This is a genomic window from Streptomyces sp. ALB3, from assembly GCF_044385685.1.
Lineage (GTDB): Bacteria > Actinomycetota > Actinomycetes > Streptomycetales > Streptomycetaceae > Streptomyces.
On sequence record NZ_JBISCE010000008.1, the window covers coordinates 57,672 to 173,014 of the forward strand.

The 115,343-nt window shown below is 70.8% G+C and carries 89 protein-coding genes, 2 pseudogenes and 1 riboswitch (2 of these 92 cut by a window edge); of the genes and pseudogenes, 56 read left to right on the forward strand and 35 right to left on the reverse strand.

Annotated elements, in window-relative coordinates; all coding sequences use genetic code 11:
* The 4 genes in view from ACHFIV_RS07215 to ACHFIV_RS07230 are tightly spaced (at most 60 nt apart) and all read left to right on the forward strand, a layout consistent with a single transcriptional unit that may run on beyond the window.
* Positions 1-1,883: the 3' portion of an IucA/IucC family protein gene (locus tag ACHFIV_RS07215; RefSeq protein ID WP_398964806.1), read on the forward strand. The gene continues 25 nt to the left of window position 1, outside the view; 1,883 of the gene's 1,908 nt are visible here — the last part of the coding sequence; its start codon lies off the left edge, out of view; it ends in the stop codon at positions 1,881-1,883.
* 31 nt (positions 1,884-1,914) lie between these two features.
* Positions 1,915-2,631 (forward strand): GNAT family N-acetyltransferase, encoded by a 717-nt coding sequence (locus tag ACHFIV_RS07220; RefSeq protein ID WP_398964808.1) that lies wholly within the window; start codon positions 1,915-1,917, stop codon positions 2,629-2,631.
* 60 nt (positions 2,632-2,691) lie between these two features.
* Complete coding sequence (locus ACHFIV_RS07225; RefSeq protein ID WP_398964810.1) at positions 2,692-4,548, forward strand: IucA/IucC family protein; 1,857 nt, start codon at positions 2,692-2,694, stop codon at positions 4,546-4,548.
* A 50-nt stretch (positions 4,549-4,598) separates the two neighbouring features.
* Complete coding sequence (locus tag ACHFIV_RS07230) at positions 4,599-6,566, forward strand: ATP-dependent DNA helicase (protein ID WP_398964811.1); 1,968 nt, start codon at positions 4,599-4,601, stop codon at positions 6,564-6,566.
* Positions 6,567-6,708: 142 nt separating this feature from the next.
* On the opposite strand, the gene lexA is transcribed toward ACHFIV_RS07230, so the two are convergent.
* Positions 6,709-7,506, reverse strand: a complete 798-nt coding sequence (gene lexA, locus ACHFIV_RS07235) for a transcriptional repressor LexA (RefSeq protein WP_398964812.1) — start codon at positions 7,504-7,506, stop codon at positions 6,709-6,711.
* 566 nt (positions 7,507-8,072) lie between these two features.
* Between lexA and nrdR the strand changes: the two genes are divergently transcribed.
* The 4 genes from nrdR (at position 8,073) to ACHFIV_RS07255 (ending at position 14,053) form a co-directional block, all read left to right on the forward strand.
* A complete protein-coding gene (gene nrdR, locus ACHFIV_RS07240; protein WP_398964814.1) occupies positions 8,073-8,588 on the forward strand; it encodes a transcriptional regulator NrdR in 516 nt (171 codons plus the stop codon).
* A 157-nt stretch (positions 8,589-8,745) separates the two neighbouring features.
* Entirely contained in the window at positions 8,746-11,655 is a 2,910-nt protein-coding gene (locus ACHFIV_RS07245) for a vitamin B12-dependent ribonucleotide reductase (RefSeq protein WP_398964816.1), read from the forward strand.
* Between the two features lie 243 nt (positions 11,656-11,898).
* On the forward strand, positions 11,899-12,648 hold the full coding sequence (locus ACHFIV_RS07250) for a hypothetical protein (protein ID WP_398964818.1): 750 nt from the start codon (positions 11,899-11,901) through the stop codon (positions 12,646-12,648).
* 250 nt (positions 12,649-12,898) lie between these two features.
* Positions 12,899-14,053, forward strand: coding sequence for a hypothetical protein (locus ACHFIV_RS07255; protein WP_398964820.1), 1,155 nt, complete (start codon positions 12,899-12,901; stop codon positions 14,051-14,053).
* Positions 14,054-14,414: 361 nt separating this feature from the next.
* Here ACHFIV_RS07255 and ACHFIV_RS07260 read toward each other — a convergent pair whose 3' ends face one another.
* A complete protein-coding gene (locus ACHFIV_RS07260) occupies positions 14,415-14,939 on the reverse strand; it encodes a TerD family protein (RefSeq protein WP_398964822.1) in 525 nt (174 codons plus the stop codon).
* A 205-nt stretch (positions 14,940-15,144) separates the two neighbouring features.
* Here ACHFIV_RS07260 and ACHFIV_RS07265 point away from each other — a divergent pair, with 205 nt between their 5' ends.
* The 6 genes from ACHFIV_RS07265 (at position 15,145) to ACHFIV_RS07290 (ending at position 21,682) form a co-directional block, all read left to right on the forward strand.
* On the forward strand, positions 15,145-15,750 hold the full coding sequence (locus tag ACHFIV_RS07265) for a YdbC family protein (protein ID WP_398964824.1): 606 nt from the start codon (positions 15,145-15,147) through the stop codon (positions 15,748-15,750).
* Positions 15,751-15,840: 90 nt separating this feature from the next.
* The gene (locus tag ACHFIV_RS07270) at positions 15,841-16,500 is read left to right on the forward strand and encodes a histidine phosphatase family protein (RefSeq protein ID WP_398964826.1); all 660 of its coding nucleotides are present in this window, start codon (positions 15,841-15,843) and stop codon (positions 16,498-16,500) included.
* A gap of 12 nt (positions 16,501-16,512) precedes the next feature.
* Positions 16,513-17,424 carry an ADP-ribosylglycohydrolase family protein gene (locus ACHFIV_RS07275; RefSeq protein ID WP_398964828.1) on the forward strand — a complete coding sequence of 304 codons (912 nt, stop codon included), beginning with the start codon at positions 16,513-16,515 and terminating at the stop codon, positions 17,422-17,424.
* Positions 17,425-17,634: 210 nt separating this feature from the next.
* Positions 17,635-19,416 (forward strand): DUF4153 domain-containing protein, encoded by a 1,782-nt coding sequence (locus tag ACHFIV_RS07280; protein ID WP_398964830.1) that lies wholly within the window; start codon positions 17,635-17,637, stop codon positions 19,414-19,416.
* An 857-nt stretch (positions 19,417-20,273) separates the two neighbouring features.
* Positions 20,274-20,984, forward strand: coding sequence for a ribonuclease HII (locus ACHFIV_RS07285; RefSeq protein WP_398964832.1), 711 nt, complete (start codon positions 20,274-20,276; stop codon positions 20,982-20,984).
* 68 nt (positions 20,985-21,052) lie between these two features.
* Positions 21,053-21,682 (forward strand): hypothetical protein, encoded by a 630-nt coding sequence (locus ACHFIV_RS07290; RefSeq protein ID WP_398965935.1) that lies wholly within the window; start codon positions 21,053-21,055, stop codon positions 21,680-21,682.
* A gap of 57 nt (positions 21,683-21,739) precedes the next feature.
* Here ACHFIV_RS07290 and ACHFIV_RS07295 read toward each other — a convergent pair whose 3' ends face one another.
* Entirely contained in the window at positions 21,740-22,372 is a 633-nt protein-coding gene (locus ACHFIV_RS07295; RefSeq protein WP_398964834.1) for a hypothetical protein, read from the reverse strand.
* Between the two features lie 216 nt (positions 22,373-22,588).
* Entirely contained in the window at positions 22,589-24,760 is a 2,172-nt protein-coding gene (locus ACHFIV_RS07300; protein WP_398964836.1) for a RecQ family ATP-dependent DNA helicase, read from the reverse strand.
* Positions 24,761-24,870: 110 nt separating this feature from the next.
* On the opposite strand from ACHFIV_RS07300, the gene ACHFIV_RS07305 reads away from it, so the two are divergent.
* The 6 genes and pseudogenes from ACHFIV_RS07305 to ACHFIV_RS07330 all read left to right on the forward strand — a co-directional run bounded on the left by ACHFIV_RS07305 (position 24,871) and on the right by ACHFIV_RS07330 (position 32,907).
* Positions 24,871-26,211 carry a DUF4192 domain-containing protein gene (locus ACHFIV_RS07305; protein WP_398964838.1) on the forward strand — a complete coding sequence of 447 codons (1,341 nt, stop codon included), beginning with the start codon at positions 24,871-24,873 and terminating at the stop codon, positions 26,209-26,211.
* A gap of 132 nt (positions 26,212-26,343) precedes the next feature.
* Positions 26,344-27,107 (forward strand): annotated as a pseudogene (locus tag ACHFIV_RS07310) (NUDIX hydrolase).
* Positions 27,108-27,251: 144 nt separating this feature from the next.
* Positions 27,252-29,018, forward strand: a complete 1,767-nt coding sequence (locus ACHFIV_RS07315) for an ABC transporter ATP-binding protein (RefSeq protein WP_398964840.1) — start codon at positions 27,252-27,254, stop codon at positions 29,016-29,018.
* Between the two features lie 181 nt (positions 29,019-29,199).
* Complete coding sequence (locus tag ACHFIV_RS07320; protein ID WP_398965938.1) at positions 29,200-30,069, forward strand: FadR/GntR family transcriptional regulator; 870 nt, start codon at positions 29,200-29,202, stop codon at positions 30,067-30,069.
* Between the two features lie 323 nt (positions 30,070-30,392).
* Complete coding sequence (locus ACHFIV_RS07325) at positions 30,393-31,940, forward strand: RNA polymerase sigma factor (protein WP_398964842.1); 1,548 nt, start codon at positions 30,393-30,395, stop codon at positions 31,938-31,940.
* 136 nt (positions 31,941-32,076) lie between these two features.
* Complete coding sequence (locus tag ACHFIV_RS07330) at positions 32,077-32,907, forward strand: S1 family peptidase (RefSeq protein ID WP_398964843.1); 831 nt, start codon at positions 32,077-32,079, stop codon at positions 32,905-32,907.
* A 122-nt stretch (positions 32,908-33,029) separates the two neighbouring features.
* Here the strand turns inward: ACHFIV_RS07330 and ACHFIV_RS07335 are convergent, their stop codons facing one another.
* Positions 33,030-33,263: a DUF7455 domain-containing protein gene (locus tag ACHFIV_RS07335; protein ID WP_014153643.1), complete on the reverse strand. Its 234-nt coding sequence runs from the start codon at positions 33,261-33,263 to the stop codon at positions 33,030-33,032.
* Positions 33,264-33,695: 432 nt separating this feature from the next.
* Here ACHFIV_RS07335 and ACHFIV_RS07340 point away from each other — a divergent pair, with 432 nt between their 5' ends.
* The 3 genes from ACHFIV_RS07340 (at position 33,696) to ACHFIV_RS07350 (ending at position 38,522) form a co-directional block, all read left to right on the forward strand.
* Entirely contained in the window at positions 33,696-35,822 is a 2,127-nt protein-coding gene (locus ACHFIV_RS07340) for a type IIA DNA topoisomerase subunit B (protein ID WP_398964845.1), read from the forward strand.
* A 637-nt stretch (positions 35,823-36,459) separates the two neighbouring features.
* Positions 36,460-36,933: a DUF485 domain-containing protein gene (locus ACHFIV_RS07345; protein WP_398964847.1), complete on the forward strand. Its 474-nt coding sequence runs from the start codon at positions 36,460-36,462 to the stop codon at positions 36,931-36,933.
* Positions 36,930-38,522, forward strand: coding sequence for a cation acetate symporter (locus ACHFIV_RS07350; RefSeq protein ID WP_398964849.1), 1,593 nt, complete (start codon positions 36,930-36,932; stop codon positions 38,520-38,522). The genes ACHFIV_RS07345 and ACHFIV_RS07350 overlap by 4 nt, the downstream gene beginning before the upstream one ends.
* A 22-nt stretch (positions 38,523-38,544) precedes the next feature.
* Here the strand turns inward: ACHFIV_RS07350 and ACHFIV_RS07355 are convergent, their stop codons facing one another.
* Entirely contained in the window at positions 38,545-39,222 is a 678-nt protein-coding gene (locus ACHFIV_RS07355; protein WP_398964851.1) for a DUF7342 family protein, read from the reverse strand.
* Entirely contained in the window at positions 39,219-40,958 is a 1,740-nt protein-coding gene (locus ACHFIV_RS07360) for an ATP-binding protein (RefSeq protein ID WP_398964853.1), read from the reverse strand. Before ACHFIV_RS07360 ends, ACHFIV_RS07355 begins: the two co-directional genes overlap by 4 nt.
* Before the next feature lie 251 nt (positions 40,959-41,209).
* Between ACHFIV_RS07360 and ACHFIV_RS07365 the strand changes: the two genes are divergently transcribed.
* Complete coding sequence (locus tag ACHFIV_RS07365) at positions 41,210-42,217, forward strand: LacI family DNA-binding transcriptional regulator (protein WP_398964855.1); 1,008 nt, start codon at positions 41,210-41,212, stop codon at positions 42,215-42,217.
* Positions 42,218-42,278: 61 nt separating this feature from the next.
* Here the strand turns inward: ACHFIV_RS07365 and ACHFIV_RS07370 are convergent, their stop codons facing one another.
* Positions 42,279-43,589 carry a citrate/2-methylcitrate synthase gene (locus tag ACHFIV_RS07370; RefSeq protein WP_398964856.1) on the reverse strand — a complete coding sequence of 437 codons (1,311 nt, stop codon included), beginning with the start codon at positions 43,587-43,589 and terminating at the stop codon, positions 42,279-42,281.
* Between the two features lie 138 nt (positions 43,590-43,727).
* Between ACHFIV_RS07370 and ACHFIV_RS07375 the strand changes: the two genes are divergently transcribed.
* Complete coding sequence (locus tag ACHFIV_RS07375; protein ID WP_398964858.1) at positions 43,728-44,891, forward strand: citrate synthase/methylcitrate synthase; 1,164 nt, start codon at positions 43,728-43,730, stop codon at positions 44,889-44,891.
* Between the two features lie 20 nt (positions 44,892-44,911).
* Positions 44,912-45,976, forward strand: a complete 1,065-nt coding sequence (locus tag ACHFIV_RS07380) for a CobW family GTP-binding protein (RefSeq protein WP_398964860.1) — start codon at positions 44,912-44,914, stop codon at positions 45,974-45,976.
* A gap of 25 nt (positions 45,977-46,001) precedes the next feature.
* Here ACHFIV_RS07380 and ACHFIV_RS07385 read toward each other — a convergent pair whose 3' ends face one another.
* Positions 46,002-48,452 carry a DNA topoisomerase (ATP-hydrolyzing) subunit A gene (locus ACHFIV_RS07385; RefSeq protein WP_398964862.1) on the reverse strand — a complete coding sequence of 817 codons (2,451 nt, stop codon included), beginning with the start codon at positions 48,450-48,452 and terminating at the stop codon, positions 46,002-46,004.
* Positions 48,453-48,697: 245 nt separating this feature from the next.
* On the opposite strand from ACHFIV_RS07385, the gene ACHFIV_RS07390 reads away from it, so the two are divergent.
* The 4 genes from ACHFIV_RS07390 to ACHFIV_RS07405 all read left to right on the forward strand — a co-directional run bounded on the left by ACHFIV_RS07390 (position 48,698) and on the right by ACHFIV_RS07405 (position 53,559).
* Positions 48,698-50,050 (forward strand): M16 family metallopeptidase, encoded by a 1,353-nt coding sequence (locus ACHFIV_RS07390; protein ID WP_398964863.1) that lies wholly within the window; start codon positions 48,698-48,700, stop codon positions 50,048-50,050.
* 26 nt (positions 50,051-50,076) lie between these two features.
* Positions 50,077-51,459, forward strand: a complete 1,383-nt coding sequence (locus ACHFIV_RS07395; RefSeq protein ID WP_398965941.1) for a M16 family metallopeptidase — start codon at positions 50,077-50,079, stop codon at positions 51,457-51,459.
* A gap of 191 nt (positions 51,460-51,650) precedes the next feature.
* Positions 51,651-51,818, forward strand: a riboswitch (cyclic di-AMP (ydaO/yuaA leader).
* Positions 51,819-51,833: 15 nt separating this feature from the next.
* Positions 51,834-52,634: a M23 family metallopeptidase gene (locus tag ACHFIV_RS07400; protein WP_398964865.1), complete on the forward strand. Its 801-nt coding sequence runs from the start codon at positions 51,834-51,836 to the stop codon at positions 52,632-52,634.
* Between the two features lie 220 nt (positions 52,635-52,854).
* Positions 52,855-53,559: a GntR family transcriptional regulator gene (locus ACHFIV_RS07405; protein WP_398964866.1), complete on the forward strand. Its 705-nt coding sequence runs from the start codon at positions 52,855-52,857 to the stop codon at positions 53,557-53,559.
* Positions 53,560-53,741: 182 nt separating this feature from the next.
* On the opposite strand, the gene ACHFIV_RS07410 is transcribed toward ACHFIV_RS07405, so the two are convergent.
* On the reverse strand, positions 53,742-54,023 hold the full coding sequence (locus ACHFIV_RS07410; RefSeq protein WP_014153627.1) for an HPr family phosphocarrier protein: 282 nt from the start codon (positions 54,021-54,023) through the stop codon (positions 53,742-53,744).
* Between the two features lie 164 nt (positions 54,024-54,187).
* On the opposite strand from ACHFIV_RS07410, the gene ACHFIV_RS07415 reads away from it, so the two are divergent.
* The 4 genes from ACHFIV_RS07415 (at position 54,188) to ACHFIV_RS07430 (ending at position 59,658) form a co-directional block, all read left to right on the forward strand.
* Positions 54,188-57,115, forward strand: a complete 2,928-nt coding sequence (locus ACHFIV_RS07415; protein ID WP_398964868.1) for a bifunctional acetate--CoA ligase family protein/GNAT family N-acetyltransferase — start codon at positions 54,188-54,190, stop codon at positions 57,113-57,115.
* A gap of 62 nt (positions 57,116-57,177) precedes the next feature.
* Complete coding sequence (locus tag ACHFIV_RS07420) at positions 57,178-57,774, forward strand: DUF5998 family protein (protein ID WP_398964870.1); 597 nt, start codon at positions 57,178-57,180, stop codon at positions 57,772-57,774.
* Complete coding sequence (locus ACHFIV_RS07425) at positions 57,774-58,961, forward strand: alkaline phosphatase family protein (RefSeq protein ID WP_398964871.1); 1,188 nt, start codon at positions 57,774-57,776, stop codon at positions 58,959-58,961. Before ACHFIV_RS07420 ends, ACHFIV_RS07425 begins: the two co-directional genes overlap by 1 nt.
* A gap of 46 nt (positions 58,962-59,007) precedes the next feature.
* Complete coding sequence (locus ACHFIV_RS07430; protein WP_398964872.1) at positions 59,008-59,658, forward strand: thymidine kinase; 651 nt, start codon at positions 59,008-59,010, stop codon at positions 59,656-59,658.
* A 54-nt stretch (positions 59,659-59,712) separates the two neighbouring features.
* Here the strand turns inward: ACHFIV_RS07430 and ACHFIV_RS07435 are convergent, their stop codons facing one another.
* Entirely contained in the window at positions 59,713-60,489 is a 777-nt protein-coding gene (locus ACHFIV_RS07435) for a VOC family protein (RefSeq protein WP_398964874.1), read from the reverse strand.
* A 237-nt stretch (positions 60,490-60,726) separates the two neighbouring features.
* Here ACHFIV_RS07435 and ACHFIV_RS07440 point away from each other — a divergent pair, with 237 nt between their 5' ends.
* Positions 60,727-61,554, forward strand: a complete 828-nt coding sequence (locus ACHFIV_RS07440) for a sulfurtransferase (RefSeq protein WP_398964876.1) — start codon at positions 60,727-60,729, stop codon at positions 61,552-61,554.
* An 81-nt stretch (positions 61,555-61,635) separates the two neighbouring features.
* Here ACHFIV_RS07440 and sepH read toward each other — a convergent pair whose 3' ends face one another.
* Positions 61,636-62,700, reverse strand: a complete 1,065-nt coding sequence (sepH, locus tag ACHFIV_RS07445; protein WP_398964877.1) for a septation protein SepH — start codon at positions 62,698-62,700, stop codon at positions 61,636-61,638.
* Positions 62,701-63,197: 497 nt separating this feature from the next.
* Here sepH and ACHFIV_RS07450 point away from each other — a divergent pair, with 497 nt between their 5' ends.
* The gene (locus ACHFIV_RS07450) at positions 63,198-64,181 is read left to right on the forward strand and encodes a hypothetical protein (protein WP_398964879.1); all 984 of its coding nucleotides are present in this window, start codon (positions 63,198-63,200) and stop codon (positions 64,179-64,181) included.
* A 31-nt stretch (positions 64,182-64,212) separates the two neighbouring features.
* Here ACHFIV_RS07450 and ACHFIV_RS07455 read toward each other — a convergent pair whose 3' ends face one another.
* Together ACHFIV_RS07455 and ACHFIV_RS07460 are read right to left on the reverse strand one after the other, a co-directional pair.
* Positions 64,213-65,532, reverse strand: a complete 1,320-nt coding sequence (locus ACHFIV_RS07455) for a D-arabinono-1,4-lactone oxidase (RefSeq protein ID WP_398964881.1) — start codon at positions 65,530-65,532, stop codon at positions 64,213-64,215.
* Positions 65,492-66,736, reverse strand: a complete 1,245-nt coding sequence (locus ACHFIV_RS07460; RefSeq protein ID WP_398964882.1) for an MFS transporter — start codon at positions 66,734-66,736, stop codon at positions 65,492-65,494. Before ACHFIV_RS07460 ends, ACHFIV_RS07455 begins: the two co-directional genes overlap by 41 nt.
* A gap of 114 nt (positions 66,737-66,850) precedes the next feature.
* Here ACHFIV_RS07460 and ACHFIV_RS07465 point away from each other — a divergent pair, with 114 nt between their 5' ends.
* Both ACHFIV_RS07465 and ACHFIV_RS07470 read left to right on the forward strand, forming a co-directional pair.
* A complete protein-coding gene (locus ACHFIV_RS07465) occupies positions 66,851-67,975 on the forward strand; it encodes a ferrochelatase (protein ID WP_398964884.1) in 1,125 nt (374 codons plus the stop codon).
* A 74-nt stretch (positions 67,976-68,049) separates the two neighbouring features.
* On the forward strand, positions 68,050-68,850 hold the full coding sequence (locus ACHFIV_RS07470; protein ID WP_398964885.1) for an inositol monophosphatase family protein: 801 nt from the start codon (positions 68,050-68,052) through the stop codon (positions 68,848-68,850).
* Between the two features lie 101 nt (positions 68,851-68,951).
* Here the strand turns inward: ACHFIV_RS07470 and ACHFIV_RS07475 are convergent, their stop codons facing one another.
* Positions 68,952-69,125: a hypothetical protein gene (locus tag ACHFIV_RS07475; RefSeq protein ID WP_167359495.1), complete on the reverse strand. Its 174-nt coding sequence runs from the start codon at positions 69,123-69,125 to the stop codon at positions 68,952-68,954.
* Between the two features lie 364 nt (positions 69,126-69,489).
* Here ACHFIV_RS07475 and ACHFIV_RS07480 point away from each other — a divergent pair, with 364 nt between their 5' ends.
* The 4 genes from ACHFIV_RS07480 to ACHFIV_RS07495 all read left to right on the forward strand — a co-directional run bounded on the left by ACHFIV_RS07480 (position 69,490) and on the right by ACHFIV_RS07495 (position 73,066).
* Positions 69,490-70,143 carry a response regulator transcription factor gene (locus ACHFIV_RS07480; protein WP_360988166.1) on the forward strand — a complete coding sequence of 218 codons (654 nt, stop codon included), beginning with the start codon at positions 69,490-69,492 and terminating at the stop codon, positions 70,141-70,143.
* A gap of 7 nt (positions 70,144-70,150) precedes the next feature.
* Positions 70,151-71,392 (forward strand): sensor histidine kinase, encoded by a 1,242-nt coding sequence (locus ACHFIV_RS07485; protein ID WP_398964887.1) that lies wholly within the window; start codon positions 70,151-70,153, stop codon positions 71,390-71,392.
* A 405-nt stretch (positions 71,393-71,797) separates the two neighbouring features.
* Positions 71,798-72,094, forward strand: a complete 297-nt coding sequence (locus tag ACHFIV_RS07490) for a DUF4193 domain-containing protein (protein WP_003965732.1) — start codon at positions 71,798-71,800, stop codon at positions 72,092-72,094.
* 12 nt (positions 72,095-72,106) lie between these two features.
* A complete protein-coding gene (locus tag ACHFIV_RS07495; protein ID WP_398964889.1) occupies positions 72,107-73,066 on the forward strand; it encodes a hypothetical protein in 960 nt (319 codons plus the stop codon).
* Between the two features lie 4 nt (positions 73,067-73,070).
* On the opposite strand, the gene ACHFIV_RS07500 is transcribed toward ACHFIV_RS07495, so the two are convergent.
* Positions 73,071-73,526 (reverse strand): DUF3093 domain-containing protein, encoded by a 456-nt coding sequence (locus ACHFIV_RS07500; protein ID WP_398964891.1) that lies wholly within the window; start codon positions 73,524-73,526, stop codon positions 73,071-73,073.
* Positions 73,527-73,584: 58 nt separating this feature from the next.
* On the opposite strand from ACHFIV_RS07500, the gene ACHFIV_RS07505 reads away from it, so the two are divergent.
* The 8 genes from ACHFIV_RS07505 to ACHFIV_RS07540 all read left to right on the forward strand — a co-directional run bounded on the left by ACHFIV_RS07505 (position 73,585) and on the right by ACHFIV_RS07540 (position 81,198).
* The gene (locus tag ACHFIV_RS07505) at positions 73,585-74,169 is read left to right on the forward strand and encodes a PaaI family thioesterase (RefSeq protein WP_398964892.1); all 585 of its coding nucleotides are present in this window, start codon (positions 73,585-73,587) and stop codon (positions 74,167-74,169) included.
* Positions 74,169-74,696: a dUTP diphosphatase gene (dut, locus tag ACHFIV_RS07510; protein WP_398964893.1), complete on the forward strand. Its 528-nt coding sequence runs from the start codon at positions 74,169-74,171 to the stop codon at positions 74,694-74,696. The genes ACHFIV_RS07505 and dut overlap by 1 nt, the downstream gene beginning before the upstream one ends.
* Before the next feature lies 1 nt (position 74,697).
* On the forward strand, positions 74,698-75,468 hold the full coding sequence (locus ACHFIV_RS07515) for a DUF3710 domain-containing protein (RefSeq protein WP_398964895.1): 771 nt from the start codon (positions 74,698-74,700) through the stop codon (positions 75,466-75,468).
* A 151-nt stretch (positions 75,469-75,619) separates the two neighbouring features.
* Complete coding sequence (locus tag ACHFIV_RS07520; protein ID WP_398964896.1) at positions 75,620-76,354, forward strand: ABC transporter ATP-binding protein; 735 nt, start codon at positions 75,620-75,622, stop codon at positions 76,352-76,354.
* Between the two features lie 201 nt (positions 76,355-76,555).
* The gene (locus ACHFIV_RS07525) at positions 76,556-79,099 is read left to right on the forward strand and encodes an ATP-binding protein (RefSeq protein ID WP_398964898.1); all 2,544 of its coding nucleotides are present in this window, start codon (positions 76,556-76,558) and stop codon (positions 79,097-79,099) included.
* A gap of 55 nt (positions 79,100-79,154) precedes the next feature.
* Positions 79,155-79,862: a response regulator gene (locus ACHFIV_RS07530; RefSeq protein WP_398964900.1), complete on the forward strand. Its 708-nt coding sequence runs from the start codon at positions 79,155-79,157 to the stop codon at positions 79,860-79,862.
* 70 nt (positions 79,863-79,932) lie between these two features.
* Positions 79,933-80,349: an OB-fold nucleic acid binding domain-containing protein gene (locus ACHFIV_RS07535; RefSeq protein ID WP_398964902.1), complete on the forward strand. Its 417-nt coding sequence runs from the start codon at positions 79,933-79,935 to the stop codon at positions 80,347-80,349.
* A 3-nt stretch (positions 80,350-80,352) separates the two neighbouring features.
* Positions 80,353-81,198 (forward strand): DUF3159 domain-containing protein, encoded by an 846-nt coding sequence (locus ACHFIV_RS07540; protein WP_398964904.1) that lies wholly within the window; start codon positions 80,353-80,355, stop codon positions 81,196-81,198.
* A 143-nt stretch (positions 81,199-81,341) separates the two neighbouring features.
* Here the strand turns inward: ACHFIV_RS07540 and ACHFIV_RS07545 are convergent, their stop codons facing one another.
* Positions 81,342-82,019 (reverse strand): potassium channel family protein, encoded by a 678-nt coding sequence (locus tag ACHFIV_RS07545; RefSeq protein WP_398964906.1) that lies wholly within the window; start codon positions 82,017-82,019, stop codon positions 81,342-81,344.
* Entirely contained in the window at positions 82,019-82,687 is a 669-nt protein-coding gene (locus ACHFIV_RS07550; RefSeq protein WP_014153600.1) for a potassium channel family protein, read from the reverse strand. The genes ACHFIV_RS07545 and ACHFIV_RS07550 overlap by 1 nt, the downstream gene beginning before the upstream one ends.
* 423 nt (positions 82,688-83,110) lie before the next feature.
* Between ACHFIV_RS07550 and ACHFIV_RS07555 the strand changes: the two genes are divergently transcribed.
* Together ACHFIV_RS07555 and ACHFIV_RS07560 are read left to right on the forward strand one after the other, a co-directional pair.
* Positions 83,111-85,162, forward strand: a complete 2,052-nt coding sequence (locus ACHFIV_RS07555; RefSeq protein WP_398964908.1) for an APC family permease — start codon at positions 83,111-83,113, stop codon at positions 85,160-85,162.
* Between the two features lie 120 nt (positions 85,163-85,282).
* Positions 85,283-86,641: a class I SAM-dependent RNA methyltransferase gene (locus tag ACHFIV_RS07560; RefSeq protein ID WP_398964910.1), complete on the forward strand. Its 1,359-nt coding sequence runs from the start codon at positions 85,283-85,285 to the stop codon at positions 86,639-86,641.
* Between the two features lie 620 nt (positions 86,642-87,261).
* On the opposite strand, the gene ACHFIV_RS07565 is transcribed toward ACHFIV_RS07560, so the two are convergent.
* The 6 genes from ACHFIV_RS07565 to ACHFIV_RS07590 all read right to left on the reverse strand — a co-directional run bounded on the left by ACHFIV_RS07565 (position 87,262) and on the right by ACHFIV_RS07590 (position 97,369).
* A complete protein-coding gene (locus ACHFIV_RS07565) occupies positions 87,262-87,654 on the reverse strand; it encodes a hypothetical protein (protein ID WP_014153392.1) in 393 nt (130 codons plus the stop codon).
* Between the two features lie 12 nt (positions 87,655-87,666).
* Complete coding sequence (locus ACHFIV_RS07570; protein ID WP_398964911.1) at positions 87,667-92,802, reverse strand: DUF6531 domain-containing protein; 5,136 nt, start codon at positions 92,800-92,802, stop codon at positions 87,667-87,669.
* A gap of 1,396 nt (positions 92,803-94,198) precedes the next feature.
* Entirely contained in the window at positions 94,199-94,468 is a 270-nt protein-coding gene (locus tag ACHFIV_RS07575; protein WP_398964912.1) for a hypothetical protein, read from the reverse strand.
* A 54-nt stretch (positions 94,469-94,522) separates the two neighbouring features.
* The gene (locus tag ACHFIV_RS07580; protein ID WP_398964914.1) at positions 94,523-94,972 is read right to left on the reverse strand and encodes a hypothetical protein; all 450 of its coding nucleotides are present in this window, start codon (positions 94,970-94,972) and stop codon (positions 94,523-94,525) included.
* Positions 94,973-95,182: 210 nt separating this feature from the next.
* Positions 95,183-96,730 (reverse strand): outer membrane protein assembly factor BamB family protein, encoded by a 1,548-nt coding sequence (locus ACHFIV_RS07585; protein WP_398964916.1) that lies wholly within the window; start codon positions 96,728-96,730, stop codon positions 95,183-95,185.
* Between the two features lie 90 nt (positions 96,731-96,820).
* Positions 96,821-97,369: a hypothetical protein gene (locus ACHFIV_RS07590; protein ID WP_398964917.1), complete on the reverse strand. Its 549-nt coding sequence runs from the start codon at positions 97,367-97,369 to the stop codon at positions 96,821-96,823.
* A gap of 268 nt (positions 97,370-97,637) precedes the next feature.
* Here ACHFIV_RS07590 and ACHFIV_RS07595 point away from each other — a divergent pair, with 268 nt between their 5' ends.
* On the forward strand, positions 97,638-100,697 hold the full coding sequence (locus ACHFIV_RS07595; RefSeq protein WP_398964919.1) for an AfsR/SARP family transcriptional regulator: 3,060 nt from the start codon (positions 97,638-97,640) through the stop codon (positions 100,695-100,697).
* Between the two features lie 512 nt (positions 100,698-101,209).
* Here the strand turns inward: ACHFIV_RS07595 and ACHFIV_RS07600 are convergent.
* The 3 genes from ACHFIV_RS07600 to ACHFIV_RS07610 form a co-directional block, all read right to left on the reverse strand.
* Positions 101,210-102,388, reverse strand: coding sequence for an amidase domain-containing protein (locus ACHFIV_RS07600; protein WP_398964921.1), 1,179 nt, complete (start codon positions 102,386-102,388; stop codon positions 101,210-101,212).
* A 150-nt stretch (positions 102,389-102,538) separates the two neighbouring features.
* The gene (locus ACHFIV_RS07605; protein WP_398964923.1) at positions 102,539-103,825 is read right to left on the reverse strand and encodes a hypothetical protein; all 1,287 of its coding nucleotides are present in this window, start codon (positions 103,823-103,825) and stop codon (positions 102,539-102,541) included.
* A 72-nt stretch (positions 103,826-103,897) separates the two neighbouring features.
* The gene (locus ACHFIV_RS07610; protein WP_458575926.1) at positions 103,898-106,177 is read right to left on the reverse strand and encodes a transglycosylase domain-containing protein; all 2,280 of its coding nucleotides are present in this window, start codon (positions 106,175-106,177) and stop codon (positions 103,898-103,900) included.
* A 651-nt stretch (positions 106,178-106,828) separates the two neighbouring features.
* Between ACHFIV_RS07610 and uppS the strand changes: the two genes are divergently transcribed.
* The 3 genes from uppS (at position 106,829) to ACHFIV_RS07625 (ending at position 109,090) form a co-directional block, all read left to right on the forward strand.
* Positions 106,829-107,512 carry a polyprenyl diphosphate synthase gene (gene uppS / locus ACHFIV_RS07615; RefSeq protein WP_398964927.1) on the forward strand — a complete coding sequence of 228 codons (684 nt, stop codon included), beginning with the start codon at positions 106,829-106,831 and terminating at the stop codon, positions 107,510-107,512.
* A gap of 142 nt (positions 107,513-107,654) precedes the next feature.
* Complete coding sequence (locus ACHFIV_RS07620; RefSeq protein WP_398965944.1) at positions 107,655-108,269, forward strand: ABC transporter ATP-binding protein; 615 nt, start codon at positions 107,655-107,657, stop codon at positions 108,267-108,269.
* The gene (locus ACHFIV_RS07625) at positions 108,266-109,090 is read left to right on the forward strand and encodes an ABC transporter permease (protein ID WP_398964929.1); all 825 of its coding nucleotides are present in this window, start codon (positions 108,266-108,268) and stop codon (positions 109,088-109,090) included. The genes ACHFIV_RS07620 and ACHFIV_RS07625 overlap by 4 nt, the downstream gene beginning before the upstream one ends.
* Positions 109,091-109,273: 183 nt before the next feature.
* On the opposite strand, the gene ACHFIV_RS07630 is transcribed toward ACHFIV_RS07625, so the two are convergent.
* From ACHFIV_RS07630 to ACHFIV_RS07665, 8 genes and pseudogenes are all read right to left on the reverse strand, one after another.
* On the reverse strand, positions 109,274-110,362 hold the full coding sequence (locus ACHFIV_RS07630) for a polyprenyl synthetase family protein (protein WP_398964931.1): 1,089 nt from the start codon (positions 110,360-110,362) through the stop codon (positions 109,274-109,276).
* A gap of 134 nt (positions 110,363-110,496) precedes the next feature.
* Entirely contained in the window at positions 110,497-111,558 is a 1,062-nt protein-coding gene (locus ACHFIV_RS07635) for a polyprenyl synthetase family protein (RefSeq protein WP_398964933.1), read from the reverse strand.
* Between the two features lie 184 nt (positions 111,559-111,742).
* Positions 111,743-112,339 (reverse strand): squalene/phytoene synthase family protein, encoded by a 597-nt coding sequence (locus ACHFIV_RS07640; RefSeq protein WP_398965946.1) that lies wholly within the window; start codon positions 112,337-112,339, stop codon positions 111,743-111,745.
* Positions 112,340-112,345: 6 nt separating this feature from the next.
* Positions 112,346-112,702, reverse strand: a complete 357-nt coding sequence (locus ACHFIV_RS07645) for a triose-phosphate isomerase (RefSeq protein WP_398964934.1) — start codon at positions 112,700-112,702, stop codon at positions 112,346-112,348.
* A 41-nt stretch (positions 112,703-112,743) separates the two neighbouring features.
* Positions 112,744-113,043: pseudogene (locus ACHFIV_RS07650) on the reverse strand (triose-phosphate isomerase); the annotation flags it as partial.
* Positions 113,044-113,114: 71 nt separating this feature from the next.
* Positions 113,115-113,723, reverse strand: coding sequence for a 6-phospho-3-hexuloisomerase (hxlB, locus tag ACHFIV_RS07655; protein ID WP_398964936.1), 609 nt, complete (start codon positions 113,721-113,723; stop codon positions 113,115-113,117).
* Between the two features lie 52 nt (positions 113,724-113,775).
* Entirely contained in the window at positions 113,776-114,459 is a 684-nt protein-coding gene (locus ACHFIV_RS07660) for a nitroreductase family protein (RefSeq protein WP_398964937.1), read from the reverse strand.
* Positions 114,460-115,236: 777 nt separating this feature from the next.
* A protein-coding gene (locus tag ACHFIV_RS07665) for a GNAT family N-acetyltransferase (RefSeq protein WP_398964938.1) crosses the window boundary here: on the reverse strand, positions 115,237-115,343 show its end. 376 nt of this gene lie beyond the right edge of the window; 107 of the gene's 483 nt are visible here — the last part of the coding sequence; its start codon lies off the right edge, out of view — the gene reads right to left on this strand; the stop codon is at positions 115,237-115,239.

Consider the following 115,343-nt stretch of genomic DNA (forward strand, 5'->3'; position numbering starts at 1 on the left):
CCGACGGCCCGTTCACCAGCCAGCAGCGAGGACATGACCTGCCTGAGGGCCCCCTCGCCGTCGAGTCGACGACCGTGCCGCGCCAGAAGGCCGGTCCGCACGGAACCCCGCGGCCCGTCGCAGGCGCCCTCCCGGACCTTCCCGGCCCCGCGGGCCCGGACCCCCTCGATCATCCGGACCCCCTCCGGGCCGCGGACTCGGCCGGTACGGAGAATCTTCTGCGCTGCTGGACCAGGGAGAACGACCTGACCCGTCCGCAGGGGGGCACCCTGCGGATCCCGCTGCCGGCGAGCGGCACCGCCCTCGTCGTCCCGGTCACCCACTGGTCCGCGACGGGGTGGCACCGCTTCGGGACGCCGGTGCTGGAGAACGCCCCCGCCGGGGCACCGGGCGTCGACGCCGTCACCGTGGCCGCGCTGCTGAGCCGTGAGAGCGAGCGGTACGCCGGAGTCGATCTGGTGGCCAGGGTCGCCGACTCCGTACGGCACACGGCCGCCTTCATCGCGGACCGCCGCCGCACACCCACCGCGCCGTCCGAGGCCGACCTCTTCCTCGCCGCCGAGCAGTCACTCGTCCTCGGTCACCCCCTGCACCCCACGCCCAAGAGCCGTGAAGGCCTCTCCGAAACCGAGACGCTGCTCTACTCGCCGGAGTTGCGAGGCTCCTTCCCGCTCCACTGGATGGCCGTCGACCGGTCGGTACTGGCGACGGAATCGTCATGGACCAAGGCCGGCAGGACCGTCCCGGCGGAAGCGCTCCTCGCGCCCCACGCCGAAGGCCTGAGCCTGCCCGAAGGGACCACGGCCCTCCCGCTCCACCCCTGGCAGGCCGCGGAGGTCCTGCGCCGCCCCGAGGTGGTGGCGCTGTGCGAGAAGGGACTCCTCCACGACCTCGGCCCGCACGGGGAACGCTGGCACCCCACGTCCTCCGTCCGCACCGTGCACCGCCCCGGTTCCGACCTCATGCTGAAGCTCTCCCTGGGCGTACGGATCACCAACTCCCGGCGGGAGAACCTCCGCAAGGAACTCCACCGGGGCGCCGAGGTCCACCGGCTGCTGCGCACGGGCCTGGCCGACCGGTGGCGGCAGGCACACCCGGGCTTCGACATCGTCCGCGACCCCGCATGGCTGGCCGTCGACCACCCGGACGGCAGCCCCGTCCCCGGCCTCGACGTGATGCTCCGCCACAACCCCTTCGGCCCGGCCGACGACGCGGTGTGCATCGCGGCACTCACCTCCCCCCGCCCGTGGCCCGGCCGCCCGGGCACGCACTCGCGCCTCGCCGACACGGTCTCCGCGCTGGCTGCGCGCACGGGCAGGACGACCGGGGCCGTGTGCGCCGAGTGGTTCCTGCGCTACCTCGACCGGGTCGTCCTGCCGGTCCTCTGGCTCGACGCCCACGCGGGCGTAGCCCTGGAGGCCCACCAGCAGAACACGCTGGTCCTTCTCGACCCGGACGGCTGGCCCGTCGGCGGACGGTACCGCGACAACCAGGGCTACTACTTCCGCGAGTCCAACCGGGCCGCGCTGGAGCGCAGGCTGCCCGGCATCGGCGCCGTCAGCGACACCTTCGTCTCCGACGCCGTCACCGACGAGCGCCTCGCCTACTACCTCGGCATCAACAACGTGTTCGGGCTGATCGGTGCGTTCGGCGCCCAGCGACTGGCCGACGAACGGCTGCTCCTCGCCGCGTTCCGCCGCTTCCTCGAAGGCGCGGTCACGCTGGGCTCCTCACTGCCCTCCTACCTGCTGGAGACGGGCCGGCTCCGCTGCAAGGCCAACCTGCTGACCCGGATGCACGGCCTCGACGAACTCGTAGGCCCGGTGGACACACAGTCCGTGTACGTAGCCATCGCCAATCCGCTCCGCGGCGACCAGGCATGACCGTCTGACCCCACGAGAGGAGAGCGTCACGGTGCATCAAGCCGATGCCCGCACCGGGACCGGTGCCGTCCCGCCCGACACCACCGGATCCGAGGACACCCTGGAGCTCCGGCTCACCGAGGAACTCCTCGCCCTGCTCGGTGACGCCCCCGCGGCCCGCGCAGAGGCCGACGCTTCCGCTCTCGTCGGCGATCCCGGCGGGTGGGGTCCGGTCACCACCTCCACAGGGGTGTTCCGGCTCGTCGCGGTGGAACTCGCACGCGACCTGGCGGTGATCACCCGCTGGATGAACGACCCGGCGGTCGCCGCCTTCTGGGAACTCGCCGGCCCCGACACGGTCACCGCCGCCCACCTCCGCCCACAGCTCGCGGGGGACGGCCGCAGCGTCCCCTGCCTCGGCGTCCTGGACGGCACGCCCATGAGCTACTGGGAGATCTACCGTGCGGACCTGGACCCCGTCGCCCGCCACTACCCGGCACGGCCCCACGACATGGGGGTCCACCTCCTCATCGGCGGTGTGGGCAGCCGTGGACGGGGTATCGGCAGCGCCCTGCTGAGGGCCGTCTCCGACCTCGTGCTCGACCACCGCCCGCTCTGCGGACGGGTGGTCGCGGAGCCCGACCTGCGCAACACCCCGTCCGTGTCCGCGTTCCTGAGCGCCGGTTTCCGCTTCTGCGCGGAAGTGGATCTGCCCGACAAGCAAGCAGCCCTGATGGTCCGTGACCGAGCACACCGCGAACACCTGTGAACAACTCACCTCACCGCACTGCCCGCTCGAACCCCATCGGTCCCACCCGGAGGAGTCCCCGTGCCGACATATCCTGCGAGCCCTCATCCGGCGGAGCCGCATACGCCGTTCGACATCCCGGTGCTCGACCGGACCGTATGGGACCGGGCGGCGGCCAGGCTCCTCGCCAAGATGCTCGGTGAGTTCGCCTACGAGGAAGTCATCGAGCCCGCACCCAGGACGGACCGAGGCGCGGGGCGGACCGGCGACTACACCGTCCCGCTGGACGACGGCGCGCTGCTGATCTTCCGGGCCCGGCGCGGTGTCTACGGCAGCTGGCGCGTCGACCCCGCCACGATTCGTGAGATCCCCGCCGAGGACACCGGGCACACAAGCGCCGGCACGCCCTTCCGCGACCCGCTGCGGTTCCTGGCCCGCGGCAGCCGGCTCCTCGGCCTCGACGGCGCCACGCTCGGCCACCTCATCCGTGAGCTCACCGCCACGCTCACCGCCGACGCCCGGCTGGACCACACCGCGCTCCGGGCGGCGGAGCTCGCCGAACTGCCGTACGCCGAACTCGAGGGCCACCAGACCGGCCACCCCTGGCTCGTCGCGAACAAGGGCCGTCTCGGGTTCTCGGCCGCCGACGCCGCGCGCTTCACGCCGGAGGCCCGGTCGGCCACCGCACTCCCCTGGATCGCCGTCAGCACCCGCATAGCGGGCTACCGGGGTGTGGGCCGCGTCGCCGCCTCCGGAGACCTCTACGACCAGGAACTGGACCCACGCGTCCGGGAATCCTTCGCCGAGATCCTGCGCGTGCGGGGACTCGACCCGGCCGACTACCTGTTCCTTCCCGTGCATCCGTGGCAGTGGGACGAATGGATCGTGCCGCTCTTCGCCCCCGCCATCGCGGACGGCGACATCGTGCCCCTGCACGCGGACGACGACCTCCGGCTCCCCCAGCAGTCCATCCGCACCTTCACCAACGTGGGCCGCCCCGACCGGCACACGGTCAAGCTGCCCCTGTCGATCCTCAACACCTTGGTCTGGCGAGGACTGCCGACCGAGCGCACTCTCGCCGCCCCGGCCGTCACGGCGTGGGTCCAGGGGCTGTGCGACGGCGATCCGTTCCTCCGGGACACCTGCGGCGTCATCCTGCTGGGAGAGGTCGCCTCGGTCGCCGTCGAGCACCCGCTCTACGACCACCTCCCGGAGGCTCCGTACCAGTTCAAGGAGATCCTCGGGGCGATCTGGCGTGAACCCCTGCAGCCGCGCCTCGCGCCCGGTGAACGCGCCCGTACGCTGGCCTCACTGCTGCACACGGATCCCGAGGGCCGTTCCTTCACCGCCGAACTCGTCGCCCGCTCGGGACTGACCCCCGCCGCCTGGCTGGCCCGGCTCTTCTCCGCGCTGCTGCCCCCGCTGCTGCACTTCCTCTACCGCTACGGCACGGTGTTCTCCCCGCACGGCGAGAACGCCATCGTCGTGTTCGACGAGAACGACGTACCGGTCCGCCTCGCGATCAAGGACTTCGTCGACGACGTCAACGTCAGCGCCCGGCACCTGCCCGAGCACGACGCGATGCCCGCGGACGTCCGCGCGATCCTGCTCACGGAGGAGCCCTCCTTCCTCACCCAGTTCATCCACTCGGGGCTCTTCGTCGGTGTCTTCCGCTATCTGTCCCCGCTCTGCGAGGAACAGCTGGACGTCCCGGAGGACACGTTCTGGTCACTCGTCCGTGCCGAGATCCTGCGGCACCACGCCCGCTTCCCCGACCTCAAGGAGCGGTTCGAGATCTTCGACATGCTGACGCCGACGATCGAGCGCCTGTGTCTCAACCGCAACCGACTGCATCTGGACGGCTACCGGGACCGGCCGCAGCGCCCGCACGCCGCCGTCCACGGCAGCGTCCCCAACCCGCTGCACCCCTCCGCGTGAGTCCGGGAGCGATCGATGTTGTCAGCGGGGCGCCGTAGGGTGGACGCGCTATGACGAAGCCATCTCTCCCCGAGCTCCTCCACGCCGCCGTCACCGCTGTCGGCGGTACGGAACGGCCCGGCCAGGTCTCCATGGCCGAGGCCGTCGCCGAGGCCGTCGACGACAACGCCCATCTGCTCGTCCAGGCCGGTACCGGCACGGGCAAGTCCCTCGGCTACCTGGTGCCGGCGCTGGCCCACGGTGAGCGGGTCGTGGTGGCGACGGCGACGCTGGCCCTCCAGCGACAGCTGGTGGAGCGGGACCTTCCGCGCACGGTCGACGCGCTGCACCCGCTGCTGCGCCGCCGCCCGCAGTTCGCCATGCTCAAGGGCCGGTCGAACTACCTCTGCCTGCACCGGCTCCACGAGGGTGCGCCGCAGGACGAGGAGGAAGGGCTCTTCGACCAGTTCGAAGCGGCGGCGCCGTCCAGCAAGCTGGGGCAGGACCTGTTGCGCCTGCGCGACTGGTCCGACGAGACGGAGACCGGTGACAGGGACGACCTGACGCCTGGTGTCTCGGACCGGGCGTGGGGCCAGATCTCCGTCTCCTCCCGTGAGTGCCTCGGAGCCACGAAGTGCGCGTACGGTGCCGAGTGCTTCGCGGAGGCGGCCCGTGAGCGGGCCAAGCTCGCCGACGTCGTCGTGACCAACCACGCCCTCCTCGCGATCGACGCGATCGAGGGCGCCCCCGTGCTGCCCAAGCACGAGGTGCTCATCGTCGACGAGGCCCACGAGCTGGTCTCCCGGGTCACCGGGGTGGCCACGGGAGAGCTCACCCCCGGCCAGGTGAACCGCGCGGTGCGCCGCGCGGCGAAGCTGGTCAACGAGAAGGCGGCCGACGCCCTGCTGACCGCGTCGGAGGGTTTCGAGCGGGTCATGGAGCTCGCGCTTCCGGGGCGTCTCGAAGAGGTGCCGGAGGATCTCGGTTACGCCTTGATGGCTCTGCGTGACGCGTCGCGTACGGTGATCTCCGCGCTCGGCGGCACCCGGGACAAGTCCGTCCAGGACGAGGACGCGGTGCGCAAGCAGGCCATGGCGTCCGTCGAGTCGATCCACAGCGTCGCGGAGCGCCTCACACAGGGTTCCGAGTACGACGTCGTCTGGTACGAGCGTCACGACCGTTTCGGGGCTTCGGTCCGGGTGGCGCCGCTGTCCGTCTCGGGGCTGCTGCGCGAGAAGCTGTTCGCCGACCGCTCGGTGGTCCTGACCTCGGCCACCCTCAAGCTCGGCGGTGACTTCAACGGGGTGGGCGCATCGCTGGGACTCGCTCCCGAGGGCACGGCGGGCGACGACATCCCGCAGTGGAAGGGCCTCGACGTGGGCTCGCCGTTCGACTACCCGAAGCAGGGCATCCTGTACGTCGCCCGGCACCTGTCCACGCCCGGCAGGGAAGGTTCCCGCACGGACATGCTCGACGAGCTCTCCGAGCTGGTGGAGGCCGCGGGCGGCCGCACCCTGGGTCTCTTCTCCTCCATGCGGGCGGCCCAGGCGGCCGCCGAGGAGCTGCGTGGCCGGCAGGACAAGCCGGTCCTGCTGCAGGGAGAGGAAACCCTCGGGGAGCTCATCAAGAACTTCGCGGCGGACCCCGAGACCTGTCTGTTCGGGACGCTGTCCCTCTGGCAAGGCGTCGACGTCCCCGGCCCGAGCTGCCAGCTCGTGGTCATGGACCGCATCCCCTTCCCCCGGCCTGACGACCCCCTGATGAGCGCCCGCCAGAAGGCCGTCGAGGAAGCCGGCGGGAACGGGTTCATGGCAGTGGCGGCGACCCACGCGGCACTGCTGATGGCTCAGGGCGCGGGCAGGCTCGTCCGGGCGATGGGCGACAAGGGTGTGGTCGCCGTGCTCGACCCCCGGCTGGCCAACGCCCGGTACGGCAGCTACCTCCGTGCCTCGATGCCCGACTTCTGGTACACGACGGACCGGAATCAGGTGCGGCGGTCGCTGGCGGCCATCGACGCGGCGGCCAAGGCCTCGGGGTGACCGGAGCGGGCCGTCAGGGTTTCCGGGCGGCCCTTGGAGCACCTCCCCGGCCGTGAGGAAGCGGCCCTGAGGAAGGACTGCGGACATGTCAGGGCCCCGGGACCGGCGCAGGGATCCCGGGGCCGGTCCGAACCGGCGGGGCTCAGACCCGCCGCAGCACCGCCACGACCTTGCCCAGGATGGTCGCCTCGTCACCGGGAATCGGCTGGTAGGCGGAGTTGTGCGGGAGCAGCCACACGTGGCCGTCCTCCCGCTTGAACCGCTTGACCGTGGCCTCGCCGTCCAGCATGGCCGCCACGATGTCGCCGTTCTCCGCGACGGGCTGACGCCGCACGGTGACCCAGTCCCCGTCCATGATCGCTGCCTCGATCATGGAGTCGCCCACGACCTTCAGCACGAAGAGCTCGCCGTCACCGACGAGCTGGCGGGGCAGGGGGAAGACGTCCTCGACGGACTCCTCGGCGAGGATCGGCCCGCCTGCCGCGATCCGGCCGACCAGCGGCACGTAGGAGGCTGCCGGCTTTCCCGTGGTGTCGGTCTGCTGGGTGCTGGGCTGGTCCGAGCCCCGCACCTCGTACGCACGCGGCCGGTGAGGGTCACGCCGGAGGAAGCCCTTACGCTCGAGAGCCATCAGCTGATGGGCGACGGACGAGGTGCTGGACAGCCCCACCGCCTGGCCGATCTCGCGCATCGAGGGGGGATACCCTCGCCGTTGCACGGAATCCCGGATCACCTCGATCACGCGCCGCTGCCGGTCCGTGAGCCCGGAGCTGTCCGCCCGGATTCCTGGTGGGCGGCCGGGCAAGGAGCGTGCGGGTCGCGTGGGCTCCGGACCCTCCGCGTTCATGACTGTGTCATTCATGGCATGCACCGGCTCAAGTCGGCCCTGGGAGCGGTGGTCCTGGGCAGTGATGGTGGCGCTGTCTGCGGTGGTGGTCACGTCGGCCCCTCTCGAATGGTCTCCCTGGTTAGGCAACGGTAGTAGCTTTCGAAAGGTTGCGCCAAACACACGTTCGAGTGAAAAACAAATAAAGGGCTGCCGCAGGCCTACCTGGAGGTGTATGAGCTGTGCGACGGGCCACCGCCCGAGCGCCGGCCGCCGAGGGCCACGCTAGCCTTCCGCCGCTTCCGCCCCTGTGCGGGGGTGCGTCCCGGTGTGCCGCGACGGGCCTTCCAGGAGCCTCCGGACCCACTTGGGGGAGGCCCTCCGGGTGGCCCCCGGGCCTCAGGCGGGGGTGGCCCCCGGGCCTCGGCCGACGCGCGTTTCCCGTACTCTCGTGCCGGGCCGTAGGCTGCCTCCCGGCCCGCGGGGGCCCGCGACACGCGCGGAGGGCCGGGCTAGCGCAAAACCCTAGATGTAGTGGTTGCCTTGCTGTCTCCGCCCATAAGTAGTGGTCCCCGGTCCATCGAGGCAGAGTTCATCGCCTATGCTTGGGGCTGTCCTCAGGGGCCCTGAACAGGGCCGGAGGGCTATTCAGTCGTGCTGTGTGAGGAGGGTTCGGAGACATGCACTGCCCCTTCTGCAGGCACCCCGACAGCCGGGTCGTGGACAGTCGCACCACGGACGACGGGACGTCGATCCGACGGCGCCGTCAGTGCCCCGACTGCTCCCGTCGCTTCACGACCGTGGAGACCTGCTCGCTGATGGTGGTCAAGCGCAGTGGCGTGACCGAGCCCTTCAGCCGCACCAAGGTCATCTCGGGGGTCCGCAAGGCCTGCCAGGGCCGGCCCGTCACCGAGGACGCCCTGGCGAAGCTCGGCCAGCGGGTCGAGGAGGCCGTGCGGGCGACGGGGAGTGCGGAACTGACGACACACGACGTGGGACTGGCCATACTCGGCCCGTTGCAGGAACTCGACCTCGTCGCGTACCTGCGTTTCGCATCGGTGTACCGGGCGTTCAACTCGCTCGACGACTTCGAGACGGCTATCGCCGAACTGCGCGAACAGCGGCCTCGCGCGGAGCAACGCGGGAGCGGCGGGACCCCTGAGGTCCCTGCCCCCGCCGCGGTCGCCGCTGATTGACCACCGAGCCGGACCGGCAGGGGTGGCCGATCCGGCGGCAGGCGGCACCAGACCTGTTCCGGGACGCTGTGCGCGGCGTCCGGAGCATCAGACACACACTGTGCCCTGGGAAGAACTGGGCACTTCAGGGCGTTTTTGCCCACATATGGGAGGCGGCATGACAGAGACGGCGAGCGGCCCGGCACGAGGTTCCCGCACCAAGGGAGCCAAGTCGACTGCGACCAAGCAGGGCCTGCGCATCGAGCGCATCCACACGAACCCCGGCGTGCACCCGTACGACGAGGTCGCGTGGGAGCGCCGTGACGTCGTCATGACCAACTGGCGCGACGGCTCGATCAACTTCGAGCAGCGTGGCGTCGAGTTCCCCGACTTCTGGTCGGTGAACGCGGTCAACATCGTCACCAGCAAGTACTTCCGGGGCGCTGTCGGTACGCCGCAGCGCGAGACCGGTCTGCGACAGCTGATCGACCGGATCGTGAAGACCTACCGGAAGGCCGGCGAGGACTACAACTACTTCGCTTCCCCCGCCGACGCCGAGATCTTCGAGCACGAGCTGGCGTACGCCCTCCTGCACCAGATCTTCAGTTTCAACTCGCCGGTCTGGTTCAACGTCGGGACGCCCCAGCCGCAGCAGGTCTCTGCCTGCTTCATCCTGGCCGTCGACGACTCCATGGAGTCGATCCTCGACTGGTACAAGGAAGAGGGCATGATCTTCAAGGGCGGCTCCGGCGCCGGCCTGAACCTGTCCCGCATCCGCTCCTCGAAGGAGCTGCTCTCCTCCGGTGGCAACGCCTCCGGCCCGGTCTCCTTCATGCGTGGGGCCGACGCCTCCGCAGGAACGATCAAGTCGGGTGGCGCCACCCGCCGGGCGGCCAAGATGGTCATCCTCGACGTCGACCACCCCGACATCGAGAACTTCATCGAGACCAAGGTGAAGGAGGAGGAGAAGATCCGCGCCCTGCGCGACGCGGGCTTCGACATGGACCTGGGCGGCGACGACATCACGTCCGTCCAGTACCAGAACGCCAACAACTCCGTCCGCGTGAACGACGAGTTCATGAAGGCCGTCGAGTCCGGCGGGAAGTTCGGCCTGCGCGCCCGTATGACCGGCGACGTCATCGAGGAGGTGGAGGCCAAGTCCCTCTTCCGCAAGATGGCGGAGGCCGCCTGGGCCTGTGCCGACCCCGGCATCCAGTACGACGACACCATCAACCACTGGCACACCTGCCCGGAGTCCGGCCGCATCAACGGCTCGAACCCCTGCAGCGAGTACATGCACCTGGACAACACCTCGTGCAACCTGGCCTCGCTGAACCTGATGAAGTTCCTCAAGGACGACGGTGAGGGGAACCAGTCCTTCCAGGCCGAGCGCTTCGCCAAGGTCGTCGAGTTGGTCATCACCGCGATGGACATCTCGATCTGCTTCGCGGACTTCCCGACGCAGAAGATCGGCGAGAACACCCGCGCCTACCGTCAGCTGGGCATCGGCTACGCCAACCTGGGCGCGCTGCTGATGGCGACCGGGCACGCCTACGACAGCGACGGCGGCCGTGCGCTCGCCGGCGCCATCACCTCGCTGATGACGGGCACCTCCTACCGTCGCTCCGCCGAGCTCGCCGCGGTCGTCGGCCCGTACGACGGCTACGCCCGCAACGCGGAGCCGCACCAGCGCGTCATGAAGCAGCACTCGGACGCCAACGCCGTGGCCGTCCACGTCGACGACCTGGACTCGCCGATCTGGGCAGCCGCCACGGAGGCCTGGCAGGACGTGCTCCGCCTCGGCGAGAAGAACGGCTTCCGCAACGCCCAGGCGTCGGTCATCGCCCCGACCGGCACCATCGGTCTCGCGATGTCCTGCGACACCACCGGCCTCGAGCCCGACCTCGCCCTGGTCAAGTTCAAGAAGCTCGTCGGCGGCGGCTCGATGCAGATCGTCAACGGCACGGTCCCGCAGGCCCTGCGCCGCCTCGGCTACCAGCCGGAGCAGATCGAGGCGGTCGTCGCCCACATCGCCGAGAACGGCAACGTGATCGGTGCCCCGGGCCTCAAGGACGAGCACTACGAGGTCTTCGACTGCGCCATGGGCGAGCGTTCGATCTCGGCCATGGGCCACGTCCGGATGATGGCGGCGATCCAGCCGTGGATCTCCGGCGCGCTGTCCAAGACGGTGAACCTGCCGGAGACGGCCACCGTCGAGGACGTCGAGGAGGTCTACTTCGAGGCGTGGAAGATGGGCGTCAAGGCGCTCGCGATCTACCGCGACAACTGCAAGGTCGGCCAGCCCCTCTCCACCAAGAAGTGGGAGGAGAAGAAGGACGAGGTGACCGCGAAGACCGAGGACACCATCCGTGCCGCGGTCGAGAAGGTCGTCGAGTACCGCCCGGTCCGCAAGCGCCTCCCCAAGGGCCGTCCCGGCATCACCACGTCCTTCACGGTGGGCGGCGCCGAGGGTTACATGACCGCCAACTCCTATCCGGACGACGGTCTCGGTGAGGTCTTCCTGAAGATGTCCAAGCAGGGTTCCACCCTCGCGGGCATGATGGACGCCTTCTCGATCGCGGTGTCGGTCGGTCTCCAGTACGGCGTGCCCCTGGAGACCTACGTCTCCAAGTTCACCAACATGCGCTTCGAGCCGGCCGGTATGACGGACGACCCGGACGTGCGGATGGCCCAGTCGATCGTCGACTACATCTTCCGCCGCCTGGCGCTCGACTTCCTGCCGTTCGAGACGCGCTCCGCACTCGGCATCCACTCGGCCGAGGAGCGCCAGCGCCACCTGGACACCGGTTCGTACGAGCCCGCCTTCGGTGACGACGAGCTCGACGCCGAGAGCCTGGCGCAGTCCGCCCCGGTGCAGACCCAGCCGCTGAAGGCGGTCGCCTCACCCGAGGAGGGCGCAGCCGAGAAGCCGGCGCCCAGGACGGCGCACACCTCGGCGGAGCTCGTCGAGATGCAGCTCGGCATCAGCGCGGACGCGCCGCTGTGCTTCTCGTGCGGAACGAAGATGCAGCGCGCCGGGTCCTGCTACATCTGCGAGGGTTGCGGTTCGACCAGCGGATGCAGCTGATACCGGGCGGACTTGCGTCGGACGCGACAGCCGACGTAGCTGAACCGAAGCGTGATCTCTGAGAGGGAGGGGCGCCGGCCTTTGGCCGGCGCCCCTCCCTGGCGTGTCTGCCGCCTCGCAGCCGCGGTCGGAGAACACGCACCGCGCTGGACACGCGCAACAAGATCGTTCCGGGGCCGCCAGCTCCAGGCAACAAGCAGAAACACGCAGGACAACTGCCACTGACTCCTGGACCATCAGCCAATGACCACAGAACCGCACCTGTTGTCCCTTCGTATCGTCGTGCCCCCGATGGGAAGCCGACACGGCGCCGTGGAATGCCGACCGGTCATCAATGGACGAGACATCCTGGCCGACGTGTTCGACGAGGGGCCGGCAGATGACCCTCGGTATCTGTTGGGGCAGCATGCGCCGCTTCACGCGACAGACACGCCCCGCGAGGTCCGGCTTGCCGAGGCCGAGTGCACAGAAGGATGCTGCGGCGCTGTCTACGTGACCATCAGGCGCGAAGGGCAGCACGTGGTCTGGAGCGGCTGGCGCAACCCGGATGGCGATGATGTCGACCTCCCGGAGCTTCGATTCGACGTCGGTCAGTACGACGCGGAAGTCCGCCGGGCCTCGACCGACCACAGCTGGGAGTGGCCGGCCCGAACAGTCGCCCGGCTTCTGGAAGAACGGCTCCGGAAGCGTGTCGGCTGGCTGACGACCTGGGAATGCGAACTGGGAGCCGTCTCAGCTTGGCACTGGGAACCAGACCAGATCAGCGTCTTCCTGTTCCATCCCGGCCGCTCCGCGATCAGAGAAGACCGTCCGTGGCTCCAGTTCAAGATGACCCTTCCGGTCTCCAAAGACGACCCGGGTGACCAAGCAGAGCGCCTCGAGGCTCGTCTCACGGCCGAAGACCCCCGCGAGATCGCCGAGGTTTGCGGCGGCACGCAGGAGTTTGCCGATCAGCTCGGCTACCCCTGGCCAGGCCCCCGACGTCGAGCATGAAGAGCGGCTGAGGCGAGGAATACGACACGCCGGCAATAAGTGGTCTCCGCCAGTACACCGAGCGCCTTGGGGGCGTGAAGCAGCCGGTCAGGGCTTTGGAGGCGATCTCGCGGCTTCACCGCCCTGACGCGCGTGACGCCTGGCTGTTGAGTCTGACGCAACCCGCCCCCGAGTCGAGGGCTTGTCGCGGCGATTGCTGTCGTGGCATGCTCCGAGCCATGATCAAGAGAATCGAGTCCTCCGTCCGCCGATGACCGAGACCTCCGGGACAGGGCTGCCCGGGTCACCGACATCGCTGTTCGATCACGCACTCCAGCTACATCAGTCGGCTCCAGGGGAGCCACTTCCGCGCGACGGGGAACCATTTCCCGACGACGAGTCGCACCGTCGTCGGCGAGGCCCGAAGGCGCCTGAGGACCGGCACTCGGCCGGCAAGGACGTTGCCCTCGTCCTGGGCACGCATTTCGCCAGGGCTTCCGCCCTGCCCAGCGAATTGGCCGATGCCTTCCACGACGTCTACGTCCCGATTCACCGGAACGGGCACATCGCCGCCGCGGCTGAGCGCTCGGGCAGAGAACGCGTTCGCCAAACGGGCCGCTGGTTGGTCCGGTACGGGACCGATCGATGCGCGGTCACCGTTGGACTTGCCCTGCTGGCTGCCGTGGGCACAGCCGACGACATCCCGCTGATCCAGACGATCGGGCTGCTTTCCAACCGCTTCGGGGCACTCGCGGCGCACGCATTGGAGCGTCAGGCACGGGGAGTTGAGGCCCTGCTCTGGCTGGCCGAGCGCGTCACCGGCTGGGGACGCGTCTATGTCGTCGAGGCGCTCTGCAGACTCGACGACCCGACTGCCCGGCCTTGGCTGCTTCGCAGAGCCTGTGACGGCGATTTCCTTAATGGGTACTTCGCCGGCGACGTCGCCACAGTCGCCGAACTCCATGAGGCACTGGCAGACCTCGACACCGACAGCGAGATGGTCGACCACGTCGGCCGCCTACTCCATCAGATGAGTGACTGCGGGGGGATGGGGCTCACCCTCGCTCACTACCCTCATTCGGGAGCGGTCCTGGAAGCTCATGCTCGCCACGTGGGTCTGCTCAGCCCGACGATCGAGCGCTATTTCACGATCGCGTTGCTTGCCCAGCACCTGACCACAGAGCCTCCCGAGGATGCGGGCTGCACTGCGGCCCAGCAGGAAGCGCTCCGGGCGACCTACCTTGAGGTGCTCGACCGGGCAGAGTGGACCCAGGCCGCACGCTCCGGGCTCGCGACGGATGACAACCGGATGCGATGGCTCGCCGATCACCGGGCGCCCCAGTTGAGGCTGCGTGCGTTTCCCGATCGTGGAGATGCCGAGGAACAGCGCACGCCAGGAACAAGTGGTCTCCGCCGGCGGGAATGACGCGGGGACGCGTCGGGCGGACGTCCGGCGCGGTCCGCGTGCGCAGCTGACCAGCAGCGCACGAGGGGGACCGGCCGACGGCCGGTCCCCCTCGTGCGTACGGGGCGTCGCGGTGTACGCGTGGGGTCCTCGGGAGCCGTCGTGGGGCGGCGGCGCGGGAGCAGCGCCGCAGCGGGGGCCGACGGTGCGGTTCCGGCGGGTCGAGGATTCCCCGCCGGGATGACGGTGATCCTCCACGCCGACTGGGTGGCGGCCGGGATACCGGTCCGGCGCCTGGAGGGTCCGTCGAGGACACCGGCATCGCGAGCCTCCTGGTGCGTCCCCTGGAGGCGCAGGGGCCGTGGTCCGGCGCTCGCCGGGCCTAGCGGCTCCCCATCACCGCGGTGAACGAGTCGGGATCACCCTCGAAACCGCGGACGGTTCCGTGGAAGACCCAGGCCCCCGAGGGATCCCGGACGAACTCGGCCACGACCGCGGCGGTGGCGGTGGCCACCGCTGAGAAGTCGTCCTCCGACATATTCGTGTAGCCCTCACGGATCTGCACGGCCGTGTGCTCTATCTGGCCGAAGGTCTTGTGACCCTCGCGCTGCTGGATGGCCACACCGACCACGACCCTGGCGTAGGCGTCCGACAACCGGTCCAGTTCGAGCGTCATCACCTCGTCGAAACCGAAGCCCTGCCCGGTCCGGCTGTCCCGGTTCAGCGTGATCGTCCCGTCGGGTGACCGGCTGTCGAAGTGCACGAGGTAGGCGGGAGTGCCGTAGGGCGCGTCCGTCCCGTACGTGGCCGCGATGATGTCCAGGTCGTTGGCGGGCTCACCGGCGGCGCTGGGGTCCCACTTGACCCTCACTTCGACCTTCTCGATGTCCTTGTTGGGAGTGCTCATCGGACGTGCCTCCTCGCTGCTGGACCGACGGACCTCTTGCATCCCCAGATCATCTACGCAACCGTGCGCGGATCCAACCGCGTTGGTTCCGGACGTCGTATTCGGGCCACTCACGTGCCCGGGGTCGTGTGATCTCCGGGAGGCGGGCCGCCCGGGGCCGTCCGGAGCGTGACGCGCGCCACGCCGGGCCCCGTACGATGGCGCGGTGCTGGTCAAGTGGATTCGCTGCACCGTGGTGGACCGCCGCGGTTTCGAGCGGGGGCAGCGGAAGTGGGCGGGGCTGCTCGATGAGCCGGGCTTCCGGGGGCAGGGCGGCGGGTGGAGCCGACGGCAGCCGGATGTCGCCCATGTGTTCGCCTTCTGGGAGAATCGTGTCTTCTACGACTCCTTCATGGCCCGCGGGCACGACCGGCCGGCCGCCGCACAGTCGGGCACGTACAAGGACATACGGGTCAAGCTCTTCGAGTACCGCTTCGATGTGAAGACCGGTTTTCAGCCGGATTTCACCGACACGGACGTGGTGAGGGTGGCGCACAGCAGGGTGCGCGAGGACCGCGCCGAGCACTTCGCGCTCATGCAGCGACGGGTGTGGAACCCCGCCATGGCGGGATCCCCCGGAATGCTGCGAGGAGTCTTCGGCGAGGCCCCGGGGTGTGAGTTCCTCGTGCTCTCGATGTGGCAGTCGAGCGCCGAACGCGGCAAGTACCGGCCCGAGAGCATCGCCCGGCTCACGGCACGGGCGGAAACCGACAAGGACGTCGAATCGCTCACGGGGGACGTGGTGCGGCTCGAACCGTCGTGGACGGTCTGACCCGGCCCGCCCGCGTTCCCTTGGTCACACATGCCCGCCGGAGGACGCCGGGACAGCTCGATCGCGCCGGACGGCATCTAGGGTCGGAACATGGCGCGACCGCAACGCATCGTTCTCGTCCGGCACGGTGAGTCCGAGGGGAACGCCGACGACTCGGTCTACGAACGCGAGCCCGACCACGCTCTCAGGCTCACGGCCAACGGCCGGAGGCAGGCGGAGGCGACGGGCTCCCGTCTCCGTGAGGCCTTCGGCGACGAGAGGGTCAGTGTCTACGTCTCGCCCTACCGGCGCACTCACGAGACGTTCAGGGCGTTCGGGCTCGCACCGGAGCGGGTGCGTGTCAGAGAAGAGCCCCGTCTGCGCGAGCAGGACTGGGGCAACTGGCAGGACCGTGAGGACGTCAGGCTGCAGAAGGCCTACCGGGACGCCTACGGGCACTTCTTCTACCGCTTCGCGCAGGGTGAGTCCGGGGCCGACGTGTACGACCGGGTCGACGCCTTCCTGGAGAGCCTCCACCGCAGTTTCGAGGCGCCCGACCACCCGCCGAACGTCCTGCTGGTCACCCATGGGCTGACCATGAGGCTCTTCTGCATGCGCTGGTTCCACTGGTCGGTGGCCGAGTTCGAGTCGCTCTCCAACCCGGGGAACGGTGAATCGAGAACGCTGCTGCTCGGTGAGGACGGCCGCTATACGCTCGACCGGCCCTTCGAGCGGTGGCGTACCCCTGAGCCGTACGGCATCACCGGATAGAGTGGCAGAGCGATGACCGCTGACTCCGCTTCCGACCGTTTCGAACGCGCTCTGGCCAGCCTGCGTGGACTGTCCGTGGGAGACGCCCTCGGTTCCCAGTTCTTCGTCCCGGCCCATTTCCCCCTGCTCAAGAACCGGGAGCTGCCGCCCGCCGACTGGCAGTGGACCGACGACACGGAGATGGCCTGCTCCGTACTGGCCGTACTGGCCGGCCACGACCGTATCGACCAGGACGCGCTCGCCCACTCCTTCGCCCGGCACCACGACTTCGACCGGGGCTACGGGCCCGCGGTCAACCGGCTGCTCAGGCTGGTGAGGGAGGGCGGGGACTGGCGGGAGCTGGCCTCCGCCCTCTTCCAGGGCCAGGGCTCCTGGGGGAACGGTTCAGCGATGCGTATCGCTCCGCTGGGCGCCTGGTACGCGCACGACCCGGAACAGGCCACCCATCAGGCCGAGATCTCCTCGTACACCACCCACCAGCACCGCGAAGCCGTCGTCGGGGCCATGGCTGTCGCGGCGGCCGCTGCCCTCGTCGCCGCGCCCGGAGGGCCCCCGACGCCGGAGGGCCTGCTCGACGGTGTCGTCGCCCTCGTCCCGCGCAGCGCGGTCGGTGCCGGACTGCGCAGGGCCCGCGACATGCTGGACTACCGGGACGCGGGCACGGTCGCGGCGGTGCTCGGCAACGGCCGTCGCACGAGCGCGCACGACACGGTGCCGTTCGCTCTCTGGTCGGCGGCACGGAGCCTCGGTGACTTCGAGCAGGCGTTCTGGGTGACGGCGCAGGCGGGCGGCGACGTGGACACCACCTGTGCCATCGTCGGCGGCATCGTCGCCGCCGAGCCGGTGGGTGCCCCTCCGGCCGAGTGGCTGGCCCGTACGGAAGAGCTGCCCGACTGGCTCCCCCTCGCTCCGGAGCGGTGCTGACCGTCTGCCGGACGGGGCGGACGGGCACGGGCGGTTCCACTGTCACGGTCCTGCCACAGCGGGGGACCCGGAAGGCCGGACGGGCCGGGCGGGACTTACTCTTTCGGCCATGCCGCCCTCATTCGATCTTGGTGGCGTGCGCCTAGAGAAGCCGGGGTCCTCGTGCCGCGATGTGGCCGTGCGAGCGGACCTCGGTGGGGGAGGGGTCCCATGTCCGATCAGCCGTCCGACGCGTCCGTGCCCGAGAGGTCACCGGAGTCCCGTGAAGCGGTGCGCTCCGCGCCCGGGGCCGTGACCGCGCCGGAGAGCGAGGTGACGTCCGGAAGTCACCGTCCGGCGAAGACAGCGGTCGAGAAGCCTTCGCGGGCCGCCGGCACGCCGGTACCGTCGCAGGACGCCGGCCCGGACGTGCCGAAGGTGCCCGCCTACCTCCAGACCCAGCCACGGCCGGACGTCTGGCTGCGTGGTGGCCGGCAGCCGCAGCCCGGCGTACTGTCCCGGCTCAGGCCTCCGCCCCCGCCCGCCATCGGGCCGGCGACACTCTGGTCGGCGTTCGCCACGGCCCTGCTCTGCGCGCTGCTGCTCGGCGACGGTGTGGGGATCAACCTGCTGATCGTGGCCGTGCCCGCCGCCACGGGCGCCTTCTTCGCCGCCCGCTCGGCAGGGCGCAGGCTGCGCCCCTGGACGGCCGTGTGGGCGGCCGGCGGCCTGGCGCTCCTGGCGATTCCGGCGCTTCGGGACGCGGGGTGGCCGGTCTTCCTCGCCGTTGTGTCGGCCCTCGCCCTGGGCTCCCTCGCCCTGCACGGAAGCCGGAGCTGGCCGGGCGTGCTGTTCGGGTCGCTGGGTCTGTTCCCCTCGGTCGCGGCCGGCGCGCGCTGGGGATGGCGCGGCGTGCGCGCCCGCGCGGACGACTCCCGTGGCCGGGTGCGCTCCGCCGTCCGCACCACGGCGGTCGCCGTCGTGCTGCTCATCGTGTTCGGCACGCTCTTCGCCTCCGCGGACGCCGCCTTCGCCGAGCTGCTGGGCAGTCTCACACCCGACGTGTCGGTCGGGGACAGCCCCTGGCGCCTCTTCCTCTTCGCACTCGGACTCCTCGGAGCGCTCGCCGCCGCGTACAGCGCTGCGGCGCCGGTGCGCTGGGACGGCATCACCATCAAGCCCGGCAGGCCCAGGAGCAGGGCGGAGTGGGCCCTTCCGCTGATCGTGCTCAACCTTCTCTTCGCGGCCTTCATCGTGCTCCAGCTGGTCGTCCTCCTCGGCGGGTACGACAAGGTGCTGGAGGAGACGGGTCTGCTGCCCGCCGAATACGCCAGGCAGGGCTTCTGGCAGCTCCTCTGGGCCACCGTGCTGACCCTGGTGGTCATCGCGCTCGCCCTGCGCTGGGCGCCGCGAGGCGGACCGGGCGACCTGCCCCTGGTCCGGAGCGTCCTCGGTTCCCTGTGCGTGCTCACACTCGTGGTCGTGGCCTCGGCGCTGCGCCGCATGGACCTCTACGTGGACGCCTTCGGACTGACCCGGCTGCGCATCTCCGTGGCCGCTGTGGAGCTCTGGCTCGGCGTGGTGCTGATCCTGATCCTCGCGGCCGGCGTCCTGGGCGCCCGGCTCCTGCCGCGTGCGATCGCCGTGAGCACGGCCGCTGGTGTGCTCGTGTTCGGGCTGGTCTCGCCCGACGGACTGATCGCCGAACAGAACGTCCAGCGGTACCGCAGCGACAAGACGATCGACATCGACTACCTCAAGGACCTCTCCGCCGACGCCGTGCCGGCACTGGACACGCTGCCGGAGCCGCTGAGGTCCTGCGCCCTGGAGGGCTTCCGGCGTGACCTCGCCCTGTCGGACGGCCCGTGGTATTCCTCCAGCTGGGGCGAGGTCAGGGCCCGGGACCTGCTCGAGCGGCACGCCGTGCAGGACCACGGGACCGAGTGCTACAGCCTCGGCCAGGAGGCCGACGAGCGGGAGGGCCTCGAGGAGGGCTCCTACGACCCGTACTGAGCGGGATTCCTCGCCGAAGCGGGCCGGTGATCCAGCGGGCGGGCCGACGGACCCGGCGTGCGCGCGCCTCGTGCGGGCGCGTCCGACTGCGCTTGCCCCTGCCCGGCCCCGGTCCGGCTCCGTCCGGTCAGGCCTTTGTCCGGTCCGGCAGCGTAGGTCATGGGCGGTCCGGTCGGTCCGGTCGGCCGGGGTCGTCGGTCCGGTGCTGCGCCGTCGGTGCGGTCCGGCCCTCCTGCCGGTCGGTCCCGCGCCTCGGAGCAGTTGCTGACCTACCGCGCGTACGGGAGCACTCCCGGCTCCCGAACGCCCGCGTGAGGCGGGCGCGTTCGGGGTGATCGCACGGACGGGGCCGGCCGGACGACGGCCGTCTCAGCCCTGCCTCCGGGTTCGATCCGCAGGCGTTCGTCCGGCGCCCCGGTCGAAGCCGCTTCGGAGTGGTACGGGACGATGGGCCAATCGATCTTCGCGTTCGCGATGTGGGTGGAGCGGGCGAGCTACGGAAGGACGCGACGAGCGGTCGGTGCATCGCTGTGGTCGTGTCCGTATGGGTGACGGCCTCCAACTGAGGAGGACGAAGGGCGGGACCGTCCTCGGCGCGGTGCTGCGTCAGGGTTCTGCGCGGTGTCCCGGCGTCGAGAATGCACTGGTGCAATGTGTGCTCGTGCCAATGCGTGAGCGGAGACTGCCCTTCGGGTGACCGCCGGGTTCCGGGGGCCGCACCGCACCTCCCTTGGCCCCGCCCACACCTGTCGCGTGCTGGAATGCGGCGTTCCGGACATGGCCGCACACGTGCCGATCCGCTGGGCGGTGCCCCGGGGTGTTGTCGCCGTGCCCATCGGCGTAACCTGGCAGGCGCCATGCCGTACGAACCACCCACGCACACCGTCGAGCGCTCACTGCGCGCTACCTCCGGTGCCAGGACCGTCGCCGGCGTCGACGAGGTCGGACGCGGAGCGTGGGCCGGCCCCGTCACCGTGTGCGCCGCCGTCACCGGACTCCGCCGGCCGCCCGAGGGTCTTACCGACTCCAAGCTGATCAGTCCCAAGCGCCGGGCCGAACTCGCCCCGATGCTCGAGAAGTGGGTCACTGCCTACGGGCTGGGGCACGCGTCACCCCTGGAGATCGATGAGCTCGGCATGACGGCCGCGCTCCGTCTCGCGGCCGTCAGGGCGCTCGAGTCGCTGCCAGTGCGGCCGGACGCCGTGATCCTCGACGGCAAGCACGACTACCTCGGACCGCCCTGGAACGTCCGTACCGTGATCAAGGGCGACCAGTCCTGCATCGCCGTCGCGGCGGCCTCGGTGATCGCCAAGGTCCACCGGGACACGATGATGGCCGAACTGGGAGCGGAGGCAGGGCTTTACGAGGACTTCGCGTTCGGTGCGAACGCCGGCTATCCGTCACCTGTGCACCGGGCGGCGCTGGAGGAACGGGGTCCTACTCCTCACCATCGCCTCAGCTGGGCCTACCTCGACGCGCTGCCCAAGTGGCAGCATCTGAAGAAGGTCCGGTTCTCCGCCGAGGCGGCAGCACTGGAAAGCGGGGGCCAGCTCGGCTTCGACTTCTGATCGCACAGGCGCATTCGCCCGTCGGCGCGCGCCGCGCCGACCGCAACAGACAACCATTCACGCCTCTCATCCCCGAGGAGCCTCAGATTCCCGAGAGCGCCCAGGGTCCCCGCGTCACTCCGGCCGCCGGCCGTACCGCGCCGACCCCCCGCCCCGTACCCGGCCCGCGTTCCGCGGCCACCCCGCGTCCCGGAAGCCCGGGCCGCGGCCCCGCGCGTCCCGCGCCCCCGGCGCAGCGCCCGCGTCCCACATCCCTCACCCCCGCTGCTCCGGTTTCTGCCGGGCAGCAGCCGCCGGAAGGACCCGCCGGACCCAAGTTCCAGCTGATCCCGGCGTCGGCGAACGGCGCGGTCGCCGCTGCCGATGAAACCGTCGACCTGCTGCTCGACTCCGGCCGGGCACCTGGCGACATCCTGGTCCTCACCACCTGCGAACCACACCCCTGGGCCGCTCACGAACTCTCCTTCGGAGAAGCCGCCTACTGGGCCCAGCACGACGCGGGTGACGACGTCTTCTTCGCCCGTACGGCGGACGCCGATCGCTGGAACTCCCGTTCCGTGGTCGTGGTCGCGGTCGACGGCGACCTCGACGACACGGCTGCCCGAGTGCTTTCCGACGTGCGGGGGCGCGCCGGTGCGCTGCTCATCGTGTGCGGAGACCCGCAGAAGATCAATTCCGCGCTCGGCGCGGGAGTCTGAGCCGTACGCCGTGGGTCCCGGCCGTCCGTGAGGGGCGGCCGGGACCCACGGCCCGTTCTACCTGGCCGCGCTTCGCCGCAATGCCTCGGCCGCCCCGCCGCCGCTACGCAGCGGAACGGGGTCGAGGTCGGCGGAGGTGTCCGCCAGAGCCGAAGGTCTCGACATCAGTGTCGGTCTGCGACCGCCCCTGCCCTCGCCGAGGACCTGCCATCCGCCACCCGTCAGGGTGATGTAGGCCCCGCATCTGAGGCCGTGCAGTGTGCAGGCGTCCCTCAGCCCCCACATCCACGCCCCGTCCTCCTCCGTCCAACGCTCGTCCCCCTCGCGGCAGTAGAGCAGAACCGCGGTACGCACCGGGGTGCGGCGGCGCAGATCGTGCGGGATCACCCGTCGCAGGTGTGCCAGCAGGGCGTTCCTGAGCTCCCAGCCGTCCGCGGCCATGGTCGACCGCCGGGTGAACGAGGCGCTGGCCGTGAGCCGTTCCTCGTGATCGAGAACGGCGACGACCGCGGTGGCCGGAGTCGGCCGGTGTCGCGCGTGGAGGCCGCTGACGACCTCGCGCGGACTGCGTAGCAGGGGTATGCCCGCCGAAGCCCACTCGGCCGGTTCGAGCATCCTGGCGACATGGTTGGCGGAGCCCGCGGATGCCGACAGTGAAGTGGCTGCGGACGGAGCGAATCCGAAGGTCACGGTCCTCCCTTCGCTACGCGCCCACGAAGCGGGCAGGGTCGAGTGAGGGCGCGCCGCGGCACAGCCCTTCCGGGCCCGCTGGAAGACCGTGCGGGGAGCGACTCCAATTCTTCCTGGCCTACCGGCAGGCGGCAACGAGCAATTGGCTGGACTGACGGGTATCTGACGGAATGACTCCTATATCCCTGCCCGTTCGGTGACGAACGAAGCCAGCTGTCACGCCTGGACTGCGAGGACCAGCGGAAACACGCCCTCCGCTCCCGCACGCCGGAGGAGGCGCGCCGCCACGGCCAGGGTCCACCCGGTGTCGGAGAGATCGTCCACGAGCAGGACGGGCCCTCCCGCGGAGGCGAGTGCCTCCGCCAGCGCGGGCTCCACGACGAGGGCCTCGTGCAGCGCCTTCACCCGCTGCGCGCTGTTGGTCTGGGAGATCCGGAGCTCCTCGCTGCCCGGGGCGTAGGTGACCGTGCCCAGCAGGGGCATCCGGCCGACCTCGGCGATACCGCTGCCGAGCGAGTGGACCAGCTGCGGCCTGCGGCGTGAGGCGACCGTGACGACACCGACCGGCCGGGGAGACGCGTCCGGGGCTCCCGAGGCCCACCCGCCGGGTCCCTTCGCCCAGTCGGTGACGACTGTGACCACGGCGCTCGACACGTCGTCGGGGACCGGGGCGTCCTGCGCCTGCTCCGCGAGCAGGGGCCGCAGTCTGTTGCCCCAGCCGATGTCCGAGAGCCTGCCGAGCGCCCGCCCCGGGAAGGCCAGTTCGCCCGCCGGGATGCGGCCCTTGAGATCGACGCCCACCGCGGAGAGCCCCGTGGGCCACATCTTGCGCGGCTCCACCTCCACCCCCGGCCTTCCGAGCTCCCCGCGTGCGCCGTCGAGGGCAGCCGTGGAGACCTTGTCGTCGAAGCGTGCGCCCGCGCAGTTGTCACAGCGTCCGCACGCTTCGGCCTCCTCGTCGTCCAGCTGGCGCCTGAGGAACTCCATGCGGCACCCGGTGGAGGAGACGTAGTCGCGCATGGCCTGCTGTTCCGTCGCCCGCTGCCGTGCGACCCACGCGTAGCGCTCGGAGTCGTACACCCACGGCTCGCCCGTGGAGATCCAGCCGCCCTTCACCCGCTTCACCGCGCCGTCGACGTCCAGCACCTTGAGCATGGTCTCGAGGCGGGTGCGCCGCAGATCGACCAGAGGTTCCATGGCGGGCAGAGACAGGGGCCGGCCGGCCTGGGCGAGGACGTCCAGCGTACGGCGGACCTGCTCCTCCGGGGGGAAGGCGACCGAGGCGAAGTACTGCCAGATGGCTTCGTCCTCCTTGCCCGGGAGCAGCAGGACCTCGGCGTGCTCGACTCCGCGGCCCGCCCGGCCGACCTGCTGGTAGTAGGCGATGGGTGAGGACGGCGATCCCACATGCACGACGAAACCGAGGTCCGGCTTGTCGAACCCCATGCCGAGCGCGGATGTGGCCACCAGGGCCTTGACCCGGTTGGCCAGGAGGTCGTCCTCCGCCTGCTGCCGGTCGGCGTTCTCCGTACGGCCCGTGTACGACGCGACCGGGTGCCCGCACTGGCGCAGGTAGGCCGTGATCTCCTCGGCCGCCGCGACCGTGAGGGTGTAGATGATGCCGGAGCCGGGCAACTCCCCGAGGTGGTCGCCCAGCCAGGCCAGACGGTGTGCGGCGTTGGGCAGTTGCAGCACCCCGAGACTGAGACTCTCCCGGTCCAGGGGACCGCGCAGCACCAGCGCGTCCGTGCCCGCCCCCGTGCCGAGCTGCTCCGCGACGTCCGCGGTGACACGGGCGTTGGCGGTGGCGGTCGTGGCGAGCACGGGGACTCCCGTGGGCAGATCGGCGAGCATGGTGCGCAGTCTCCGGTAGTCAGGCCGGAAATCGTGCCCCCAGTCGGAGATGCAGTGGGCCTCGTCGACCACCAGCAGCCCCGTCGCGGCGGCAAGGCGCGGCAGTACCTGGTCGCGGAAGTCAGGGTTGTTGAGCCGCTCGGGGCTGACCAGCAGGACGTCCACCTCGCCCGCCGCCACCTCGGCCTGGACGGTGTCCCACTCCTCGGTGTTGGAGGAGTTGATCGTGCGGGCGCTGATACCGGCCCTCGCCGCCGCCGCCACCTGGTTGCGCATGAGCGCGAGCAGAGGCGAGACGATCACTGTGGGCCCGCTGCCTCCCGCGCGCAGCAGCGACGTGGCCACGAAGTACACCGCGGACTTGCCCCACCCCGTCCGCTGGACGACCAGGGCTCTGCGTTTGTCGGCGACGAGGGCCTCGATCGCGCGCCACTGGTCCTCGCGCAGCCGGGCGGCGCCGGTGGTGTCCCCGACCAGGCGGGCGAGTACGGAGTCGGCCGAGGCCCTGAGCGCTGCGCGGTCTTCGTTGGTCATGCCCCCATGCAACCCGATGCCTACGACAAACCGCGAACGGTGGCCGGCGCCTGTGGACAGAGTTATCCACAGGGGTCGCGGAAATCGGCGCCCCGAGGGACGGTCATGCCATGAACCAGCACGACGAAACCACCGGGCCGTCCGACGCGCAGCAGATCACCCTGCGAGGTCCGGCCGAGCTTGCCGACGCCCTGCCCTACCTCCTGGGCTTCCATCCGGACGACAGCGTGGTCATGGTGGCCCTGCACGGTGGGCGGGGCCGCTTCGGCGGCAGACTGAGGATGGGCATCCCGCACGATCCGCAGGAGTGGGCGCCGGTCGCCGGCCAACTGGCCGAATGCCTGATCACGGGCAGCGAGAAGCGGGAATCCCGCCCTGACGCGGTTGTCGTCTTCCTCTGCCAGGACCCGGCCGAGGGGGAGCGTGCCCCCCAGGCCATGGAGAGGCTGAGGCCACTCGCGCAGCTTCTGCGTACGGCCTGCGGAGCGCTCGACGTTCCCGTGCTCGAAGCCCTCTGCATCTCCGACGGCCGTTACTGGTCCTACTGCTGCCCCGATGACCGCTGCTGCCCGCCCGAGGGCAATCCGCTGGCGCTGCCCGGCACCACGGTGATGGCGGCCGCGGCCGCGTACGCCGGTGTGCAGGTGCGCGGATCGCTGCGGGAGATGGAGGCCCGCCTCATGCCGGGGGAGTCCACGGTGGCGCGGGAGCAGGAGCGCGCCCTGGATTCGGCGGGCGCCGTGCTGGTGTCGCGGATCCTCGACGCCGAGGGGCGAGGTGAAGTGGCGGGCGAGACCCTGGCACTCGCGCGGGACCTCATGGGACGCCTCGGGCGAGCGCCGGCCGTGGGCACCGCCGGTACGGACGGCGGGGACGACGGTCTGATCGCTCCGGACGAGGCGGCTGCTGTGATTCTCGGTCTGCAGGACCGTGAGACGAGGGACCGGGCCGCGGAGTGGATGGAGGGCAGGGAGGCGGAGACGGCGCTGCGCTTGTGGCACGTGCTCGCACGTCGCTGTGTCGGGCCCTACGTGGAGCACGCGGCGGCCCCTCTCGCGCTGGCCGGCTGGGTCTCGTGGTCCACCGGCGACGAGGCGGGCGCCAGGGTGGCGCTGGGGCTCGCCCTGCGCGCCGACCCGCACTACACGTTCGCCCAACTCCTGCACCAGGCGTGCAACCAGGGCCTCGATCCGGAAACACTGCGGCGCTGCCTCCGGGGGGAGCGCACCCGGCGCGACGGCCAGGGAGACGTCGGCACGTCCCTGGATCACCGTGGGCGGTCCGTGGTCCGGCGGACCGAGCCACGGACCGCCAGCCCGTCCGGCAGGCGCAAAGGGAAGGCACCGGGCAGGCCGGCACCCGGAGCCGCCTCACGACCGGGCGCCGTGGGCCGGGACCGTGGCCGTGACCCCCGGCGGCTGGGGCCCCGTGGCGCCAGGAGCCGCGACTGACGGGCCTCCACTCCTCGGGGCCCGGTCGGGAGCCCCGCCCGGCCGGGCACGAGCGGACGCCGTACCGCGACCAGCGGAAGCAGGTGTGGCGAAGGGCGTGTTTATCGTCAGGAAGACGACTATGATTTCGGCATGCCGCCCTACGACCCGTCGACCTTCCCGCCCTTCGCTGTCACCGTCGACCTGGTTGTCCTCACGGTGCGCCGTCACGCGCTCTGTGCGTTGGTGGTGCGCCGTGGTGAACCGCCGTTCAAGGGGCGGTGGGCGCTGCCGGGCGGATTCGTCAGAACCGACGAGGATCTCGCCGCGGCGGCAGCGCGTGAGCTCGTCGAGGAGACGGGGCTCTGCGCGCACGACGCCGCTGCCCCCGCCGTCGGAAACGGCGCCCACCTCGAACAGCTGGCCACCTACGGCGACCCCGGCCGCGATCCCCGGATGAGGGTCGTCAGTGTCGCGCACCTCGCACTGGCGCCCGACCTTCCCGCCCCGCGGGCCGGAGGCGACGCGAACAGCGCGCGGTGGGCCGCGGTGGATGACCTGCTGGGGGCGGGGGGCGACTTCGGCCGCGACGACGAACAGTCCGCGCCGCTGGCCTTCGACCACGCGCGGATCCTCGGCGACGGGGTGGAGCGAGCCCGTTCCAAGATCGAGTATTCCTCGCTCGCCACGGCGTTCTGTCCGCCCGAGTTCACGGTCGGTGAGCTGCGCAGGGTGTACGAGGCGGTGTGGGGGTGGTCCTCGACCCCCGGAACTTCCATCGCAAGGTCACCGGCACGCCCGGCTTCCTGGTCCCGTCCGGCGGTACGACCACGCGGCAGGGAGGCCGCCCCGCGCAGCTCTTCCGGGCCGGCACGGCGACCGTTCTCAACCCTCCGATGCTGCGGCCGGAGGTCTGAGCGGCCCGGCCCGCGATCTCACATCGCGCGGGCCCGCGGAACGCCCACAGAAGCACCGGTGCGCCGAAAGTCCGAAATGTCGCGTTATCTTGCTGGGGTACTCCACCCTGCCGCCGAGCGGTCACACCCTCTGCGAGAGAAGCGATGCTCCAGGCCATCGGACTCACCAGCGCCCCCCGCCGCGACGGTCCCCCCGTCGTGGACGACCTGACCTTCGAAGCCCCGTCCGGCAGCGTCACCACCCTGCTCGGAGCCCCCGGCTCCGGCAAGTCCACAGCCCTGCGCCTGATGCTCGAGCTCGAGGCGGGGCGGGGCGTCACCTACTTCAGGGGCCGCCCGCTGCACCGCATCGGCCACCCCGCCAGGGAGGTAGGGGTGTTGCTCGGAGACGTGCCGGGGCATCCGGCGCGCACCGCGCGCGGTCAGCTCCGCATGCTCTGTGCCGCAGCGGGAGTGCCCGCCTCGCGAGCCGACGAACTGCTGGAGGTCGTGGGTCTCGCCGGGCTGGGGGACCAGCGCATCGGAACCCTCTCGGCGGGTATGGACCGGCGGCTCGGCCTCGCCTCCGCGCTGCTCGGTGACCCCCATACGCTCGTACTCGACGAGCCCACCGCAGGGCTGTCGCCGCGGGAGAGGAGCTGGCTCCACGGCCTGCTCCGCGCACACGCGGCCGAAGGCGGCACGGTCCTGCACACGACCGGTGACCCCAAGGAGGCCGTTCGCGTGGCCGACCGCGTGGTCACCGTCGACGAGGGCCGTCTCGTCGCGGACCAGGACGTCGCCGACTTCTCGCGCACCCGCCTGCGTCCCCGGGTGGCCGTGCGTACCCCGCACGCGGCCAGGCTGGCCGCTGTGGTGAGCCGTGAGGCCCGCGCGGCTCAGCGCTCGGTCGAAGTGGTCGCCGAGGACGGCAGCCGACTGTCGGTGTACGGAGCGACGTGCGCGGAGATCGGGGACACGGCGTACCGGCACGGCCTCCCCGTCCACCAACTCGCCGACGAGACCGGCGACGCGGGCCCTGCGGCTGCTCCTGCGCGGACGGTGGGCGAGGGCCGGGACCGGGGGAAGGCCGCCGCGTCCGGGCCGGCCTCGACCGTGCCCCTCTCGGAGTTGCCCCCGCCGATCCCCGTGCGCCCGGCCCGTGGTCCGCTCCGGCCCGTCCGGTACGAACTGCGCCGTCTCTTCGGGGTGAGGACGACCGTTCTGATCATGGCGGCCGTCCCCGTCGTCTCGGTGGTCGTCTCCGTCCTCCTGGCCCGCGCCGGGACGGCGGATCTCCCGTATCTCCTCGCCGCCTGGCCGGACCTGCTGCCGCTGCCGCCCGCGGCGTTCGCCGCCGGCCTGCTGGGAGCTCTGTCCTTCGGCGACGAGTTCCGGTATCCGGCGCTCGCGGCGGGACGGGGAACGGTGCCGCGCCGTCTCGGTCTCCTGCTGGCCAAACTGGTCGTCTCTGCGGGTGTCGCGCTGCTGCTCGCACTGCTCTCCGTACTGGCGGACGCCCAAGCCCTCCGTCTCCTGTACGGCGGCGACTTGATGGCCGTACCTGCGAACGCGCCCCGGCTCGCGGCCAGTTACGCCGGACTGTCGGTCGGATGTGCCTGGGCGGGGCTTCTGGGCGCCGGAGTGTTCCGGATGGCCGGTGCCGGAGTCGCCGCAGTGCTCGCGGTGCCGGTCCTCGTCGTGCCGTTGGTGCAGAAGCTCCTCGCGGGGCCGTCCGCCCGTTCGATCGCGGGACTGCCGGGCCGGCTGCGTGAACTCGGCTGGCTGCAGTGGCCGTACGAGGCGGACCGCTGGGCGATGGCAGCCGTGCGGGTCGTGGCCCAACCCGTGGGGCTGGCCCTGTCCTTGTCGCTGTCCGCCCTGGTCTGTGCGTACGTGTTCACCAGCCTTCGCGGAAGAGCTCGTTGGTGACCTGAGCCCCGGCCGCATCACTCTCGTTTCCGACAACTGGCAAGAAAAGGTGTGATTCCTGCCGATAGGGCGTCAATTGAAAGGCGGTTGCCGATCACCCTTTCGTGTGCTTTTCAGCAAAGACCTCAAGGGGCGGGTGAGCCACGCCGACAAAGGATGCGTGAGTACCCTTGCGCACACCATGATGACCGCCGCCCGCTCCGCCGACTCCGGCCTCGCCGGTCCGGGCGAACTCGACAGCTACCCCTACACGGAGGCGCCGGCCGGCGAGCGGGCCGCCCTCCGTTCATGGGGCGGTACCGAATCCGATCTGGGGCGGGCGGCGAGCCGGCGAGGCGCGGCCAGTCGCGGCCGTGGGCTTCACGGCCAACTGGTTCAGCAGCTCGGCCAGATGATCGTTTCCGGGGACCTGGGTGCCGACCGGCCGCTCGTGCCGGAGGAGATCGGCCAGCGCTTCGAGGTCTCCCGCACCGTTGTCAGGGAATCCCTGCGCGTTCTCGAGGCCAAGGGCCTGGTCAGCGCGCGGCCCAACGTGGGCACGCGGGTGAGGCCGGTGAGCGACTGGAATCTGCTGGACGCCGACATCATCGAATGGCGCGCCTTCGGCCCCCAGCGTGACGATCAGCGCCGCGAGCTGGAGGACCTTCGGTGGACCATCGAGCCGCTGGCCGCGCGGCTGGCCGCCGGACACGGACGCGAGGACGTTCAGCAGCGTCTCGGCGACATGATCGAGATCATGGGGCACGCGATGGGGCAGGGGGACGCCATCACGTTCTCCCGGGCCGACGCGGAGTTCCACGCCCTCCTGATCCAGGCGGCGGGCAATCGCATGCTCGAACACCTTTCCGGGATCGTGTACGCGGCCCTGCATGTCTCCGGCGGCCCTGTCACGGGATGTGACCGGCCCGCCGAGGCGTCCCTCGGTCACCACGCGCGGATCGTGGAGGCTCTCGCGTCGGGTGACGCAGCCGGCGCCGAGAGCGCCATGCGGCAGCTGCTGGTCGGCCACGCCGACGGCGAACGGGTGGTTCCCGCGCCTCGCGAGCACTGAGCATCCACGATCGGGGCACATGGACCGGGTGCCGCCGGGCCCGCGCGGTTCGGCGGCATGTATGTACGGTGATGTGATCTTCGGTTCTGTTTGTCGCGAATGAGGTGTGACTGGGGCCACGCGAATTGGGCGTAACACTCCTCGAAACAGTGCGATGACTTAAGAGGTGACCGCCGCGGAAGGAATACAGCAGCCACACAGTGCGCTGTGCAGTTCTGAGGCCAAGCCCGCGCCGTCGGCGACATCCCCAGCCGACGGTCGTCGGTTCCAGCCCTCTCCAGGGCCGGGCCGGAAGCCGTTTCCATCGTTCCGAGAGGTTGTTCGTGTCGGCCAGCACATCCCGTACGCTCCCGCCGGAGATCGCCGAGTCCGAGTCTGTGATGGCGCTCATCGAGCGGGGAAAGGCTGATGGGCAGATCGCCGGCGATGACGTGCGTCGGGCCTTCGAGGCTGACCAGATTCCGCCAACCCAGTGGAAGAATGTTCTGCGCAGCCTCAACCAGATCCTCGAGGAAGAGGGTGTGACGCTGATGGTCAGTGCCGCGGAGTCGCCTAAGCGCGCCCGCAAGAGCGTCGCAGCGAAGAGCCCGGTCAAGCGCACCGCCACCAAGACCGTCGCGGCCAAGACGACCGTGACGCGGACCGTCGCGGCATCTGCCGCCCCGGCGGCCGAGAGCGCGGACGTGGCGGGTGACGACGCCGCCGTCGCCGCTCCTGCGAAGAAGGCGGCAGCCAAGAAGACGGTTGCCAAGAAGGCCGCGGCGAAGAAGACCGCGGTCAAGAAGACCGCCGCGAAGAAGTCCGGCAAGCAGGACGACGAACTGCTCGACGGCGACGAGGCGGTCGAGGAAGTCAAGGCCGGCAAGGGTGAGGAAGAGGAGGGCGAGGGCGAGAACAAGGGCTTCGTCCTCTCCGACGACGACGAGGACGACGCGCCTGCCCAGCAGGTAGCCGTCGCCGGCGCCACGGCCGACCCGGTCAAGGACTACCTGAAGCAGATCGGCAAGGTCCCCCTCCTCAACGCCGAGCAGGAGGTCGAGCTCGCCAAGCGCATCGAGGCGGGGCTCTTCGCCGAGGACAAGCTCGCCAACTCCGACAAGCTCGCCCCGAAGCTCAAGCGCGAGCTGGAGATCATCGCCGAGGACGGCCGCCGGGCCAAGAACCACCTGCTGGAGGCCAACCTCCGTCTCGTGGTCTCGCTGGCCAAGCGTTACACCGGGCGCGGCATGCTCTTCCTGGACCTCATCCAGGAGGGCAACCTCGGTCTGATCCGTGCGGTCGAGAAGTTCGACTACACCAAGGGTTACAAGTTCTCCACCTATGCCACCTGGTGGATCCGGCAGGCGATCACCCGCGCCATGGCCGACCAGGCCCGCACCATCCGTATCCCGGTGCACATGGTCGAGGTCATCAACAAGCTCGCGCGCGTGCAGCGTCAGATGCTCCAGGACCTGGGCCGTGAGCCCACTCCGGAGGAGCTGGCCAAGGAGCTCGACATGACCCCCGAAAAGGTCATCGAGGTCCAGAAGTACGGCCGCGAGCCGATCTCTCTGCACACCCCGCTGGGTGAAGACGGGGACAGCGAGTTCGGAGACCTGATCGAGGACTCCGAGGCCGTCGTGCCGGCGGACGCGGTGAGCTTCACGCTGCTCCAGGAGCAGCTGCACTCCGTGCTCGACACGCTCTCCGAGCGCGAGGCGGGCGTCGTCTCGATGCGCTTCGGTCTCACCGACGGCCAGCCGAAGACGCTGGACGAGATCGGGAAGGTCTACGGAGTGACGCGCGAGCGCATCCGTCAGATCGAGTCGAAGACGATGTCGAAGCTGCGGCACCCGTCGCGTTCGCAGGTGCTGCGCGACTACCTCGACTAGACCGCACGACCGCACGCGGACATGGGCCGGGCCCGGAACCTGATCAGGTTCCGGGCCCGGCCCATGTCCGCGTGCGGTCGGCACCGTGGCGGATGACGCTGAGTGGGCACTGTCCACCTCGGCGTCAGGAGCCTCCATGCCTCGCGTTCCCGTCCGTGCCCTTCCCACCGCCTTCACCCTGGCGGCCGCTGCTGCGGTGATACCGCTCGGGTCTCCGGCGCCAGCGGCGGCGGACAGCATCATCGTCGGCGGGCGGCCGGTGGCCGTTGCGGACAGCCCGTGGACCGTAGCGCTGTCGAGCCGTGACCGGTTCGGGGGAACCCGTGCGGGTCAGTTCTGCGGCGGAGTGGCGATCGCGCCCACCCAGGTGCTCACGGCGGCCCACTGCCTGCAGGAGGACGTCCTGGGGGCAGCGGTCCCGGAGGTCCGGGATCTGCGGATCATCGCCGGGAGGGACGAGCTGAGCGGCCCGGGCGGCCAGGAGATCCCGGTGCGTTCCGCCTGGGTCAATCCAGGGTACGACCCGGGCACCAACGCGGGCGACCTCGCGGTCCTCACTCTGGACCGGGCCCTGCCGAAGGGCAGCGTCATACCGATGGCCGGAGCCGGGAGCGCGGCATACGAGCCGGGGGCCGCCGCCACGGTGTACGGCTGGGGGGACACCACCGGATACGGCGCGTACGCGTCGGGGCTGCGGGCCGCCCCGGTGCGGGTGCTGCCGGACAGCGAGTGCGTCCGGGCCTACCCGGGCGGCGCGCAGGGCGGCTACGACGCCTCATCGATGCTGTGCGCCGGTGACACCGCGGGTGGGCGGGACGCGTGTCAGGGCGACAGCGGGGGCCCGCTGGTCGCCGGTGGGCGCCTCATAGGGCTCGTCTCGTGGGGCAGTGGCTGCGGGAGCCCTGGCAGCCCCGGGGTGTACACCCGCATATCAGCGGCGATCGGGTGGATGGCCGACCGGCGCTGACCACGGCGGTTCACTGGAACACGCGTTCGGTCCACACGTGAGAACGGGCGGCTTTCCCCTGAGGGAGGCCGCCCGTCGGCCGGTCCTGGACCGAACCCATGGCTCGTCGTGGATGCGAGGTGTCAGTGTTGTTCCTCGTCGGCGGCACTGGCCTGCACGGCAGTGAGCCGATCTGTCTCATCCTGTATTTCCGCGGCGATCTTCTTGAGTTCCGGCTCGAACTTGCGCCCGTGGTGGGCGCAGAAGAGCAGTTCACCGCCGCTGATGAGGACGACGCGCAGGTAGGCCTGGGCGCCGCAACGGTCACAGCGGTCTGCTGCGGTCAGCGGGCTCGCGGGGGTCAGAACAGTAGTCACGTCGCCTCTTCTCTAGCTCGACGAGCTGTCGTACCAGGGTCAACATCCAACCAGGCCGAAAACGTTCCCGCTCGTGGCATTTCTTCGAAACTTCTTGTCGGGATGGCTGTCTGTTGCCGGTTGGCGGCGAATGTGCCGTATTGCGTAGCGCTACGGTTTCGCGTTGCTTGCGGGGGCCGGTCCGCCGGCTGGCTTGCCGGTTGTTCATGAGGACGTGCCCGGAGCCTAAATGGTTCATGCCTCGAAGGGAACGTGATGTGCACGTCACCCTAACGAATGATCGAACGCGTATGCGAGGCTGGACTAGCATAAGGATTCCCCCTGGGTGGCGTTACAACCGCTCTACCAGGCCTCGGTAGGCTCTCAGCGGCTACCGAGGCCGAGCCCGCTACCCACTGGGCCCCCAATGAAATTCAGCGAGGAGCGAACCGCGTGACCGCCGATTCCGTGCCGTCCACTGCGCTGCTGACCGGAGCAGGCGGCTCAGACAGGGACAGCTCCAACTACACCGCGCGGCACCTTCTCGTCCTCGAGGGACTCGAAGCGGTCCGCAAGCGCCCCGGTATGTACATCGGGTCCACGGACAGCCGCGGACTGATGCACTGCCTCTGGGAGATCATCGACAACTCGGTCGACGAGGCCCTCGGCGGTTACTGCGACAGCATCGAGGTCATCCTCCACGACGACTCCTCCGTGGAGGTCCGCGACAACGGCCGGGGCATCCCGGTCGACGTGGAGCCCAAGACCGGGCTCTCCGGCGTCGAGGTCGTCATGACCAAGCTGCACGCCGGCGGAAAGTTCGGCGGCGGGTCCTACTCGGCGTCGGGAGGCCTGCACGGGGTCGGCGCCTCGGTGGTGAACGCGCTCTCCGCCAGGCTGGACATCGAGGTCGACCGCAACAGCGCCACCCACTCCATCAGCTTCCGGCGCGGCGTCCCTGGCATCTTCACCGAGCAGGGGCCGGACAGCCCCTTCGACCCCGCCAACGGCCTCCGCAAGGGCAAGCGCGTCCCCAAGACGCGTACGGGTACCCGTACGCGGTACTGGGCGGACCGCCAGATCTTCCTCAAGGACGCGAAGCTCGACCTGGAGACGCTGTACCAGCGGGCCCGCCAGACCGCGTTCCTCGTGCCCGGCCTCACCCTCGTCGTACGCGACGAGCGGGGCATCGACGGCGAGGGCAAGACGGAGGAGACGTTCCACTACGACGGCGGCATCAGTGAGTTCTGCGAGTACCTGGCGCAGGACAAGGCCGTCTGCGACGTCCAGCGCCTGACCGGAACGGGAACCTTCAAGGAGACCGTGCCGGTCCTGGACGACCGCGGGCACATGACGGCGACCGAGGTCACCCGAGAGCTGGGTGTCGACATCGCACTGCGCTGGGGGACCGGCTACGACACCACCGTCAGGTCCTTCGTCAACATCATCGCCACCCCCAAGGGCGGCACCCACGTCAGCGGCTTCGAGCGCTCGCTCACGAAGACGGTGAACGAGGTCCTGCGCTCCTCCAAGCTGCTGCGGGTGGCGGAGGACGACATCGTCAAGGACGACGCACTGGAGGGCCTGACCGCGGTCGTCACCGTGCGGCTCGCGGAGCCGCAGTTCGAGGGGCAGACCAAGGAGGTGCTGGGTACCTCGGCGGCCAACCGGATCGTGGCCAATGTGGTCGCCAAGGAACTCAAGGCGTTCCTGACGTCCACGAAGCGTGATGCCAAGGCGCAGGCCAGGGCAGTGCTGGACAAGGCCGTGGCAGCCGCCCGCACCCGCATCGCGGCCCGGCAGCACAAGGACGCGCAGCGGCGCAAGACCGCGCTCGAGTCCTCCTCGCTGCCCGCGAAGCTCGCGGACTGCCGGAGCGACGACGTGGAGCGCAGCGAGCTCTTCATCGTGGAGGGTGACTCGGCCCTCGGCACCGCGAAGCTCGCGCGCAACAGTGAGTTCCAGGCCCTGCTCCCCATCCGTGGGAAGATCCTCAACGTCCAGAAGTCCTCTGTCTCGGACATGCTCAAGAACGCTGAGTGCGGGGCCATCATCCAGGTCATAGGAGCAGGGTCCGGGCGCACCTTCGACATCGACGCGGCGCGGTACGGCAAGGTCATCATGATGACCGACGCCGACGTCGACGGCTCGCACATCCGCACCCTGCTGCTCACGCTCTTCCAGCGCTACATGCGGCCGATGGTCGAGGCGGGCCGGGTCTTCGCCGCGGTGCCGCCGCTGCACCGGATCGAGCTCGTCCAGCCCAAGAAGGGCCAGGACAAGTACATCTACACCTACTCCGACAACGAGCTCCGGCAGACGCTCCTGGAGCTGCAGCGGAAGAACGTCCGGTTCAAGGACTCGATCCAGCGGTACAAGGGCCTCGGCGAGATGGACGCGGACCAGCTGGCGGAGACCACGATGGACCCGCGCCACCGCACGCTGCGCCGGATCAACATCGGGGACCTCGAATCCTCCGAGCAGGTCTTCGACCTGCTGATGGGTAACGAGGTGGCTCCCCGCAAGGAGTTCATCACCAGTTCCGCCGCCACCCTGGACCGGTCGCGTATCGACGTCTGAGGCAGTCCCGCGCCCGCCCTCCGAGGGCGGAGAGCCTCTCCGCCCGTCCGGGGGCCCGGTCCCGCGGCCGGCCCCCCGTGCGCCCGGTCCCGCGGCCGGTGCGTCTCCCGCCGTGACACGGTGCCTCCAGGAGGGCGGCGCGGCGCGTGCGGTGGCGCGCACAGGCCCTGTGGGGCGCGTCAGGCGCTCTTCACGCCGCGCGGGGAGGTGATTCCCACGCGGCGGCTTCCTGTGCCGCCTCGCGGCCTGTGAGCCCGGCCCGGGTGTTGGGGGCAGGGCGCTGGACGGCTGAGTGCGGAAGCGTCACACACCGTGCGGAAGGGCGGCGCGCAGGTACCGGCCGCTGCCGGAAGCATGCCGTGCGGACAGGCGTCCCGGGACTGCCGGAGAGCCGACGGGACGCGGTGGCACCCAAGCCGCGGATGCCGGGAACCGGCCTCCGGCAGTGCGCCTTCTGCCAGCGGGTCCGGCCCGGAGCCGCGCCCGTGCACTAGGCGAAAGGGCCCGGCTCGCGCGCCCACCCGGCACTTCCGTCACCTGAAATGGTGAAGCACGGCGAATGAAGTGCCCGGGATCTTCCCGGTCTGCCCATTCTTGGCTACGCGGCCGAAAAGGTTCGTGGACAAGGGAGTTGTCGGTGGAGAAGGAAGCAGGGCCGGACGCGGCAGCGGCGCGGTCCGACGACCCGTGGTGCGGGACACCGGCCGTCGGGTGGGACGTGCCGGGTGGTGCGGGGGCCGGCCCGGCCGAGGAACCGTCCGGTTCGACGGAGCGGCACAGCCACAGCGCGGCCGAGATCTACCTGGAGGTGCAGAGGAGCCCCGCGTTCCGCGAAGTGCGCCGTCGCTACCGGCGGTTCGTGGGTCCCGCCGCGGCCGCCTTCCTGCTCTGGTACCTCGCCTACGTCATCGCGGCCACCACCGCGCACGACCTGATGGCGCGCCCCGTCATCGGTGTGCTCAACGTGGCCATGCTGGCAGGACTCGGACAGTTCCTCACCACCTTCCTGCTCACCTGGGCCTACGCACGGCACGCGCGTCTGCACCGGGACCGTGACGCGCTCGAACTGCGCTGGGAGACCCAGGAGATGACAAGAGGGGCCGGCCGGTGAGGGGGGACCACCAGACGCTGGCGTTGCTGCTGTTCAGCGTGTTCATCGCCGTGACACTCGGCATCACCACCTGGGCCGGCCGCAACAGACAGGGGTCCGCCGAGGAGTTCTACGCGGGCGGACGGCTGTTCTCGCCCATGGAGAACGGATTCGCCATCGCCGGCGACTACATGTCCGCGGCGTCCTTCCTCGGCATCTCGGGGCTGATCGCGCTCTTCGGCTACGACGGCATGCTCTACTCCGTCGGATTCCTCGTGGCCTGGCTCGTCGTCCTGCTTCTCGTCGCCGAACTCGTGCGCAACTGCGGGCGGTTCACGCTGGCCGACGTGGTCGCCGCCCGCATGGCCGAGCGCCCGGTGCGCACAGCGGTCGGCACCTCGTCCGTCACCGTCTCGGTGCTGTACCTGGTGGCCCAGATGGTGGGCGCGGGGAGCCTGGTCGCACTGCTGCTCGGCGGGACGAGCGACACCGCCAGGTCATGGACCGTGGTCGGGGTCGGAGCGCTGATGGTGATCTACGTGTCGCTCGGCGGGATGCGCGCCACGACGTGGATCCAGATCGTCAAGGCGGTCCTGCTGATGGCCGGTGCCGTCGCGCTCACCGTGCTCGTCCTCGTCCGGTTCCACGGCGACTTCGGTGCCCTGCTCACCTCCGCCGCCGAGCGCAGCGGTCAGGGCAAGGACTTCCTGTCACCGGGACTGAGGTACGGCGGGAGCTGGACGGCCCGTTTCGACTTCATCAGCCTGGGCCTGGCGCTCGTCCTCGGCACCGCCGGCCTTCCGCACATCCTGTCGCGCTTCTACACCGTCCCGACGGCCCGCGCCGCCCGCCGCTCCGTCGTCTGGTCCATCGGGCTGATCGGCAGCTTCTACCTGATGACCATCGTGCTGGGGTTCGGAGCGGCCGCGCTCGTCGGCTCCGCCGACGTCCGGGCATCCAACGCCTCGGGGAACACGGCGGTTCCGCTCCTGGCGCTGGTGCTGGGAGGGGGCGAGGGCTCCACGGGCGGCACGGTGCTCTTCGCCGTCGTGGCCGCCATCGCCTTCGCCACGATCCTCGCCGTCGTCGCCGGGATCACTCTGGCCTCCTCCGCCTCCGTGGCGCACGACCTCTACGCGTCTTTCCGGCGGCCGGGCGCCGAGCCGCGGAGCGAGGTAGGTGTCGCCCGGGTCGCCGCGGCGGGCATCGGGGTGGTCGCCATCGCACTCGGCCTGCTCGCGCAGGATCTGAACGTGGCGTTCCTCGTGGGGCTGGCCTTCGCGGTCGCCGCCTCCGCCAACCTCCCGGCGCTGCTCTACTCGCTGTTCTGGCGGAACTTCACCACGCGAGGAGCGGTCTGGGCCGTGTACGGCGGCCTGGTACCCGCCGTCGTGCTCGTCCTGCTCTCGCCGGTCGTCTCGGGGAGCCCCACTTCGCTCTTCCCCGGCGTGGATCTCGCGGTCTTCCCCCTGGAGAACCCTGGGCTGGTGTCGATCCCGGCCGGCTTCCTGGCCGGCTGGATCGGCACGGTCACCTCGCCGGAGCGGCCCGACCCGGCCAAGCACGCCGAGACGGAGGTCCGCTCGCTCACCGGGGCGGGAGCGGCGTAGGCGTGGAGGCGGACCGGCAGCGTCACGGGCCGGTGGCCCAGGTGTACCGGTGCTCGGGGCGGCCCGTCTCGCCGTACCTGAGGGACAGGCGTACGCGGCCCGTGCGTTCCAGCAGCTTCAGATAACGCTGCGCCGTCTGCCGGCTCATTCCGGCGCTCTCCGCGACCTCCTGCGCGGAGAGCGGCCCGTCGGCCGCACGCAGGGCCTGGCGGACCAGTTCGGCGGTCGTCGTCGAGTGCCCCTTGGGGAGGTCGGACCCGCCCGTGGCCCACAGGGCCCCGAACAACCGGTCCACCTCCGTCTGTTCGGCCTCGCCGCCGCTCTCGAAGCCGCGGCGCAGTGCCGCGTACGCCTCCAGTCTGGTGCGTAGCCCCGCGTAGGTGAACGGCTTCACCAGGTACTGAAGCGCTCCGTGGCGCATCGCCGCCTGAACGGTGGCGACGTCGCGGGCGGCCGTCACCATGATCACGTCGGTGTGGTGGCCGAGTCCGCGCAGCTCCCGTACGACGGCCAGCCCGTTGCGGTCCGGCAGGTAGTGGTCGAGCAGGACCAGATCGATGGGCAGCTCGCCGATCCTGGCGAGTGCCCCGGCCGCCGAGTGGGCCAAGGCCGCCACCCTGAACCCGGGCACCTTGGAGACATAAGCCGCGTTGATCCGGGCGACCCGTACGTCGTCGTCCACGACGAGAACCTCGATCACGGGGCGTCTCCCGATGTGGTGGGCCCTACGGAAGCCGTCCGGCAATCCGGGGCGGACGGCCCCGGTCGCTCCGGGTCGCGGGGACCAGGGGTGCCGGGGGTGTGGGCGCCGAGAGGTCCCGCTTCGTCGAGGGCCTCCGGAAGGACGACGGTGAAGACCGCCCCGCCCTCCGGCGAACCCGCCACGGCCACACTGCCGCCCTGCCGCTCGGCGAGGCGTCTCACGAGCGGCAGGCCCAGGCCGCGCTTCCCGTGGGCCGGGAGCTCCTTGGTCGACCAGCCCTCCATGAAGATGGATTCGTGGTCATCGGCCGGTACACCGGGACCGCTGTCGCGCACCCGCAGTACCACCGCACGGCCCTCGGCCCGGAGCCCGACCTCGATCCGCGCGTCGGCCGATCCCGCGGCCGCGTCCAGCGCGTTGTCGACCAGATTGCCCAGGACCGTGACGAGTCCTCGCGGGTCCACGACCCGGTCCGGCAGCAGCGTTTCCGGGGCCATGCGCAGAGCCACACCGCGCTCGGCGGCCACGGTCGCCTTGCCGACCAGGAGCGAGGCCAGCAGGGGGTCGTGGACCTTCTCGGTGACCTGCTCCGCGGTCGCGCGGTGGACACCCACGACCTCCGTGACGAACTCCACCGCTTCCTCGTGCATCTCCAGTTCCAGCAGCCCGAGCAGGGTGTGCAGCCGGTTGGCGTGCTCGTGGTCCTGAGCGCGGAGCGCGTCGATCAGACCGCGCGTGGAATCCAGTTCGCGGCCGAGATACTCCAGCTCCGTGCGGTCGCGCAGCGTGGCCACCGCTCCGCCGTCGTCGGTCGGCATCCGGTTGGCGAGCAGCACCCGGCTGCCACGGACCGTCACCAGGTCCTCACCGGCCACCCGCCCGGCGAGGACGTCCGTGGTCCGGCCCTCTCCCAGTGCCTCGTCCAGGTGACGGCCCGCGGCGTCCGGGCCGAGTCCGAGCAGCCGCTGGGCCTCGTCGTTCATGAGCCTGATGCGTCCGGTGCGGTCGAGCGCGACGACTCCCTCGCGGATGCTGTGCAGCATGGCCTCGCGCTCGGTCAGCAGCGCCGAGATGTCGGAGAACGCCAGGTCGTGGGTCTGCCGCTGGAGGCGGCGGGAGATCAGATAGGCGGCCAGCGCTCCCACGGCGAGGGCTCCGCCCGCGTAGGCGAGCAGCCCCGGGATCGCGCCGAGCAGCCGGGCACGGACGCTGTCGTAGGCGATACCGACCGACACGGCACCGACGACCCGGTCCGATCCGTCGAGCAGCGGCACCTTGCCGCGGGCCGAACGCCCGAGCGTGCCGCTGTCGATCTCCATCACGGACCGGCCGGCGAGTGCCGTGCTGGGATCGGTGGAGACGACGTCGCCGATGCGCGAGGAGTCCGTGTGCGACCAGCGCACGCCCTGCCTGTCCATGATCACGACGTACTCGGCACCGGTCGAGCGCCTGATCCGCTCCGCTGCTGCCTGGACGGCCCCGTCCGGGCGCGGCTCGGTGGTGAGCAGCGAGGCGGCTATCTGCGGCTGCGCGGCCGTGCTCTGCGCGATCGCCAGGGCGCGGCGCATGGCCTGGTCGTCGAGCTGGGCACTCAGGGGCGCCAGGAAGAGGCCCGTGACGAGGACCGTGACTCCGGTGACGATGGCCAGCTGCATCAGCAGGACCTGCGAGAAGACCCGCTTCGGCCAGCCGAACCGGCGCGGGCCCCGTGGGATGGTCGGAGGGGCGCTCATCGTACGAACGGTAGACGGCGAAGCGCGCTCCCCGAAATTTCCGCGCCCCCGTGGCCCGCAGCCGGCCGGCGGCCACCCGTGCTCCGGCCGTAGGCAGCGGCGGGCCGGGGCGGCGCGGAGAGCCGGCGGTCGGTCGCGGAGGAGGGGCCGGGGGAACAGGGACCTTGCCTCCCCGCCCTGCATCTGTGAGCGTTCAACGAGGATTCGCCCCGACGCAATCTTTTTGCGTTTTTTGCGCTAATCTTGCGTTCATGACGCGACGACTTGCTCAGGTTGCCCAGAAGGTAGGAGTCAGCGAGGCCACGGTCAGCCGCGTGCTGAACGGCAAGCCGGGCGTCTCCGACGCCACACGGCAAGCTGTCCTCTCCGCCCTGGACGTGCTCGGCTACGAGCGTCCGACGCAGCTCCGCGGCGAGCGCGCCCGGCTGGTGGGGCTGGTCCTGCCCGAGCTGCAGAACCCGATCTTCCCGGCCTTCGCCGAAGTGGTCGGGGGCGCGCTGGCCCAGCAGGGGCTGACCCCGGTGCTCTGCACGCAGACCAAGGGCGGGGTGTCCGAGGCCGACTACGTCGAGCTCCTCCTGCAGCAGCAGGTGTCCGGAGTCGTGTTCGCGGGCGGGCTCTACGCCCAGGCCGACGCCCCCCACGATCACTACAAGGTGCTTGCCGACCGGAAGATCCCGGTGGTCCTGATCAACGCCGCCATCGCCCACCTCGGGTTCCCCGGCGTCTCGTGCGACGACTCGGTAGCCGTCGAGCAGGCCTGGCGGCATCTTGTCTCTCTCGGCCACGAACGCATCGGCTTCGTCCTGGGGCCGGCCGATCACGTTCCCTCGCAGCGCAAGCTGGCCGCCGTCCGCGCGCTGGCCGCCCAGTCGGGTGCCACCGTGCCGGACGAGTGGGTGGCCAGGGCCATGTTCTCGCTGGAGGGCGGCCAGGCCGCCGCCACGCGACTGCTCGACCAGGGGGTCACCGGGTTCATCTGTGCCAGCGACCCGCTGGCCCTGGGCGCGGTACGGGCGGCGCGCCGCCGAGGACTGTCGGTGCCCGGTGACGTCTCCGTCGTCGGTTACGACGACTCGGCGTTCATGAACTGCACCGAACCTCCGCTGACCACGGTGCGCCAGCCGATCGAAGCCATGGGCAGGGCCGCGGTCGAACTGCTCTCGGTGCAGATCGGGGGGCGTGCGGTGCCGTCCGACGAACTCCTCTTCGAGCCGGAGCTGGTCGTCCGTGGTTCGACGGCCCGGCCTCCCCGGTAGGGGGCCCGGCGCGCATTTCTCCGGGCTGTAGCTAATTTGCAGGCCCGAGCTCCCTGGGACGTCACGTCCCAGGGACAGGGGTTTCCGGCGCGGGCAGCGGCTGCGGCGGGCGCGGGCCCGTGTACTGCCCGCTGGGCCGCATGCGCAGCGGCTGTTCCGCGTACTCCTCCATGGCGTGCGCGATCCAGCCCGCCGTGCGTGAGACGGCGAAGACCGTCTCGCCCGTCTCGGCGGGCATACCGCACGCGACCGAGAGGACGGCCAGAGCCAGGTCGACGTTGGCGTGCAGGGCCGAGTGGCGTGCGGTGGTCGCGACCACGTCGCGGGCCGCCGAGATGACCGGGGCCGCCTCCGGCATCTCCGCCAGCAGTGCGAACAGCACGCCCGCCCGTGGGTCCTCGCCCGTGTAGAGGCGATGGCCGAGCCCGGGAACCCGCCTGCCCGTGCGCAGGTGATCCGCGACCACCGGAGCCGCGCTGCCCCGGTCCACGACTTCTCGCAGCATGCGGTGCGCCTGCCCGCTGGCCGCGCCGTGGAGAGGGCCCTCCAGCACGCCCAGGCCTGCGGAGACCACGGCGTAGGGATGCGCGTGGGTCGACGCGGCGACACGTGCCGCCAGGGTCGAGGCCGCCAGGTCGTGGTCGGCCAGCAGGACGAGCGCCGCGTCCAGCACCGCCAGCGAGGCCGAGTCCGCGGGCCGCGCGGAGAGCTTCGGCCAGAGCGCGGCGGCGAGGGAGGCCACCTCCGTGTCATCCGGCTCCCCGACGGCCGGCAGGGCTCCCACCAGGGTGGGGATCAGACTGCGTGCGCTCGTGAGCACTCCCGCGGGTGAGAGGTCGAACCGCAGGGGATCGGCCGACGCGGCTGCGGCGACCGCTGCCCGGAGCCGGTCCGTCGAGCTGCTGTGCGGCGGCAGGGTCGCGGCGGTCCGCCGTGCTGCCGCGAGCGGCTCGGGTGCCGCGACGAAGCGGATGCCCGGGCGGAGCTCACCGGTCCAGAGCCACTCGGCGACCTCCTCGTAGGTGTGACGGCGGGCGATCTCGGTCGCGTCGACGCCGCGGAAGAAGTAGCGGTCCGGGGTGATGAGCGTGATGCCGGTACGGAAGACCAGGTCGCCGGGGGCGGACGGTGAAGGCTCCCTGCGTGCGGTCCGGCGGGCCAGGGCGTCGACCTCGGCGGCGTCGAACGTACTGCCGCGCCCGCCGGGAGCGCGTCGGCTGGCCAGCTGCCCCCGGCTCACGTACGCGTAGACGGTCTCGGGCTTCACCCCGAGCCGCTCGGCCACCTCCGCGGTCGTGAGCCGGGGGGCGGCCGTCCCGCTTCCGGCTGCCGCGCCCTGCGTTCGGTCTCCCTGCGCCGAGTCATGCGTCATGACGCAACCGTATCCGCATCCATGGACGCCGATCACTCTTCACGCCTTCTTGTATTGATTGAATCAACGTTGACAGAGGTGTGGTCAACCAAGAACATCGAATGCATAGTCCGTTCATCGGTGGAGGAGAGACCCGTCATGTCCGTCCCGCACACGGAAACCACCCCGCTCGACGTGCCCCGCGGGCTCGCGGGCGTGATCGTCACCGACACCGCGCTCGGGGACGTGCGCGGACGCGAGGGCTTCTACCACTACCGGCAGTACTCGGCGATCGACCTGGCGCTGAACCGCCGCTTCGAGGACGTCTGGTACCTGATGTTCCACGGCGAGCTGCCCGACCGGGCGGCGAGCGCCGGCTTCGCCGCCCGCACCGCCCGACTCCGTCGGCTGCCCGACGGGATACGGCAGGCGCTGCCCGCCATCGCCCGGGCGGGCGTGGTCTCCGGCCCGCTCTCCGGACTGCGTACCGCGCTCTCGCTGCTCGGTGCCTCCTCCGGCTTCCGCCCCGTGTACGACATCGGCGCCGACCGCCGCCGCGAGGACGCGCTCGCCGTGTGCGCCGCGGTCCCCACCGTGCTGACCGCCCTGTACCGCCTCGGCGAGGGGCTGGAACCGGTCGAACCGCGTGACGACCTGCCGTTCGCCGCGAACTATCTGTACATGCTCACCGGTGAGGAGCCGGACGCCGCACGGGCGGCGGCCGTCGAGCGGTATCTCGTCTCCACCGTCGACCACGGGTTCAACGCCTCCACCTTCACCGCCCGGGTGATCGCCTCCACCGGCGCCGACGTCGCCGCCTGCCTCGTGGGAGCCGTGGGCGCGCTCTCCGGGCCGCTGCACGGCGGTGCTCCCAGCCGGGCGCTGGACACCCTGGACGCCATCGGTACACCGGACCGGATCGACGGCTGGATCCGTGAGCGGGTGCTCGCGGGGGAGCGGATCATGGGATTCGGCCACCCCGTCTACCGCACCGAGGACCCGCGCTCACGCATGCTCCGCTCGGTCGCGCAGAGCTTCGGCGGCCCGCTCGTCGACTTCGCCGTCGAGGTCGAACGCCAGGTGGAGGCGATCCTCGCGGAGCTCAAACCGGGGCGCGAACTGCACACGAACGTCGAGTTCTACGCCGGCGTCGTCATGGAGCTCTGCGGACTGCCCCGAGCGATGTTCACCCCCACCTTCTGTGCCGCGCGCATGGTCGGCTGGAGCGCCAATATCCTGGAGCAGGCGGAGGACTCGAAGATCATCCGCCCGGCGGCCCGCTATGTCGGCAGCCCGCCTCCGCACCCCGTGCCAGCAAGCTGACCGACCCGAGGAAGGCCCCGTTGACCCCGCCCCACGCCCCGCAGATCCCGGTCGTCGTCCTGGCGGGGTTCCTCGGTTCCGGCAAGACCACGCTGCTCAACCATCTGCTCCGCAACCGGGCTGGCAACCGGATCGGCGTCATCGTCAACGACTTCGGAGCCATCGAGATCGACGCCATGACCGTCGCGGGACAGGTCGGTTCGACGGTCTCCCTGGGCAACGGCTGCCTGTGCTGCGCCGTGGACGCGAGCGAGCTCGACACCTACCTGGAGACGCTGACCCGGCCCGCGGCCAGGCTCGACGTGATCGTCATCGAGGCGAGCGGTCTCGCCGAGCCCCAGGAACTCGTACGGATGCTGCTCGCCAGCGACAATCCGCGCATCCGTTACGGGGGACTGGTCGAGGTGGTCGACACCGCCGAGTTCCCCGCCACGCGGGAGCGCCACCCCGAGATCGACCGCCACCTCGCGGTCGCCGACCTGATCGTCCTGAACAAGACCGACCGCGTCACGGACGCGGAGCTGCGGGCGGTGCGGGAGGCGGTCGACGCCGCGGGCAGCAGGGCGGCGGTCATCCGCGCCGCGTACGGACGGATCGACCCGGAGCTGCTCTTCGACCCCGTGCTCCGGCCGCAGGAGGACGACTCCTTCCGCCAACTGACGTTCGAGGACCTGCTCCCCGAGGACGAACGCACGCGTGAGAGCCATCCGCACACGGCGTACGAGAGCGTCTCCTTCACCGCCGACGTGCCGCTGGACCCCCGCCGCTTCATGGCCTTCCTCGACTCCAGGCCCGCCGGTCTCTACCGGATCAAGGGATTCGCCGACTTCGGCGCGGGCGACCCCGGCAACCGGTACGCCCTGCACACCGTCGGCAGGTTCCTGCGCTTCGTCCCGCAGCCCTGGGCCGGCGACGAACCGCGTCGGACGCAGCTGGTGCTGATCGGCTCCGGCATCGACGCCGAGGCGTTGTACAAGCAGCTCGAGGACTGCCAGGACCCGGGACAGGACGCCACGGAGGAGCTGGAGCGCAGCATGTGGGGCGTCCTGCGGTACGTGCGGCAGCCGGACGACGACGAGGCCTGAAGCCCCTCGCCGTCCGGCAGGCGTCCTACAGGGGACCGGCGATCACAGCGACCGGGCTGGTCGCCGGCGTCCCCGAACCGTCGCGGCGCGGATCAGGGGCCGGCAGCTCGGCCGGTGCGCCGTTCTTCTGCGCGGCCCGCGCCGGGATCTCTCCCGCCCAGGCGAACACCAGGACGTCCTCCCCCTTGAGGAAGCGCTGGCAGCGCACCCCGCCGGTGGCCCGGCCCTTGCGCGGATACTGATCGAACGGGGTGAGCTTCCAGGTCCGCTCGGAGTCGTCCAGCGTGCCGTGCGACCCGGCGACCGTGAACACCGCCGCGTCGGCCGAGGGGTCGACCGCGGTGAACGAGAGGACGGCGGCACCCGCCCCCAGCTTGACCCCCGCCATGCCGCCCGCCGCGCGTCCCTGCGGACGCACCGACGCGGCCGGGTAGCGCAGCAACTGCGCGTCGGACGTGATGAAGACCAGGTCCTCCTCGCCCGTACGCAACTGCGTCGCCCCGACGATCCGGTCACCGTCCTTCAGCGAGATGACCTCCAACTCGTCCTTGTTGGGCGGGTAGTCGGGCACCACGCGCTTCACCACCCCCTGCAGGGTGCCGATGGCCAGGCCCGGTGACTCCTCGTCGAGGGTGGTGAGGCAGATCAGCTCCTCGTCCGCCTCCAGCGTCAGGAACTCCGAGATCTGGGCGCCGCCCGACAGGTTCGGAGAGGCATGGGTGTCCGGCAGCTGCGGCAGGTCGATCACCGAGAGCCGGAGCAACCGTCCGGTGGACGTCACCGCCCCCACGTCCCCGCGTGCCGTGGCCGCCACCGCCGAGACGATCGCGTCGTGCTTCGTCCGCCTGGCGTCCTCCGCCTGGCTGACAGGCTCGGCGTTGGCCGTACGCGCCAGCAGGCCGGTCGAGGAGAGGAGCACCTGGCACGGGTCGTCGGCGACCTCGAGCGGCACCGAGGCGACCTGCGAACCCGCGGACTCCAGCAGCACCGTACGCCGATCGGTACCGAACTTCTTCGCCACGGCGGCCAGTTCGGACGAGACCAGCTTGCGCAGCTCGGCGTCCGACTCCAGGATCGCGGTCAGCTGCGCGATCTCCTCGGTCAGCTTGTCGCGCTCGGTCTCCAGCTCGATCCTGTCGAAGCGCGTGAGCCTGCGCAGCGGGGTGTCCAGGATGTACTGGGTCTGGATCTCGCTCAGCGAGAAGCGCTCCATCAGGCGCTCCTTCGCCTGCGCGGAGTTGTCGCTGTCCCGGATGAGACGGATGACCTCGTCGATGTCGAGCAGCGCCACGAGGAGGCCCTCGACCAGGTGCAGCCGGTTACGGCGCTTGGTCCTGCGGAACTCGCTGCGCCGCCGCACCACCTCGAAGCGGTGGTCGAGGTAGACCTCCAGGAGCTCCTTGAGCCCCAGGGTGAGCGGCTGGCCGTCGACCAGTGCCACGTTGTTGATGCCGAAGGACTCCTCCATCGGCGTCAGCTTGTAGAGCTGCTCCAGCACGGCCTCCGGCACGAAGCCGTTCTTGACCTCGATCACCAGACGCAGACCGTGCGCCCGGTCGGTCAGGTCCTTGACGTCCGCGATGCCCTGGAGCTTCTTCGCACCGACGAGGTCCTTGATCTTGGCGATCACCTTTTCGGGGCCGACCGTGAAGGGCAGCTCGGTGACGACGAGACCCTTGCGGCGGGCCGTGACGTTCTCTATGGCGACCGTGGCGCGGATCCTGAACGTGCCGCGCCCCGCGGCGTAGGCGTCCTTGATGCCGCCGAGGCCGACGATCCGGCCGCCGGTGGGCAGGTCGGGGCCCGGGACGAAGCGCATCAGCGTCTCGAGGTCGGCGCCCGGGTGCCGGATGAGGTGCCGGGCGGCGGCGATGACCTCTCCGAGATTGTGCGGGGGCATGTTGGTCGCCATGCCGACCGCGATCCCGGAGGCGCCGTTGACCAGGAGGTTCGGGTACGCCGCCGGGAGGACGACCGGCTCCTGCTCCTGGCCGTCGTAGTTCGACTGGAAGTCGACCGTGTCCTCGTCGATCGACTCCGTCATGAGTGAGGTGGCGTCGGCCATCCGGCACTCGGTGTACCGCATGGCGGCCGGCGGGTCGTCGTTGCCCAGTGAGCCGAAGTTGCCGTGCCCGTCGACGAGGGGCAGGCGCATCGAGAACGGCTGTGCCATGCGCACCAGTGCGTCATAGATCGACGCGTCACCGTGCGGGTGCAGTTTTCCCATGACTTCGCCGACGACACGTGCGCACTTCACGTAACCGCGGTCGGGGCGCAGCCCCATCTCGTTCATCTGGGACACGATGCGGCGGTGCACGGGCTTCATGCCGTCGCGGGCGTCGGGCAGAGCCCTGGAGTAGATCACCGAGTACGCGTACTCGAGGAAGGAGCCCTGCATTTCGTCGACGACGTCGATGTCGAGGATCTTCTCCTCGAAGTCGTCCGGCGGCGGGGTTTTCGTGCTGCGGCGGGCCATCGCGGCTGCGACTCCTTCACAGATTCTGTCGGGCAACCTCAGGTACTGACGCCGACCATTGTGGACCGCCGTACTGACAACGCCGACCTCGACCCGTCCGAAGCGGTCCCCGGGCCCTCCCCGGGGGCCCTGTCCACGGCACCGTCCACGACGACATTCACCCGGCGGGAACTTCGCCAGGTGCCCGTGCGCTTGCCTAGAGTGGCAGGTCCGGCAGGAATCCTGTACCGATCGAAGGGACGTACATGCCCATGGGTCACACGGCCACAGCCCAGGCCGGCTCCGGCGGCTTGACGGCGACCGAGCACCGTCTGGCCAACGGCCTGCGCGTGGTGCTCTCCGAGGACCATCTGACCCCCGTCGCCGCGGTCTGCCTCTGGTACGACGTCGGCTCCCGCCACGAGGTCGAGGGGCGCACGGGTCTGGCCCACCTCTTCGAGCACCTGATGTTCCAGGGCTCCGGGCAGGTCAAGGGGAACGGGCACTTCGAGCTGGTGCAGGGGGCCGGCGGCTCCCTGAACGGCACGACCAGCTTCGAACGCACCAACTACTTCGAGACGATGCCCACCCACCAGCTCGAACTGGCCCTGTGGCTCGAGGCCGACCGGATGGGCTCGCTGCTCGCCGCGCTCGACGAGGAGTCCATGGAGAACCAGCGGGACGTCGTGAAGAACGAGCGCCGCCAGCGCTACGACAACGTCCCGTACGGCACGGCCTTCGAGAAGCTCACCGCCCTCGCCTACCCGGAGGGCCACCCGTACCACCACACGCCGATCGGCTCGATGGCCGACCTCGACGCGGCGACCCTGGAGGACGCGCAGGCGTTCTTCCGGACCTACTACGCGCCGAACAACGCGGTGCTCTCCGTGGTCGGCGACATCGACCCGGAGAAGACGCTCGCCTGGATCGAGAAGTACTTCGGCTCCATCCCCTCCCACGACGGCAAGCAGCCCCCGCGCGACGGCTCGCTGCCCGGCATCATCGGCGAGCAGCTACGCGAAGTGGTCCAGGAGGAGGTCCCCGCGCGTGCGCTCATGGCCGCCTACCGCCTGCCGCACGACGGCACGCGCGAGTGCGACGCCGCCGACCTGGCGCTGACCGTGCTCGGCGGTGGCGAGTCGTCCCGCCTGCACAACCGCCTGGTCCGCCGTGACCGTACGGCGGTGGCCGCGGGATTCGGGCTGCTCAGGCTGGCCGGCGCGCCCTCGCTGGGATGGCTGGACGTCAAGACGTCCGGTGGCGTCGAGGTGCCGCAGATCGAGGCCGCCGTCGACGAGGAGCTGGCCCGGTTCGCCGAGGAGGGCCCCACCCCGGAGGAGATGGAACGCGCCCAGGCGCAGTTGGAGCGCGAGTGGCTCGACCGGCTCGGCACGGTCGCCGGCCGCGCGGACGAACTCTGCCGCTACGCGGTCCTGTTCGGTGACCCGCAGCTCGCCCTGACCGCGGTGGGCCGCGTCCTCGACGTGACGGCCGACGAGGTCAAGGCCGCCGCCCGGGCGCACCTGCGCCCCGACAACCGTGCGGTCCTGGTCTACGAACCGGTCGAACCGGCCGACGAGACGGACGGCACCGACGCGCACGAGGGGGCCGACAAGTGACCGACGCCGCCGTGACTGGAGTAGCGATGCAGTACCACCCGCAGCCGACCGCCGGCGAGGCCAGGCCATGGGCCTTCCCCGCGCCCGAGCGCGGCGCTCTGTCCAACGGGCTCACCGTGCTGCGCTGCCACCGCCCGGGCCAGCAGGTCGTCGCCGTGGAGATCTTCCTCGACGCCCCGCTGGACGCCGAGCCCGAGGGCCTGGACGGGGTGGCCACGATCATGGCGCGCGCGCTGTCCGAGGGTACGGACAAGCGCTCCGCGGAGGAGTTCGCCGCGGAGCTGGAGCGATGCGGCGCCACACTGGACGCCCACGCGGACCACCCGGGACTCCGTGTCTCGCTGGAGGTCCCGGTCTCCCGGCTGGCCAAGGCCCTCGGCCTGGTCGCCGAAGCCCTGCGGGCCCCGGCCTTCTCCGAGAGCGAGATCGAGCGCCTGGTGGGCAACCGCCTCGACGAGATCCCGCACGAGCAGGCCAACCCGGCGAGGCGGGCGGCGAAGCAGCTCTCCAAGGAGCTCTTCCCCGCCACCGCGCGGATGTCACGTCCGCGCCAGGGCACCGAGGAGACGGTCCGGCGGATCGACGCCGCGGCCGTACGCGCCTTCTACGACGCCCACGTCCGTCCCTCCACCGCGACGGCGGTCGTCGTGGGCGACCTCACCGAGGTGGACCTCGACGCACTGCTCGCGGAGACCCTCGGGGACTGGTCGGGCAACGCCGGACAGGCCCGGCCCGTGCCCCCGATCACCGCGGACGACACCGGCCGCGTGGTCATCGTGGACCGCCCCGGGGCCGTGCAGACGCAGCTGCTGATCGGCCGGATCGGCGCGGACCGGCACGACAGCGTGTGGCCCGCCCAGGTACTCGGCACGTACTGCCTCGGAGGCACCCTCACCTCCCGGCTCGACCGCGTGCTCCGTGAGGAGAAGGGCTACACCTACGGCGTGCGGGCGTTCGGCCAGGTGCTGCGCTCGACCGCTCCCGGTTCGGCATCCGGAGCCACAGGCGCCGCGATGCTCGCCATCAGCGGCTCCGTGGACACCGAGTCCACCGGTCCCGCGCTCGACGACCTCTGGAAGGTCCTGCGCACCCTGGCGGCCGAGGGCCTCACCGACGCCGAGCGCGAGACCGCCGTGCAGAACCTCGTGGGCGTCGCCCCGCTGAAGTACGAGACGGCGGCCTCCGTCGCCGGCACCCTGGCCGATCAGGTGGAGCAGCACCTCCCGGACGACTACCAGGCCCAGCTGTACGCCCGCCTGGCCGCGACCGGCACGGTCGAGGCGACCGCCGCCGTGGTCAACGCGTTCCCGGTGGACCGTCTGGTCACCGTCCTGGTCGGGGACGCCGCGCAGATCGCGGAGCCCGTGAGGGCGCTCGGTATCGGCGAGGTGTCGGTCGTCAGCGGCTGACCGGACGGGACACGGCGGGACCCCGGCGCGGACACGTGCCGGGGTCCCGCCGTGTGTCCGATTTGCTGAGAACGGTGCCGTTCGTCCTGTGGGATGTGCGACAAAAGGCCCTTTCTGTTTGGCGAGGGAAAGCGGCCCGTCCTAGCGTCGGCCCGGCTGTCCGCCGGACGACTGCCGCGCCCGCGGCGCACGGACAGCCATCGCCGAGTCCCCGTCAGGCGCGAGCCTGGGGAGCCGGGGACCCATGAAGTCCCTGGGGTGAATCGGATCGCTGTACCTCGCCAGAGGCGCAGCGGCCCGTAGGAGACCTTCCTGCTCCGAACCCGTCAGCTAACCCGGTAGGCGAGAAGGAAGGAAAGGAAACCAGCCCCTCCATGGCGTTCATCCGTGCCACCGGGAAGCACCGTGCCCCGAGCCGCCTGACGCGTAAGAGCGCCAAGGCCGCCGGTATCGCGGCCCTGGCCACCACCGGCGTCCTCGGCGCCACGGCCTCCCCGGCCCTCGCCGCCGACTCCGAGGCGGTCGCCGCCGCCGGGACCGGTCTGACGCAGACCGTCGCCCTCGACACCACCCTCGCCGCCCAGATCGACGCCCAGGCCGAGGCGCAGCAGCGCCAGGCCGAGATCGCCGCGAAGGCGAAGGCCGAAGCGGAGGCGAAGGCGAAGGCGAAGGCGAAGGCCGAGGCGAAGCGCAAGGCCGAGGCCCGTGCCGAGGAAGCGCGCGAGGAGAAGGCGCGTGCCGCCCGCGCCGCCGAGCGCGCCCGCCTGAACGCCTTCCACCTCCCGGTCGCCGGCTCGCACGTGACCACCGGCTACCGGTCGGGCGGCGCGCTCTGGTCGTCCGGCAGCCACTCCGGTGTGGACTTCCAGGCGGCGTCCGGCACCTCCGTCGTCGCGGTCGGTGCCGGCACGGTCGTCGAGGCGGGCTGGGGCGGCGCGTACGGCAACAACATCGTGCTCCGGATGAAGGACGGCACGTACACCCAGTACGGCCACCTCTCCTCGATCGGCGTCTCCGTCGGCCAGAGCGTCGGCTCGGGTGAGCAGATCGGTCTCTCCGGCTCGACCGGCAACTCCACGGGACCGCACCTGCACTTCGAGGCCCGGACCACCGCCGAGTACGGCTCGGACATGGACCCCGTCTCCTACCTCCGCGCCCACGGCGTCCAGGTCTGACACACGCCGCACGAGACCGTTCCGACGTAGGCCCCGGCTCCCGCCGGGGCCTTCGCCGTCTTCCGCGAAGAAGTGGCCGAAGCCGTCACGGAAGTGCTCCCTGGCCAAAAGATATCCATGGATTCCACCCCGCCATCGGAAATTCGGGCCGGTTGCAATAGAGTCACGGAACAGGCGTCGATCGGCCGCGTTCCGCGGGGATTAAGGCGGAGGTTCGGACATGCGCATTCCCGCGCATTCGGTATGCACGGCAATCCGTGACGACATCGTCTCCGGTGTCTTCGCGCGCGGCAGCCGCCTCACCGAGGAGGTGCTCGCACGCCGCTACGGTGTGTCCCGGGTCCCCGTGCGCGAAGCGCTGCGCACCCTGGAGTCCGAGGGTTTCGTCGTCACCCGCCGGCACGCCGGCGCCTGCGTGGCCGAACCCACGGAGCAGGAGGCCGCCGATCTCCTGGAGATCCGGATGCTGCTTGAACCCCTCGGTGCGGCCCGCGCGGCGCAGCGCCGTACGGAGGCGCACCTCAAGGTGCTCCGCGGCCTGGTCAGACTGGGGCAGGAGCGCGTACGGCGAGGTGAGGGGGAGGACCTGCGCTCCCTGGGCGGCTGGTTCCACGAGACGCTGGCGCAGGCCTCGGGGAGCCCCGCGCTCATCGCCCTGCTCACCCAGCTCCGGCACAAGATCGCCTGGATGTACGCGGTGGAGCAGCCGGCCCTCCCCGCGGACTCCTGGGCCGAGCACGGTGCCCTCGTCGACGCGGTGGCGCGCCGCGACCCCGAGCGGGCCAGGGCGCTCGCCGCCCAGCACGCCGAGAGGGCCGGTGCCGCCCACCGGCTCCGGCGCGCGGACCGGCCCGGGCACACCGCGGGAGCGGCGCGGGTGAGGTCTTCGCAACACCCCGTAAACATCGCGGGAGTGCGCCATTAACAATTGCGCCGTATACAAAGAGGGTGTTTAGCGGAGGGCTTTCTTTTCGCTGCCCTTCTCGTGTTTTCCGAAGGTGCGGCCGATAGGTGCGGACCGGTCAGGGAAAACAGAAAAAGCCGCGGCTCCCGGTGGGGATGCCGCGGCTTTTCCGCAGAGAGTGTCCCGGCTCGCAGCGGCCGGGATCAGACGGTCTCCGGAAGCTCCTCGAGCCCCTCGGCGACCAGCTTCGCCAGGCGGTCCAGAGCCACCTCGGCGTTGTCCGCCTCGGACGCGAGCACGATCTCCTCGCCGCCCTGGGCGCCCAGACCGAGCACCGCGAGCATGGAAGCCGCGTTCACCGGGTTGCCGTCCGCCTTGGCGATGGTCACCGGGACACCGGAGGCCGTGGCGGCACGGACGAAGATGGAAGCGGGGCGGGCGTGCAGGCCCTCGGCCCAACCGACGTTGACGCGGCGCTCAGCCATGGTTCTGCCCTTCACGTATCAATGGGTTGTCTAGACCAGTCTCTCATGCAGTGCGCACTGCTGTGCCCGGCACCGCCGCAGGCCGCCCACCGTCCGCCGGCTCCCTCAGCGTGCCCTTCCCGGGATCCCGCCGCGACCGGTGCGACGAGCCGTAGGCTTTGCCCATGGAGCCCACTCCGGAGCAGAGTCCGCATCACGCGTACCCCGACCACTGGGAGGCGGACGTGGTGCTCCGTGACGGTGGCACCGCGCGCATCAGGCCCATCACCACGGAAGACGCCGAGCGGCTGGTCAGCTTCTACGAGCAGGTGTCCGACGAGTCGAAGTACTACCGCTTCTTCGCCCCGTATCCGCGTCTCTCCGCCCGGGACGTGCACCGCTTCACCCATCACGACTACGTCGACCGGGTGGGACTGGCCGTCACGATCGGCGGTGACTTCATCGCCACCGTCCGCTTCGACCGGATCAACGAGCAGGGCCGGCCCGCCTCGGCTCCCGCGGACGAGGCCGAGGTCGCCTTCCTCGTACAGGACGCCCATCAGGGGCGCGGAGTCGCGTCGGCCCTCCTCGAGCACATCGCGGCGGTGGCGAGAGAGCGGGGCATCCGCCGGTTCGCAGCCGAGGTGCTGCCCGCCAACAACAAGATGATCAAGGTGTTCCGGGACGCCGGGTTCACCCAGCAGCGAAGTTTCGAGGACGGCTCCGTCCACCTCACCCTCGACCTGGAACCCACGGCCGAGTCCCTCGCCGTCCAGCGGGCTCGGGAGCAGCGGGCCGAAGCTCGCTCCGTGCAGCGGCTGCTGGCCCCCGGATCCGTCGCGGTCGTCGGCGTCGGCCGCGTGCCCGGCGGTGTGGGCCGGACGGTGCTGCGCAACCTCCTCGGCTCCGGCTTCACCGGACGCGCCTACGCGGTGAACACGTCCTTCGCACCCGGCACGGACACGGTCGACGGAGTGCCGGCGCACCGCTCGGTGGGCGAGATCGGGGAGCGGGTCGACCTCGCGGTCGTCGCCGTCCCCGCAGACCGGGTGCCCGAAGTCGTGGCGGACTGCGGTGAACACGGGGTCCAGGGCCTCGTCGTCCTCTCAGCCGGTTACGCCGAGCGCGGGGCCGAAGGCCGGGAGCGGCAGCGGGAGCTGGTCAGGCAGGCCCGCTCGTACGGCATGCGGATCATCGGCCCGAACGCCTTCGGCATCATCAACACCTCCGGCGCGGTCCGCCTCAACGCCTCCCTCGCCCCCGAGTCGCCGGAGCCCGGGCGCATCGGGCTCTTCACCCAGTCCGGCGCCATCGGGATCGCGCTCCTCTCCGGTCTCCACCGCAGGGGAGCCGGGCTGTCGGCCTTCATCTCGGCGGGCAACCGGGCCGATGTCTCCGGCAACGACTTCCTGCAGTACTGGTTCGAGGACCAGGGCACCGACGTCGCCCTGCTGTACCTCGAATCACTCGGCAATCCGCGCAAGTTCACCCGGCTCGCCCGCCGTACCGCCGCCGTGAAGCCCGTGGTGGTGGTCAAGGGCGCCCGGCACAGCGGGACCAACCCGCCGGGCCACGCCGTACCGGTCAGCCGTATCCCCGACGCCACGGTCTCCGCGCTGATGCGCCAGGCGGGCGTGATCCGTGTCGACACCGTGACGGAGATGGTGGACGTCGGCCTGCTCCTCGCCGGGCAGCCGCTGCCGGACGGCCCCCGGGTGGCGATCCTCGGCAACTCGGAGTCGCTCGGCCTGCTCACGTACGACGCCTGTCTGGCGGAAGGGCTGCGTCCGCGCCCGCCGCGTGACCTCACCACGGCGGCGAGTCCCCAGGACTTCCGGTACGCGCTGGCGGAGGCCCTCGCCGACCGGACGTGCGACGCCGTGATCGTGACCGCCATCCCCTGGGTCGGGGAGAACGGCGAGGCGGAGACAGGCGACGGCGAGGTACTGGCCGCCGCGCTGCGTGAGGCGGCGGCCGCCGGTCCGGCCAAGCCGGTCTCGGTGGTGCACGTGGAGATGGGCGGCCTGGCGCAGGCACTCGCCGCCGCCACGAGCACGGCCCGCCCGGCCACCGCCCACGCGGCTGCCCCCTCGGCGCGGCCGGCTCTCCCGTCCCCGCCCGGAGCGGTGCCGCCCGGACCGGCGGCGCCCCCCTCACCGCCGCCGCCCGGCACGCCGGCGGCCACCGCCGCCCGGGGCGGGGAGGCGGGCGCGACCGCCCGCCCGGGGCCCGCCACCGGGCGGATCCCCGCCTACCCCGCCGCCGAGCGAGCCGTACGGGCACTCGCCGAAGCGGTGAAGTACGCCCAGTGGCGGCGCCAGGCGGCCGCCCCCGGCAAGGTGCCCGAATTCCTGGACGACACCATCGACGAGCCCGGGACCGCCAAGCTGATCGGGACGCTGCTCGGCCCGGACCCCGACCCGCGTGGCCGCCCGCTCACTGCCGAGGAGGCCCGGGAGCTGCTCGCCGGTTACGGGGTCACCGTACGGCCGGCGCTCCCCGCCCCCGGCCCGGAGGCAGCCGTCGCCGCCGCGGCGGAACTCGGCTACCCGGTGGCCCTCAAGACCACCGCGCCCCACCTCCGGCACCGCGCGGACCTGGGTGGCGTCCGGCTCGATCTCGCCAACGAGAACGCTCTGCGCCGGTCGTACGACGAACTGACCGATCTGCTCGGCACGCCGGCCGAGCTCCGGCCCGTCGTCCAGGCCATGGCCCCCAGGGGCGTCGACACCGTCGTCAGGGCTTCCATCGACGCCGCAGCCGGCGCCGTCCTCTCCTTCGGCCTGGCCGGCGCTCCCTCCGAGCTGCTGGGCGACACGGCCCACCGCCTCGTGCCCGCCACCGACCGTGACGCCGCCGAGCTGATCCGCTCCATCAGGGCGGCTCCGGTGCTGTTCGGCTGGCGCGGCTCCGCCCCGGCGGACACCGCGGCGCTCGAGGAGCTCCTCCTGCGGGTGTCGCGGCTGGTCGACGACCATCCCGAGGTGGTCTCGGTCGCGCTGGAACCCGTCGTCGTGGCCACGCACGGCCTCTCGGTCCTCGGAGCGAGCGTCCGCCTCGCACCGCCGCCCGCCCGCAGCGATCTCGGGCCCCGCCGGCTCCCCGCCTACTGACCCGCCCGGGGACAGGCGCACGGCGTCCCCGGCAGGCACCGGCCCCCCGTAGGATGGTCCTCATGGCAAAGACCGGTACGACGACCCAGGGGCTGCGCGCGGCGATCGAGCGCAGCGGCTACTACCCGGCCCTCGTGGCCGAGGCGGTGGAGGCCGCTGTCGGCGGGGAGCCGGTCGCTTCGTACCTGGTGCACCAGGAGACCACCTTCGACTCCAACGAGGTCCGCCGCCATGTCACGGTCCTCGTCCTGACGGACACCCGCTTCATCGTGAGTCACACCGACGAGCAGGCAGCCGACACCAGTTCCCCGACGCCCTACGCCACGACGTCCACCGAGTCGGTGAAGCTCGACCGGATCTCGTCGGTCGTGGTCAGCCGCGTGGTCGCCAACCCCGAGAAGTACGTGCCCGGCACGCTGCCCCGCGAGGTCGTCCTCACCATCGGCTGGGGTGCCGTCTCCCGTATCGACCTCGAGCCCGCGGCCTGTGGCGACCCCGACTGCGAGGCCGACCACGGATACACCGGCAGCTCCACCGCCGACGACCTGAGCCTGCGCGTCAGCGAGGCCGGGGACGGCCCGGACACGGTGCGTCAGACACTCGCCTTCGCCCAGTCCCTCTCCGAGGCCACGGCCGCCACCGCGGCGGCCTCCCGCTGATGGTCCAGCCCGCCTGGCAGGAACCCGTCCTGCTCACTCCCGGGGCCGCACCCGTACCGGAGTACGGCACCGGCTCCCTCGCCGATCTGCTGCCGACCCTCGTCGCGGGGCAGGGAGTGCCCGGCTTCGAGGCGACGATCCCGGAGCTCACCCCCGCCGACCGGAACTGCGTCTTCCTGATCGACGGCCTGGGCTGGGAGCAGATCAAGGCCCACCCGGACGAGGCGCCCTTCCTGCACTCGCTGCTCCCGACCTCCCGCGGTGGCACCGGCCGCCCGATCACCTCGGGATTCCCGTCGACCACGGCGACCTCACTCGCCTCGGTCGGTACGGGTCTGCCCCCCGGCGAGCACGGCCTCCCCGGCTACACGGTGCGCAACCCGGAGACGGGCGCGCTGATGAACCAGCTCCGCTGGAAGCCGTGGACCGCGCTGAAGGCCTGGCAGCCGTACCCCACGGTCTTCGGGCTCGCCGACGCCGCCGGTGTACGCACGGCTCAGGTCTCCGCCCCGGACTTCGAGCAGACCCCCCTGACCAAGGTCGCGCTCAGCGGCGGCTCCTTCCTGGGCCGGCTCACGGGCGAGGACCGGATGGACCTCGCCGCCGAGCGGCTCGCCGCCGGCGACCGGTCACTCGTCTACACGTACTACAGCGAGGTCGACGGCCAGGGACACCGTTTCGGTGTCGACTCCGACGCCTGGCGGGGCCAGCTGATGTACGTCGACGGCCTCGCACGGCGCCTCGCCGAGCAGCTCCCGCCCCGGTCGGCGCTGTATGTCACCGCCGACCACGGCATGATCGACATCCCGTTCGACGAGCAGTCCCGGATCGACTTCGACGAGGACTGGGAGCTGAGCGCCGGCGTCGCCCTGCTGGGCGGCGAGGGACGCGCCCGGCACGTCTACGCGGTCCCCGGGGCCGAGGCCGACGTGCTCACCGTCTGGCGTGAGGTGCTCGGCGAGCAGTTCTGGGTCGCGAGCCGGGACGAGGCCGTCGCGGCGGGCTGGTTCGGCCCGAGGATCGACGAGCGGGTGTACGGCAGGATCGGCGACGTGGTGGCGGCAGCCCACGACGACGTGGTGATCACGGCTTCGGTCAATGAGCCCAACGAGTCCGCGATGGTGGGCATGCACGGGTCGCTGACCCCCGTGGAGCAACTCGTCCCGCTGCTCGAAGTACGCTCGTGACCCCCCTTCCCCCCTGCACGGCACCCCGAAAGGCGCGCACCCTCTCATGCCCGAGCTCGTGTTCTTCTCCGGAACGATGGATTGCGGAAAGAGCACCCTGGCCCTCCAGATCGGACACAACAGGTCGGCCCGTGGTCTCCGCGGCGTGATCTTCACCCGGGACGACCGGGCGGGGGAGGGGAAGCTGTCGTCCCGGCTGGGCCTGGTGACGGCGGCGGTGGAGGCCACTCCCGGCATGGACCTGTACGGCTATCTCGTGGACCGGATGTCGAAGGGGGACAAGGTCGACCACGTGATCGTCGACGAGGCGCAGTTCCTGGCCCCGGAACAGATCGACCAGCTGGCCCGCGTCGTCGACGACCTGGGGCTCGACGTGTTCGCCTTCGGTATCACCACGGACTTCCGCACCAAGCTCTTCCCCGGCTCGCAACGGCTGATCGAGCTGGCGGACCGGATAGAGACGCTCCAGGTCGAGGCCATGTGCTGGTGCGGGGCCCGTGCCACGCACAACGCGCGGACGGCCGGCGGCGTGATGGTGGTCGAAGGGGAGCAGGTCGTCGTCGGCGACGTCGACCGGCCCGCCGCGGACATCGGCTACGAGGTCCTCTGCCGTCGGCACCACCGCCGCCGCATGACGAGCGCCGCGGCGCACGCGGGCGCGCTGTCGCCCGACGTGCTGCCGGTCAACCACGGCTGACCACCTGCTGCCCGGCACCTCCCGGGGCCGGTCACGGCCGCCGACCGCGCGGGGTCAGCCGCCCGGCGGACGGACGAGCGTGAACACCGCGCCCTCCGGGTCCGACACGGTGGCCAGCCTGCCGCTCGAGGCCTCCCGCGGCGGCTGCAGTACGTGTCCGCCGAGCTCCACCACACGAGCCGTCGACTCGTCGGTGTCGGCGACCTGGAAGTACGTCATCCAGTGCGGGCCCCGGTCGCGCGGCAGGGCGTGCCCCACACCGTGCAGGGCCGCCACCGGGCGCCCCTGGAGGTGCAGCGTCTGGTAGTCGAAGTCGGCCGACACGACCGCCTCGGTCCCGTAGCCGAACACCGCCTGGTAGAACTTGGCGACCGAGGCGGTCTCCCGTGTCACCAGTTCGTTCCACACCGGGGTACCCGGTGTGCCAGCGAGCGCGGTTCCGACGTGCTCGGCGGCCTGCCAGACGCCGAAGACCGCGCCGCTGGGATCGGACGCGAGCAGGAGACGTCCGGCGTGCCCGGCGTCGAGGGGGCCGACGGCCACCGTCCCGCCGCAGGACCGGATGGTCTCCGCCGTGGCGTCCGCGTCCTCGGTGGCGAGATAGGTCGTCCAGGCGATCGGCAGGTGCCGGTCGGGTGGCAACTGCCCGATGCCGGCGACCTCCTTGCCGCACAGCAGGGCCCGGACGTAGGGCCCCAGCTGCGCGGGCCCGGGCTCGAACTCCCAGCCGAACAGCCGGCTGTAGAACTCCTGGGTCGCGGTCAGGCCGTGCACGATCAGACTCACCCAGCACGGTGCTCCGGGCGTGCGCCGGGTGACAGCCTCGGTCATCTTCTTCTCTCTCCTCGTACCATCGGGGTGGCCGTACGGGGGACGGAACCCGCACGGCGTCCAGCGGTACGGATACGGGCGCGTACGCTCCGTGCAGATGCTCGCACCACTGGGGCCCAGAGACACGCCGGCCGCGCCGCGTTCTCCGGCTTCGGCTCACAGCGTGGTCCGTTTTGGCGTGGTACGGCCGATTCGGCGCGCCCTCGGCGGGGCGGCTTCTGCGCGAAGATGGCACGCATGAAGCCCATCATCACCGTATCCGAATACCTGAGCGAGGCGGCGGGCCCGCGCCCACCGGTGCTCCTGGACATCCGCTGGCAGCTCGGCGGACCGAACGGCCGCGCCGACTACGAGGCAGGGCACCTCCCCGGCGCCGTCTACGTCGATCTCGACTCCGAACTCGCGGGCCCGGCGGGCAGCGGCGGACGCCACCCCCTGCCCGACCCGGAAGCCTTCGGGGCCGTCATGCGGCGGGCGGGAGTCGGCCGGGAGACCCCCGTGGTGGTCTACGACGGCGGCCAGGGCTGGGCGGCGGCGCGTGCGTGGTGGCTGCTGCGCTGGACCGGGCATCGAGACGTCCGTGTGCTGGACGGCGGTCTCGCGGCATGGACCGGAGACCTCACCACCGAAGTCCCCCGGCCCGCCGAAGGCGACTTCCGCCCCGAACCGGGGGCGCTCGGGCTGCTGGACGCGGACGGGGCCGCAGCGCTGGCCCGCTCCGGTCTGCTGCTCGACGCGCGGGCCGCGGAGCGCTACCGGGGAGACGTGGAACCGATCGACCGCGTCGGCGGCCACATCCCGGGTGCCGTGTCCGCGCCGACCACGCAGAACGTCGCTGAGGACGGCCGCTTCCTGCCCGGCGGCTCGCTCGCTTCCCGGTTCTCCGCGCTGGGCGCCGACGACGCCACCGAGGTCGGTGTCTACTGCGGCTCCGGCGTCTCGGGTGCCCACGAGGTGCTTGCGCTCGAGCTGGCCGGGCACCGCGCGGCCCTGTACGCCGGATCCTGGTCGGAGTGGTCCTCGGACGAGTCCCGGCCCGTCGCCACGGGGCCCGACCCGTCCTGACCCGGCCGGCGTCCGACGGAGCGAGGGCCCGCACGCGACCGCGTACGGGCCCTCCTCACGCCACTGGCCTGGGGCCGGTCCTCAGTCCTGCTTCTTCCGGCGCGTACCGAAGACGATCTCGTCCCAGCTCGGCACCGCGGCCCGGCGACCCGGACGCACGCCGTCCGCCTCGGCCTGCCGGTCCGTCGTCCCGGTCAGCCGGTCACGGTGACCCGCCACCGCGCGGGGCATCAGCACGTCGGCGTAGGCGGAACCGGCACCGGCGGACGCCGCCGCGGCCGGGGGCTCGTCGGCCTCCGGCTCCTGCTGGGGAGCGGGCTCCAGGGCCGGCGGTTCGGGCTGCGAGGGCCGTTCCGGGACGACCATGTCGCCCCGGAAGCTCGGCACCGCCTCCAGGAGACTGGTCAGCGAGTCGCGTTCACCGGCCGACACACCGCCGACGCGCTCCTCCGGCTCCGGCGCCGGGGGAGCGGGGCGCTCGATCTGGCGGTCGAGCGCGCGGTCCAGCGGCCGGTCGCGCGGCAGCCGTGCGATCCGGGGCACGAACGGGAAGCTCGGCTCGGGAGCCGCCACGTCGTCGGTCTCGCCGATCAGCGAGCGCGCCTCCTCGTCCACGGCCTGGACCAGCCGCCGCGGCGGGTCGTACGTCCAGCTCGCGGAGTGCGGTTCGCCCGCGACGCGGTACACCAGGAGGACCTCCCAGGTGCCGTCGTCCCGGCGCCAGGAGTCCCACTGGACGGTCTCCCGGTCGGCGCCACGCAGCAGCAGACGCTCCTGCACCGCGTCACCGAGCTGGGGACCGGTGTTCTCGCCGGGACGCCGCACAGGAGTCTTCCGGGCGCGCTCGGCCATGAAAGCGCGCTCCGCGAGCACAGGGCCCTCGAAGCGTCGCACCCGGTCCACCGGGATACCGGCGAACTGGGCGACCTCCTCCGCGGAGGCGCCGGCTCGTATACGCGCCTGGATGTCGCGCGGGCGGAGATGACTCTCCACCTCGATCTCGATCTGGCCGAGCCGGGCGCGGTCGTTGCGCACGGCGGCACGCAGCCGCTCATCGATCGGAAGCGTGTACTCCGTGCTGTCCGCAGCCTTGAGCACCAGTCGTGTGCCGTCGTTCGAGACGGCCACGACACGCAGTTCGGGCATGGGAACCTCCCGGGTGGTGCCTGCCGACGTCACGTGCGTCGCTGCTTCCGCTAGTCGAGTGTGACCTGCCCGGGTTCAGCCTGCCACAACCTTGCCAAGTTGCCCGGCGTGTCGGGCCTTGGCCCTGGAACGCCGGGATGACACGGTTACCTGTTCGCGACGCGGAGCGACCGAATGGTCGCTCCATGTAGCAGGCGCCCGTGCGATGCCGCGGCGCCGCCGGTTCGAGTGCCGTCTTCGGCCCCCTCCCGTAGGTTCCGGACAGCCATGCGGGAGTCCGGCCCCAGGGCTCGCCACAGTACTCCATTCGGGCCACCGGGGTGGACCGGCGCGCCGTCGAAGTTCTCGCCGGGCACGGGAGTTGAAGTACCCCGTTGTCCGCGACATGCCCTCGACGCGTGTCCTGCTTCACAAAAGCTCCAGAAACGGAACTATCCGATTCGCTCATATGTCCTTTCCTGGTGCAAGGTGGGGTAGTTGTCGAGCAGGGGCTGATCATGGTGCAGAAGCCGCAGAGTGATGCGGAAGGCAGAGAAAGGCGCATAGATCTGAGCCTGCCGCAGGTTGCCGGCAGTGCCGTCGCGGCGGTCGCGGCGGCGGTGATGGCCTCGCAGCTCGGCGTGTACGGAACCATCGCCGGCGCGGGTGTGATGAGCGTCGTGGCCACCTGCGGGGGTTCCGTCTTCCAGCATTTCTTCCGGCGCACCGGCGAGCAGATCCGCGAAGTCACCGTCCAGGTGAAGAATCCGGCGGGGCGTCAGGTGACCGTCCACACACGGGAGACGTCCCCCGCGCCGCAGCGGCAGGACGACGCGACGCGGGTGCTGCGCACCGTGGATCCGGATCCGGCGCACGACCGCACCACCGTTCTCCGCCAGGTCCGGCCCGGTGACCCGGACCGCACGACGATGCTGCGCCAGGTCCGGCCCGGCGGCCAGGGCACCGGCGACGGCCATCAGGACGAGGCCTTCTCCGACGCCCGTACGCACGGCACCCGCCTCCGGGGCTGGAAGCGGTCCGTCCCGGCCGCTGTCGGGGTCTTCGTCCTCGCCATGGGCGGCATCACGGTGTACGAAGTGGTCTCCGGGCACGATCTCGGCGGCAACGGCGGGACGACCGTCGGTTCCGTCGTACGAGGGCAGAACGACGCCGGAGCGCCTTCCCCCACGCCCTCGGACAGCACCGGCGGCACCGGCCAGGAGGAGGACGGCGACGACGGCCGCCGGTCCGGCGGCGACGCGAGCACCCCCACCGCGGATCCCGGGGACGGAACCGGCGCGCGGCCCGGACCCACCGAAGGCGACGGCTCCACGTCCGGGCCCGCCCCCGCGCCCACGCCGTCCGCGGGGTCCACGGCCCCGGAGGGCACCGGCCCCACGACGCCCGGTCCCGACGCCACCTCGGAGGCACCGGAGCCGGCCGCGTCCGACGGGGTCCCCGGGCAGGAGGACGGTGAGGGCGGAGCGGACGCCGGCCGGTGAGCGGGCCGCCGGTCCGCCGGGGAACCGCCTGTCAGTCGCCGAGCACCCGGCGCAGGTAGTCGTTGCCGAACAGCCGGTCCGGGTCGAGCCGGTCCCGTACGGCGGTGAACTCGCCGAACCGGGGGTAGGCGCCGGACAGGTAGCCGGAGTCCCGGGTGTGGATCTTGCCCCAGTGCGGGCGCCCCTCGTACCCGGTCATGAGCCGCTCGACCGCCGTGAAGTAAGCCTGGTACGGCGTGCCCCTGTACAGGTGCACCGCGATGTACGCGCTCTCCCGGCCCGAGGCCGTGGAGAGCGCGATGTCGTCCGCGGGTGCCGTGCGGACCTCCACCGGGAAGCTGATCCGCAGCGGCGAGCGGTCCACCATGGCCTTCAGCTCGCGCAGGGCTTCGACCGCCGCTCCGCGCGGGAGGGCGTACTCCATCTCCACGAAACGCACCCGCCTGGGGCTGGTGAAGACCTTGTACGGGATGTCGGTGTACGTGCGGGCCGACAGGGCGCGGCTGGAGATCCGGGCGATGGAGGGGATGGCTGCCGGGACCACCCGTCCGAGCGAACAGGCGACCTGGAAGACGCCGTTCGACAGGAGTTCGTCCTCGATCCAGCCGCTCACCCGGCCGGGAGGGGCGGCTGGGCCCGCGCTGCGGTTGTTGCGCTTGGTGTTGCAGTTACCGGTGTGCGGGAACCAGTAGAACTCGAAGTGCTCGTTCTCCGTGACCAGCTGATCGAAGTCGGACGTGACCCGGTCGAAGGTCATGGGTTCCTCGCGGGCCGTCAGCAGGAAGACCGGCTCCACCCGGAACGTGACCGCCGTGACCACACCGAGCGCCCCGAGCCCGATCCGGGCCGCGGCGAAGACCTCCGGGTGGTCGTCGGCGGAGCAGCGCATGACCGTGCCGTCGGCGGTGACCAGTTCCAGGGCGAGTATCTGCGCGGATATGGACGCCGAGTCGCGGCCGGTCCCGTGGGTACCCGTGGATATGGCCCCGGCGACCGTCTGTTCCATGATGTCGCCCATGTTGGTGAGGGAGAGCCCCTCGCGGGCGAGCGCGGCGTTGAGGCGTTTCAGCGGGGTGCCGGCCTCGACCGTCACCGTCATGGCCCTGCGGTCGACGTCACGGATGCCGGTGAGCAGGTCCGGTCGGATGAGCACCCCGTGGGTGGCCGCCGTCGCGGTGAACGAGTGGCCGGTGCCGACGGGCTTGACCGTCAGACCGTCCTCGGAGGCCCTCCGGATCACGTCGGCGAGCTCGTCGACGGAGGCGGGCGACTCCACGCGGGCCGGCCGTGCGGTGACATTGCCCGCCCAGTTACGCCACGTGTTCGCCGTCCGTGCGTCGGTGTCGGTCATCTTCCCCGCGCCCTCCCGTAGGCGCCGGCTCCGCGAGCCGGCGGTACCCCAGGAACGCCACCGCGGCCGCGAGCGCTCCCGCCACGGCGGGCACCGCGTACCCCGCCTCCGCCCCGGAGGCGTCGACCACCCAGCCTGCGGCAGAGGAGCCGAGCGCCACTCCGACCGCGAGTCCGGTACTGGTCCAGGTCATGCCCTCGGTCAGCTGGGTGCGCGGTACGTGCTGTTCGACGAGGGCCATGGTGGTGACCATCGTCGGTGCGATGGCGAGGCCCGCGACAAAGAGCGCCACGGCCAGGAACGGCAGGCTCCCGGCCAGTTGGAGGGGGATCATACTCACGGCCATCGCACACACCCCCGACAGCCACCTGGTGGACGGCTTCCCCCGCAGGTGCAGCAGACCGAAGACGGCCCCGGCCAGGCAGGAACCCAGCGCGTAGACAGCGAGTACGAGACTGGCCGCCGCCTTGTGGCCGCGCTCCTCGGCGAAGGCCACCGTCACCACGTCCACCGCGCCGAAGATCGCCCCGGTGGCGACGAAGGTGATCACCAGCACCTGGAGTCCGGGTGAGCGAAGGGCGGAGCCGCCCGAACGGTCCTCCTTCGGGTGGGGCCTGGGCTCGGTGGCCCGCTGGGCCGTCAGCCAGAAGACGCCGGTCACCAGGAACACACCGGCGATCAGGGGCCCGGCTTCCGGGAACCACGCGGTGGACAGACCGATGGAGACGATGGGCCCGAAGATGAAGCACACCTCGTCGATGATCGACTCCCACGCGTACGCGGTGTGCAGCTGCCGGCCGGAGCCCCGGTAGATCTCCGCCCAGCGCGCCCGGACCATCGACCCCACGCTGGGGACGCAGCCGGCGCCCGCCGCGAAGACGAACAGGGTCCAGTCGGGCAGCCTCTGCTGGGCGCAGACCAGCAGCCCGGCGACCGACGCGGCCGCGAAGAGCGTGACGGGGCGCAGCACACGGCGCTGCCCGTACCGGTCGACCATGCGCGAGACCTGTGGTCCCATGACGGCCGCCGCCATGGCGAGCGTCGCGGAGAGCGCGCCGGCCAGCCCGTAGCGGCCGGTCAGCTGGGAGACCATCGTCACCACGCCGATCCCCATCATGGACAGCGGCATCCGGCCGAAGAATCCGGCCGCCGAGAACTCCCGGCTGCCGGGGGCGGCGAAGATGGCGCGGTAGGGGCTGGGCAAGGGGTACTCCGGCGAGCGTGTCAGGTGTGCGGGGGCTGACACAGCTTACGGGGACCCGCGGATCGTCCGACGGCGGTTGCCGCGCTGTCGGCGGCGGGTGGCAGGATCGGGTACATGTCCGATCTGCGCGATCCCGCTCCCTACGACGCCCTCCTGCTGCTCTCCTTCGGCGGACCCGAGGGCCCCGACGACGTGGTCCCGTTCCTGGCGAACGTGACGCGCGGCCGGGGCATCCCCGAAGAACGACTGAAAGAGGTCGGCAAGCACTACTTCCTCTTCGGCGGGGTGAGCCCGATCAACGCGCAGAACAGGGCACTGCTCGGCGCCCTGCGGAAGGACTTCGCCGATCACGGCCTCGAGCTGCCGGTGTACTGGGGCAACCGGAACTGGGCCCCCTACCTCACCGACACCCTCCGCGACATGGTCAGGGACGGCCACCGCCGGATCGCCGTGCTCGCCACCAGCGCCTACGCCTCGTACTCCGGCTGCCGGCAGTACCGCGAGAACCTGGCGGAGTCGCTGTCCGTGCTGGAGGCGGAAGGGCTCCCGCTGCCCCGCGTGGACAAGCTGCGGCACTACTTCAACCACCCCGGCTTCGTGCGGCCCATGACGGACGGTGTGCTGGCGTCGCTGGCCCGCCTTCCCGAGGCGGTCAGGGCCGGGGCGCACATCGCGTTCACCACGCACTCCATCCCGACCTCCGCGGCGGACACCTCCGGACCGGTGGGGACCCACGGCGACGGCGGTTCCTACGTGGCCGAGCACCTGGAGGTCGCCCGGCTGATCAGCGAGGCCGTGCGCGAGGAGACCGGAGTCGACCACCCGTGGCGGCTCGTGTACCAGTCGCGCAGCGGGGCCCCGCACATCCCGTGGCTGGAGCCCGACATCTGCGACCACCTGGAGGCGCTCCACGGCGACGGTGTCCCGGCGGTCGTCATGGCCCCCATCGGCTTCGTCTCCGACCACATGGAGGTGCTGTACGACCTCGACACGGAGGCCACCGCGAAGGCCGCCGAGCTCGGGCTGCCCGTGAGCCGCTCCGCGACCGTGGGCGCGGACCCCCGTTTCGCCGCAGCCGTGCGCGAGCTCCTCCTGGAGCGCGCCGCCGCCGAACAGGACCGTCCCGTCACGCCCTGCGCCCTGGGCACGCTCGGCCCCTCGCACGACCTGTGTCCGGTCGGCTGCTGCCCGGCCAGAGCCCCCAAGCCCGCCGCCGCCGGCGCCGACAGCCCGTTCTGACGGACCCCGCCCGCCTCCCCGCCGCGTGCGGGTGTCCACCGCCCGCGCCGGCCCGCGACCACCTCTGGAGAGTTGTGACCGACCCCCTCCTGTCCGAACTGCTCGACCTCGCCCTGGAAGCGGCCCGCCGGGCCGGCGCGCTGCTCCGCGACGGCCGTCCCGCCGATCTCGGGGTGGCGGCGACGAAGTCCAGCCCGATCGACGTCGTCACCGAGATGGACATCCGGGCGGAGAAGCTGATCACCGGCTACCTCTCCGAGCACCGTCCCGGCGACGGCTTCCTCGGCGAGGAGGGCGCCAGTGCCGAGGGCACCAGTGGTGTCCGGTGGGTCATCGACCCGCTCGACGGCACGGTGAACTACCTCTACGGCCTCCCGACCTGGTCCGTGTCCATCGCCGCGGAGCGCGACGGCGAACGGGTCGTCGGCGTGGTCGAGGCCCCGATGCGGCGCGAGACGTTCCACGCCGTGCTCGGCGGCGGCGCGTACGGCAACGGCGACGTGCTGAGCTGCCGCGCCACCGCCCCTCTCGACCAGGCCCTGGTGTCGACCGGCTTCAACTACGTCACCGAGGTGCGCACCCACCAGGCGGCCGTCGCCCAGCAGCTGATCCCCCGGCTGCGCGACATCCGGCGCGGGGGGTCCGCCGCCATCGAGCTCTGCGACGTGGCGGCCGGCCGGCTCGACGGGTACTACGAGCGCGGCCTGCACCCGTGGGACGTCGCGGCCGGCGACCTCATCGCCCGTGAGGCCGGCGCCCTCACCGGGGGCCGGCCCGGACGTCCCGCGGACGGGGACCTGACGATCGCGGCGACCCCCGGGGTCTTCGAGCCGCTGCAGACGCTGCTGGAGGAGCTGGGCGCCTGGCACGACTGACGTAACCCCTCCACGCGCCCGCTGCGGCGTGCAGGAAGGCCGAAGGCGCGCGAGAGGGCCCCGGAGGGCCATGGCGGCTCCCGGGGCCCTCTCGTGGCGGCTCAGACGCTTGTCGCGCTGATTTCCACACCGTGCTCGGCGGCGAGGCGGTGCAGGTCGTCCAGCTCTCCCTGCTCGACATCCGCGAGGAAGTCGTCGCCCGTCTCGCGAGCCCTCGTGAGGTCGGACTCTGTGGTCTTGATTCGTTGCAGCAGACCTGCGGTGAAAGCGTCCATGAAGCGCCCCCTCGTCGTGGGTCGGTGGCACGGGGGTGTGCCCGGTGGTCCTCCGGCACGCGGGCCGGAGTGCGGGTGATCACGCAGTCCCTCTGGATGCAGGACGGGCTGTGGTACGCCACATGCAGGGCGTGATCGCGGGGTGTGAGAGCGTCCTCCCCGCCGCCCGCCCGGGAGAAACCTCAACTGGCCCGCAAATCCGATCGGTTCCCTGCGGCGGTGTCCCGTGCCGCGTCGTCTTACCGCCGGTTTATGCGCGTTACGGGCAGGATGGACGCGCACAGTCGGTGCCGCTGACGTGCGGCGAACGGCCGGAACAGGGGCCGCTCGCCGTTTTTTCGGAGATCTAGGGAAGGACTGCGCCGTGCGCGTACTCGTCGTCGAGGACGAGCAGCTGCTCGCCGATGCGGTGGCCACCGGGCTGCGCCGGGAGGCCATGGCCGTCGACGTCGTCTACGACGGAGCGGCGGCCCTCGAGCGCGTCGGGGTCAACGACTACGACGTCGTCGTGCTGGACCGGGACCTCCCGGTGGTGCACGGGGACGACGTCTGCCGCAGGATCGTCGAGCTCGGCATGCCCACCCGGGTGCTCATGCTCACCGCGTCGGGGGACGTCAGCGACCGGGTCGAAGGCCTGGAGCTCGGGGCGGACGACTACCTGCCCAAGCCCTTCGCGTTCAGCGAGCTGACGGCACGGGTCCGCGCCCTGGGGCGCCGCACCACGGTCGCGCTGCCCCCCGTCCTGGAGCGGGCCGGCATCAAGCTCGACCCCAACCGCCGCGAGGTCTTCCGGGACGAGCAGGAGATCCAGCTCGCCCCGAAGGAGTTCGCGGTACTGGAGGTCCTGATGCGCAGCGAGGGCGCCGTCGTCTCGGCCGAGCAGCTGCTGGAGAAGGCGTGGGACGAGAACACCGACCCGTTCACCAACGTGGTGCGGGTGACGGTCATGACCCTGCGCCGGAAGCTCGGTGAGCCTCCCGTGATCGTCACCGTCCCCGGCTCCGGATACCGGATCTGAGGGCGTGATGGCAGCTTCACCCGGTCCTGTCGCGGCGCCCCCGAAACCGACCTGGGAGCCCAAGCAGCAGGAGGCCCCCTACCCGTGGCTGCGGCCGACCATCCGGATACGGCTCACGCTGCTGTACGGCGGGATGTTCCTGATCGCGGGCATCCTGCTGCTCTCGATCATCTACATGCTGGCGGCCCAGGCCCTGCATGACGCCGGTGGTCTGGAATTCCAGGTCAAGGGCACGAACGTGCAGATCTCCAGTGACATGTGTCCGCAGCTCGGTGCCGCGCTGAACAACAGCCAGCTCAACGAGGCGATCAAGGACTGCACCGCGGCGCAGCGGCAGCAGGCCCTCGACAGTCTGCTGAACCGGGCGCTGCTCGCCCTGGTGGGCCTCAGCATCATCGCCTTCGCCTTCGGCTACGCCATGGCCGGCCGTGTCCTCTCCCCGCTGGGCCGGATCACCCGCACCGCCCGGAGGGTGGCCGGGACGGACCTGAGCCGCCGCATCGAGCTGGACGGCCCGGACGACGAGCTCAAGGAGCTCGCCGACACCTTCGACGAGATGCTGGACCGCCTGGAGCGGGCCTTCACGGCCCAGCAGCGGTTCGTGGGGAACGCCTCGCACGAGTTGCGCACGCCGCTCGCCATCAACCGCACGCTGCTGGAGGTCCATCTCTCCGACCCGCAGGCCCCCGTGGAGCTCCAGCAGCTCGGCAAGACGCTGCTGGCCACCAACGAGCGCAGTGAACAGCTCGTGGAGGGGCTGCTCCTGCTCGCCCGCAGCGACAACCAGATCGTGGAACGGAAACCCGTGGACCTCTCCGAGGTCGCCGGCCGCGCCATCGAGCAGACCAGGTCGGAGGCAGCGGAGAAGGGCGTGGAGATCCGGGGCGAACGCGCTCCCGCGGTCGTCCAGGGCAACGGGGTCCTGCTGGAGCGCATCGCGCTCAACCTCGTACAGAACGCCGTGCGCTACAACGCGGCGCGGGACGGGTGGGTGGAGGTCACCACGGAGCTCCAGCACGGGCAGGCACTCCTCGTGGTCACGAACACCGGGCCGGTGGTGCCCGCCTACGAGATCGACAACCTCTTCGAACCGTTCAGGCGCCTGCGCACCGAGCGCACCGGCAGCGACAAGGGGGTCGGACTCGGCCTGTCGATCGCGCGATCGGTCGCGCGGGCGCACGGAGGCCGTATCATCGCGGAGCCCCGTGAGGGCGGTGGTCTCGTGATGCGCGTCACCCTGCCGGTCTGAGAAGCTTCACGGTGTGAGGCCGCATTGGATCAATCTGTTCGCTTTGGGCGGAATTTTCGAACTGCGTTCCCCTTCCGTCCCTGTGTGATCGATCACAGAAGCGAATTTCGGTCTCTCCACTCTCCGTGACCGCATCTCCGCCCGAAAGCCGGGAAACGTCCGGGTTTCCGGGGGGCGATATCACGGGAAGTAGACGGGGTGGCGCCCGTGAACTGCAGCGATCGGACCGTGTACGGTCCCCATCGCCACCCAAGCTGATCGCTCGCGAGAGATCCGGTTGGGTGTCGATTGAGTAACAGACCTTGATGTGAGGCAAAATCTCCGCCTCAGGTCGGGCACAAGTCCGGCCTCTCACGCGTTACGTGCGCTGAGACACCGCAGACACCCATGAGGGGGAGAGCGAACATGGCAACGGATTACGACACCCCACGCAAGACCGACGACGACGTGGACCAGGACAGCCTCGAAGAGCTCAAGGCTCGTCGGAGCGACAAGACGGCATCCGCCGTCGACGTCGACGAGTTCGACGCGGCAGAAGGACTGGAGCTGCCCGGCGCGGACCTGTCCAACGAAGAGCTCGCCGTGCGGGTCCTGCCCAAGCAGGCCGACGAGTTCACCTGCATGAGCTGCTTCCTCGTGCACCACCGGAGCCAGCTGGCACGGGAGAAGAACGGCCAGCCCATCTGCCGCGACTGCGACTGAGGCAGGCCGGCCGTGGCAGGCGACACACCGTTCCGGAAGCGGCGCTTGCGGCGCACGAAGTCGTCGGAGGCACATCAGGGCGGCGCAGGCCCGGCGGAGGGCGAGAGCCCCGCTGCCGAGCACCAGGCCGCCCTGCCTGCCTCTCCCGGCAGCACACCTGACGACGAGCGGGGCCGCCGGGCCTCGCTCGATGCGGTGAGTGCGCGAAGCGCACCGGCCGTGCCCGGGCAGGACGGACCGGACGCGCCCCCCGAGGGCTCCGGCCCCCTGCACACACTGAAACGAGGCGTACGCAAGAGCCGGGAGAGCGCCACAGCCGCAGTCGGCCTGGTGGCCGACCGCATCATCGAGGCGGCTCCCCGCATCCCTGTGCGGGATCTCGCCACCCTGCGCAGGCAGTTCCCGGGGCTGGGCCCCGAAGAGCTCGCCGACAAGCTCGTCGCGGGCGCGTGCAACGCCACCGCGACCGTCGGCGCGGGCATCGGGGCGGCGGCGATGATGCCCGTACCTCCCGCCATGCTCGCCGAGCTGGCGGCCGAGATCACCGGAGTGGCCGCCGTCGAGATGAAACTCGTCGCCGAGCTCCACGAGGTCTACGGCCGACGCCCGCCGGGCAATCTGGGCCAGCGCAGCACCGCGTACCTGACGTCCTGGACCGAGGAGCGCGGCATCGACGTCTCGCGCCCCGCCACGCTGAACGCGGCGCTGGGCGGGCAGATGAAGCGCGAACTGCGTCAGCAGATCATGAAGCGCACCGTGCGCGACCTGCCGAATCTCATCCCGTTCATGGTCGGTGCCGTCGTGGGCGCCATGATGAACCGACGGGACACCCGCAAGCTCGCCGACCGGGTCAGGAGCGACCTGCGGCGCCAGCAGGTCCCCTGGGACCGCCTGCCGGAGCTGCCCCCACTGGAACAGCCCGCGAAGCCCGCCCAGGAGCTCCCCGACGGCCTGGACGACCCCGGCCGCTGATTCCTCAGGCGGGCACGGGTGCGAGGGCCGCCACCAGCGCCTCCGGCTCCCGCGTCGACAGGTAGACGTACGGGGTCGGATCGGCCGGGTCCGTGACCTTCACCCGCACCGCCGTCGGGACATAGCTGCGCAGCAGCATGAACGCGCGCGGATCGGCCTTGTAGGTGCGCCAGGCGCGCGCCTCCTCGCTGTCCAGCACCTCGGCGTCACCGAGTGCGCCGAGGGGGATCCGCGCGTCGCCCGCGACGAGGGCGCCCGCCACGACCCGGATGCGCGCGGAGCCGTACGAGCTCACGCCCGCGCAGGCCGCGGCCGTGCCGGCGACGAGGCCGCCGAGCATGGGCAGGGCGCCGAGCGGCAGGAGCATCAGCGCGCAGGCGACGCCGATCCCGAAGGCGATGAGCCACCACGAACGGGGCGCGGTGAGACGTTCGTCGAAGGGGGGTGCGGAAGGCTGCATGCAAGCAAGCTTGGCACGGAGCGCCCCCCGGTCGGCGGCGCGGGTAAGGTCTGCGCCTGTGAGTGGAACATCTGCACGTCTGACACCACCGGCCGGCGCGGTGAAGCCGGTCCGGCATCCCGACGCCCCCGCGCCCGGCGAGATCCTCGGCTCCCACTACGAACACTGTTTCGGCTGTGGTGGCGGACAGGCGCACGGACTGCACCTCCGGGCGACGGCCGGAGAGGGCGTGAGCGTCACCGCCGAATTCACGGTGAAGCCCGCCCACCAGGGCGCCCCCGGGCTGGCGCACGGCGGGGTCCTGGCCACTGCGATGGACGAGACGCTCGGCGCGCTGAGCTGGCTGCTGCGGGTCATCGCGGTGACCGGCAGGCTGGAGACCGACTACGTCCTGCCGGTGCCGGTCGACACGGTGCTCTTCATCGAGGCCGAGGTCACCGCCGTCCACGGCCGGAAGATCTACTGCCGGGCCACGGGAAGGACCGGGGGCCCCGAGGGGCCCGTCGCGGTCCGTGCGGAAGCCCTCTTCATCGAGGTCAAGGTGGACCACTTCATCGACAACGGACGGCCGGAGGAGATCCGGGCCGCCATGTCCGACCCGGACCAGGTGCGGCGTGCCCGCGCCTTCGAGGTGAACCCCTGATGCGACACCCCGTCGACGTGCTCATCCGCCGGGTCGACCCGGACGTGCCCATCCCCGGCTACGGACACCCGGGTGACGCGGGCGCCGATCTCGTCACCACGGAGGCCGCCGCACTCGCACCGGGCGAGAGGGCTGTGCTCCCCACCGGGGTGTCGATCGCGCTGCCCGACGGGTACGCCGCCTTCGTGCACCCCCGTTCGGGCCTCGCGGCCCGCTGCGGAGTGGCTCTCGTGAACGCCCCAGGGACGGTCGATGCCGGGTACCGTGGGGAGATCAAGGTCATCGTGGTCAATCTCGACCCACGCGAGACCGTGAGGTTCGAACGGTTCGACCGGATTGCCCAACTGGTCGTCCAGCAGGTCGAGAAGGTGCGCTTCCACGAGGTGACGGAGCTCCCCGGCTCGGCACGGGCCGAGGGGGGCTTCGGATCCACCGGCGGTCACGCCGCCGTGGACGGCGTCACGGGCGGTAACACCCAGGGTGGGAACAGCTACGCTTCGGTCGTATCCGACCGGGAAGGACGTTGACGTGTTCGGACGTCGCAAGAACAGTGGTTCCGCCAAGGACACGGCGGACGAAGCGCGCGAGGCCGAGCAGGTCGCCGACGAGCTCGACGACGCCGGGGCCGAGGGCGGCTCGCGCCGGACCAACCTTCCGCCGGCCCCCCGCCCCGACGGGCCGTGGGACATCTCCGAGGTCTCCAAGCCCGGCGAGGGCCGGGTGGACCTGGGCGGCATCTTCGTGCCCGGGGTCGAGGGCATGGAACTCCGTGTGGAGGTCGCCGGTGACGCGATCGTCGCCGCCACCGTCGTCCTGCGCGACAGCGCGGTCCAGCTGCAGGCCTTCGCAGCGCCCAAGAAGGAGGGCATCTGGGGTGAGGTGCGTGAGGAGATCGCCTCGGGCATCACCCAGCAGGGCGGCGTCATCGACGAGGTCGAGGGGCCCCTCGGCTGGGAACTGCGCGCCCAGGTCCCCGTACAGCTTCCCGACGGGAAGACCGGCGTGCAGATGGTGCGCTTCGTCGGTATCGACGGACCGCGCTGGTTCCTGCGCGGAGTGATCTCCGGCCAGGGCGCCGTGCAGCCGGAGGCCGCAGGACTGCTGGAGACGATCTTCCGGGACACCGTCGTCGTCCGGGGTGACGGCCCGATGGCCCCGCGCGACCCGATCGTCCTCAAGCTTCCCAACGACGCCCAGATGGTGCCCGAGGGCGTGCAGCAGGAGGACCAGGAGAGCTCCAAGTTCTCCGGTGGCATGGGCCAGCTCCAGCGCGGACCCGAGATCACCGAGGTGCGCTGACCGCGCCCCGCCCGCAGTGGCCGGTGGGCCGCACCCCGGGGAGGGGGTGCGGCCCACCGGCTTTTGCATTGCCTCACCGGGTGCCTCGTGCACATACTGGCGGCTGCCTAGGGAGCGGTACGCGCGGGGGCGTACGCACGGGGGAGAGCAGATGACACGGCGCACCGACGAACGGGCCTGCACGGCCCTGGCCGAAAGCCCGGCCGACGGCCCCATGGTGCGGATCGAGGACCTGCACCGCTCGTACGGGTCCGGCGCGGCGGCCGTGCACGCCCTGCGGGGGGTCTCCTTCGAGATACCGCGCGGCGAGCTCGTCGCCCTCAAGGGCCGCTCCGGGTCGGGCAAGACCACCCTGCTCAACCTCGTGGGCGGCCTCGACACACCGGACAGCGGCCGGATCACCGTCGGCGGCACCGACCTCGCCGGGCTCGGCGAGGACGGGCTGCTGGAGCTTCGCAGGGACAGGATCGGCTTCATCTTCCAGTCCTTCGGTCTCATCCCGATCCTGACCGCCGCGGAGAACGTCGGCGTACCGATGCGCCTGCGCAGGACCGACCCGCACGAACGTGAGGAGCGGGTCGCGCTGCTGCTCTCCCTGGTTGGCCTCGGCGACCACGCCGAGCAACGCCCCGGCGAGCTGTCCGGCGGCCAGCAGCAGCGTGTCGCCATCGCCCGCGCGCTCGCCAACCGCCCCGCCCTCCTGATCGCCGACGAACCCACCGGGCAGCTCGACGCGGAGACCGGACTCGCGGTCATGCACCTGCTGCGCGCCGTCGTGCGCAGCGAGGGCGTCACCGTCCTCGTCGCCACCCACGACCCCCAGCTGCTCGGCTTCGCCGACCGGGTCCTGGAGCTCAGCGACGGGCACATCGTCGAGCACGCCTGACGGCGGACCGGGCCGGGGGCCGTCCGGCGGCCGGCAACGGCCCCGCCCGCGATCCTGCCGGCCGTGGCCCCGGCCGGCATCAGAATCCCGTCAATACGGACCCCGCGCCCGGCCCTGACCCCATATGCCGGAAATTATCGGGGTAGCTTCGACACCGGCTCCCGTATCCACGGCAGCCGGCTGAGAGAAGACAATGGGGCCATGGCACGCGGCAAGCTTCGGATCTACCTGGGTGCGGCACCCGGCGTCGGCAAGACGTACGCGATGCTGTCCGAGGCCCACCGCCGGGTGGAACGGGGCACGGACTGCGTCGTCGCGTTCGTGGAGCACCACGGCCGGCCGCGCACCGAGGTACTGCTGCACGGCCTGGAGCAGATCCGGCGGCGCGACATCGAACACCGTTCGGCCGTCTTCGCCGAGATGGACGTCGACGCCGTCCTGGAGCGGGCGCCCGCCGTCGCCCTCGTCGACGAACTCGCCCACACCAACGTCCCCGGGTCACGGAACGCCAAGCGCTGGCAGGACGTCGAGGAACTGCTCAAGGCCGGAATCGACGTGGTGTCCACCGTCAACATCCAGCACCTGGAGTCCCTCGGCGACGTCGTGGAGTCGATAACCGGAGTGCGCCAGCAGGAGACGGTCCCCGACGAGGTCGCCCGCCGTGCCGACCAGATCGAACTGGTCGACATGTCGCCCCAGGCGCTGCGCCGCCGGATGGCGCACGGCAACATCTACCAGTCCGACAAGGTCGACGCGGCCCTGTCGAACTACTTCCGCCCCGGCAACCTCACCGCCCTGCGCGAACTCGCCCTCCTCTGGGTCGCCGACCGTGTCGACGAGTACCTCCAGCAGTACCGCGGCGAACACGACATCAGCGCCCCGTGGCAGGCCCGCGAGCGCATCGTCGTCGGGCTCACCGGCGGACCCGAGGGCCGCACCCTCATCCGCCGGGCCTCACGGATGGCCGCCAAGGGGTCCGGCAGCGAGATCCTCGCGGTGTACATCGCGCGCAGCGACGGACTGACCTCTGCCTCGCCCAAGGAGCTCACGGTCCAGCGCACCCTCGTCGAGGACCTCGGCGGAACCTTCCACCACGTCATCGGCGACGACATACCCTCCGCCCTCCTCGCCTTCGCCCGTGGAGTCAACGCCACCCAGATCGTCCTGGGCTCCAGCCGCCGCAAGGCCTGGCAGTACGTCTACGGCCCCGGTGTCGGCGCCACCGTCGCCCGCGAGTCCGGCCCCGACCTCGACGTGCACATCGTCACCCACGAAGAGGTCGCGAAGGGACGGGGACTGCCCATCGCACGCGGCGCCCGGCTCAGCCGCACGCGGATCATCTCCGGCTGGGTCGCCGGTGTCGGCGGGCCGGCCCTGCTGACCCTCCTCCTGCACAGCCTGGAGAACGGGCCGGGACTCGCCAACGACGTCCTGCTCTTCCTCTTCCTGACGGTCGCCGCCGCCCTCCTCGGAGGCCTGGCACCCGCCCTCGCCTCGGCCGCGGTGGGCTCGCTGCTCCTGAACTACTGGTTCACGCCCCCGACCCACACACTGACCGTCCAGGACCCCGAGAACTTCGTCGCCATCGTGATCTTCTTCGCGGTGGCGGTCGCGGTCGCCTCCGTGGTCGACCTCGCGGCCCGGCGCACCCATCAGGCGGCGCGGCTGCGTGCCGAGTCGGAGATCCTGTCGACCCTCGCCGGGAGCGTCCTGCGCGGTGAGACGGCCCTGGACGCCCTGCTGGACCGGGTCCGTGAGACCTTCGGCATGGAATCCGTCGCCCTCCTGGAACGCCAGAGCGACGTCGAGCCCTGGACGTGCGCCGGATCGGTCGGCCCCGCACCGGTGACCCGGCCCGACGACGCGGACGTGGACATGCCCGTAGGGGACCACATGGCGCTGGCTCTCTCCGGCCGCGTACTGCCCGCGGAGGACCGCCGGGTCCTCGGCGCCTTCGCCGCACAGGCCGTCGTCGTCCTCGACCGGCAGCGCCTGGTGGGGGAGGCGGAAGCGGCCAGGCGGCTCGCGGAGGGCAACCGGATCAGGACCGCGCTGCTCGCCGCCGTCAGCCACGACCTCCGTACCCCGCTGGCCGCCATCAAGGCGGCGGTGAGCTCCCTGCGGTCCGACGACGTCGCCTGGTCCGACGCGGACGAGGCGGAACTCCTCGCGGCCATCGAGGACGGCGCCGACCGCCTGGACCATCTGGTCGGCAACCTGCTCGACATGTCGCGCCTGCAGACAGGCACGGTCACCCCGCTGATCCGCGAGCTCGACCTCGACGAGGTCGTCCCGATGGCACTGGGCGGCGTACCGGAGGGCAGCGTCGACCTGGACATCCCCGAGACGCTGCCCATGGTCGCCGTGGACCCGGGGCTGCTCGAGCGGGCCGTCGCCAACATCGTCGAGAACGCAGTCAAGTACAGCCCCGGCCCGGAACGCGTCACCGTCGCCGCCAGCGCGCTGGGCGAACGAGTCGAGCTGCGCGTGGCCGACCGGGGCCGCGGAGTCCCCGACGACGCCAAGGACCGCATCTTCGAGCCGTTCCAGCGGTACGGCGACGCCCCACGGGGCGCCGGAGTCGGCCTCGGGCTCGCCGTCGCGCGTGGCTTCGTGGAGTCCATGGGCGGCACGCTGGACGCCGAGGACACCCCGGGGGGCGGGCTCACCATGGTCCTCACCCTCACGGCCGCCCCGGGCCAGGTGCGGGCCGGTCCCGTACCGCCCGCGTCCGTCAGCTCATGAGATCCCGGGGGCGCACTCCCGCCCCGTACACGTATTCCGGAAAGGCAGGTCCGCGATGACCCGGGTGCTCGTGGTCGACGACGAGCCGCAGATCGTGCGCGCCCTCGTGATCAACCTGAAGGCGCGCAGGTACGAGGTGGACGCGGCACCCGACGGGGCGACCGCCCTGCAGCTCGCGGCGGCGCGTCATCCCGACGTCGTCGTCCTCGACCTCGGGCTGCCCGACATGGACGGTGTCGAGGTGATCCGGGGCCTGCGCGGATGGACCCGGGTGCCGATCCTCGTGCTCTCCGCCCGCCACACCTCCGACGAGAAGGTCGAGGCCCTCGACGCCGGGGCCGACGACTACGTCACCAAGCCGTTCGGCATGGACGAACTGCTGGCCCGGCTCCGCGCCGCCGTGCGCCGGGCGGAGCCGGTCGGCCAGGACGGCGGGGAGGACCTCGTGGTGGTCGAGACCGAGGGGTTCACGGTCGACCTGGCTGCGAAGAAGGTCCAGCGTGGGGGCCGGGACGTGCGGCTCACGCCCACGGAGTGGCACCTGCTGGAGGTCCTCGTCCGCAACGCCGGGCGGCTCGTCAGCCAGAAGCAGCTGCTCCAGGAGGTCTGGGGCCCCTCGTACGGCACCGAGACCAACTACCTGCGCGTCTACATGGCGCAGCTGCGACGCAAGCTGGAAGCGGATCCCTCGCACCCCAGACACTTCGTGACCGAGCCGGGCATGGGCTATCGCTTCGAGCGGGGACGCCCCGTCCCGGAGTGATCGCGGTCACTCGTCCGGGTGACGGCTGCGCGGACCGGTCCCCACCACGGGAGACCGGTACCCTTCGGGTATGAGCGCTGTTCCCCGATCAGACAGGTCCGGCAGGGTGGAGAAGCCGTCCGGCCGCTTCCGCCGCATGCTCGACCGGCTGTCCAGCTCCCAGGAGGACCTCGAGTCGGAGGAGCTGCAGGAGGACACGCACGCTTCGGGCTGCACGCGCATCTCCGAGTGCTCGGACCGCCAGATCGTCAAGGTCACTGGTACCTTGCGGACGGTCACCCTGCGTCCGCGGGCCGGAGTGCCCGCCCTGGAGGCGGAGCTCTTCGACGGCACCGCGCCGCTCGACGTGGTCTGGCTCGGCAGGCGCTCCATCGTCGGCATCGAACCGGGCCGCAAGCTCATCGCGTCGGGCCGCGTGGCCATGAGCCACGGACGCCGGGTGCTGTTCAACCCCAAATACGAACTCCGACCGCTCGGCAAGGAGTAGCCGGTGACGTCTCTCGACAAGCCGACGTCCGACACGGACCAGCCCCACCGCACCGACCAGCAGGACGCCGACGCGAAGGCGGTCACGGAAGCCGCGCTCTTCGAGGCCTTCGGCGGCGTGCGCGGCATGGTGGAGACAGTCCTGCCCGGGCTGCTCTTCGTCACGATCTTCACCATCAACAAGGACCTGAAGGCCTCGGCCATCGGCGCCCTGGCGGTGTCGCTGCTCCTCGTCGTCGTACGGCTGATCCGCAAGGACACCGTCAAGCACGCCTTCAGCGGTGTCTTCGGTGTGGGCTTCGGTGTGCTCTTCGCGAAGATGACCGGCGAGGCCAAGGCCTTCTACCTGCCGGGCATGATCTACACGCTCGGACTCGCCCTCGCGTACCTCGTCACGACACTCGCCGGAGTGCCGCTGATCGGACTGATCCTCGGCCCGGTCTTCAAGGAGAACCTCTCCTGGCGCACCCGGAACCCCGGCCGTAAGAAGGCGTACGCCAAGGCCAGTTACGCCTGGGGTCTGATCCTGCTCGCCAAGTGCGCGATCCTCTTCCCGCTGTACTGGTGGGCGGACACCACGCAGCTCGGCTGGGTGCTCGTCTCGCTCAAGATCCCACCGTTCCTGCTCGCCGTGTACCTGACCTGGGTCTTCCTCGCGAAGGCGCCGCCGCCCATCGACGTCTTCGCCGAGATGGAGGCCGAGGAGCAGGCCGAGAAGGACCGCGAGGCCCGAAGGGGTGTCGAGGACGGTCCCGTCCCCGGGTTCGCACCGGTCGAACACGACCTGAGCACGGGCTTCGCCGGCACGGAGCATGACGCGGGGACCTCCGGGGACCGGCGTACCCCATGACCCCGCCGGCCCCGGCTCACTGACAGCCGGCCGGCCGGGCTCGCTCCGCCGCACACGGCAAGGGGCCCGGGCGGTGCGTCACCGACGCACCGCCCGGGCCCCTTGCTCATGCCGGCCGGGGCCGGCCCCCCGGTATGTCCGGCTCAGTCCTCGGCGGACTCGCGGCGCACCGACAGCAGGTCCTCCAGCTGTTCCTCACGCGCCTGGGCGGCCACGAACAGCAACTCGTCGCCGGCCTCCAGGGTCTCCTCGGGGCTCGGCGTCAGCACCCGCGTACCGCGGATGATCGTGACGAGCGAGGTGTCCTCGGGCCAGGCCACGTCGCTCACCCGCGTGCCGGCCAGCCCCGACTCCGGGGGCAGCGTCAGCTCGACCAGGTTGGCGTCGCCGTGGCTGAAGCGCAGCAGCCGGACCAGATCACCGACGCTCACCGCCTCCTCGACCAGGGCGGACATCAGACGCGGAGTGGAGACCGCGACATCGACCCCCCAGGACTCGTTGAACAGCCACTCGTTCTTCGGGTTGTTCACCCGGGCGACGACCCTCGGCACGCCGTACTCCGTCTTCGCCAGCAGCGAGACGACCAGGTTCACCTTGTCGTCACCCGTCGCGGCGATCACGACGTTGCACCGCTGGAGCGCCGCCTCGTCGAGCGAGGTGATCTCGCAGGCGTCCGCGAGGAGCCACTCCGCCATCGGGACCCGCTCCACCGAGATGGCGGTCGGCGCCTTGTCGACGAGCAGCACCTCGTGCCCGTTCTCCAGGAGCTCGGCCGCGATGGAACGGCCCACCGCACCGGCCCCGGCAATCGCGACGCGCATCAGTGACCGCCCTCCTCAGGACCTTCGGCAAAGGCCTCCTCGACCTTCGCGATCTCGTCCGTACGCATCATCACGTGGACCAGGTCGCCCTCCTGCAGAACCGTCTGCGACGTGGGCAGTATGGCCTCACCCAGCCGGGTGAGGAAGGCGACGCGGACGCCCGTCTCCTCCTGCAGTGTGCTGATCTTGTGCCCGATCCAGGACGGCGTCGTGTGCACCTCGGCGAGCTGCACACCACCGCTCGGGTCCCGCCACAACGGCTCCGCACCCGACGGCAGCAGCCGCCGCAGCATCTGGTCCGCCGTCCAGCGGACCGTGGCGACCGTGGGGATGCCCAGCCGCTGGTACACCTCGGCACGCCGCGGGTCGTAGATGCGCGCGGCGACGTTCTCGATGCCGAACATCTCGCGGGCCACCCGGGCGGCGATGATGTTGGAGTTGTCCCCGCTGCTCACGGCAGCGAAGGCCCCCGCCTCCTCGATACCGGCCTCACGCAGGGTGTCCTGGTCGAAGCCGACCCCGCTGACCCGCCGGCCACCGAATCCGGAACCGAGCCGACGGAACGCGGTGGGGTCCTGGTCGATCACGGCGACCGTGTGCCCCTGCTGCTCCAGGGTCTGCGCGAGAGCCGCTCCGACGCGCCCGCAGCCCATGATGACGATGTGCACCTTGCCCCTACCTCGCCGTCCTGGTCGTCCGGATGACCTGCGAAAACACCCTGCTCACACTTCTCTCTCCGCTTGCGGGGCAAACAATGGGGCAACCACCTTCGGCGTTGCCCGGGGATGAGCTTATGCGGCGGCGCGGGCACCGCCTCATCCGAGTGTGCGTACCCGGCGGACCGATGAGCAAAAGAGGGAGCGGTCCGCCGGCGTGCAGGGATGGTCGCCGCCGGGCGGACAGGGCACCGTCCACGGTCGTCCGGCGGCGGACGGGACGGCAGCCGAGGGCCCCCGCCCGTCCGCGCCGCAAGGATTCCGTTAAGGATTCCATGGACTTTTCCGGTGAGGGCGGGTAATTATGAAGGTTTTCCGGGCGCCGAGGGGGTGGTGCTTCGTCGGCGTGTCCCGGCAGCGCTTACGATCCTCACCGTGTCCAAACTGACCGACGTGCCCAAACGGATCCTGATCGGCCGGGCGCTGCGCAGCGACAAGCTGGGGGAAACGCTCCTCCCCAAGCGCATCGCGCTCCCCGTCTTCGCATCCGACCCGCTGTCCTCCGTTGCGTACGCACCCGGAGAAGTCCTCCTCGTGCTGTCCATCGCGGGCGTGTCGGCGTACCACTTCAGCCCGTGGATCGCGGTGGCGGTCGTGGTCCTGATGTTCACCGTCGTCGCCTCGTACCGGCAGAACGTGCGCGCGTACCCGAGCGGCGGCGGCGACTACGAGGTCGCCAACACCAACCTCGGGCCCAAGGCCGGACTCACCGTCGCCAGCGCCCTCCTCGTCGACTACGTCCTCACCGTCGCCGTGTCGATCTCCTCGGGCGTCGAGAACCTCGGCTCCGCGATCCCCTTCGTCATCGAGCACAAGACGTTCTGCGCCATAGGGGCCATCGTCCTGCTGACGCTGATGAACCTGCGCGGGGTCAAGGAGTCCGGGAAGCTCTTCGCCATCCCGACGTACCTGTTCGTGGCCGGCGTCTTCGCCATGATCCTCTGGGGTGCCTTCCGGGGAGTGGTACTCGGCGACACCATGCACGCCCCGACCTCGGACTACGAGATCAAGCCCGAGCACGAAGGGCTGGCCGGCTTCGCGCTCGTCTTCCTGCTGCTGCGCGCCTTCTCCTCGGGCTGCGCGGCCCTGACCGGCGTCGAGGCGATCAGCAACGGCGTCCCGGCCTTCAGGAAGCCGAAGAGCAAGAACGCCGCGACGACCCTCGCCGCGATGGGCCTGCTGGCCGTCACGATGTTCTGCGGCATCATCGGCCTCGCCATGGCCACCGACGTGAAGATGGCCGAGAACCCGGCGAAGGACCTCCTCCACAACGGTGCCGCGGTCGGCGCGGGCTTCACCCAGGACCCGGTCATCTCCCAGGTCGCCGCAGCGGTCTTCGGGGACGGCACGTTCCTCTTCGTCTTCCTGGCGGCGGCCACCGCCCTCGTGCTCTTCCTGGCCGCGAACACCGCCTACAACGGCTTCCCGCTGCTCGGCTCGATCCTCGCCCAGGACCGCTACCTGCCCCGCCAGCTGCACACCCGTGGCGACCGGCTGGCCTTCTCCAACGGCATCGTGCTGCTCGCGGGGGCCGCGATCCTGCTCGTGTGGATCTACGGGGCCGACTCGACGCGGCTCATCCAGCTCTACATCGTCGGCGTGTTCGTCTCCTTCACCCTCAGCCAGACCGGCATGGTGCGGCACTGGAACCGGCACCTGCGCACCGAGAAGGACCCGGCTAAGCGCCGGCACATGATCCGCTCGCGGGCGATCAACACCTTCGGCGCGTTCTTCACCGGCCTCGTCCTGGTCGTCGTCCTGGCCACCAAGTTCACGCACGGGGCCTGGGTCGCCCTGCTCGGCATGGTGATCTTCTTCGGCACGATGACCGCGATCCGCAAGCACTACGACCGGGTCGCCGAGGAGATCGCCGCGTCCGACACCCCGTCCGACGACACCGTCCGCCCCTCGCGCGTCCACTCGATCGTCCTGGTCTCCCGCATCCACCGCCCCACGCTCCGTGCGCTCGCGTACGCCAAACTGGTGCGCTCGGACCAGCTGGAAGCCCTGTCGATCAGCGTCGACCCGGCGGAGACCAAGGCGCTCAGGGAGGACTGGGAACGGCGGGGCATCGACATCCCGCTGAAGATCCTCGACTCGCCCTACCGGGAAGTGACCCGGCCGGTCATCGAGTACGTCAAGAGCCTGCGCAAGGACCGTCCGCGCGATGTGATCAGCGTCTACATCCCCGAGTACGTCGTCGGCCACTGGTACGAGCACCTGCTGCACAACCAGAGCGCGCTGCGGCTCAAGGGCAGGCTCCTGTTCACACCGGGCGTGATGGTGACGTCGGTGCCCTACCAGCTGGAGTCCTCCGAGGCCGCGAAGGTGCGGGCCCGCAGGCGTGCGGACTGGAACGCTCCGGGTTCGGTCCGCCGGGGCCCCGTCGAACGCCGGCAGCACAAGGAGCCCAACCACAAGGGCTGACGCGGGCGTACCGCTCGTGGTAAGCGGTCGGCCGGCACCCACGTAGACTCGTAGGTTGTTGTCCGGCCGCTTCGCCGTCCGCCGCTCGTCCTTCCCCTTGATCTCTGGAGCCACCCCCTCATGCAGAACGAATCCACCTCGTCGCAGACCGGGGAGCAGCAGGGCGCGGAGTCGCTCGTCGGCCGGGAGTACGAGGTCGAGGTCGGCCCCGTCGCCCACGGCGGCCACTGCATCGCCCGCACCGACGAGGGCCAGGTCCTCTTCGTGCGCCACACCCTCCCCGGCGAGAAGGTCGTCGCCCGGGTCACCGAGGGCGAGAGCGACTCACGCTTCCTGCGCGCCGACGCGGTCACGGTCATCGAGGCCTCCAAGGACCGGGTCGAGGCCCCCTGCCCCTACGCCGGCCCCGGCAAGTGCGGTGGCTGCGACTGGCAGCACGCCAAGCCCGGCGCCCAGCGCCGCCTCAAGGGCGAAGTGATCACCGAGCAGCTCCAGCGCCTCGCCGGCCTCACGCCCGAGGAGGCCGGCTGGGACGGCACGGTCATGCCGGCCGAGGGCGACAAGCTCCCGCCGGGCCAGGTCCCGGCCTGGCGCACCCGCGTCCAGTACGCGATCGACCAGGACGGTCTGGCCGGACTGCGCAAGCACCGCTCGCACGAGGTCCAGCCGATCGACCACTGCATGATCGCCGCCCCCGGCGTGTCCGAGCTCGGCGTCGAGAAGCAGGACTGGCCGCAGATGGCCACGGTGGAGGCCATCGCCGCCACCGGTTCCCACGACCGCCAGGTCATCCTGACCCCGCGGGAGGGCGGCCGGCTGCCGCTCGTGGAGCTGGACAAGCCGGTCTCCGTCCTCCGCGTCGAGGAGAAGGACGGCGGCGTCCACCGCGTCCACGGCCGCGCCTTCGTCCGCGAGCGCGCCGACGACCGCACGTACCGCGTCGGCTCGGGCGGCTTCTGGCAGGTGCACCCCCAGGCGGCCGACACCCTGGTCCGCGCGGTCATGCAGGGCCTGCTGCCCCGCAAGAACGACATGGCGCTCGACCTCTACTCCGGCGTCGGCCTCTTCGCCGGCGCCATCGGCCAGCGCATCGGCGAGAAGGGCGCGGTGCTGGGCATCGAGTCCGGCAAGCGCGCCGTCGAGGACGCCCGGCACAACCTGAAGGACCTGGACCGGGTCCGCATCGAACACGGCAAGGTCGACCAGGTGCTGCCGCGCACGGGCATCACGGAGTGCGACCTGATCGTCCTGGACCCGCCGCGGGCGGGCGCGGGCAAGGCCACGGTCAAGCAACTGGTCGCGCTGGGCGCGCGCCGGATCGCGTACGTGGCCTGCGACCCGGCGGCGCTGGCTCGGGACATCGCTTACTTCCGGGACGGGGGGTACAAGGTGCGGACGCTGCGGGCGTTCGACCTGTTCCCGATGACGCACCACGTGGAGTGCGTGGCGATCCTGGAACCCGTCGCAAAGGGCGCCTGACCTACAGGTTTAGGCGATGTGCGTTATGTGCACTGTGGGCGTTACGGGCGATATCTTGACGCTGAAATGACGCTCTCCGAGGCATCTTGACGCTCATTTGACGCTCGTTCTGATGGAGCGTCAGGCGGCCTGTTGGGCAGGTCAGGCCCTCTGGGGGTGGCGTATATCGATGGGGCGCCGAGGGCGGGCGACGCTCTGCGCAGAGCTGCCGGCTCTCGATGGTCAGTTGTCCCGGAAGACACCGCGCACTTCCATGACCTGCGACGATGCGCGGTTGTAGAGCGTTGACCTGCGTCGACTATCTTTCAGATGTCTCCTGCGCGTGCACGTTGATGCCGGCGAAAGTCCCAGAAAAGACCCAGGGGTCCCTGCAGCCCACGACCGTTCACTGGGCTACACGTGGGCCTTTGTCCTGAGCCGTTGCCGAGGTCTTCCCGGGCCGGTCTCGGGGCTTTCGGGTCCCGCGGTGCAGACAGCTGAGGTCGGTCAAAGAGCGGTCTCCGGGTGGGCAGGGATACCTGCCGCTGGTTGGTAACAGCGGCAGGACGGGTGCTGGTGAGTATGACGATTTCCCTCTGCGGGGATGGATGGCAGTGCACTGCCATCCATCCCCGCCCCCGTTATTCTTTTCTGGCAGACGGGAATGCGCTCTGGCCAGGCGGAGCAGCCGTGCCGATGACTGTCTGGAGGTCGAAGACGAGAACCAGCCAGTACCGCCGCAGAGTCGCGAGTTCGTGGAAGATCTGTCGGGAGATGACTGCTTCCTGCTCCATCGAGCTGTTGGATTCCCGCACAGTCAGAACAACTTGGTAGCGCTCGAACGGGATGCCTTTGTCCTCCTCGTACTCATGCTCCATTTCTAGTTCAAGTGTTGCGTCGCTCAGGCTTGCGACGTAATCCGCGGGCACGTTCACGGCGCGCCGCAGCCTCCCGCCACAAGCCAGCGCTACGTCTGCGACGAGGGCTTCCACAGGGTGACCGGGGTGGATGAAGATGCTGTGGTGGGAGGTCACAGTTCAGCTCCCTCAGGGGTAGGTGATGTCGTAGCCGTCGCCGACTATGCGGATGAAGTCCATCCGTCCGGGCGGATTGTTGCGCAGGAACTTACCCAGCCCCTCTTGTGCCGCTGACTCACTCAGTCCGCTCGCGCGTGCGTCGATGATGGCATGCCTGGCCTGGCCCTTCGCCGAGTTCAACTGGTTCTTCACCGTGTTTGCGGCGGCTCCCGGAACCAAGCTCTTGAACTCCGTCGGCACCCCGTTCACTTCGGAGTCGGCGGTCCTCACTCCTGGCACGGTCGATTCCTTGAGTGCCTTCACGTTCTTGCCCTCGGACACGAGGAGTTCGGCGATGCGCCCTTCGGCGTCGTTGAACGCCTTGGCACTGAGGTCGAGCTTGCCGCGCTTCGGCCCCAGACCCCCAGATTTCATGATGGACGTCTCGGTCTCGTACACACTTCGCCGCCACCCGGTCAGTCCGCCGAGTCCGGTGACGGCGAGCTGTTGGGTGAGTTCGTCGGCTGCTTCGGCGTAGAGGTCGGCGAGTGCGTCGCAGCCTTGTTGGCGGAGCATGTACTCGGCGCGGTAGAGGCGGTAGGCGGGGCGGACGGGGAGGTACTTGTCGAGGAAGGCGCCGGCGCCGCCGTTCTGGCCGGTGACGGCGTCGTAGGCGTCTCCGAGGAACTGGAAGGGTGCCTTCAGCCCCTGGAGGAAGCCCGAGCCGAAGTCGCCGAGGATCGCTCCTGGGCTGTTGGGGTCTTCGGGGGTGAGACCGCTGGGGTCGGTGAGCAGGGTGGGCTGGTTGTCGGCGTAGGCGTACGGGGACATGTAGGGGGTTGAGGCGCCTCGGGGCGCCGGGTCGGTGCTGGTGAAGCGGCCGGTGGCCGGGGTGTATTGGCGGGCGTGGAGGTCGATGTTGCCGGTGGTTGTTTCGTAGCGGGCGCCGGTGTAGGTGGGGGTGCTTGAGGGTGCGCCTCCGGTGACGGTGCCCAGGACGCGGGTGCCGTAGGGGTCGTAGGCCCAGCGCTGGTGGAGGGTGCCTGTGCTGCTGGTGACGTCGAGCGGGGAGCCCTGGGTGTCGTGGTGGTAGTAGAAGACCGCGCCCGTGCCGGTTTTGGTGGCTGCGGGCTGGCCGAGGGGGTCGTAGCGGTACGACTGCTTGACGGTCCAGGCGCTGTCGTACTCGGTGGCGAGGATCGGCAGGGGGGCGTTGGGGTCCCACTGGGTGCGGCTGGTGACCGCGCCGTCCTTGAGCGTCGCGACCTGGTTGCCACTGGCGTCGTGGTCGTAGGCGTAGGTGGCACCTGCCACGGTGGCGGCGGAGATCTGTCCGGCCAGGTCGTAGGTGAAGGTGTTGGCGCCGGCCTTTGTCTGGTTGCCTTCCGCGTCGTACTCGTACGCGGTGGTGGTGGCACCGGCGGTGGTGGAGGTGAGCTGGTCGGCGTCGTCGTAGGCGTAACTGGTGGACGTCGCGCCGAGGGTGGAGGTCAGGCGGTTGCCGACCTTGTCGTAGGTGTAGGACGTGGTGCGGGTGGCGGCGCAGCCGGTGATCCAGGGCTGGGGGTAGCAGCCGGAGGTGAGGCGGCCCGCGGTGTCGTAGGTCTGGTCGTAGCCGCCGGTGCCGACTCCGGCCCGGGTGACGTCGACGCGGGTGGGCAGGCCGGCCGCCGACAGGGTCAGTGCGGTCCTGGTGACCGTCGTGCCCGCCTTGGCGGAGGTGACGGCGGTGACGCGGCCCGCCCGGTCGTAGGTGCGCTCCTCTGTCTCCGTGTTGGGCAGCGCTGTCTTGGTGAGGTTGCCGGCAGCGTCCGAGGTGTAGGTGGTGGTGGCACCGTCGGCCGTCATCGTGGCGGTGCGGCCGTCGTTGTCGTAGGTGTAGCCGATGGTGTTGCCGTCGGAGTACTTGCGGGTGAGCATCTGCCCGGCGGCGTCGTAGGTGTAGGCGAAGCCGCGGGTCTTGGTGAGGTCGCCGACCACGTTGTAGACGAAGTCCTCGGAGATCTTCGCGTTGGCGCGGGCGGTCATCTGTCCGGCGTCGTCGTAGCCGAGGGTGACGTCCGGCGTGGAGTCCGAGTAGTCGATCTTGGTGGCCAGGCCGCGGGCGTCGTACGTTCGGGTGGTGGAGCCGCGGGGCGTCGTCACCTTGACCGGGTTGCTGTCCGCGTCGTACGCGTACGTCGTCGCCCGGTCCAGCGGGTCGGTGACCGACGTCAGGCGGTGCGCCGCGTCGTAACCGTAAGTGGTGACGTGGCTGTTGGCGTCGGTGCGACCGGTCATGTTGCCGACCGTGTCGTAGTCGTAGGTGGTGGCCGCGCCGCCGGGGGCGGTGACGGTGGTCAGCTGGTCGAGCTTGTTGTAGCTGTAGGTGGTGGCGCGTTGGTCGGCGTCCGTGCTCCGGGTGACGTTGCCGACGGCGTCGTACTCGGTTCTGGTCACGTTGCCGAGCGGGTCGGTGACGGCGGTCGGATTGCCCGCCGGGTCGTAGTCGTAGGTGGTGGTGTACTGGGTGGGGGAGGCGCCGGTGACGTTGCCCCGTGGGTCGACGGCGGTGGCCTGGCGGCCGTCGTCGTCGTAGGTCCAGCTCTCTTTGTTGCCCAGGGGCGAAGTGTTGCTGAGCAGGTGCCCGTCGGCGTCGTAGGTGTAGGTGGTGGTCTTGCTCAGCTGGTTGGTGCTGCTGGTCAGCTGGTTGTTCTTGTCGTAGACGGAGAGGGTCGTCTTGCCCGCGGCGTCGGTGACCTTGGTGACGTTGTCGTTGGCGTCGTACGTGTAGCCGGTGGTGTGGCCCAGCTGGTCGGTGTTCACCAGTGGCCTGTTGATCGCGTCGTAGGTCGTGGTGGTGAACGCGCCGGTGGGGCCGGTGACCTTGGTGTTGTTGCCTGCGGCGTCGTAGGCGTAGTTCGTGGTGTGGGCGGCCGGGTCGTTTCCTGTGACGTTGCCGCGCGGGGAGACGCTGGTGAGCAGGCGTCCCACCTTGTCGTAGGTGTAGGTGGTCTTGTTGCCGGCGGCGTCCGTCTCGGAGGCGAGGTGTCCGGCGGCGCTGTAGGTGCGGGTGATGAACTTGCCCGCCGGGTCTGTCGTTCGGGTCAGGTGCCCGGCGTCGTCGTAGGCGAATGCAGTGGTGTCGCCGTCGGGGTTCTTCGCGGTGAGGAGCTGTTCCGCACCGTTGTAGGTGTAGGTCGTGGTGCGGTCCAGCGGGTCGGTGGCCGAGCTGAGCAGCCCTCGCCCGTCGTAGGCGTACGTCGTCGTGTAGGCGGTGGGGTCGGCGCTGGTGGCGTTGCCACGCGGGTCCGTCTTCGTCAGGATCCGCCCGGCCGCGTCGTAGGTGAACGTCGCCTTCTCACCCAGGGGCGTGGTCACCGACGTGCGGTTCCCGGCTGTGTCGTAGCCGTACGTGGTGACCTTGCCCCGCGGCGTCTTCACCGTCTGGATGGCGCCGAGCGTCGTGTACGTGTAGACGGTGGTGCCGCCGAGCGGGTCGGTGGTGGTCGTCAGCTGGTTGGACGTGTTGTACGCGTAGGCCGTCTTGTTGCCGCGGCCGTCGGTATGGCTGGTGATGTTGCCCGAGGAGTCGTACGTCCAGATCTCCTTGTAGACGAGCCCCGACGGCGAACTGCGCGTGAGCATGCGGCCGGCGCTGTCGTACGTCATCGACGTGGTGTTGCCGCGCTGGTCTGTGATGCCCACGGGCCGCAGATTGCGGTCGTAGTCGTAGGTGATGCTCTTGCCGTACGGGTCGATGGTCGACATGAGGACGTTGCCGGAGTACACGTCGGTCCACACGCCGCCGTCGGGCGCCGTGGTGTGCGACTCGCGACGGCCGTCCCAGGTGAAGGTGGTCGTCTTGGTGTTCTGGTCGGTCTGGGAAGTGATCCGGCCCGCGGTGTCGTAGGTGTTGCTGACCTTGCCGCCTGCGGGGTCGGTGTAGGACGACAGCCGCTTGTTCGCGTCATACGTGTAGGAAGAGGTCTTTCCGGCGGGGTCGGTCACCGAGGTCAGCAGACCACCGGTGTAGCCGTAGGACACCGACGTCGTGTCCGGCAGGGCCACCTTGGTCAGGAGCCCGTCCGTGCCGACCGTGAAGGTCGTCGTGCGTCCGGCGGCGTCCTTGACGGAGGCGAGCTTGCCGGACACGTACGTCAGGTTCAGCCCCTTTCCTGCCTTGTCCACGACTGAAACGAGCTGACCACCGCTGGTGAAGGTCCGCTTGGTGTGGTCGGGCGTGGTCAGGATGTAGTCACTGGTGCCCTTGACCAGCTTGGCCGCAGACCCGGCCGGAGCTTTGTACGTTCCGTCGCTGTTCTGAATGAACACGAACGACGCCCCGTCGTCCGCTCGGTAGGTGACCTTTCCCGTTGCGACGGTGAGCTTCGAGTCGAACGGTGTCGCCCAGCCACGGCCCAGCAGGCCCGCCGTGGTCGAGTCGGATCGGTACGTGCGTTCCAGGGCCAGTGGCACACCTGGGCCGACCAGGGACGCGTCCGTGAGCTGCTCGAAGAACATGCCGGTCGCCGTGTTGACCGGGTCTGCACGGTGAGCCTGCGCGTAGCAGGTGCAGATGCCCGCCTGCGCTCCGGGAATGTCAGGTGTGTAGAACGCTTCCACCAGCGGCGAGGTGGTTCCGCCCGGACTCGAAGACCCGTCCGTGCCGGTGAGGAAGATCCAGGCGTAGTACTTCTTGCCGTCCTCGAGATGCCCCCCGAGCGTGCTGCCGCTCCACCAGAAGCACTGGTCGGCGGGGTAGGCGTTGCTCGGCCACCACCCGTAGCACCAGGCGCCGTTGTCGAGGTAGCGGCCCGAAGGGTCACCGGTGGTGCGCTTGATCTCCTGCTGGTGGACGTAGTTCCCCGCCTCGTCGCGGACGTAGAGCCACATCCCGGACACCTTGGACGCGGCCATACCCGCGGGCAACTGCAGTTGCCCGCCGATCGACAGCATCGCCGGGTAGGCGGTGGCGTACGCGCTGACCCATGTCGGATTGCCTGTTGCCTGCGCGCCGAAGGGCGAGGCCGACTTGCCGGCGGCCGGGCCCCGGTCGGCGGGTTCGGTGGGACGGGGGTGCGGTGTGCCGGTCGGCTTTTCTGCGCGCGGGTCGATGTAGTTGTGCATGGGCGACAGCTCGCCCCGGTCGCGCTTCACCTGCTGGCGTCTCTCGGCCAGCGTCATGGCCTTGGGCGGCTTCGGGAGGTCCGAAGCGGTTCTCGCCGCGGCCGTCCGTACGGCAGCCGATGGGGGGATGGAGGTCTGTTGGCCTCCGGGGGATGCCCAGGAGGGGATGACCCCCGCCACGGCCAGGAGAGCCAGAGTCAGGAGTGTTGTGAGGAGTCCTCGCGCTTGTGTGCGCACAGTGCATCACCCGTGAGTAAGTCGTGAACATGGTCGGGGTGATGCTTGATCCAAAAGCGGATCGAACTAACGCACGGCCGTGGATAGGGCTGGATCCCGACGTGTCGCACCGAACGGCGCCCGGAGTGTCCCCTGGTCGCAGGGTCAACCAGCCGCCCCATGATGGGCGATTGGCGTGAACACGCCTTCCTGTCCTGGGGGCGGTAGTTGAACACCCGGAGAGCAGCCGGCCAACCCTGGGTTCCTGTTCGGAGACTGGCGTGATTGTGGCGACTGGTGAGGGAGTGGAAGTGCGCCTCGTTCGCGGACCTCGCTTGTTGTCGACGTGCGGGAGTGGAGCTTCTAGTGGCGCTGTGGCTTCGCGGACCATGATCGGCCGGGTGCCGGCAACTGTCGTTGATGACGCCCTCGACCGGGCGGTCGGTGACTGCCCCGCGGGCCGGCGCGAGGCCGCCGAGGACAGGGCCGGACGCACCGAGGATCACCATCGACGGCAGGGTGCTGACGGGATCGGCTCATCTGGCCGCTACCCACAGGCGCCTGCTCTCCGCGGAGTTCCTCCGTACGGGTGCGGGGTGTCGTCGGCTGGCTGGCATGGCCCGTGATGTTGTTCGGACAGATGGTGCGGGGCACGACAGGTGAGTTGGCGTCCGGAGCAGGCGGGGGCGGACCCGATGGGTGGCATGGCTTCGGCGGCCTGTTCGCCGGCTGTCAGCCATGACGCTCGTTTGACGCTCCAGGCAGCCACACGCAGGACGACGAGCTGAGAAATGGTCTCTGACCTGGTCTTTTCCATCACGACCTCAGGCCGACATCTTTTCGATGACCCGCCATGTGGAGTGCGTCGCGATCCTTGAGCCTGCGGACAAGGGTGCCTGACCTGCCACTTTGTGGTTCGGGTGGGTGGATCGACCTGATTGCCTTTATGCGGCGGGTCAAGCGCACGACTTGGCCCTCGTAGCCCTTTGCCCTGCGATTTCAGCAGGCAGGTCGGGAGTCTCGACCTCACGGACCTCTCCGGCTGGGCCGTGCGGACCGGGCCACTGGTACAGGGCAAGGGACTCCGGTAGGGGGGTGCCGCTGCACTTCCCAGCGGCGGCGGATCCCGGCCCTACTTCATCGGCGGGCCTTGATTCCTGATGTTGAACCCACGAGAGCGGGCCTCGCCAGGGTGCTTCCGGCGAGGCCCGCCGTGCGTGCTCGGGGCGGCTCCTGTTCAGAGCAGGTTGCGTTCCATGAAGGCGTCCGCCTCCTCCCAGTCGATGAAGCGGCAGGACCCGGTGGTCAGGTCGACCGCTACCGGTAGGTTTCCGCCTAGCTGCATGTCCTCGCGTCCGTTGTCGAGATAGTCGATGTGGTCGTAAGGGGCGATGAACTGTCCCCCGTCGGTGAAGCAGTACTCGGGGATGATCCGGACAGAGGAGGACGGTCGGATGACGCTCCAATCGGAAGTCTCAACCCTCCGGACCTCTCCGGCTGCGGCCATGCGGACCGGACCATCGTCACGGGGGGAGGGCCGGCATGGGCGTCCCCTTGCGCCTCACCGCATCAGGAGTGGGCCCGAGGGCTGCACCGTTGCTCGTCGCCCCCGCTCGGCCGAAGGCCCGAACCCGCGCAATTCACCACCGATTAGATGAACGGCCGTCAGGGATGGCGCCTTGATCGGTGGATCGAGGGGCCATCCCTGACGGCCGACCTGCTGGCTCTGCACGGCTTTGGTAACGGCCCCGGCCAGGATCTCGACGCCGAACGCCGCCTGCCGTTCCTGGAAGTAGCCGCCCACACCCACAACCGTGACCCGCTGGGGGCACTGCATGAGCACCCGGTTCAGCGTGAGGACGTCCTGGCCGCCCTGCGGCCCCGCCATGGGCGACAAAGTGTCGAGCACCACCTGCGCGCCCAGGTGGTAGGCGCTGATCACCGAGTCGAGCCTCAGCCCTTCCTCGGCGCGATCAGCGGCCGCCTCCCCGAACGACGGCGGGCCGTTCACTTCCGGCAGTTCCCCGGGCGACCTTCGCCAGCTGGTGTTTCTGTTCGACCCATAGCGACACGAACCAGCGGCCCCGGTCCGGACACACCGTCGCCGAGAGGATCCGCACGTGTCCCGCGTCGATGAGGGTCGGCAGGGTGGTCGATCATCTGCCCGCGTCCGGCACGCGGCACGGTGCCGGTGCCGGACATCAGCGCTCGTAAGGCCCGTTCACGGGACCTCGGGGGCGAAGGACAGCATGCGGGCTGCGGGCCGTGCGTCGTCGCCGTTCACGAACGACGGCGTGATGACGATCCGGCCGTTCGCGTAGGCCAGGTTCCCGGCGAGCATCCCGTACTCCGAGGCCCGGGCCGATGCGGGATGCTGGAGCACCTGTTTGTCCGTGTCCACGCCGCCTGGGCCGAACCGGATGATTGCGCCCGGCCGGCGCAGCGAGGCCGCCTCGTATACGAGCGCGGACGTGCCGCCCTCCGCGTGCAGGGGGTGAAGGGTGCTGTCATCGGACTTCACGCCCCAGACGAACTTCCCGGTGGTGAGGTCGTACGCGCCGACCTGGTCGATGCCCCCCAGGTGGACGGTGTCCTTGCCGACGGCGGTGCCGTCGCAGTTCTGGATGCCCTCGCCCGCGTCCCCCATGTCGGCGCAGTGCTTGAAGCCCTTCTGCCTCGCGTCGATGGTGGTGCGGACCTTTCCGCCGGGTCCCAGGGCGACGACCCGCCAGTTGTCGGTGCGTTCCTCGGCGTGGAGCGTGGTGAAGACGACAGGGGCGACGGAGAGGACCTTGCCGACCTTCCAGCCCGGCTGGGTCCGGAAGCGCCAGGGGACCTTGCCGGTGCGCGGGTCGATTTCACGGAGTTGGCTGTAGGTCCTGCTGCGGTCGGAACTGATCGCGCAGTCGGAGCTCACCAGGAGCCGGGAGCCGCCCGCCACGTCGTCGGGGTGGCACTTCCCAGGGTCTTCCATCGGGATGTCGTAGAGCTTGGCGCCGTCGCCGACCCCGTACGCGGCGGCACTCATGTCCTGCACGACCGCGAGGGTGCCCCCGCTGATGGCGGTGTGCACGACGATCGTGTCGTCCCCGGAGCCGGTCTCGGTGAGCTCCTTGTGCCACCCGGCCTTACCGGTCCGCAGGTCGATCATCTGGAGCTGGTTGCACCGGTTCCCGTTCCGGGCCTGGCTGTTCTTGTACACCAGGACGACCTTGCCGTCAGGGGTCGGGTTGACCGGTGTCTCGCAGACGGGAGCGGGCAACGGCACGCTCCACAGCTCGGCACCGTCCGAGAGCCGGTGGGCGGTGACCTTCCTGTACACCGCCTGGACGACGGTGTCGCCGACGATCCACAGATCGTTGAGATGAATGTTCCGACCGGGCAGATCGGTCCGGTCGTCGACGATCCACGCTGTGGCATCCCCCGGCTCGCGCGCGGCGTTGATCTCCTTCGACGTCGGGATCCGCTTCGGTTCCGGTGTACGGACCGCGGGGGTTCGGGGAGCGGTCGGTGTCCCGGAAGGACGGGCCGCCTTCTCCGCCTCGGGCGCGGTGGAGCCGCTCCACCGGCCGCCGGAGACGGCGTACACCGCTCCACCTGCCACCAGGAGCAGAAGAACGACGGCCGCGGCGATCGCGGGTGTCGTGCCGAAGCGCCTGCGGCGGCCCGGCGGCACCGGAGGGCCGTAGCCCTCCGTGGCGTACGGGTTGCCCGGCACCGGTCGCTGCTCCGGGGGTGGCATGTCCCAGGGCTGTGGCGAGCGAGGCATCAGTCCTCGCCCCGCCGCACTCGGAACGTCACGATCTTTCTCTCCTCATGGCACAGTGGCATGTTCATGATTGGCGGGTATGGGGCGGCCCTAGCCTGCCGCGCGTTCACCGGATGGATCGGCGACCACGATCTCGATGTGCGACGGGGCGTACTTGCGCGCCTTGCGTACCATCTTCGCCAGATCGAATTTGGCACGTGGAACGGCGACATGGATCGGTGCGGGCATGGCCGGGTTCCGCGACGGGCCGACGGCGCCCGCCGGCAAGGTCGCGCCGGGACGCAGGCGTGCGCCGATCAGCGCGAACCTGTCGTTCGGCGGAGTGGCCACGACGAACTGGGTGACGTCCGTCCACGGCAGCAGGACGTGGCCGAACCGGGCGCCGGCTGCGTCGAACTGGAACGCGGTGCGTCGCTTTTCGAACCAGGTGATGATGAAGGGGACCGCCGCGACGATGACCACGCCGCCCTTCATGTCGAGTGCCCAGCCGAGCAGGACGGCGAGTGCTATGACGCCCAGGATCAAGCCCCACAGGCCCGCCTGGTCCTGGGCGGAGAAGGGGTGGGCGACCCGGTAGCGTTCCCATCGCCCACCGCGGCGGGTGGGCTGTGTGCCGGGGGTGCGATTGATGTGCGACATGGTGTTCTTTCTCTCTTGATGTCGTGCCGGCCGGGCGTTGCCGTCCGCAACCTCGCCCGTGAGAGGGCCTGTCGGCTGCCCCTTCCGTCGATGCCCGACCGGTCGGTGACCCATGGGGCAGCTCGACCCCCGTCCGGGCGTCGGCACCGAGGCAACCTGGCAGACTCTTTCGCGACGCGCTGAAATGCCGGTGAAATCCTGCTGATGCGGGGACTTGAGAGCTGCCCCGGCACGGGGCGCACGGGGACGTGGGGACTTCGAAGTGGGCGTGGACGCAGCGGATTCGGGCGCGAGTCCGGTCGATGCGAGGGGGCACCTGCGGATCGACCTGCTCGGGCCGGTCAGGGCCCGACGCGGCGACTCACCGCTCGCGCTCGGACCGGTACGACGGCAGGCGGTTCTCGCCGCCCTGATTCTGCGGGCACCGGCCTTCGTGACATACCGGCAACTCCTCGACGACGTGTGGGGAACCGAACCCCCGGGGACGGGCCACCGGGTCCTGTCGAGCTATGTCTATGCGCTTCGCAAGGCGCTGAACGGGGCGAGCACCGGGCCGGTCCACTCGGTGATTCACGGTGGGCGCGGCGGCTACCGCTTCGTGCCCGGCGGAGCCCGGACCGACCTCGAAGACCTCGTCGAACTGGTCGCCCGTACCCGAGGCGCCAAAGCTGACGGTGACTTCGACGCGGCGCTCGACCACGGCGGCCGGGCCCTGGACCTGCTCCACAGCGAGCCGCTGCCGGGTCTGCCCGGGCCGCTGGCCGACGCGGAGCGGCAGCGGCTGGCACGGCAGCGACGCACGCTGCACCAGGACCGGGCGGAGTGTCTGGTGCTGCTCGGGCGCTACCCGGAGGCCCTGGACGCGCTCATGGCAGCGCCCCTGGCCCGTCCGCACGACGAGCCGCTCGCCGCCCTGCGGATGCGCGCGTTGTACGGCATCGGCCGGCAGGCCGAGGCACTGGCCGTCTACCAGGAGATGCGGCGTCGGCTCCTCGACGAGCTGGGTACGGAGCCCGGAGAGGAACTGCGCGGCGTGCACCAGGCAGTCCTGCGCCGGGACCACCGGCTGCTGCCCACCCCGTCGGCGGGGTCGCCCGCGTCCGGCACCCCGACTCCCCATGACACGCGGCCCGAGGAATCCCCGCCCGGGCAGCGCCTCCCCGACGCATCCGATCATCCGAGCGGCCCCCGCGCCCGTCGGAACGACCTTCCCGGTGACACCGCCTGTCTGGTCGGCCGCGAACGGGAACTCGCCCTGCTCACCGCACCGGTGTCCGCAGAGGGTGTGTCCGTGGTGACGGTCGACGGCACGGCGGGCGTCGGCAAGACCGCCCTGGTGGTACGCGCCGCCTGGGCGCTCGACGACGCCTACCCCGACGGCTGCCTGTTCGTGGACCTGCACACGCACGGCGCCGCCCACGAGAGCCTCGGCCCGCAGCGTGCCCTGCGGCGGCTGCTGCGTGCGGTCCGCGCCGGCGGTGACGAGATCCCGGACGACCTGGATGACGTGACGGACCTGGTCACGGCCTGGCGTGCGGCCACGAGTGCACTACGCCTGCTGCTGGTCGTCGACGACGCCCGCAGTGCCGAGCAGGTGCGCCCGCTCCTCCCCGCCGGGCCGGGGAGCCGGGTCCTGGTCGCAGGCCGGCATCACCTGGCCGGCCTCGACGCCGGTCTACGGCTCACCCTCGAGCCACTCGGCACGGACGAGGCCGTCGGCCTGCTCCGAGAGCTCATCGGGGAGTTCCGCGCGGACCACGAGCCCCGGGCAGCACTCGAGCTTGCCCGGCGTTGCGGCGGACTGCCCCTGGCGCTGCGCATCGCGAGCGCTCGGCTGCAGAACCGCCCGTCCTGGACTCTGGCCTTCCTGGCCGGCCGGATGTCCGACGATGCACGCAGCCTCGGCGAGCTGCGTGCCGAGGACCGCAGCGTGGAAGCCGCCTTCAGGATGTCGTACGACCAGCTCACGCCCGAACAGCGGCGCGGATTCCGCGCACTGGGCCTGGCCCCGACCGCGCGCTTGGACGTGCTGACCCTCGCCGCCATGCTGAGCAACTCCCGTGAGGACGCCGAGACCATCCTGGAAGACCTGGTCGACGCCAGCTTGCTGCAGCAGCCGCATCCCGGCCGCTACAGGCTGCACGATCTCGTACGGGCCCACGCGCGGCGACTCGCCACCGAAGCGCCCGAGGAGGCGGCCGCAGACCGCGCCGCTGTCCTGCACCTCTATACGGCCGCAGGCCGCATCGCCAGCGACTGGGGCCCCGAAGGCTTCTCGACCGGCTCCGACGGCACGGGCGGTTCCCCGTTCCCGACTTGGCGGGAAGCATCGGCATGGCTGAAGGCGGCGGGCGGAGAACTGGTCGACGTGGTGGCCTACGCGGCCGCCGCCGGGCAGTTCGACCACGCCTGCCGGATCGCCGAAGCCCTGGTCGACCACCTGGTCCGCGAGGCTCGGTTCCACGAGTGCCGTGCAGCGCTGGAGCTTGCGCTGCCGTGCGCGGACATGGCCGCCGACCGGCGGATGTCCTCCTCGCTGCGTAACTGCATGGGAATGGTCGACATCTACCAGGGGCGGTTCCGGCAGGCGCACACCTGGTTCACCGAGGCGCGGCGCCATGGCTGCGGCCACGACGATCTGCGGAACCAGGCTCGGACCGTCGCCGGGATGGGGGCCGCGGAGTGGATGCTGGGCGCCATCGAGGACGCGGTTGCTCACCTGAGTGAGGCGGTGGAGCTGGCGGCCCGGCTCGGCGACGGCTGGCTGACCGGGATCGCGCTCTGCAATCTCGGCGCGATCCGATCCCAGCAGGAGCGGCACGAGCAGGCGCTCGAGTACTACACCGTCGCCGTCGCCATCGCCCAAAGGAACGGCCGACCCAGAACGATCAGCAACGCCCTGTGCTTCGCCGCCGATGCCAACCTGGCTCTGGGCCGGCACACGGAGGCCACCGACCTGCTGCGGCGGGCGGTCGAACTGGCCCGCGAGGCCGAAGACCTGCCACTGCACGCGGCGAGCCTGTCCCGTCTCGCCGCTGCGGAACATGTCCGGGGCAGTCTGCACTCTGCTGTCGACATCCACCGTGAAGCCCTGTCCACCCTCACGCAGAGCGCGAGCACATGGCTGGAGATGGAGGTCCGCATCCGTCTCGGTAACACGTACGCGGCGGCCGGCCGTCGCGCGGAGGCGCGGCACGAATACCGGACCGCCCTCTCTCTCCCCGGAGCCGGCGACCATCCCCGGCAGAACCGCATGGCACGCGACGGGCTGAGAGGCGACGACGTGCGCTGCCCGCCCGAAGAGAACATCCCGGGTGGTGACGGGTAGCCAGCGGCGGGAGCCGATGGGCAGGACGCTTTCGTCCTGCGGACCGGACGCAAACACGTCAAGCCCTACCAGCGTGGTGTGGACGGCGCCGCGCTCTGCCGGCTGCTGGTGGCGGTTCGACCCGCCGGTCTGGATGCCGTTGCCCGCCCTGACCGGCAGGGCCAGGCTCCGGGAGCCCGAGTTTCCCGACCTGCTGATGCACGAGAGAGGTGCTCACGTCGGTGACGTCATCAAGGTCTCGCTCCGAAACTCGTGACGCTCGAAGCGGAAGGCCCCGACCTGCGGGCCTCTCGGGCTGGGGGCTGCGGGACTCCGGTGCTCGCGCACCACACCGACTCCTCCAAACCGAGCGCCTCGCCGCTCCCGGCTGCTCCCTCTCCCGGATCGCGGACATGCGTGTCGGCCCGGCCCGGACCCGCGTGACCTGGTCCGACGGCCTCACCGGGCGCCGCGCCACAACGCCCCGCGTCGTCACGGACGCGGGGCGCTGTGGCTCAGGGGGTGGCCGACCGTCAGGTGCGGTAGGCGTAGTACGCGGCGTTCGGGTAGGACGAGATGATGCTCGTCACCGAACGGCGCAGGGTGTTCGTGGAGTGGTACGTCAGGTACGGCACGCCGTCGCGACGGGACGTGACGATCATGGTGTGGTCCTTGGACCCGTCCTTGTCGAAGTCGACCTGGAGGACGTCGCCGACGTCCATCTGGTAGACGTTGGCGAGGCTGGTGGTGCGCTTGGAGTTCTGCGCGAACCAGGACCACTCGTTGACGCCGATGAAGGAGTGCGACTGGATGTCGGCGGTGCCGAACCAGCGCGTGTAGTCGTAGACGTAACCGGGCACGTGCTTCCAGCCGCCGGCCTTGAGCGACTGGCTGACGAAGTTGGTGCAGTCGCCGCCCGCACCGGCCCCGTTGAAGTTGGGGTAGGCCGTGTTGTAGTTCGTCCAGTGCTTCTCCGCGTACGCGGCCATGGCCTTGTAGTCGTACTCGCCGCCGGTGAGGTTCTTGGGGGCGGCCGCCGGGCGCTTCGTGATGGCGGCGCGGGGCGCCGACGGAGTGGTGGTGGTCGTCTTGGCCGCCACGGTGCTGGTCTTCGGCTGGGCGAGCTGGTTGACCGCGAGGTAGCCGTCGCCGGTCTCGCGGATCCTCGTGACCTTCCAGGAACCCTTCTTGTCCGCCTTGAAGGTCAGTTCGTGGCGGGCCTCGAAACCGGTGGTGCCCGGCTCGCCGCCGCTGACCTTCGCGTAGGTCAGGGTGGTGTTCTCGGTGACCACGACGACGGCGGTGCGGCCCTTGACGTCGGTGCTGTCCAGGGTGACCTTGGTGCTGCCGGCGCTGTACTTCTCGCCGTTGCGCGCCAGCCGGTCCTTGCGGTCGTCGAGCTGCTTCCGGGCGGCGTTCTCGGTGCGGCCGATGCCGGAGGACAGCTCCACCTTGCCGGAGAAGCCTTCGGTGAGGGCCTTCTTGCCGCCGTGGCGCGGCTGGTCGACCAGCGCGTGGGTGCGGTCGGTGAAGACCGCGTCGGCCAACCGCTGGAAGGCGGCCCTGGTCTTGGCGTCGACCTGGGGCTCGGCCGTCGTGGAGGCGCCCGCGTTCCAGTTGGGCAGCAGTGCGGCCCCCGCGGCGGCTGTCGCGGCGGCCGCGGCGACTATGGTCGCCCGGCGTCGCGTGTGCTTCAGTTTTCTTGACTTCACTTGCGTTCTTCCCTCTTTTCCCGGCATGGGACCGCCGAGCTAAGCGGCATCTTGGCATGCCTTGTGCAGCTGGTGTGAAGGAGGTGGGGCGACTGATGCGCGGATGTTTCCGGACTGTCACCGCGGAGGAGGGCGACGGCCGTTGGCCGGCTACTTCACGACGGTGGACCAGTCCGGGGACTGGGCGGGGTCGAGGCTGCGGAGCCGCTCCAGGGTGGCGGGCTTCTGGACGTCCATCCAGTCGGCGAGCTCCTTGAAGGACACGCACTTGACGTCCTTCTTGGTGCACACGTTCTCTATCATCCGGTCGACGGCCTTCATGTAGATGCCGCCGTTCCACTCCTCGAAGTGGTTGCCGATGAACAGCGGGGCGCGGCTGCCGTAGTAGACGCGGTCGAACCCGGCCATGTAGGTGTCCAGGGTCTCCTGCTGCCACTTCGGGTGCATGGCCGGGTCGCCGTCGGTCTTGCCCTCGGACTGGTTGTAGAGGAAGTTGAAGTCCATGGACAGGCCCTGGTACTTGCCGCCCTCGTACGGGAGCATCTGAAGCGGGAAGTCCCATATGCCGTTCTTCTTCTTCGGCCATATCTGGAAGTCGCCGGCGGAGCTGGCGTCGTAGCGCCAGTCGTAGCCCTTGGCGGCCTGGAGGAGATTGGCCTGGCCTTCGAGGCAGGGAGCGCGGCCGCCGACGACCTCGCGGCGTATGTCGAAGGGCAGCGGGTCGAGGTCGGTCCTGCCGGTGTTCGTCTTCCACTTCTCGACGAAGCCGTAGAACTGGTCGATCTCGCTCTTCCACTCGGGCACGCTCCAGTCGCCGCCGCCCTTCGGGCCGCAGAAGTGCCCGTTGAAGTGGGTGCCGATCTCGTTGCCGTCCTTCCAGGCCCCGCTGAGCTGCTCCAGGGTGGTGTAGACGTGCTCGTCGGTGGGGAAGCTGATGGCCGCGCTGCCCCGGGAGTGCTGCGGCGGGTCGTACAGGTCCTTCTTGCCCTTGGGCAGCAGGTAGATGCCCGTGAGGAAGAAGGTCATGTGGGCGTCGTGCCTGTCGGCCATCTCCCGGTAGTGCGCGAACAGTCCGTCATCGCCCTGGAGGGCGCCGTCCCAGGAGAAGACCACGAACTGCGGCGGCTTCTCGCCGGGCTTGAGGGGCTGGGGCTTGAGCTGCCCCTTCTGCGGGCCGGTGTAGGAGGTCGAGCCGTCGCCGATCACCTTGACCTTGCCGTCCCAGGCCGGTTCCTTCGAGGCCCCGGAAAGCGGCTGGCGCGGCGAGCGGTCCGTCGCGGACGCGGTCGGAGTGGTGTCGTCGGTGCCGGACAGGACCAGGTAGCCGCCCAGGGTGGAGGCGACGACGAGGAGCGCCGCCAGGGCGAGCGTTCTGGGGCGGGCGGGGAGACGGCGGGGTGCGGGGTCCTTGCGGCGTCGGCCCGACGGCTTGTTCATCTGCGGCTCAATCTCTCGGTGGCCTCAGTCTGTCGGAGGCGTCGAAGTGGACGGTGTCGGTCGCCCCGGTGGTCAGCCGAGTGGTTTCAGGGCTTGCGACCAGATGCCGTACGGGACGCTGTCGGCGATCGTGCCGCCCAGTCCCTCCAGCGGCAGGGGTTCGAGGCTCTTGGCCAGGTCGATCCGGTAGACGACGACCGCGGTGGAGACCTTCTTCTCGGTGCCGACGTACCAGGCGGCGGTGTCGTTCTCGGTGGTTCCCCTCTTTCCGGCGACCTCGCCGTTCGCCTTCGCGGCGGTCTCCGGATAGGCGGTACGGAAGGCGTCCGTCAGGGCTGACTGCACCTCGGCGGCGGTGTCGGCGCCCATGGCCCGGCGCGGGGCCGGGGTGTCCGTGGCGACCTCGCGGCCGTTGCGGGTGACCTTGAGGACGGTGTACGGCTCGGTGTGCCGGCCCTCGGCGGCGAAGGTGGCGTAGCCGCTGGCCATCCGGATGGCGCTGGGCGTCGAGTTGCCGGTGGCCAGTGCGGGCACCTGGGCGCCGAGGCTGGAGGACAGCAGACCGGCGGCCTGGGCGGTGGCGCGGACCTTGTCCAGTCCGGTGTCCATGCCGAGCTGCATGAAGGTGGTGTTGACGGAGGACGCGAGGGCCTGGTGCAGGGAGATCTGCCCGTAGGACCGCCCTTCGTCGTTCTTCGCGGCGACCTTGCGGCCGCTGCGGTCCCAGTAGGGCCCTTCCGGCGTGGTGACGGGCACCTCGTCGTCGCCGGGGTACACGGTCTCGCCCGTCAGCGGCTCGGCGGCGCCGTCCCGGCTCTTGCGCACGCCGTGCTCCAGAGCGGCGGCGTAGACGAACGGCTGGAACGCCGAGCCGGCGGGCACGGTGGTCGCGTTGGACTCGTTGTAGCCCTGCTTGCGGTGGTCGGGGCCGCCGTGGACGGCCAGGACCCGCCCGTCGACGGCGACGGAGGCGGCGCCGTAGTGGACGTGTTTCGCGGCCTCCGGGTCGCTCTTGCGGGCCTTGTCGCGGGCCGTGCCGACGGCCTGGGTGAGCTGGTCCACGCGCTTCTTGTCGAACGTCGTGTAGATCTGGTAGCCGCCGCGGTCGAAGTCCTTGTCGGAGATGTGCGCCGTCTTCTTGGCGTACTGGGTGGCGAGTTCCACCAGGTAGTCGCTCTGCTCACCGGTGCTGTAGAGCGGGTTGCTCTCCAGCACCTTCGGGAAGGTCCGGTAGCCGGCGCGCTCCTCCGGCGACAGCTTGCCGATCTCCACCATCCGGTCGAGCGTCCACCGCCACCGCTCCAGCGCGCGGTCGCGGTTGGCCGCACTGAGCGTCGGATCGTACAGTCCGGCGCCCTTGAGGAGGGTGGCGAGGAAGGCGCCCTCGCTGACGTTGAGCTCGCTCACGTCCTTGCCGTAGTACGCCTGGGCGGCGCGCTGGATGCCGTAGGTGCCGCGGCCGAACCAGCTGGTGTTGAGATAGCCCTCCAGGATCTCGTCCTTGCTCATCCTGTTGTCGAGCTTGAGGGCCATCATGGCTTCGGTGAACTTGCGGCTGTAGGTCTGTTCCTGGCTGAGGTAGGCGTTCTTGACGTACTGCTGGGTGATGGTCGAGCCGCCCTGGGTGCTGCCCTGCCCGACGGTGCGCAGGATGGCGCGGGTGAGACCCTTGGCCGAGATGCCGGGGTCGCTGTAGAAGCTCTCGTTCTCGGCGGCGAGCACCGCCCAGCGCACGTCCTCGGGCACGTCGTCCAGCTCCATCTCCTGCCGTTGCACCCAGCCGGCGCGGGCCATGGGGGTGCCGTCGGCCCAGAAGTAGACGGTGTCCTGCTGGGTGGCGAAGGAGTTGAGGTCGTCCGGGATGTCGGTGACGGCGTAGGCGACGGACAGGGTCAGGACGCTCAGCCCGAACGAGGCGAGGGCCGCGCCCCCGGTCTGCCGCCAGGAGGGCACCCAGCGCTTCCAGCCGGCCCGTCCGGGCCGGGGGTAGTGCGGCCGCACGCGGCGCAGCCAGGGGCCGAGGACGGCTACGACGACGGCGGTGGCGGCGACGACCGCGGCGGTGGCGGCGACGACCGCGGCGGTGGCGGCGACGACCGCGGCGTTGAGGCGGGCGGCGGGCGCCGACTTGGGCGCCTTGCGCCGGCGCCGGGCACCCGGCCGGCCGGATGCGGCGGCTTCGGTGTCCGCGCGGCGGGACGCGCGGGATCCGGAGGCGTCCGCCGGGGAGTCTCCGGCCGGTGCGGTCCGTCCGGTTTCTTCGGTGTCGGAGGGTATGCCGGCTGTGTCGTCGGGTATCTCACGCCGCCCTTCGCCGGATATCGCCGGCTGTTCGGCGCGGGTGGTGGGTATGCCGCCCTCGGGTACGCGGAGCTGGACCGTCTCGTCGGGTACGAGACGCTGCCCGAGAGCACGTCTGCGTGCCGAGGGACTCGACTCCGAGGGGCGTCCCTCACCGCCCTGAGCGTGTGCTCCCTGCCCTGCCTGGGTCACGTTCGGCCTCTCTCCGTACTTCCTACGCGCGCGCAGGCAGGTAGTACAGATGTACGAGGGCTCGACCCGGTTGCCGTTATGGCGGTCGCAAACCCTGACTTCCCCCCGACCTCACGGATCGCGGCTCTCAAATTACCAGCGCACTTCGCACGATCTCCACATGGTGCTCGGGCGAATCCGGTCACATCATGGCGGACCGGTGCCTGCGGGCCCCGCCCGGCGCTCTTCACCGGCGCGACGTCGCGGCGCTGCGGCGCACGCCGTCTCCGGCGGGCGTTGCGTCGGGTGGGGATGGTCGTTGTACGGGTGGGCGCCTGGTGAGACGGAATCACCACGGGCCTGGACACCGACTGTCGACGAGGAGTGATCATGGCGAACGTGGGTTCCCCGGGCGGGCCTAGTCCCGTCGCTTCCGTGGCCGGTGCCGACAGCGCCCTTTCGCTCGCAGCCACAGCCACACCCCCGGCCGATGTCGCCGGTCCGCCTCCCGTCCTCCCCTCCCTTCGTCACTTGGCCGTCATTCCCGACGGCAACCGGCGCTGGGCCGAGGACAGGGGTCTGCCGAGCATCGAGGGCCATCGACGCGGCTGTGAGCGGACGCTGGAACTACTCGACCGATGCCGCACGGGCACCGGGATCGAAGTCCTCACGCTGTGGACGACCTCCGTCGAGAACCTCAGCCGGTCCCGCGCGGAGGTGGACCGAGGACTGCCCGTCATCGCCGAGTTCGTGGGATACGTCGCCTCCCTGAGGCACTGGCGTATCGGCTTTCTCGGTGATCTCGACCTCCTGCCGGCCCCCATGGCGGCAGAACTGCGCGACCACGCGCACCGAAGCAGAACCGTGCGGGGTCCGCTGGTGAACCTCGCCATCGCCTACAGCGGACAGGACGAGATCACTCGTGCCGTGCGCAGGCTCCTGGACAGCCGGACAGCGGCGGACGGTCAGCTCCGGCCGGGACAGGGGCCGTTGAGCGCTGCGGAACTGGCCCGGCACCTCGACTCCGCCGGCCTGCCCGACCCGGATCTGGTGATCCGCACCTCCGGGGAGACCCGGCTGTCGGGCTTCATGCCGTGGCAGACGCTGCACTCCGAGCTGTACTTCTCACCCGTCCTGTGGCCGGACTTCGACGCGTCCGCCCTGGAGGAAGCGTTGGAGGACTACCGGGGCCGTCGACAGCGCAGAGGACTGTGACGTGCCGGCCGCGGCGCGAGCCGCGCCAGGGTGTGACGACGATCGAGCAGACGGGACGCGTGTGATGCGAACGACCGGTCACCAGGCGCATGCGCCGTACCGGGATCCGTCGGCCACGGCCGAGGGCGCGCCGAGCCTGCGCATGAGGGGGGTGTGCAAGAGCTATCGGAGCCGCCCCGTCCTGCGGGGGGTCTCTCTGGACTTGTTCCCGGGGCAGCTGGTGGGTGTGGTGGGCGAGAACGGCGCCGGGAAGAGCACCCTGCTGCGGATCCTCACCGGTGACCTGGCCGCGGACAGCGGAGTGGCGTGGTGCCGGGGGACGGTGGGCAGCTGCCCGCAGGACGCGGTGCTCCACGGGGCGTTCACCGTCGAGCAGCATCTGCGGTTCTTCCGGAGGGCCTACGGCCTGAACCGGCTCGACCGGGCCTTCGAACTGCTGGAGCAGCTGAACTGCACCGGCTACCGGGACCAGCGCGTGGAGACGCTGAGCGGGGGGACCCGGCAGAAACTCAACCTCGTCCTGGCCTTGATGCACGATCCCCAGGTGCTGCTCCTGGACGAGCCGTACCAGGGCTTCGACTGGGACACCTACCTGCGCTTCTGGGACCTGGCCCGGTCCCTGTGCGACCGGGGGTGCGCGGTGCTGGTCGTCTCCCACCTCGCCTACGACGCCTCCCGCCTGGACACCCTGTACCGCCTGGACGCGGGCGTGCTGTGCGAAGCGGAACAGACCGCCGCGGGCGGGTGGGGCTCGTGAACCGGTGGTGGTCCTGCCTCTGCTCCGCGTTGCGGTTCGCACTCGTCGAACAGGCCCGCAACCGGCTGGCACTGCTCATCGTGCTGCTCTTCGTCCCGCTGTGGACGACCCTGGCGTTCGAGGTGGTGGCCCGGACGCCGCTGCGCTTCCACGTGCGCCCGGTGGACCGTTGGCTGGTCATGGACGCCAACGTCCTGACCCAGATCACCGGGGCGCTGCAGGCTCTGACCCTGGTCATCGCCTTCATGATGTTCCTCGCCACCGCCCGCTCCGCCCTGTTCGACCGGCGTCTGGTGCAGGCCGGCTACCCGCGGTCCTGCCTGGCGGCGGCGAAATGCGCCACGCTGGTCCTGGTGGCCGCAGCGGTCGCCGCCTACGCCACCGCCTGGACCCATCTGCTGTGGCACCCGGCGCAGCCGACGGTGTTCGCCGCGGGCATGTTCACCGGCGCCCTCGTCTACGGCGCGTTCGGCATCGTGCTCGCGGCCGTGCTGCGCAGCGAGCTCGCCGGAATGTTCCTGGCCATCATGACCAGCTCCATCGATCTGCTCCTGCAGAACCCGATGATCAACCCGAACGCCGACAGCCCCGTCGTGCGCTACCTCCCCGCTCACGGCGCGGTGCAAGCCTGCGTCGCGGCCGGCGGCCTGGACACCGTGCCCTGGAGCTCCTTGCTCCTGGGGGCGGGATGGGCTCTGGGCATGGCAGCCCTGGGCATGACGGCCTTCGCCGTACGCACCCGCACACAGCGTCTGCCAGCCGGCCAGGCGGCCGGCCAGCAGACCGCAAGGGGCGCCACCGCCTCTGTTCAGGCACCGTGAGTTCTGCCGTCCACTCGCGGTGCCCGGAGGCCAGGTGCCCGGGCCCTCAAGCGCCGGGGACCGCGTGGGGCCGCCCGCCACGCCGGACTTCTCGCCATGCGCGTCGTGCCCGGGACCTGACATGCCCCTCGGGCTCCCGGGCTGCCGCGTGCACGGGGCACCGCCGTCGGTGTCCGGCGGGAGCTACCGGATCCGTTCCATGGCCCACCGCGGCAGGTACTCGAAGAACGCCACCGCCTCAGGGCGCCACCTCGAACGCCAGCCGGCCGCCTCGGCCGAGGCCAGTTCCGCGTAGCGCTGCATGTCGCAGCGCATCCGCGCGGGGACCCCCCGCCGTTCGGCGATCTCGCGGACGGCCCCGATGGCGGACTCGGTGCAGTCCGGGTCACCGAGCGCGGACTCCACCACGGTCTTCTCGGCATCCGTGGCGGCCGCGAGGATGGCATGGACGGTGTAGTTGCGCCGCCCGCCCCGGATGTCGGTGCCCATGGGCTTGCCCATGACCTGTGCGTCTCCGAACAGGTCGAGGTAGTCGTCGCGCATCTGGCCGCCGATCCCCACCAGCCGGGAGTAACTGCGCAGTTCGTCCTCGAAGGGAGCGGGTTGCCCGCCCGCCGCGAGCAACCCCAGCTGCATGGGGGCCAGCACTGAGTAGCGCGCGGTCTTGTAGTCGGCCACACAGTGCAGCGCCTCCTCGTCCGTGTGCCGGGAGAAGTCGCGCTCGAGGTCGATGATCTGGCCCACGAAGGTGTCCGAAGCTGCCCTGGTCTGCGCTTCGACCATGGCCTGCCGGATCGCGGGGGGTGCGTCCGACTCCAGGAGGACCCGCAGGGACAGGGCGAGCGCGAGGTCGCCCGCGAGGACGGCGAGTCCGATGGCGGCCTGCGGATGGCCGGGGAACTTCTGCCGGTAGGCGTAGTAGGTGGAGGGACCGTTCCTGCGGGTGGGGCTGTCGTCGATGATGTCGTCGTGGATCAGCCCGTGCGTCTGCAGCAGTTCGACGCTCAACGCGGCGTCGTCCACCGCCTCGGCCGGCTCGGTGGTCACCAGGCGGGCGGCCTCATGTACCAGCGCCACGCGCATCCGCTTCCCCCCGCGCAACGACAGGTCCCGCAGCAGGTCCAGGCACTCGGGCGTGAACCTGCTGAACGAAGGCACCTCCAGCTCGGTGCCGAGAGTGCGGAAGTACTCCTCGAACAGCGTGCTGAACCGGTTCTCGTATCCGGCTAGGCGCGCCTGGATCCGGGTGGTCAGGACAGCGGCATCAGTCACAGGGAAGACCTCCTGATCGAACGGACTGGGTACAGGCGCGGGCCGGCCGACCGCAGCGCGGAGTGAACCACGGGTGCGCGCCTCACTGCCTGGCCGGCCGAGGCTCGACGGGACCGGGAAGGGCCGAGGTCGTCTCAGGAACTGTAGGAAACGGCGGCAACGGCCAGCCGGTGCAACGCGCGGTCGGCGGCGGGCGGGAACGCAGCCGCCTCAAGCACCTGCACGACGTGATCGTAGCGTGCAGTGATCATGGCCTCGGTTCGTTCCCGCGCTCCCGTCGACTCCAGGATGGTCCTCACCTCGTCCGCCCCGCGCTCGTCCAGGTCGGGCCGGCCCACCAGGGCGCCGAGACGCTGCCGCTGCCCGGGACCGGCCGCCCGCATTCCCAGAGCAAGCAGCACGGTGCGCTTCCCCTCCCGCAGGTCACCCAGTCCCGGAGCACACGCGCCGTCCGTGCTGCCGAACACGTCCAGCAGATCGTCCCGGAGCTGGAAGGCCTCACCCAGCGGCAGACCGAGGTCCGTGCACCGGTCCAGGACCACCGAACCGGCCCCGGCGACAGCAGCGCCCAGCTGCAGGGGCCGCTCAACTGTGGCGGTAGCGGTCTTGTAGCGGACGATCCGCAACGCCGCCTCGACATCGTCCGCGTCCCGGCCGGTGCCCATCACGTCCAGGTACTGCCCGTACATCACCTCCTCCAACATCGCGTCGTACAACGCGTGCACCGCTTGCCGCCGTTCGCGGGACAGCTGTGCGGTGTGCAGCAGCTCCTGCGCCCAGATCAGGGCGAGGTTGCCCACCAGCAGGGCGCCACCCGCACCGAGCCGCTCCGCGCGCTGCGACGGAACCAGGCGGGTGCGCAGGGCGCGATGAACGGCGGGACGGCCACGGCGGCTGACCGAGTCGTCCATGATGTCGTCGTGGATGAGGGCGAATGCCACGAACAGTTCCAGCGACGCGGCCACCCGCACGGCGGTCTCCGTGTCCCCACGGCCGCCGGCGGCATGCCAGCCCACCACACACAGCAGGGCGCGGATGCGTTTGCCGCCGGCGGTCAGGAAGGACCGCAGCGTGTCCGCGACCTCGGGCGGAAGGCCCCGCCTGCCGGCCGAGCGAATCTTGCCGTCCAGAAAGTCCCGCAGTACCGCATCGACTCGCTCGCGTACCGCCGGCAGATCGACTTCTTCCTGGATCACGGTGGCAGCCGATGTCACAGGCACACCCCTTCGACCCGGGTCACAGGCTGACCGGCCCGGCTCGTGGCAAGCGGAACCCGACAGCTCGGCCCGCCCGGTACGACCGGTGTCCGCCCACGCCACCCGCTGTGCCCCATCACGCATTTGATCCGCATGCATCATCAACGACAGGAGCGGCGCTGAATCACGCCCGCTCCCCGGCGGACCGCCGCTCCTGGACCAGCAGACGCGGGCACGCCACCGGCACCCCCGCGACGTGATGGCCCGGAGCCGCTGGTGGCGCAGACGCGATACGCAGCGCACCGACGGACGATGAGGCCCCGCGACTTCGCCGATGACGCGGTCGGCCCCTTCGAGCGTGGACCCCATGCGCGGTGCCGGCAGTCGCCGAGATCAGTGCGCGGACACCAGGAGTGTCCCGGCCCTGCTCGAGATCGCCCCGCGTCACGCCGTGCCGTTGCGCGTCCTCGGCGGGCAGGCAGAGGTTTCCGCCCCGCAGTTCCTCCGCCAGGCCGGCGAGGAGATCGGTGTGCCGGCGCCCGTGGGCGAGCAGCCGGCAGGAGCGGGCGGACAGCTTTCCGTCACGCTGTTCCGACCTCCGTCCTTCTTCCGTGGCGAACCACGCGCTCCGAACTCCTGACGGAGTCGCTCCTCGGGCCGACTGCTCGCTGTGAGGTGCCGTCGGGCAGCACGGGCCCGCTGTGACTGCCGTGGTTGGAGTCCACGGAGGGGCCGCCGCTCCCGTCTCCGGTCCGGGAAAGGGGCCGGGCAGGGCCGGCAGGCCGGGTCAGCCGGCTTCGAGTTCGTGCAGGACGTCGCGGAGCAGGACCGGGTCCTGCGCGGCGCGGCCGATGGCGACGCCGTCCCAGGCTGCTTCCCGCCGTAGCGCGGTGTAGGTGCCCGGGAGGACGGCGCCGCCGTAGAGGAAGCGGACGTGGTGGCCGGGTCCCAGGGTCTCGTGCAGGCCGGTGAGGACGCGGGCGGCGTGGCCGGGGGTGGCGGGGTGTTCGCCGCCGATGGCCCAGGCGGGTTCGTAGAGTACGAGGGCGGGCCGCTCCCGGGGCAGTCGGGTGAGGACGGCGGCCTGACGGGTGACGTGGTCCCGGCGTCCGGGGCGCTGAGGCGGGTGTCCTCCCCGACGCACAGCAGGGGCACGAGTCCGGCGTCGGAGGCGGCGAGGACTTTGCGGGCGATCAGGGTGTCGTCCTCCGCGAAGAGGCGGCGGCGTTCGGCGTGGCCGAGCATCACGTGCCGGCAGCCGACCTCGGCCAGAAGGCCGGGGCTGACCTCGCCGGTGACCGCTCCGCCTTCGTACCAGCAGTTCTGTGCCCCGGCTGCGATGCCGGTTCCGGACAGATGCGTGAGGGCGGCCGGCAGGACCGGGTGGGGGAGGCAGGCGAAGAAGGACAGCCGGGCCAGTGCCGGGGCGTGGGGGACAAGGACGTCGTCGAGCCAGCGGAGCGTGTCGGCGAGCCCCAGATTCATCTTGGTGCTGGTGCAGCTCAGTGGTGTCGCAGCGGTGTCCACGAGGGCTCCTCGTCGGTGGCGGGGCGGGGTTACTCGAGGTTGGCGTGCCGGGCGAACATGGCGTCGGGGTCCGTGCCGCCGGCTTCCTGCATGAGCAGGACCAGGCAGTCGAAGAAGAGGAAGGCGCCCTGTTCGAAGAGGGTGCCCACGAACTGGGCGGACGAGGCCGGCTGGTGGTCCTGGCTGTACTCGGGCAGTCCCACCACCAGGTCGGCGAGGGAGGCGAGGGTGCTGTCACGGGTGCCGGTGACCGTCGCCACACGGGCTCCGGCATCGACTGCGGCCCGGGCGAGCCGTACGACGGTGGGAGTCTCGCCGGAGCCGCTGCAGGCGATGAGGAGGTCACGGGGGCCGATGGCCGGTGTCGTCGCGTCGGCGGCGATGTGGGCGGTGAAGCCGAGATGCATGAGCCGCATCGCGAACGCGTCGACGGCCATCTTGGAGCGCCCCATGCCCAGGACGAAGACCCGGTCGGCGGAACGGACGGCCTCCGTCAGTGCCCGGGCTTCCTCCTCGTCGGCCTGCGTGAGCAGCGCTTCGACCTCGCGGACCACTACGCGCCTGGCGCTGGCGAAGACGCCGTCGACCCCGACGGGGACCTTCTGGGGGCGGTCGGGGTGGCTGGACTGGTCGACCATGGAAGACGGCCTTTCTGCTCGGGGGCGCGATGCCCCATGTCGTGCGGCCTGTTCACCAGGTGTCGTGGTGGAGCACCTGCTCCACGGGGCGCCGGGGCGCAGGCCGGAACGTGTCTCCGTGGTAGTGGGCGACGGCCAGCAGCCCGGCCTGGCGGACGCCGTCGGGGAGGCCCAGGACCTCGGCTGCCTCGGCTTCGCGACCCAGGTGCAGGGCCGTGACCGCGCAGGCCAGGTCCTCCAGGCGCAGGGCGAGCATCAGGCTCCACATCGCGGGCCAGATCGACCCGTAGTAGACCGAGTGCGCGACGTGCCCGACCGGTTCGCGGAAGCCCAGCGCGGCGAAGCGCTCCTCGGAAGCCTCGGGCGCGGTCTTCATGCACGGCACCACCAGAACCGGCACCCGGTGCAGGTGGTCGGCGAGGTGCCGCGAGACCTCGTACAGCCGTCGGCGGGCCGCGTCGCTGCCCGCTTCTGCCCGCATCGTCTCGAGGTACGGCTCCGCCGCGAGGCGGTAGCACTCGGCGAGCGCCGCCCGGCGCTCCCTGGCCGTGACCACCACCCAGTGCCAGGGCTGCTCGTTGGAGCCGTTGGGAGCCTGTAACGCGACCGTCAGAGCACGCTCCACGGCCTTGAGTTCCACCCGGCGGTCCAGGTCCAGGCGACGACGGACGGAATGCGTCGTCGTCAGAACGGCGCGCGCCGACAGCTCATCACGGGGAACACGGTTCTCGTCCATTGCGACCACCTCCTCGCGAACGCCGACTCCGTTCGCGCCGAAACCGTCCGCACAGCCATGAGGAGCGCGTGGGCGAACGGTGCGCCGAGAGCCCGGCCGGCGAAGGCACGGACGTCCGTGCGGCGAGGCGCGCCGGGGCCGGCCTCGCGGGCCGGACCACCTGTCCGATGGCTTGCGTGTTCCTACCGTCCGCCGCACCCGCGCGCCGCACCATAGTCAGCAGGGAGGGGCGCGGAATAGTCCCCGCCGACACGCGCCCCGCGTGGACCCGCCGGGCCGGTAACCGCCCGGTACACGCCCCGATCCAGCCCGCTCGGAACACCGACAGGGCCCCTCCCCAGCGCCCACACCTTCCCGGTGCGGCGTTCAGGCCCCTTGGGCGCGCTGCGGAGTCCGCAGCGTGCGGGGCGCAGCGTATGCCGTGGTCACGGCCCGGGAACGCGAGTGTCGGCGTCGGCGCGCCGGCTACACCGGCAGCAGTCCGTCGAGTGGAACACCGGCCAGGTCTCGCAGGCCTTGGTCGACGTCACCACCACTCAGGTCCAGTCAGCACTCGTCGTGACCAGCATCGGATCCGTCGTCTCGGGGCCCTTCACCGGACTGAACCACAAGCGCGTGTCCACCTACGCCGATGTCGACGCCCTCCTCGCGTGCCAGAGTCCCCACGGTCTGTCCCAACTCGGCCCCGGCGTCTCCAACCTGACCATCACGCCCCTCGTCCAGCTCCCCGGTCCTCGACCGTCATCCGGCTCGGTGGGATGCATCGAGCGCGTCACGTCAGCAGAGTTGGCAGATGTAGGACAGGGCCGGCCTGCCGGTCAGCATCAGTTCGCCGCCGACGACGAACCCGTTGCGTTCAAGGACCTTGTGCGAGGCCGGATTGT

Excerpts from the sequence above, each read along its gene's own strand:
- ACHFIV_RS07230 (WP_398964811.1), top strand. The coding sequence starts at position 4,599 with ATGACGAAGCCATCTCTCCCCGAGCTCCTCCACGCCGCCGTCACCGCT.
- nrdR (WP_398964814.1), top strand. The coding sequence starts at position 8,073 with ATGCACTGCCCCTTCTGCAGGCACCCCGACAGCCGGGTCGTGGACAGT.
- ACHFIV_RS07245 (WP_398964816.1), top strand. The coding sequence starts at position 8,746 with ATGACAGAGACGGCGAGCGGCCCGGCACGAGGTTCCCGCACCAAGGGA.
- ACHFIV_RS07250 (WP_398964818.1), top strand. The coding sequence starts at position 11,899 with ATGACCACAGAACCGCACCTGTTGTCCCTTCGTATCGTCGTGCCCCCG.
- ACHFIV_RS07255 (WP_398964820.1), top strand. The coding sequence starts at position 12,899 with ATGACCGAGACCTCCGGGACAGGGCTGCCCGGGTCACCGACATCGCTG.
- ACHFIV_RS07260 (WP_398964822.1), bottom strand. The coding sequence starts at position 14,939 with ATGAGCACTCCCAACAAGGACATCGAGAAGGTCGAAGTGAGGGTCAAG.
- ACHFIV_RS07270 (WP_398964826.1), top strand. The coding sequence starts at position 15,841 with ATGGCGCGACCGCAACGCATCGTTCTCGTCCGGCACGGTGAGTCCGAG.
- ACHFIV_RS07275 (WP_398964828.1), top strand. The coding sequence starts at position 16,513 with ATGACCGCTGACTCCGCTTCCGACCGTTTCGAACGCGCTCTGGCCAGC.
- ACHFIV_RS07280 (WP_398964830.1), top strand. The coding sequence starts at position 17,635 with ATGTCCGATCAGCCGTCCGACGCGTCCGTGCCCGAGAGGTCACCGGAG.
- ACHFIV_RS07285 (WP_398964832.1), top strand. The coding sequence starts at position 20,274 with ATGCCGTACGAACCACCCACGCACACCGTCGAGCGCTCACTGCGCGCT.
- ACHFIV_RS07300 (WP_398964836.1), bottom strand. The coding sequence starts at position 24,760 with ATGACCAACGAAGACCGCGCAGCGCTCAGGGCCTCGGCCGACTCCGTA.
- ACHFIV_RS07305 (WP_398964838.1), top strand. The coding sequence starts at position 24,871 with ATGAACCAGCACGACGAAACCACCGGGCCGTCCGACGCGCAGCAGATC.
- ACHFIV_RS07315 (WP_398964840.1), top strand. The coding sequence starts at position 27,252 with ATGCTCCAGGCCATCGGACTCACCAGCGCCCCCCGCCGCGACGGTCCC.
- ACHFIV_RS07320 (WP_398965938.1), top strand. The coding sequence starts at position 29,200 with ATGATGACCGCCGCCCGCTCCGCCGACTCCGGCCTCGCCGGTCCGGGC.
- ACHFIV_RS07330 (WP_398964843.1), top strand. The coding sequence starts at position 32,077 with ATGCCTCGCGTTCCCGTCCGTGCCCTTCCCACCGCCTTCACCCTGGCG.
- ACHFIV_RS07360 (WP_398964853.1), bottom strand. The coding sequence starts at position 40,958 with ATGAGCGCCCCTCCGACCATCCCACGGGGCCCGCGCCGGTTCGGCTGG.
- ACHFIV_RS07365 (WP_398964855.1), top strand. The coding sequence starts at position 41,210 with ATGACGCGACGACTTGCTCAGGTTGCCCAGAAGGTAGGAGTCAGCGAG.
- ACHFIV_RS07370 (WP_398964856.1), bottom strand. The coding sequence starts at position 43,589 with ATGACGCATGACTCGGCGCAGGGAGACCGAACGCAGGGCGCGGCAGCC.
- ACHFIV_RS07375 (WP_398964858.1), top strand. The coding sequence starts at position 43,728 with ATGTCCGTCCCGCACACGGAAACCACCCCGCTCGACGTGCCCCGCGGG.
- ACHFIV_RS07385 (WP_398964862.1), bottom strand. The coding sequence starts at position 48,452 with ATGGCCCGCCGCAGCACGAAAACCCCGCCGCCGGACGACTTCGAGGAG.
- ACHFIV_RS07390 (WP_398964863.1), top strand. The coding sequence starts at position 48,698 with ATGCCCATGGGTCACACGGCCACAGCCCAGGCCGGCTCCGGCGGCTTG.
- ACHFIV_RS07395 (WP_398965941.1), top strand. The coding sequence starts at position 50,077 with ATGCAGTACCACCCGCAGCCGACCGCCGGCGAGGCCAGGCCATGGGCC.
- ACHFIV_RS07400 (WP_398964865.1), top strand. The coding sequence starts at position 51,834 with ATGGCGTTCATCCGTGCCACCGGGAAGCACCGTGCCCCGAGCCGCCTG.
- ACHFIV_RS07405 (WP_398964866.1), top strand. The coding sequence starts at position 52,855 with ATGCGCATTCCCGCGCATTCGGTATGCACGGCAATCCGTGACGACATC.
- ACHFIV_RS07410 (WP_014153627.1), bottom strand. The coding sequence starts at position 54,023 with ATGGCTGAGCGCCGCGTCAACGTCGGTTGGGCCGAGGGCCTGCACGCC.
- ACHFIV_RS07415 (WP_398964868.1), top strand. The coding sequence starts at position 54,188 with ATGGAGCCCACTCCGGAGCAGAGTCCGCATCACGCGTACCCCGACCAC.
- ACHFIV_RS07420 (WP_398964870.1), top strand. The coding sequence starts at position 57,178 with ATGGCAAAGACCGGTACGACGACCCAGGGGCTGCGCGCGGCGATCGAG.
- ACHFIV_RS07425 (WP_398964871.1), top strand. The coding sequence starts at position 57,774 with ATGGTCCAGCCCGCCTGGCAGGAACCCGTCCTGCTCACTCCCGGGGCC.
- ACHFIV_RS07430 (WP_398964872.1), top strand. The coding sequence starts at position 59,008 with ATGCCCGAGCTCGTGTTCTTCTCCGGAACGATGGATTGCGGAAAGAGC.
- ACHFIV_RS07435 (WP_398964874.1), bottom strand. The coding sequence starts at position 60,489 with ATGACCGAGGCTGTCACCCGGCGCACGCCCGGAGCACCGTGCTGGGTG.
- ACHFIV_RS07440 (WP_398964876.1), top strand. The coding sequence starts at position 60,727 with ATGAAGCCCATCATCACCGTATCCGAATACCTGAGCGAGGCGGCGGGC.
- sepH (WP_398964877.1), bottom strand. The coding sequence starts at position 62,700 with ATGCCCGAACTGCGTGTCGTGGCCGTCTCGAACGACGGCACACGACTG.
- ACHFIV_RS07450 (WP_398964879.1), top strand. The coding sequence starts at position 63,198 with ATGGTGCAGAAGCCGCAGAGTGATGCGGAAGGCAGAGAAAGGCGCATA.
- ACHFIV_RS07455 (WP_398964881.1), bottom strand. The coding sequence starts at position 65,532 with ATGACCGACACCGACGCACGGACGGCGAACACGTGGCGTAACTGGGCG.
- ACHFIV_RS07465 (WP_398964884.1), top strand. The coding sequence starts at position 66,851 with ATGTCCGATCTGCGCGATCCCGCTCCCTACGACGCCCTCCTGCTGCTC.
- ACHFIV_RS07475 (WP_167359495.1), bottom strand. The coding sequence starts at position 69,125 with ATGGACGCTTTCACCGCAGGTCTGCTGCAACGAATCAAGACCACAGAG.
- ACHFIV_RS07485 (WP_398964887.1), top strand. The coding sequence starts at position 70,151 with ATGGCAGCTTCACCCGGTCCTGTCGCGGCGCCCCCGAAACCGACCTGG.
- ACHFIV_RS07490 (WP_003965732.1), top strand. The coding sequence starts at position 71,798 with ATGGCAACGGATTACGACACCCCACGCAAGACCGACGACGACGTGGAC.
- ACHFIV_RS07500 (WP_398964891.1), bottom strand. The coding sequence starts at position 73,526 with ATGCAGCCTTCCGCACCCCCCTTCGACGAACGTCTCACCGCGCCCCGT.
- dut (WP_398964893.1), top strand. The coding sequence starts at position 74,169 with ATGCGACACCCCGTCGACGTGCTCATCCGCCGGGTCGACCCGGACGTG.
- ACHFIV_RS07520 (WP_398964896.1), top strand. The coding sequence starts at position 75,620 with ATGACACGGCGCACCGACGAACGGGCCTGCACGGCCCTGGCCGAAAGC.
- ACHFIV_RS07525 (WP_398964898.1), top strand. The coding sequence starts at position 76,556 with ATGGCACGCGGCAAGCTTCGGATCTACCTGGGTGCGGCACCCGGCGTC.
- ACHFIV_RS07530 (WP_398964900.1), top strand. The coding sequence starts at position 79,155 with ATGACCCGGGTGCTCGTGGTCGACGACGAGCCGCAGATCGTGCGCGCC.
- ACHFIV_RS07535 (WP_398964902.1), top strand. The coding sequence starts at position 79,933 with ATGAGCGCTGTTCCCCGATCAGACAGGTCCGGCAGGGTGGAGAAGCCG.
- ACHFIV_RS07545 (WP_398964906.1), bottom strand. The coding sequence starts at position 82,019 with ATGCGCGTCGCGATTGCCGGGGCCGGTGCGGTGGGCCGTTCCATCGCG.
- ACHFIV_RS07560 (WP_398964910.1), top strand. The coding sequence starts at position 85,283 with ATGCAGAACGAATCCACCTCGTCGCAGACCGGGGAGCAGCAGGGCGCG.
- ACHFIV_RS07570 (WP_398964911.1), bottom strand. The coding sequence starts at position 92,802 with ATGACGCTGGCCGAGAGACGCCAGCAGGTGAAGCGCGACCGGGGCGAG.
- ACHFIV_RS07575 (WP_398964912.1), bottom strand. The coding sequence starts at position 94,468 with ATGGCCGCAGCCGGAGAGGTCCGGAGGGTTGAGACTTCCGATTGGAGC.
- ACHFIV_RS07585 (WP_398964916.1), bottom strand. The coding sequence starts at position 96,730 with ATGCCTCGCTCGCCACAGCCCTGGGACATGCCACCCCCGGAGCAGCGA.
- ACHFIV_RS07590 (WP_398964917.1), bottom strand. The coding sequence starts at position 97,369 with ATGTCGCACATCAATCGCACCCCCGGCACACAGCCCACCCGCCGCGGT.
- ACHFIV_RS07605 (WP_398964923.1), bottom strand. The coding sequence starts at position 103,825 with ATGAACAAGCCGTCGGGCCGACGCCGCAAGGACCCCGCACCCCGCCGT.
- ACHFIV_RS07620 (WP_398965944.1), top strand. The coding sequence starts at position 107,655 with ATGAGGGGGGTGTGCAAGAGCTATCGGAGCCGCCCCGTCCTGCGGGGG.
- hxlB (WP_398964936.1), bottom strand. The coding sequence starts at position 113,723 with ATGGTCGACCAGTCCAGCCACCCCGACCGCCCCCAGAAGGTCCCCGTC.
- ACHFIV_RS07660 (WP_398964937.1), bottom strand. The coding sequence starts at position 114,459 with ATGGACGAGAACCGTGTTCCCCGTGATGAGCTGTCGGCGCGCGCCGTT.